The organism is Micromonospora sp. NPDC048871, assembly GCF_043198155.1.
Classification (GTDB): domain Bacteria; phylum Actinomycetota; class Actinomycetes; order Mycobacteriales; family Micromonosporaceae; genus Micromonospora.
Window position 1 is genome coordinate 1 of sequence record NZ_JBICUM010000016.1, and the last position, 91,406, is coordinate 91,406.

Sequence of the window (91,406 nt, forward strand, 5' to 3'; positions counted from 1 at the left end):
ACGCTCACGCAGCTCATCGTTGTACTTCTTCGGTGCGGGCATCGCTGATGTTCCTCCCAGATTTCGATGTCTCCATCAAACCCGGTGCGGGACAGACCGTCTCCTCGACCTCAGCGAAGGTACGCGACCCCATGCCGTCAGGATGTTGGTGCCAGACAAGGACGGCCACAGGGGCGCGCCTATCGCTCACCACTCGCGCCACCGTGGCGGGAGGCCAGACCCGAGAGTTCTTGCGGGGCTTCCGCTCGACCGGACCGACGTCGACCAGCACAACCTCGTCGCCTGGGTGAACAAGTTTGTCGTCGCCCGGGTTCATCCGCCACGGGAAGACACTGCCCTGTCCGTGGCGCTGGTCAAGACGTTCGACCACGGCTATGGCCTGGGGCGGCAGGGCAGCTGTCTCAGCAACGGCCATGCCCAGCCAAAGGCGTGGTGGCTGCTTGGGGCGGCGAGGCGCTGGCACCGAGACCGGAGGGCGGTAGATGCTTCGTGCGCGCTTCAGCCACGCCTGATCGATCTCCTCGCTCCGGGCCTGCCATACGTCCAGCTGCTCAGCGACCTGGTCACACAGCCCTGCGTCGTCGGTGACTATGGTCGCTTCCAACAGGGAGTCGCGAGAGTGCGCCGATGCGTTGGCCGAGCCGACAACGATCCGCGTTGTCCTGCCCTTCAGGTGCATCACCTTCGCGTGCAGATTCGGAAGGGAACGAACTTCTACACCGTTGGCGAGCCAGTCGCCGATCACGGTCGGATCGACCAGGCCAGCCCTGAGCGTCGCGTCCGATCCGTTGATGATGATCATGTCGTCGGGTTGCAGGTTGAGCAGGTCCCTGGCTGCTGGACCGATGTATGCGATGGCGACGCGCTTACGGGTCGCCTGCTGCACATACCGTTCCAAGCCATCCCATGCGTTGTCGGCGATCAACCGCATCATGACCTTGATCCTGGCACTAGAGGCTCGGGACTTACATGTACTCCGCAGCGGTCTGTTCCGCTTCGGCGACGAAGGCGTCAAGTTGCTCCGGCGTCAGGCTGGCTTCCTGCAGGAGTCGGGTAAGGACGAACAGTTCTGCACCGAGCGCCACGTCCGGAGCTATGTTGTCGGCAAGTTCTGGCTCGCCGAGGGCCGCGCGGATCAGCCCTTCGGTCTCAAGTGCGGGAATGCTGTCGCCCTCCTCATAGCTGGCCCGAGCTGTGGCCACGAACTGAGCGATGTCGGCAGGTGTGGCGTCTGCTCCGAAGCGTCGGTTGACGGCGATGGCGAAGGCGGCACCGATCACCTGGAGGCCCCCCGCCCAGTTGGCGCGGTCAAGATCAGCGATGAGGGCGTCGGTTGTCTCCCAGTCGCCCCGCGCCATTGCCTGGATCAACTCACCCAGTTTCGTCACGGCCACGCCTCCTTATCCTCGGAATGTTCTTCTTGACGATTGCTGTGATCCGGTGGACTGCCACGCCAGCCAGTAGGCCGACGACGACGAGGTTTCCGGCAGCATCCGGTGCGTCTATCTTTGGCCGTACTGTCGGGTCGGGTGCACTTGGGGTCGCCGTGCCAGTGGAATGTGAGCCAGCCGCGCCGCTTGGATTTCGCACCACCTTGACTGTCTGCTGCACGGCCCGGGTCGCGCTGGCTGCCTGATCTTGTAACTCGTCCGCGTTGCGGACCGCGCGCTTGAGGAACGTCCCGACGTTCTTGCGCGCCAGTTCTCGCTTCTCACTGTCTGCGAGCAGGTCTTCGCCGGTGGGAGATGCCCCCTCGGCCGCACTCCGGGGAGTCGCCGAGCCCGGCGCAATCGCGTTGACGTAGTCGGCGAGGTGATCGGCGGCGACGCTGCTCAACCGTCCGAGTCGGCCAGCCTTCGCTGCTGACGTCTGGCTGTCCTTGATGGCTGCCTGAACCCTCGGATGGCTGCTGCCCTTACCGCCGGAAACGAAGCGGCTTGTCGCCTGCTCGATGTCTGCCTGTGTACGGATGGCCTGGATGGCGAGAGCGTCTAGATCCTTTATGGCGGAGTTGAGCTGGGCGACGACCTGGGCGATGAGGCCGCTCATCCGAGTCCGGTGACAAACGATGATGCATGGGCTTTCGCCCTCTTGATGGTCCGCAGGGTCAGATCGACCTCGCGCTGCGCGGCCAACAACGCTCCGCGGGCTGCCTGAGCCTTCTCGTGATGGCTGCCATCGAGAGTGGCCACCACAAGGCGGATCACATCCTCGAGAACGGTTCCGATGCCCTCGACCGTTGTAGTGGCCTGGTCGAGGGAATGCTCACCTTCTCCGAACACCGCCTTGACATCGCCGATGCTCACGGTCAGCCCAGGACGCTGATGTACTGCCGGGCGGCCTGGGTACTGCCCTGAAGCGTCGTCGCCGCTTCAATCAACCGCTGCTTGCTCTGCTCGGCGCGGGCGATGGCCTCGCCGATCGCCGGGTGACCGGTGCCGGCGGCGACCGAACGCAGCCGGGCGAGCACCTGCTCGGTGCCGTCGATGGCCGCCCGGATCTGGTTCGTGGTGGCGTTGCTCTGCTCGGCTGCCTGGGCGAGCGCGGCCTTCACCTGCTCGATACTGGCCATGCTGTTCCTTCCGGAGCTGCGGTAGCCGTCGACAAACCACGATGTTCACCGATCCGTGGCCGGACGAACACTATCCGACGTCCAGCAGCGTTCGCAGCCCCGCAAGGGCCAACTCTGGGCCTGAGCAATGGCGAGGGGCGACGCCCAGCGGCTGGGCGACGCCCTCGATTCGTCGATGTCAGTTGCCGAACATGTCCCGCTGCACACCCGTCACGAAGGCGGTCCACGCCGCCGGATTGAAGGCGAGGACGGGACCGTCAGGATCCTTGCTGTCTCGCAGCCCGACAGCACCGGGTAGGTTGTCCGCGACCTCGACACAGTTGCCGCCGTTATTGCTGCGGCTGGACTTGCGCCACACGGCACCGAGCAGGTCAGACACGGGAGTACTCCTTAGCGACTTGCTGAATCAGACTCAAAGATCTTGACTCGTTCAGGGTGCGGCTCGCCATGTCGGCCCAGATCGTGTTGTAGGCAGCCGTCTCGTGAGGCTTGTCGAGGTAGATCGCCCCGGTCGCGGCATCGAGATACGCCACGGGCGGCTCAACCTCCCGGCCATGATTGTCCCGGGGAAACTCCAGGAGCGAGAAGGCTCCGGTCATCGCGCCCGCGTGCAGCCCTGCAGAAAAAGCTAGAACTTGGACGGTCACGTTCGGTAGCTCGGCAGCCTTTGCGATCTGGTGAAGTTGATCAGCCATGATCGCCGCGTTGCCCACCGGGCGGCGTAACACGGCCTCGTTGATTATCACGCTGAGTTGCGGTGGGGAGAAGCGCGTGAGGAGGGTCTGCCGCTCGGCGCGGAGCTGGATAGCGCGCTGCTGCTCTTGCTGGTCGGCGGCGTCAATCGCACCGCCCGGCATCTTGAAGACCTGCTCGGCATAGGCGCGGGTCTGCAGCAGGCCAGGTACCAGTTCGGCTTCGTACTGGCGGATGCTGGAAGCTGCCGCTTCGAGACCCACGTAGAGCTGGAACCAGCGTGGCAGGCCGGCGCCGATGTAGTCGTGCCACCAGTTTTTGTTCTCACGCGTCGCCGCCGTCAGCGCAAGCAGTAGTTCCCGGTCGCCATCGGAGGCGCCGTACAGGTCGAGCATCTGTTGTACGTCAGCCTGGCGGAAGCGGACGTGTTCGGCACCGTTTTCGATCCGATGCAACGTGGCCCGTGCTCGATCCAACCGCTCAGCAGCCTGCTCCATCGTGAGCCCCGCTGCCTTGCGCAGTGATTCGAACTTGCGTCCGATCTGACGCCTTAGCATCGTCGATCCCGCTACTGACTGTGACAACTGTCCGTCCTCTGCTGGTTCGGATGGTGCGACGTCCTGGTGTCCAATTGAAGCTGCCGTGTGTCTCAGAATCAATAGACACGTCACGAACAGTAAATTTCTACAGCAAGATCGCTAATGGCGGGATGCTATTGCAACATTGCAATTGAAGTCTCGCGGTGCTTCACTCTCTCCTGCGGCCACTGTGGAAGTGCTGGTCAGGGGCCGTGTCTGCCCTGGTGCCGTACTGCGATGAGGGCTGCGGTGGCAGGTGCGTGGCGGGTCCGTCGGTGCGCGGCGGGCCGATGGGCCCGCCGTCTTCATCGCCCACGCTGACGAGAGCGAGGTCTGTCATGCGCAACCCTTTCCGGCGACGAGCCGAGCGGTACGACGCCCGGCACACCGCAGCGCACCCCATGCGGACGGCAGAGCGCACCAACAGCACCAGTCGGTCCGACGAGCAGCGGGGCGAGAGTGTCGGCACCTGTTACCGGGCGGCGAGCTTTCGGCCGTGGCAGGTGCGGGATCGGCGGTTCCGGTTGAGTCGGCGTGGCTACGACCCGGCGGAGGTGGTCGAGTTCCTCGACCGGGTGGCGGACGACCTGGAGGCCGCGTACGCGCAGGTGGCCCAGTCGCACCGGGAGGCGGCCCGGGTCCGGGAGGCGTTGCGGCAGTGGCAGGCCGAGTGGGGTAAAGCCCGGCAGGGCGGCGCGAACCACCGGCCGGTGTACCGCCAGACGGGGCAGCAGCCCGCGAACCAGGGAGCGTGGCGGTGACCGGGCGGTACGTGGTGCATCTGCCGGTTCAGGCGGGCGATCTGCTGGCGGCGCAGCGACTGGCGCGGGTGCTGGCCCGATGGGCGCGGGTGCTGCCGCAGGCCGACCCGGGGGAGACCACCGTCTCGGCCGAGGACGACCAGGGCGTACGCCATCGGGTCTTCTGTGACCTGCTGTTGCCCGGCGGCGGTAGGTGCCTGCTGCGGGCCGACCACGACGGTGACTGCGCGCGACGGCTGGGCGGTCGGTCGTGAGCACCGTGGACTGCGACGACTGCGGCGGGCTGGGTTTTCGGGTGCGGCGCTGCCAGTGCACCTGGGGTGGTGACCGGCTGATCGTGGACGGCGGCGAATACCGCGACGAGGCGTACGCCGACTGTCGGCTCTGTGGCGGTGACGGCAGTGTGGCCGAGCCGTGTCATCGGTGCGGGCGTGGTGGGCGGCGGCGGGCGGAGCTGGTGGTGACCGTGGTCAACCTGGACACCGGGGCGGCGGCGTCGCGGCGGCTGGTGCCCGGTCGGCTCGACCCACCGACCGGTCGGGAGCGGGCCCGTCGGGCGGGGGAGCTGGTCGGTGGGCTCTGCGCCACTGTCGGGGTACGCGGGCTGCGCCCACGGTGGGGACGGCGGGATCTGGACGACACGCTGTTCTGGTTGCCGCCGCAGTGGCGTCCCGAACTGCCCGAGCGGCAGCGGTGGGCGTTGGAGGCCGAGGCCCTCGCCCGGCACGATCACGACCCGTGGTGGATCTTCGTCGGCCGGGGCAGCGCCACACCGTCGCCGCCCGATCCGGCGGTCGAGCTGTCCCGGCTCTGCGGGCTGGCCGACCTGCTCCATCTTGACCTGGTGGTGGAGGCTCGCCGCCGCAGCTACGACGGGGTTGGCTGGGAGCTGCGGTACGAGCTGCCGGGCAGTCCGGTGCCGCTCGATTCGCACGGGCGTGCTCGGGACCTGCCCTCGGCGATCGCCGACACGGATTTCCGGGCGGCCATGTGCGGGTTGGACGAGCGAGGGCGGCGCGCGCCGCTGTACTCGGTGCGGGCGGTGCCGCCGGTCGGCGTACCCCCGATCATGGATCTTGACCGGTTCGGCCGGGCCGTGCTCGCGGAGCTGGTCGGCGACGCGCCCGGCGCTCAGGCGATCTGGCGGGACGGCCGCTGGTGGCACACCGCGCTGCTACCGACCGGCAGCGTCGAGAGCCTGCACGAGCGGGAGACCGGGCAGATCGTCCGGCATGTCGTGGAGACCCTGCGGCGGGCCGGCGAACCGCCCGACCCGGCCTGGTGGGGTGAGCCGATAGCGCATCGGCCCTGCCCGGACTGTCGGCCCGGCAGCCGGTTGCGTCGCTGCAACTGCCGACTCGGCACGTCCGCACCCGACCCGGACTGCCCCGACTGCTCGGGTGCCGGTCTGGCCCCCTCGGTGGGCTGCTGCTCGACCTGCCGGGACAGCGGCCGAATTCCGGCGGCCGTATCGGTGACCGTGACCGACCTGCGTCAGGTCAGCCACGAGACCTGGCGGCCCGACGGAAGCGAACCCGCCCCGGTGGTCGCCCACCAGCCCAACGGCAAACCGGTGCACCAGCTCGGCGCGCACCGGCGGCTGGCCCGCTACGCCAGCAGCTTCGGGGTGCGCCCGGCCGACCTGACCCGGCTCGACACGGACTGGCCCGTCGATCATGATCTGCTCGACGGGATCGTGACCGTTCATGAGCCCGGCGTCGACCCGGTGCGGCAGCACGTCGAGCAACTCGCCGCCGGGCTGCCCGGGGCGCGACTGTTCGTGCTGGCCGCCGTGCCGGACGCGCCACCGCTGACCGACCTGCTGCGCCTCGCCCACGCTCTAGACCTCGCCGCCGTGCTGACCTACTGCGACCATCGGCTCGACGCCGGTGACCCGCGCAAGATCCAGGGGGAGCGGTGGGATGTGCGGCTCATCGCCCGCGATGCGCCAGTCGGGGCCGAGTTTCCGTTCTGCGCCAGCGTCGAGGCGGCAGTGGCGCGCTGCGTCGAGTATCTCGACTGCCACCTGGTCGCCAGCGTGCCCCGGGACCCCGACCAGCCGGTGCCCGCACCACAGGCCGCGCCCTCGCCGCCGCTGCCGGACCCGACCGAGTTGCTGCGCCGCGTCGGCTGGCACTACGCCGGGCAGCCGGTGGTGGCGGCGTTCGACCGAACAGGCTGTCGGCTCTGGCTGACCGGGGAGGACACCCTCCAGCCACTCGCCCGGGCCGCCACCCTCGACGACGCCGTTTTCGCTCTGCGGCTGTGAGCCCGGGAGCCTGCCACAGGCGGTCGGGGGTGGGGTGGGTAGCCGGTTGACGACCACCACCGGGGTGCCCGGGGGTACCTCCTTCAGCAGCAGCCGCTGCCCGGAGCGGGTCAGCCGGATGCAGCCGTTCGTGGTTTTCCGACCCAGTTCCCCGTCGTGGTACCAGCCGCTCGACGATGATCTGGTTCCGCAGCTCGACCGTCTCGAAACCGCCGGGTGGCAGCCACGCCAGCTTGCCATCCACCCCCCCACCCCCACACCCACCTGCTGCCCCTCTCCGAGCAGAGCTGCTCAAGAAGTTGCGTCGGGATCGAGCTGGTTCCCGACGCAACTCCTTGATCACGGAAGCGAAGCGAGGAGGGGGAGGAGGGGGGTGAGGTCAGGAGAGGCGGGCGGAGAGGTGGATGGCTAGGGCGTCGTGGGCGGGGACGTTGGCGGTGAACCAGCCGTTGGCGTCGACCGTGATGACCGGGCCGGAGCAGGTGCCGCCCGAGAAGGTGCCGTGGATGATGTCGCAGTAGCGGCCGGCGGGCAGGCCGGTGTAGTAGGAGCGGCCGTTGATGGCGAAGTCCTCGTCGTTGATGGTGATGAAGCCCTTGCCGGTACGGCTGAAGGCGATGTGCTGGTAGCCGTTGTCGTACCAGTTGCTGACCCCGGTGCCCTCGGTGGCGTTGCGGAAGCCGACCATGTTCGCGATGACCGGCCAGCGGTGCTCGCACTCCCAGCCGGAGTAGCAGACCGTGTTGCGGGTCTTGTTGTTGCTGTCCGAGGGCGGGCCCGCGTCGCGGCTGCTGTAGGTGTAGCTGGACATCACCGTCGGCGAGCCGTACGGCCAGGCCAGCATGAAGGCGTTGGCCAGCGCGTAGATGCCCCGGTCGCGGTAGGTGAGCACCCCACCGTCGTCGCGTTGGGTGTCGTGGTTGTCGATGAAGACCGAGGAGACCCCGCTGGGCAGGTGGCCCCAGCCCGCACCGAAGTTGTGCAGGTAGGCCAACCGCTCGGATCGGAAGACCCGGGCCAGGTCCTTGCCGTAGCGGAACTCGTGCACGTCGCCGTTGCCGGTGTACTCCTCGGGCCGGATGGGCTCGCCGGCACCGTAGATGACCTCCTGCACGATGTACGGGCGGCGGTTCAGTCGACTGAGGATGTTGGCGATGTCGGCGGCGGGCATGTGCTTGCTGGCGTCCAGCCGGAAGCCGTCCACTCCGAGGGAGAGCAGGTCGTTGAGGTACGCGGCCAGTCGCGAGCGGACGTAGTCCGAGCCGGTCTTCAGGTCGGCCAGGTTGACCAGCTCGCAGTTCTGCACCTCGTACCGGTCGTTGTAGTTGACGATGTCGTTGTTGCCGTTGCGACCGCAGTAGTGGAAGTCCTGCGCCTGGTAGATGCCGGGGTAGACGTGGTGCTGGTACGACGACCCGGCCCAGCCGGTGCCGCCGCCTGACTGGCCGGACATGTGGTTGACGACGGCGTCGACGATCACCTTGACGCCGGCCGACTGGCAGGTCGCGACCATGGACCGGAACTGGTCGCGGGTGCCCTTGCGGGACTCGATCCGGTAGCTGACCGGCTGGTACGCCACCCACCACTGGTTGCCGCGGACGTGCTCCTGCGGGGGTGAGACCTGGACGTAGCCGTAGCCCTTCGGGCCGAGGGTGCTGGTGCACTCGGCGGCCACCGAGGGCCAGTTCCACTCGAACAGGTTGGCGATGACCTTCTTGCCGCCGCTCGGGGCGGCGACGGCCGGGGGTGCCGTCACGACGGTGGGGGTGAGCAGGGTGGCGATCGCGCCGAGGGCCACGATCGCCGTACGGAGTCGACGTCGGTGCATCGGAAGCTCCTGGGGGAGTGGGCGGTTGCCGGCATCTTGCATCGATGCTGAAAGATTTCAGCAAGATTACAAGTTGATTTCACGGGCTGTCAACGTATGGACCTGCGTCAGTGTCTGAGTGGGGTCTACACGCGCCAGGCGTGGGGGTGGTTCGACAAGTCGTGGAGATTTTTTCGGCGCGGGCTGATCCGTCCGGCATCCGACTGCGTACTGGAGTGGGGAACAGGGTCGGCCGGTGGTACGCCGCCGCGAGACGATCGAGGAGCACATGGCCCGGGCTATGCAGAACGAGACGCCGCCTGCCGTCCGTACCAGCAGCAGCAGTAGAGGGGTCCAGGTGGCCTCCCGCGGCCAGATCCTGGCGCTGTCCGCGTCCGGGCTCGCCGCGCTGTGGGCGCTGGTCATGCTCACCGGCGCGGGCCAGAAGGCGTACGCGATGGGGTTCTTCTTCACGGAGTTCTTCGCCGGGGTGATCGCCCTCGTCGCGCTGAGCCTCACGGTGATGATGGGTCTGCTCTCCACCGACCGGCTGGTGCTGCTCATCCGGCACCGGGTCCTGTTGCAGTCCGCGCACCGGGCCACCGGCATCCTCGGGGTGGCCGGCCTGGGCTTCCACGTCATCACCAAGATCACCACCGGCCGGGCCGGGATGACGGACGCGGCCGTGCCCTTCGTCGGTGGGCGGGGCCTCTACGTCGGGCTCGGTACCATCGCCGCGCTGCTCATGGTGAGCGTGCTGTGGACCGGGATCATCCGGGCCCGGTTCGCCGACATCGGTCCCAAGTGGGTGTGGAGGGCCCTGCACTCCCTGGCGTACCTGTCCTGGCCGTTCGGCATCTTCCACGGCCTCGGGGCCGGCCGCCCGCCGGCCACCTGGGTCAGCCTGAGCTACGGACTCTGCGTGGTGCTGGTCGTGATGGCCCTGCTGGTCCGCCTCTCGGTGACCCTTCAGCGGCGCAGCCGGGAGCGACACCAGGCCGCCGCCCTGAACGAGGCGATGACCGGCAAGGGCAGCGACGAGACCCGGCCGAAGACCCTGCTCGGCAGCCTGACCAAGCGGGCCGGTGAGGGGGAGCGGACCCGCCGCGACACGAGTTGGGCGGAGAGCACCTCCGGTACCTGGGCCAGCCCCACCATCCGGCGCAACAACCCGGAGCGGTTCACCGTGCCGGTGGTCCCGCAGCCGGGCACCCTGCGCGAACCGGTCCGCCCCGGCCGAGAGCGCCGCGAGGAGGAGTTCGAGCCGGCCGCCCGGCGTACCTCCTGGCGCGAGGAGGAGGACCTGGAGCCGGCCCCGCGCCGAGTCCGGCGTGACGACGACCTGGAACCGGCGCCGCGTAGGTCCCGACGGGACGAGGAGTCCAGCCGCCGACGCTCCGCCCGGCGGGAGGAGGACTACGAACCGGTGGCCCGCCGCTCGACCCGCCGCCGCGACGAGGACCTGGAGCCGGAGGTCGACCGGGAGCCGGGCGGTCGGCGCTACCGCGACGAGGAGGGGTACGGCCGGTCGCGGCGCTCGCGCTCCGAGGTGGAGGCCGGTACCCGCTACTCGGCACCCCCCGAGCGGACCGTCGAGGAGCCGGAGGAGCCCTGGGACAGCCCACGCCGCTGGGAGTCCACCGCGCCGATCTCCGGTTCACCGATCTCCGGGTCGCCGATCTCGGCGGCGCCGCGCAGCGGGGGTGGGCGGCACAGCGCCGACGACGAGGGGCCCGAGGCGGAGACCGACTACTGGCGGCCCCCGGCGCGGTACGCCCCGGAGGAGGTCGCCGAGGACGACACCCCGACCCTGGTAGACCTGGCCGCCCGGCGGGCTAAGCGGGCCGCCGGAGACAGCCGGCGTCGCCGCCGGGCCGACCCGGACTCGGTAGACGGGGCCTACTGGGCCGGCCTGCGAGGGGAGGCCAAGTGACGATGCGCACCACCGTGCCACCGGTCGCCTGTATCGGCGAGCCACGGCTCACCGCCGGGTTCGCCGAGTTCGGCCGCCTGGACCTGCGGGCGCACGACATGGTGCACGGCCCGATCAGCCCGATGGAGCCGTCGGCCCTGCTGCGGCTGGCCGAGGGCATCCAGCTCAAGGGCAAGGGCGGGGCAGGGTTCCCGTTCGCCCGGAAGCTGCGGGCGGTGCTGGAGTCCTGCGAGCGCCAGGACCTGCCCCCGGTGGTGGTGGTCAACGCCACCGAGGGCGAGCCGGCCAGCTGGAAGGACAAGGTCATCCTCACCCGGGCACCGCACCTGATCCTCGACGGTGCCGCCCTGGCCGCCTTCGCCCTGGACGCCGAGGAGATCGTGCTCTGCGTGGCCGACGACCTGATCGGCCGGGACTCCCTGATGGAGGCGCTGGAGGAGCGCCGGATGCCGGTGCCGACCAGTGTGGTCACCGTGCCGCACCGCTTCATCAGCGGCGAGGGCGGTGCCCTGGTCAACGGGATCAACGGCCTGCCGCACATCCCGCCCGGTACGAAGAAGCGGTCCAGTGACTCCGGCGTCAACAACCTGCCCACCCTGCTGTCCAACGCCGAGACGTACTCCCAGTTGGCCATCGCCGCCCGGCTGGGCCCGTACGAGTACGCGGCCCTCGGCACGGACGACGAGCCCGGCACGGTGCTGCTGAGCATCACCGGCGCGGCCAAACGCCACGCGGTGGTGGAATGCGCCGCCGGCACCCCCCTGCGGGAGATCCTCGAACTCTGTGAGGTGCCCGAGGGGCCCGGCATCCTGATGGGCGGCTACCACGGCAAGTGGATCACCTGGGAGGCGGCGAACAAGGCCGAGGTCTCCCGCAAGGGACTGGCCGCGGTCGGCGGCACCCTCGGCGCCGGCATCATCGTCCCGCTGGCCAACGACACCTGCCCACTGGGCGAGGCCGCCCAGGTGGTGCGGTATCTGGCCGGGGAGTCCGCCGGGCAGTGCGGCCCCTGCAAGCGCGGGCTGCCGGACCTGGCCCGCGCGGTCGACCTGGCGGTCTCCGGCAGCGCCCCGGTGGAGGTCGTCCGCGCCGCCGCCGGAGACGTCAAGGGACGCGGCGCGTGCAGCCACCCGGACGGCACCTCCCGGTTCGCCCTGTCCGCGATGGAGGTCTTCGCCGAGGACCTGAAGAAGCACACCACCGGAGAAGGCTGCGGGCGACGGGTCAAGGGCGTGATGGGCCTGCCCGGTGCCCCCGACCCGGACCCGCAGAAGCTGGTCCTGGACTGGTCCCGCTGCGACGGTCACGGCCTCTGCGCCCACGTGGTACCGGACTTCATCCGGCTGGACCAGAACGGGTACCCGGCCTTCCCACCCACCCCCGTGCCCACCTGGCTGCGGGAGGGCGCCTCCAAGGCGGTCAAGGTCTGCCCGGAGCTGGCCCTGCGACTGACCAAGGCCTGAAAGCCGCCCGGCAGCCTCTGGCTGGCCGGCGGCGACGCCCGGCCAGCCAGGCCTGGACGGTGGCCGAGATCGCCCCGGGGTTCCGGGACACCGTGCCGATCGTCGGAGTGGCCGGGCTGGGCGAACACCGGGCGATGACCGACTTCGTCAGCGAGTTCGAGTTGGCGCCGGTGCCGCAGCTCGATGACCGGGAGGGTGCGCTCTGGCGGCGCTTCGGGGTAACCGAACAGAGCATCTTCGTGATCATCGATCGGGAGGGTCGGGTGATCCACAAGGGTTGGCTGGACGGGGAGGACCTCACCCGCCGGGTCACCGCCCTGGCCGCCTGATGCCAAGGTCGTCGTACCGGCGTGGGGGACCCGGCTGATGGAGGCCACCCTGCTGCTGGCGTTGACCGCGGGGATGCTCGGGGCGGTCAACCCGTGCGGCTTCGCGATGCTGCCGGCGTACCTGTCGCTGCTGGTGGCCGGGGCTCCCGACAGCGGTGGCGCGGTACGACGGGCGCTCACCGCCGCCGCCGCGCTGACCCTCGGGTACGTCGTCGTGTTCGGTGCCTTCGGCCTGGCCCTGGCCCCCCTCGCCGGCTGGCTGCACCCCCGGCTGCCCTGGTTCACCGTAGGGCTGGGGCTGCTGCTGGTGCTGCTCGGCTGCTGGCTGCTCGCCGGCCGACGACTACCCACCCCGGGGGGCCTGGCCCGGGCACCCCGACTGACCCGTTCGCTGCCGTCGATGGTGCTGTTCGGCATGGCGTACGCGGTCGCCTCGCTGGGCTGCGCCATCGCCCCGTTCCTGGCCATCGTGGTGACCAGCCTGCGGGCCGAGACGCTGCCGCGCGGGCTGGCCCTCTTCGGGGCGTACGCCCTGGGGATGGGTCTGGTGGTGGCGGTGGCCGCCCTCGGCGTGGCCCTGCTGCGTGGGGAGGTGGTGGCCCGGCTGCGTGGCGCCGGCGCCTGGGTGCCCCGACTCAGCGGCCTGGTGCTGCTGCTCGCCGGCGGCTATGTCGCCTGGTACGGCTGGTACGAGGCCCGCCTGTTCGCCGGCCACCGAGACGCCCTCACCGACCCGGTGATCGTCGCGGCAGCGCAGGTCCAACGCTGGCTGGCCACCACCCTGGACACCGCCGGCCCCACGCTGCTGCTCGCCCTCCTCCTAACCACCCTCACCCTCCTGACCCTCCTCACCCACCCCCGCCGCCCCCCTGACCCCCGCGATCTTGCACTTTCTGTCCCGACAAAGGGGGCAGATGCGGACGTTTCAGCGACCAAAAGTGCAAGATCGCCGCAGAGGTCGAGGGCGCGGGGAGGGGAAGAGGGCGAGGGGAAGAGGGCGAGGGAGAGGGGTTAGCGGGGGGTCAGGCGGTCGGTGCCCAGGCGGTCGCGGAGGACCTCGGGGACCAGGACTGAGCCGTCGGGCTGCTGGAACTGCTCCAGGATGGCCGGGTACAGCCGGCTGGTGGCCAGGGCGGAACCGTTGAGGGTGTGGACGAAGCGGGTCTGCTTGCCGCCCGGCTCCCGGTAGCGGATGGCCGCCCGGCGGGCCTGGTAGTCACCGCCCCAGGAGACCGAGGAGACCTCCTTGTACTTGCCGGTGCTCGGCATCCACACCTCGATGTCTAGGGTCTTGCGCATCGAAGCGCTGGAGTCCCCGGCGGCCAGCAGACTGCGCTGGTAGTGCAGCCCCAGCCCTTCGACCAGGCTCTCCGCGTGGGTGACCATCTGCTCCAGCGCGGCCTCGGCCTGCTCGGGCAGGGTGAATTGGAAGATCTCCACCTTGTTGAACTGGTGGCCGCGGACCGTACCCCGCTCGTCCGAATGGGACCCGGCGGCTTCCCGCCGGTAGCAGGGGGTGTACGCGAACACCCGCAGCGGCAGCTTCGCGGTGTCCAGGATCTCGTCCTGGTACGCCCCGAGGATCGCGGTCTCCGCGGTGGGCAGCAGGAACTGTCCACGCGGGGCGGACTGCTTGTCCAGGTGGTAGACGTCGTCGTAGAACTTGGGGAACTGGCCGGCGGCGAAACCGGCCGTGTCCAGCAGCAGGTGCGGGGGGAGCAGGAACTCGTACCCGGCCTCGATGTTGCGCTCGATCAACCAGTTGATCAGCGCCCACTCCAGCCGGGCGCCCAGCCCGGTGTACATCCAGAAGCCCGACCCGCCCAGCTTGACCCCACGCTCGTGGTCGACCAGACCCAGCATCCGGCTCAACTCGACATGGTCCCGCAGCTTCTCGATGACCGGCGGGGAACCGAAGGTCTTGACCACCCGGTTGGCTTCCTTGCCACCGGAGATCACGTCGTCGGCGGGCAGGTTGGGCAGCTCGCTCATCACGGTACGCAGCCGGGACTGCACCTCGTCGAGCTCGGCCTCCAACTCGGCGACCTGCTTGCGCCCGGCCTCGTCGGTCACCTGCGGCTCGACACCGGCCCGCTTGGCCTGCGCGTACGCCCGGGCCTCGGCCTTGCGACGCTGCCGCTCCCCGTCGATCTCGGTGATCAGCCGGCGGCGTTCCCGGTCTAGGTGCTGGATCTCGTCCAGCGCCTGGTCGACCTCGGCGGCATCGAGCCGCTTGGCCAGCGCGGTCGCCACCGCGTCGCGATCCTTACGGATCAACTCCATGTCGAGCATGCTGCTCCGTACCTTCAGGTCAGGCGGACCCGCTGATGCTACCGCCGGACACCGACCGTGCTGCCTCCCGCACCCGACCCTCCTCCATCCGGGCCCGACCGGCCCGGCACACCCGCCCACACCACCGGTCCAGCGCTCACCGGCGGATCAGAGCGCGAGGCGGATCAGGCGTCAGCGTTCACAGGCGGATCGGCATCAGGATGGAGAAGGCGCCCTGGTCGTCCGGGCGGCGGATGGTCAGCGGGGTGAGCGGGCTGTCGAGCTCCAGGGTCAGGTGCCGGCCGCCCGCCGCGTCCAGCGCATCGAGCAGGTAGTCGCCGTTGACGCCGACCCGCAGTTCGGTGCCGTCCGCGCCGACCCGGTCGCCGCCGTCGGTCAGGTCGCCGCCGTCGGTCAGGTCCTCCGGGCCGAGCAGACGGAGGCGGTCCGGGGTACCCAGGCCGAGCACGGTCACCGGCCAGGACCGGCCGGCGTACTCCCGCAGGAGGGTCGGTCCGCCCGCCCGCAACGCGGCGACCAGCCAATCCGCGTCGACCGGAACCCGCCGGGCGGCATCGGAGCGCGGCAGCAGCACGTGGTAGTCCGGAAACTCCTCCGGCAGGGCGGTGGCGCGCAGTTCCTGCTCGGCCACCTGGGCTACCAGCGACGAGGCGGACAGGACCAACTCGACCTCACCCTGCTCCGGGCCATTTGGAGAGGGGGTGTCCAGCAGGCGGCGCAGGGCCTCCACCGCCGCCAGGGGCAGCAGGGTCCGCACCGGCGGGCCCTGCACCACCGCCTCGGCCGTCGCCACCGCCAACCGGTGCCGGTCGGTGGCCACCAGTTCCAGGCCGGTGCCGGTCACCTCGAACAGCACCCCGGTCAACCCCGGCACCGCCGGGTCGGTGCCGACCGCGAACCGCACGGCGTCCATGGCGGCGACCAGCGCGGCACCGGTCAGGGTCAGCCGGGTCAGGGTGGCGGGCCGCTCGGCCGGCAGCAGGGACCGGATCCGGGACACCTCCCGACGAGCGTCGGCCAACCCCTGCTCCAGCCGCCGCAGGTGGGTGTCCAGGAGCCGGTGCACCACGGCCGGTTCGGCGCGTACCGCCTCGGCGATCTCGGCCACCGGCATGCCGGCCCGGCGTAGCCCGGCCACCAGCCGGGCGGGCGCCACCTGGTCGTGGGTGTAGCGGCGGTAGCCGGTCACCGGGTCGACCCGGGCGGGCACCAGCACCCCGGCGGCGTCGTAGAACCGCAGGGCGCTCACCGTCAGTCCGCTGGCCCGAGCCAACTCGCCGATGCTGCGCAGGTCACTGTCCACCCCTCAGATCGTGCCCCCTCGACCTGCTTGAGGGTCAACCCGCCGAAAGGACCTCGAAGGTCAGGCCGGCGGCGGTCAGGCGGTGCAGCAGGGCGTCGCCCATCGCGGTTACCGGGGTGACCTGCCCGGCGGTGGGCGGCAGGTCGTCCAGGGCCAGGCAGAGGGCCGACTCGGCGAGCATCTTCGCGGTCTCGTCGTACCCGGGATCTCCGCCGGCCACCTCGGTGACCACCCGTCGGTCGCCGCCGCGACCGACGAACCGGACCCGGAACCACGACCTGGCCCGCTGCTCCGGGCTGGGTCCCTGCCCGGAGGCGAGTCGGCCGAGCAGCCAACGCCGGGTCGGCGGCAGTTTCACCAGGGCGGTCAGGGCCCCCAGACCGGCACCGGCGGCCAGCACGGTCGGCAGTCGCCGTACCGCCGCGAAGTGTCGGTAACGGAAGTCCGGGCCGTACTCCGGGCGGGCCGCGGCGGATCGGCGGACCACCTGGGGGTCGATGGTGGGCAGGGGTACCGCCCAGACCGGCAGGTCGCGGGAGCGGGCCACCTTGCCGGGCACGGCCCGCACCTGGCGGCCGGTCGGGCGGGGCTCCACCGCGCGGCGTTCGCGGGCCGCCCGGGCGGTCTCGGCGGTACGCGAGAAGGCGGTCAACGCGGAGTGGTAGGTGCCGGCGGAGACCCGGCCACCGGCGCGTACGTAGCCGTCCACGGTGATCGGCACCTCGGCGGGCAGGTGCTTGATGGTGAACCAGACCCCCAGGTCATGGGGGATGGAGTCGAACCCGCAGGCGTGCACCAGGCGGGCGCCGGTGCGTACCGCCTCGGCGTGGTGGCGCACGTACATCAGGTCGACGAACTCCGGTTCCCCGGTGATGTCCAGGTAGTCCGTGCCGGCGGCGGCGCAGGCGGCCACCAGCGGCTCCCCGTGCCGGATGTACGGCCCTACCGTGCTGGCCACCACCCGGGCGGCCTCCGCCACCGCCCGCAGCGACCCCGGGTCGGTGACCTCGGCGGTGAGCAGGGGCAGGGTGGCCAGGGCCGGGTCGATCCCGGCCAGCCGGTCACGGACGGCGGCCAGCTTGTCCGGGTTGCGTCCGGCGATCGCCCACCGCAGCCCGGGTGGGGCGTGTCGGGCGAGGTATTCGGCGGTCAGCCCGCCGGTGAAGCCGGTAGCCCCGAACAACACGATGTCGTACGCCCGCTCCGCCGTCATCCCGCGATGATGCCAGGCCGCCCGGTCAACCGCTCGCTACCGCCGTGTCCGCACTCAGCCCGCGCGGCCGGTCGGCGGCAGTTCCCCGGTCTCGGCCAGCTGCTTGGCCTGCCACAATGCGTGCCGGACCGCCAGCCGGGGGTCGTCTGCGACCAGATGCGCACCCAGCCCGGTGGGGTCGGCCACCGGCCGGGCGGCCAGTTCGGTGCGTCGCCCGTCGGGCGGGCCGCGCAGCTCCACCTGGACGGCCCCGTCCAGCCGACGCAGCGGCTCCGGCCAGATCCCGGCCGGCAGCACCTCCTCGGGCGGCCGGGCGATGGCGATCACCTGCCAGGACCGGGTCCCTCCGGAGGGCGCACCGGTCCGGCCGCGCAGCCGACGGCCCAGGGCGGTGCGCAGGGCCCGCAGGGTGGCCGTACCGAGGACGCCGAGCACCGCGAAGCCCGTTCCCACCCGTCCCACCGGTACCCCTTCCGTCGGCCGATCTCCACCCTCACCGTGGTCGGGGTGAACCCGGCTCCCCCCGAAGGGGTGAACCGCCCGGGGCCGGGTAACCGCCGGCCGCAGGACCCCAGGGGGAGGGGACACACGGCCGTGGGGGTGGGGGACCGGATGGCGCAGGACCGCAGAAACCTCCGGACCGCCGTACCGGGCGCTCCACCCGTGCTGGCCTCCCGGCTGTCCCCGGCCGCCCTGCCCGAACCGGTGGTGCTGCGCCCCCGGCTGGCCCGGCTGCTGGACGAGGCCGTGGCCCGACCGGTCACCCTGCTGCGCGCCCCGGCAGGCTGGGGAAAGACGACGGTGCTGGCCTCGTGGCGGCAGGCGGTCACCCAGGCGGGTGGGGCAGGACCGGCCTGGGTCTCCGTCGAGGCCGGGGACGACGCGGACCGGCTCTGGGCCTACCTGGCCGCGGCCCTGCGCTCGAGCATCGAGGCGGACCCGACGGCGACCCCGATCCCTGATCGGCCGCCCGGACCGGACGAGTTGGAGGTGCTGGCCGCCGCCCTGGCCGCCCGGGAACAGCCGGTGGTGCTGATCCTGGACGACCTGCACCGGGTCACCGATCCGGCGGCGGTGACCGGGCTGGAGTTCCTGCTGCGGCACACGGACCAGCGGCTGCGCCTGGTGATGGCCGGGCGTCACGGCCCACCCCTGGCGGTGCAGCGACTACGGCTGGCCGGTGAGTTGACCGAGATCGGCCGGGAGGAGTTGGCCTTCACCGGCGACGAGATCGCCGACCTGCTGACCGCGCACGGGGCGGCGGTGCCGGTGGCGGCGGTACGGCGGCTGCGGCAGCGGACCGAGGGCTGGCCGGCGGCCCTGCGCATCGCCGCCCTGGCCCTGCGCCAGCAGTCGGATCCGCAACGGTGGATCGACCAGCTCGGGGCCGACCAGCCGGAGATCGCCGGCTACCTGCGCGAGGAGGTGCTCGCCGGGCTGGCCCCGCAGGACCGGGAGCTGCTGCGCCGGGCCGCGGTGGCGGACACCGTCTGCGTCGGGCTGGCCGGCGCGCTGACCGGGAACCCGGCCGTCGAGGAGCGGCTGAGTGCTCTGGCCGAGGACGCCGGGTTGCTGCACCACGACGGGGGCAGCCCGGCGTGGTACCGCTGCCATCCCCTCCTGGCCGACCTGCTGCACCGCGAGTTGGCTCGACTGCCTGCCGAGGAACTGCGTGACCTGCACCTAAGCGCCCAGGGCTGGTACGCCGACAACGGTCGACCGGCCGAGGCCCTGCGGCACGCCCTGGCCGCGCAGGACTGGATCACCGCGGTCGACGTGTTCGTCACCCGATGGCCGGAACTAGTCCCGGCGGGCCGGGGGGACCGGTCCGGACCGCCGCCCCCGGCACCCCCGCCGGAGGCGGTGACCCGGGATCCGGAACTCGCCCTGGCCTGCGCCGTCGAGCGGGCCCTGCACGGCGACCGGGAGGCGGCCGAGACCCGACTGCGGCTGGCCGCCGAGCCCGCCCGCCGACTTCCCGAGCCCCGCCGGACCCGGTACCGCCGGCTGGCCGCCGCCGCAGACCTCGCCCTGGCCCGGCTGACCGACAACCCCGCAGCCGTACGCACAGCCGCCACCCGGTTGCTAGCCACCAGTTCCTTCAAGGGGGGTGTTCCGGGCGCGCAGGACGCGGGTGCCGCCGTCACTGCCTCCCCGAGGGCCCTGGACGCGCCGGAACCCGCCGCCGGTGTGCCGCGTACCGCAGACAGTGCCGACGTGGCGGCGGTGGCCGGCGCGGAGTTGGCTCGACTGGCCCTGGAGGCCGGGGAGTTGACCGAGGCGGCGCAGGGGTTCGAGGGGGCGTTGTCGGCGGCCCGGGTGGCCGGCCGACTCCGCCCGGAGCTGGTCTGTGCCAGCCGTGGGGCACTGCTGGCGGCGCTGCGCGGCAACCTGCGGGCGGCCGAGGAGATGGCCCGTGCCGCCCTCGCCCTGCCCCCCTGTCAGGGCTGGTCGGCGCCGCTGGACTGCGGCTACGCGTACCTGGCCCTGGGGTTGGTGGCGCTGTGCCGGGACCAGCCGGCGGAGGCGGCGGCGAACCTCACCCTGGCCGCGGCGGCCACCGGCGACCCCCCGGTCGGGGCGGTGGCGGCCTGGTGCCAGTCCCTGCTGAGCCGGGACGAGGGGGACCTGGGGCAGGCGCACCGCCTGCTCGTGGCGGCCCGGGAGTGCTGGTCGCCGCGAACCGGCCCGTTGGCGGCCCGGCTGCTCGCCGCCGACCTGGAGCTGCACGCCGCCCGGGGTGACCTGGCCACCGCCCGTGAGCTGGCGGCCGGTGCGATGGCGCAGGTCAGCACCCCCGGGCGGGACGAGTCCACGGCCGTGCTGGCGGTGGCGGCGGCCCGGGTGGAGCTGCGGGCCGGTGACCCGCACGCCGCCGCCCGGCTGCTGCCGGACTGGGCGGCCGGGACGGCAGCCGACTGGCCCCTGCCGGTACGCCTGGACGCCGCGCTGCTGGACGCGGTGCTGGCGGCCACCGAGGGCGACCACCGCCGGGCGGGGCGCATTCTGGAACAGGCCCTCGACCTGGCCGCCCCCGACGGTCACCGTCGGTCCTTCCTGCGGGCCGAGCCGGGCCTGCGGGACCTGCTGGCCGCTCACCTGGACGCCGGTACGGCGCACTGGCCGATGGTCAGCGACCTGGTCCGAGCGGTGGACACCCCGGCGGAATCGACCACCTCGGGTACCTCCGTGGCGGCGGCTCTGGACGAGCCCCTGACCGAGCGGGAGCTGACCATCCTGCGCTACCTGCAGAGCATCCTGTCCAATGTGGAGATAGCTGCCGAACTGTCGGTGTCGGTGAACACCGTCAAGACCCACGTACGCAACATCTACCGCAAACTCGACGCCACCCGCCGCCGCGACGCTGTCCGCCGCGCCCGCGAACTGCACCTCATCTAGAGATCCGGTGCGGGTTCGCGGGCGGGCGGCGGGACGGCCGGTCAGTCGCCGGCGGCGTCGACCGTGGTCAGCAGGGTGGCCAGGTCGAAGTCCCCGTCATGCCGGGTGCCGTTGACGAACAGGGTGGGGGTGGCCTCCACCCCGCTGCGGATGCCGCCGACGAAGTCGCGCCGGATCCGGTCGCCGCCGACCTGCCGTCCGGTCTCCGCCTCCACCTCGGCCACGGGCAGCCCTAGCTGCTCCACACCGAGCATCAGGTGCACCGGGTCCAACTCCTCCTGGTGCTCGTAGAGCCAGTCGTGCAGCTCCCAGAACCGCCCCCGTCGCCCGGCGCCCTCGGCCGCCTCGGCGGCCATCTCGGCGTACGGGTGCATGTTCGCGATGGGGAAGTGCCGGTAGACCAGGCGGACGGTGTCGGACCGTTGCCGGAGCAGCTCGCGCAGGTTGGCGTGCGCCTGGCCGCAGTAGGGGCACTGGTAGTCGCCGTACTCGACGATGGTCACCGGCGCGTCCATCGGCCCTCGGACGTGATCGCGTTCCGTGACGGGGGTGCGGAGCCGCGCAGTGACCTGCAATGGGGTGGTCAGCTGATCGGTCATGACTGCCAGGCTGCTACCCGGCCGGGTGAGGGCGGGTCACCCGGCCGGGGTGGTCAGGGCAGCGCTGCCTGCCGCACCCTGATGCCATTGCTGACCCCCCGTACGCCGTCGAGCCGTTCGACCGACTCCTGCGCGGCCCGCCGCTGGTACTCCCATTCGACCTCGCCGTGCAGGGTGACCCAGCCCTGCGAGACCGTCAGATCCAGCTGCTCGACCGGTACGAAGGCGTGCCACTGCAGGGCGTGCTGGACCGCCCTGGCGATCTCCGGATCGGCGGGCTCCGCCCCGGTGACCAGCCGTACGGCCACGTCGTTGGCGACCGCCCGCACCTGGGCCACCCGGTGGGCCGCCCGTTCCGCCGCCCACTTCTCGGCGTAGCTGTCCACCCGACCGGTCAGGGTCACCACCCCCTCGACCACGCTCACCTCGATCTCCTGCGGCTGCACCCGAGGCTCCCAGCCCAACTCGTCGAGCACCGCAGCTCGAATCTCCTGATCCCTGCGCTGAACCTCCGAAACACTCCCCATCACTCAACTCCTCCCCTCACCGACCCGGCCGCACCCCTCCCGCCTCCTGGGTCGATCAAGGTGGGTGGGATGGGCCGTGTTCGTGGGTCAGCCTGGTGGTGGGGTGGGTGAGGGGGGCTCGCCCGGGTGGGAGGAGATCTGCGTGGGAGCGCTTCCATTGATCTCGATGACGGGTTAGGCTGAGGCATTCCTCGGGTGCGGGAGCCGTCGCGCCGGTGCCGGAGCCAGGGCAGCTCCGACGGGTTTTCCCTGTGCGTCCAGCCTGACCCCGACACGGGGTGTGTGGGGTGTCTGCCCCCGAGAGGAACCCAGATGCGGAGAAGTTTCGTCAGTGCGGTGGTGGCCGCCCTGGTCGCCGTCACGGCGGTGGTGGCGTTGCCGCTTGCCGCCTCCTCGGCTCCGGTCGAAAAGGCCGCCACGGAGGCGTACGACTGGCGCAACGTCCGGATCGACGGCGGCGGCTTCGTACCCGGCATCATCTTCAACCCCACCGAGCGGAACCTGATCTACGCCCGGACGGACATCGGCGGGGCGTACCGGTGGGATCAGTCCTCCCAATCCTGGATCCCGTTGCTGGACTGGGTGGGCGAGGACCGCTGGGGCTGGAACGGGGTGGTCAGCCTGGCCACCGACCCGGTGCAGACCAACCGGGTGTACGCCGCGGTGGGGATGTACACCAACGACTGGGACCCGAACAACGGCGCGATCCTGCGCTCCACGGACAAGGGCGACACCTGGCAGGCGTTCGAGCTGCCGTTCAAGAATGGCGGCAACATGCCCGGCCGGGGCATGGGGGAGCGGCTGGCCGTGGACCCCAACCGCAACAGTGTCGTCTACTACGCCGCCGAGGGCGGCAACGGCCTGTGGCGCAGCACCGACCACGGCGCCACCTTCGCCAAGGTGACCGGCTTCCCCAATGTCGGCAACTATGTCGCCGACCCGAACGACAGCAGCGGCTACCAGTCCCAGAACCAGGGCCTGACCTGGGTCAGCTTCGACAAGTCCACCGGTACGGCCGGCAACCTCACCCAGACCATCTACGTCGGGGTCGCCGACAAGCAGAACCCGGTCTATCGCAGCACGAACGGTGGCAGCACCTGGGAGCGGATCCCGGGGCAGCCCACCGGATACCTGGCCCACAAGGGAGTGGTCGATCATGTCGGCGGCCACCTCTACATCGCCACCAGCGACACCGGCGGGCCGTACGACGGCGGCAAGGGTGACGTCTGGAAGTTCACCCGGTCCACCGGCACCTGGACCCAGATCAGTCCGGTGCCGTCGAGCAGTGCCGACGCCTACTTCGGCTACAGCGGACTGACCATCGACCGGCAGAACCCGAACACCCTGATGGTGGCCACCCAGATCTCCTGGTGGCCGGACGCGATCTTCTGGCGCAGCACCGACGGGGGCGCCACCTGGAGCCGGATCTGGGACTGGGGCAGCTACCCCCAGCGGGTCAAGAAGTACACCATGGACATCAGTTCCGTGCCGTGGCTGACCTTCGGGGCCAACCCCCAGCCGCCGGAGGAGACACCGAAGCTGGGCTGGATGAACGAGTCCGTCGAGATCGACCCGCACGACTCGGACCGGTTCATGTACGGCACCGGCGCGACCATCTACGGCAGCACCGACCTGACCCGGTGGGACACCGGCGGCACCATCACCATCCGGCCGATGGTCAAGGGCCTGGAGGAGACCGCCGTGCTCGACCTGATCAGCCCGCCCTCGGGCGCACCCCTGGTCAGCGCGCTCGGCGACATCGGCGGTTTCCGGCACACCGATCTCGACTCCGTACCGGCGATGATGTTCACCCAGCCGGTCTTCACCAGCACCACCAGCCTCGACTACGCCGAGGCCAACCCCTCGGTGATGGTCCGCGCCGGCGACTTCACCGACGCCGACCGGCCGGGCGACAGTCATGTCGCCTTCTCCACCGACGGCGGAGCGAACTGGTTCCAGGGCAGCGAACCCGCCGGGGTCAACCGGGGTGGCACGGTCGCCGCCGCCGCCGACGGCAGCCGGTTCGTCTGGGCCCCCGGGGACGAGGGGCAGCGGGTCGTCCACTCGGTCGGCTTCGGAAACTCATGGACCGCCTCCACCGGCATCCCGGCCAACGCCATCGTGGAATCCGACCGGGTGAACCCGAGCAGGTTCTACGGATTCAGTGCCGGCCGGTTCTATGTGAGCACCAACGGTGGGGTCAGCTTCACCGCGTCCGCCGCGACCGGGCTGCCCACCACCGGAAACGTACGGTTCAAGGCCCTGCCCGGTAAGGAGGGCGAACTGTGGCTGGCTGGGCAGGGTGGGCTGTGGCGGTCCACCGACTCCGGAGCTACCTTCACCAGATCGGCCAGCGTCGACAGCGCGGGCAACATCGGCTTCGGTCGGGCGGCCCCCGGGCGGCCCTACCCGGCCCTCTACCTGTTCGGCACGGTCGACGGCCAGCACGGGGTGCACCGCTCCGACGACACCGGCGCCACCTGGGTACGCATCAACGACGACCAGCACCAGTACGGCAACGCCGGTGACGCCCTCACCGGCGATCCCCGGATCTACGGGCGGGTCTACCTCGGCACCAACGGGCGGGGAATCCTGGTCGCGGACCGGGTCGGTGGTGATCCCACCCCGACCCCGACGAGCCCTTCCCCGGGCCCGACCAGCCCGACGCCGTCGCCCAGCGGTTCGTCCCCGTCCCCGACGCCCACCAGCCCGTCCCCGTCCCCGACCACCCCGCCGCCGACGGGCGGCTGCTCGGCCACCTACCACCTGGTCGGGCAGTGGCCGGGGGGTTTCCAGGGCGAGTTGGTGGTACGCAACGCCGGCCCGGCCCCGATCAGCGGCTGGACCCTGAGCTGGACCTTCCCGAGTGGGCAGCGGATCAGCCAGGTCTGGGGTGGCACCCACACCCAGACCGGGGCGACCGTGTCCCTGCGCGACGCCGGTTACAACGGCGCGCTGGCCCCCGGCGCCACCGCCACGGCCGGTTTCCTGGCCGGCACCTCCGGGGCCAACGATCCACCGACGACCATCACCTGCACCACTCGCTGACCGTCCACACCCGGTCAGCGCAGCGGGCCCCGTCCGACCTGGCCGGTCGGGCGGGGCCCGTCACCATGACGCGGGCGGGCGGTGCGGCCCTCGGTCAGCGGTCGGTCGTGGCGGGGGAGTCCGGGCGCTCGACATCGACGAACTCGATGTCGTCCACGGACCGGTCCTGGCTGCCGGCGGCCCGCGCGGCCGTTCCGGCGGCCCAGCCGATGGCCGCACCGACCAGGGCCGCGCCGATCAGCAAGGTCCACGGCAGGGCGGGGCTGCGACCGGCCAGGGCGTCGAAGGCCCGGGTGGCCCGGCGGCGGGCCTCCTCGGCGGCCGAACCCACCAGGTCCCCGGCGTCGTCGGCCAGCCCCATGGAGGTGTGCCGGGCGGAGCGGGTGGTGTCGCGGAGCGTGTCACCCGCAGTGTTCATCGCCGACACGAGGTGGTGCCAGGCGTCATCCGCGATCCGCTCCGGCTTGCTGCGGCGGTCCAGCAGGTTGGTTCCGAACATGTGGTTTCCTCCTCGACGGTGCCGAGGCAGGTGCCCGCAGGAGACCTCCTCGGCGGCTTGCCCGGCGTGCGGCGGGGTGCGCCTGCGGAGGCTGTGCCCCGTCCGCTATCGGCGCAAACCACGACGAGACGATCCTCGGGTTCCCCTACCTCCCGCACCCCGCCGAGGGACGCGGAAACGGTCAATCGTGATGCTAGGCACATCCAGCCCCTGGTCGCAGGCCTGCCACCAGGGGTGCAGGCCCTCGGGAGGTGGCCTCGGCGCGCCGGATATCGAAACCGTTGGCGTCGGCCCGCTACCCTGGTTCGGCGGCGTGGGCTGGCGCGCGACATGGACTGGCGGCCAGCGCGTCGAGTGATAGGACATGAAAATTCCGGACGAAGGGGACGTGAGATGCCCCTGTCCGCGAATTGCTCATCCCGAGGGGTGGCGACCGAGGCCGTTGGAGGAATACTCTCGGTCGCGGCCCGCGTACTGATGAGGCGCCCGTCGTACGGGCGAGTGGAGGTGCTCGCGTGAGCCTGTCGATCCTTCAGACGGTTCGGCCTGGTGGTGTCATCGAGATCGCCCCCCGAGGGGAGATCGACGTCGACACCGCGTACGAGGTGAAAGAGGCCATTGCCGAGGTGCTGGCCAAGGGGCGGCCGGCCCGGATCGAGCTCAACATGCGGCTGGTCACCTTCATCGACTCGGTGGGCATCAGCGCGATGGTCGCCGGATTCCAGACCGCCGAGGTCAGTGGTGTGAAGTTGGTCGTCACCGAGCCGAGCCGGTTCGTGCACCGGCAACTCTGGGTGACCGGCCTGCTCGGTCTGTTCGGTGCCCCCGAGCCGTACTACGCGGGGGCCGCCGCGACACCCGAGGTCCTGCCGGGGGCCTGAGGCCCTCAGTCGGGATCCAGACCTGACAGATCAATATCGGTCGCCTCGGTGAGGGCCCGGATGGCCGTCACCGAGGCGTAACCCTCGGCCAGCAGGGCCAGGTCGGTGCCGGGCTGCACCGCCTGACCGGGCTGCTCCAGCGAGGTACGCACGAATCCCTGACCGGATTCGGCGACCGTCATCTGCACCTGACCGAAGGTGGCCAGGGTGCCCCGGCGTATCCCACGCAGCCGCCCGAAGGGCAGATCCGGTGCGTTGACGTTGAGCACGCTCGCCACCGGTCCGGTGAGCAGCCGAGGCAGCAGGTCCAGGGCTACCCGGGCGGCCGTGTCCCAGTGTCGGTCGACATCGCGTACCCGGGCGGCTTCGGCCACCGCCGCACCCCCGCTGGCGGCGGTAGCCTCACCGGCCGAGAGCACGTCCAGGGACACCGCCATCGCCGGGCAACCGTTGGCCACCGCGGTGAAGGCCGCGCCCACCGTGCCGGAGTGCAGCACCGCCCGGCCGGCATTGGCGCCCCGATTGATTCCGGACAGCAGCACCTGCGGGGGTGGCCCGAAGGCACCGTGCACGGCGATCAGGGCGATGAACCCGGGAGAACCCCCCACCGCGAACGCCGGGGTGGTCGCCAACTCCGGCAGGGGATGGTCGTGGACCACCACCCTGCCCTCCTGCTCCACCGCCCGCATCGCGGCGCTGGTGCCGCTGGCCTCCTCGAAGGGGGCGGCCACCACCACCTCCAGGCCCCGGGCGACCGCGGCTCGGGCCAGCGAGTGGAGGCCGGGGGCGGAGATCCCGTCGTCATTGGTGATCAGTACCCGCAGGGTCATCGGCCGCCTGCCCGGTGGGCCCACTCGTCCGGGGTGGTGCGGAACTGCGGCCGGTTGCCGGCCGGCACCAACTCGACCCGGTCGACCAGACCGGTGATCGAATCCAGTCGTCCGGTGCCCAGCCCGTGCCGGGTGACATTCAGCGCGCCGGCCGCCGCCCCGGTGCGGATCGCGGTACGGATGTCGCCGCCCCGGGCCACCACGGCCGCCACCCCGGCGGTCATCGAGTCCCCCGCGCCCCGCGGGTCGGCCGCCTCCAACCGGGGCATCCGTACCTCGAACACCTCGCCGTCGAGCAGGGTCAGGGCCGGTTTGTCGGCCCGGCTGACCAGCACGTTGTCCGCGCCGGCGGTGTGCAGGTCGTACAGGGCGGTGATGAGCTGATCCTGATCCTCACCGGCGGCCCGCCCGTCCGCGATCAACTCCTCGTGGCTGACCTTGAGGAAGAACACCCCGCTGTCCAGGACGGCCGTCAGGTGTTCGCCGCTGAGGTCGACCACCACCGGGCTGCCGTTGGCGCACAGATCGGCCGCGAAGCGGCGGTACAGGTCGGGGGGTACCAGGCTGGGGTGGTTGGGGCCGCTCAACACGCACACCGCCGCTCGCAGTCCCTCGCTGAGGGCCAGGTTGTACAGCTCGTCCAACTCGTGGCGGCTCAACGGCTGACCGGGCACGTCGATGACCTCCCGCCGGCTGCCCTCCCGGCGGTCGTGCACGTACCCCCCGCTGCCGCCGGAGTCGCGGGCCACGACCTTGAGTTCCACCCCTTCGCTGACCAGCAACGGCTCCAGCACCTGCCCGATCTCGCCGCCCAGGGTGGTGCAGAGCACCACCTCGACACCGAGGGACAGCACCATCCGGGCCTGCCAGACCCCCTGCCCGCCGGGGTGCAGGTGCAGCTCCGGGGTGTCGTTGGGCTGGTCGACGGTGACGGTCAGCAGCGGCGTGGGCGCGAAGACCATGACGTGCCCGGTCACCGGAGCCACCTGCGGTTGTCGGGCCGGGTGAACCGGATGGTGGATTGCCTCATGCACTGCCCCCTCGTGGCGAAATGTCCACTTCACCCTCGACGGTAACCAAGGTGGCGGATTCCCGCGCGGCGACGGGCGGGGGACAGGGATCTTCGAGCGGCCGGGGCGGACACGACGACGCCGGGTGGGGATGCCCACCCGGCGTCGGCGAGGATCGGTCAGTACACCGACAGGTGTACGTGGTTGGTGTGGTCGCTGGACGGATCGCCCCGCGCGCCGCTGTAGGTCTTCCAGCCGCTGCTGGGCAGCCAGATCTGCTTGTACCAGATCACGTAGAGCACGGCGAGCCGGTCGGCGTTGTTGACGAAGTAGGCCGCCAGGTTGTTGCCGTAGGTCCGGTCACCGCCGGTGGCGGCCCCACCGAAGCCGTTCTTCTGCGCCGCGAAGTCGCAGGCCCGGCCCTTGGGGTGCTCGCCGGAGCCGCCCGACCGGTAGCAGGAGACGTACCGGGTGAACCCGGCCGACTTGGCCTGCTTGAGGGCGTGCAGCGTGCGCGGGGTGATGCAGCCGTTGGCCGGGGTGGGGTCGTTGACACTGCACGACTCCGCCGGCCACGAGCCGTTCGCGTTGCGGGGCGCGGGGGCGGCCCGGGGGCTGGATCCACCGGCCCGGGTCGGTGCCCGCTCGGCCCGCTGGGCGGCCTCGGCCCGCTCGTTGGCCACCGTCAGGGCCCGCTCGGCCTGATCCTTGCGCTTGGCCATCACCGCGACCTGCTTGCGCTGCTCCTGGACCTCCCGGTCCAGCGCCTGCTTGGTCCGGCTGACCTCGTCGCGGGTGGCCCGCAGCTCACCCAGGGCGCGCTCCTCGTTGGCGGCCACCGCGTCCAGGGCCGCCGCCCGGTCCATGAAGCCGGCCGGGGAGGCGCTGTTGAGCAGGGCCGACGCCGCGCTGAGCCGACCGGAGCGGTAGGCCTGGGCCGCGATCTCGGCCACCTTGCTGCCGCGTTCGGCGAGCTGGCTCTCGGTGGCGGTGAGCTGGCCGGCCAGCTGCTTCTGCCGCTTGACCGAACGGTCCAGGGCGGCCTTGGCGTCGAGGTACCCCTTGCTGGCCGCCTCCAACTGGGCCCGCAGCGCCGGGGTGCCGCCTTCGTCGCCGACATCGCCGGGCGCCGCCGCGGCGGGGCCGGGAAGCAGCGCGGCCCCCACGGCCAGGGCGAGCGCCGCGCAGATCAGGGCCGCCGTGCGGGCGGCCGGTCTAGCGGTTGCCACTGTTGGCATGCACATGTCCTTCCGTCAGCCGCCGACCGGGTTAGCTGACGGGTTCGGGACGGAAGATCCCTACCGCGCGTGCGCGGATGCACCCCAGAAAAACATGGTTCCCCGGCTCGCCCTCGCGGGCGATTGAGCGGCGGCCACCGCCGGCACCGGTGGGTGCCGCCTGGCGGAGGCCGGAGCCGAGCCTACCGGGACTGCCGTTACCTGTGCAGCCGGTGTGACTCGTGGTGTTCGTCTGCTCACCAGAGAATCAGACATAAGTGTCGAATATGCCCGTTTGGTGACACCAGTCACCGGGGTGTCCGTACCCAGCGTGTCCGGGCGGGCTCAGCCGAGGTCGATGGTGGTCAGCCGTTGGGTGGCTCGGGACAGCGCGACATAGAGGGTGCGTACCCCGGAGTCCGGCACCGCCCGGATCTCGCTCGGGGCGACCAGCACCACCCCGTCGTACTCCATGCCCTTGGCCTCCAGGCTCGTCACCACCTGGAGACGATCGCCGCCCAGGCCGCCGAGCCAGCCCGCCACCTCCGCCCGCCGGGGCACCGGAGTGATCACCCCGACGGTGCCCTCGACCTCCTCCAGCAGGGTGCGCGCGGCCGAGACCACCCGGCCGGCCAACTCGGCCGCCGGCACCACCAGTCGGATCGGCTCCACCCCGGTGGAGCGGACCGCCGTGGGCAGCGGAAGGTCCGGGTACACCCGACGGATCTCCTCGGCCGCCACCGCGAAGATCTCCGCCGAGTTGCGGTAGTTCGTGGTCAGGGTGAACAGGTGGCGCGGACGCCGTCCCAGGGCCTTGTCCCGGGCGCGGGTCAACTCCTGGGGATCTCCCGTCCAGGCGGTCTGCGCCGGGTCGCCGACCACCGTCCAGGAGGCCAGCCGACCCCGTCGGCCGATCATCCGCCACTGCATCGGCGAGACGTCCTGCGCCTCGTCGACCACCACATGGGCGTAGTCCCGGTAGTCCTCCGGGCGCTCGCGGGCGGCCTGCCGGGCGGCTCGCTGTCGATCGGCGAAGGTGCTCAACTCCCGGACCCCGCCGGCCAACTGGAAGGGGTCCCGCTTGGCCCGGGCCGGGCGCATCGGCTTACCGAGCAGGGTGTCGAGTTCGTCCAGCAGGGCGGCGTCGGCGACCGTCGGACCCTCCGTGGCCAGCCCCTGGTACGCCTCGGCCAGCAGCCGGATCTCTGCGCCGGACAGGACGCCCCCGGCGTACCGGCGCAGCCGCTCATGGTCGGCCAGCCAGCCGAGGACGTGCCGGGGATGCAGCCGGGGCCACCAGGCCTTGAGGAACTCCCGGAAGTCGGGGCGGTCGATCAGTTCGTCCTCGAAGGCGCGCTGCTCGGGCAGAGCGCCGATGCCCAGTCGACGGGCCTGAGCCCAGAGCGCGGCCAGCACTCCGTCGAAGCCGGCCCGGCGCACCTCGTTGCGGCGGGCGCCGCGCGGCAGCGCCCGGTTCCAGATCGTGTTCAGCTCCGCCCGGTCCAGTTGCAGCAACTGTCCCCGGTACAGCAGTCGCAACTGGGTGGGTACCCCCGGAGCGGGATCCCGGACGGCCCGTTCCAGGACCCGCCGCATCCGCAACGAGCCCTTGATCGTGGCCACCCGGGGCGGGTCGGTCCGGGTGGCGGTCACCCCGGGGAAGAGACTGCCCAGGGAGTGCAGGGTGGCCGCGTCCTCGCCCAGCGACGGCAGCACCGAGGCGATGTAGGAGACGAAGACCGAGGAGGGGCCGAGGACCAGGATGCCGCCCCCGGCGTACCGGCTGCGGTCGGCGTAGAGCAGGTACGCGGCACGGTGCAGGGCCACCGCGGTCTTGCCGGTACCCGGGCCGCCGGAGACCAGGGTGACCCCGGAGGCGGGGGAGCGGATCGCCTCGTCCTGCTCCCGTTGAATGGTCGCGACGATGTCGCGCATCCCCCGACCGGTGGTCCGGGACAGGGTGGCCAGCAGGGCCCCGTCGCCCACCACCGGCATCTCCGCCGGTGCGGCGTCCGGGTCGAGCAGGTCGTCCTCGATCCGGGTGACCCGTTCCCCGCTGGACTGGATGGTCCGGCGCCGCACCACCCCGAGGGGTTCGGCCGGGGTCGCCTGGTAGAAGGCCGCGGCGGCCGGGGCGCGCCAGTCGACCACCAGGGTGCTGGCGTCCTCGTCACGGATGCCGAGCCGCCCGACGTAGAGCACCTGGCCGTCCCGCAGGTCCAGCCGGCCGAAGACCAGCCCCTCGTACTCCGCGTCGAGCAGGTGACGTCGCTGCGCGGCGTGGAAGACCATCGCGTCGCGTTCCACCAGGGCGCCGAAGTTGCCGACCCGGGCCAGCCGGTAGCCGTCCCGCTCCGCGATGACGGCCGCGCGCCGCAGCTCGGCCAGTCGCGCGTACACCCGGTCGAGATGCCGTTGCTCGACGGCGATCTCCTGATCCAGGGTGCTCTGATCCACCGCTCGTGCTCCTCGTCCCGCCGCCCGGCCAACCGCACGAGATTACGCCCCACCCGCCACGGGCAGGGAAGGGCACCTTCTCGGGCAGGGGACCTTTGTCAACAACCCGGGACGGAACTGGCGCCCAGGACCCGACGCAGTACGCCGGACAGGGCCTCGTTGACCTCCTCGGGGCGTTCCATCATCAGCATGTGGCCGGCCCCCGGGCACACCACCAGTTCGGTCGCGGACAGGGCCTCGGCGATCGACTCCGCGCAGGGCGGTGGGGTCAGCCGGTCCTTGTCCCCGACCAGGGCGGCGGCCGGGAGGTGCGCCAACGCGGCCAGGGTCTCCAGCCGGTGCTGGTCACCGATCGAGGCCCGGAACCCGCCGATCGAGCGCAGCGAGGCACGGGCCACCGCCGAGGTGACCAGGCGGATGTCCGAGGGGTCACAGCGCTCGCCGAAGAGCATCCAGCGGATGCTGGGCTGCAAGGCCCGCAGCAGGGGGCGGGGCGGACGCCAGGAGCCGCAGCGGGCCAGCACCCCGGCCCCGGTGGTCTCCGCCAACCGGATGATCCGGGTGATCCGGGGCGACAGGCCGTAGACGGTGTGGGTGTGCCCCTCGGCGGTGGTGGAGACGAAGACCAGACCGGCGATCTGTCCCGCGAAGTGCTCGGGATGCCGGTGGGCGTACTCCATGATCGTCATGCCGCCCATGGAGTGGCCGACGAGCATCACCGGGCCGGTGGGTGACACCGCGTCCAGCACCGCCGCCAGGTCGTCACCGAGTTGGGCCAGGGTGGCCGTGGGCAGGGCCATGCAACTGGACCTGCCGTGCCCGCGGGCGTCGTAGGTGACCACCCGCACCGAGGGGTGGTTCTCCCGCAGGGCCGCCACCTGTCGGTGCCAGCTCCGGCCGTCCAGGGTCCAACCGTGCACCAGCACCACGGTGACCTCGGCCTCCGCCGGCCCGCTGACTTCCACGTGCAGGCGTACGTCGTCAGGAGTTCGTACCTCGACCCGCTCTGGCATCGCCACCTCCCCCAAGCCCGCGTGGCTGCGTGACACCGGGGATACCCGGTGGTAACACCGGCTACCCGCCATGACACCACGCCAACCACGATGCTGAGAAGGTGCCGACCGGGCTGAGGCGGGACGGGCCCGACCCCGGAGACGACGAAACGCCCGCCGGCAGACCGGACGGGCGTTTCGTGGTGGTACGTGAGGGGACTCAGCCCTCGAAGACACCGGCCTCGACCAGGCGCTTCTCGGCGGCGTCCCAGCCGTCGCCCGGGTGGGTGGCGTTGAGGTTGTTGATCTCCGCCCGGATCTTGGCGGCGTGCCCGGCGGCGGCCAGCACCCGGATCTCCTCGACGAAGGCCTCGGAGTCGGTGCGCAGGTGCACGGTCTTGCCGTTGGTCAGGTTCCGCACGTAGGCGTGCTTGCCGCCGTTGAGCGGGATCAGGTACTTGAACTCGCCCAGCACGCTGAGGGCGCCACCCTGGCCAGCCTGGCCGGCCCGGACTGACGCGCGCGCGGTCTTAGAGGTGTTGCTCGCCACGGAGGTACTCCTTGCAAGACGTACGGAGGACGGAACGTCCGGGGGCTGTTGCGGGGCGGCACCCGATGGGTGACCCCACGAGAGGCTTACGCGGCACAGGCCGCCGATGGAACTGTACACGACCCGCGATCCCGGCTGGTCATCACGGCGTCACGAGATGGAACCACGGCCCCCGGTTCGACTATTCCGACCGGCGGATTTGCCGATTCCCTGGCGCACCATCCGTCACACCAGTCATCATGTGTGCAACAAGCACCCGGATGCGGGCGAGGTCGTAGGGGAAGACGCACCTCGCTCTCCGGGAGGTCACCGTGCCAACGCGTGGCGTCGTATACGTCCATTCGACCCCGCTCGCCGTGTGCTCACACGTCGAGTGGGCGATCGCGCGCGTCCTTGCCGCGCCGGTCAACCTGCAATGGACGGCCCAGCCCGTCGACCCCGGCGCCCGCCGAGCCGAATGCGGCTGGTCCGGTCGCCCCGGAACGGGCGCCGAGCTGGCTGCTGCCCTCCGGCAGTGGCCCATGATCCGTTTCGAGGTCACCGAGGAACCCAGTCCGGGTGCCGACGGTGAACGCTTCATGCACGTCCCCGGTCGCGGCCTGTTCCGGGCCACCGTGGGCGCGGCCGGTGACATTCAACTCGGCGAGGACCGACTGCGCAGCATCATGGCCTCCGCCCGGGGACCCGAGGCCCTGGCGCACGCCCTGGACCGGGCGCTCGGCACCGCCTGGGACGCCGAACTGGAGCCGTACCGCTACGCCGGAGACGGTGCCCCGGTGACCCTGCTCACCCGGGTCGGCTGAGCCCGGCCCCGACCGCCGGCGGTGCGGAAGTCCGCCGGCGGCCGGTCCTGGCCAGGCCGAGTTGCCCGGTCCCCGGTCACCTGGTGGGATGGGCCGCGTGTCGACTACCCCTCGGCGTGTCGTCGCCGTGCTCCTCGCGGTGACCATGCTGTTCGCGGCCGGCTGCTCCGACCCCGGGCAGGGCCCCGGCGTGGAGGTCCCGCCCGGCTCGACCGAACCGGCGCCCTCGTCCAGCGGGCCGGCGCCGTCGGCGAGCCTGGACCCGGCGGCCCGGGCCGCCGCCCTGGTAGCCGAACTCACCGACGAGGACCTGGTCGGTCAGGTGCTCATGCCCTACGCGTACGGCGACCGGGCCACCAAGGTGTCGGCCGGATCGGCGGCCGGCAACCGGGCCCTGGCCGGGGTGGACACCCCGGCCGAGATGATCGAGAAGTACCGGCTGGGCGGGCTGATCCTGGTCGGCTTCAGCGCGGACGATCCCACCCAGGGCAACCAGCCGACCACCAACGTCGACAACCCGAAGCAGGTCCGGGAGTTGACCACCGGACTGCGCGAGGCCGCCGGCAAGCTGGCCGCCGCCCCGGCACCCCTGCTGATCGGCACCGACCAGGAGTACGGGGTGGTCACCCGGGTCACCGAAGGGGTGACCATGCTGCCCAGCGCCCTGGCCGCCGGGGCCGCCGGTGATCCCGACCTGACCGAGGCGGCCTGGCGGGTCGCCGGCACCGAACTGGCGGCGATGGGGATCAATGTCGACTTCGCGCCGGTCGCCGACGTGCTGGTCACCCGCAGCGCGGTGATCGGGTCCCGGTCCTTCGGCGCGGACCCGCAACGGGCGGCGGCGCAGGTCGGCGGGGCGGTACGCGGACTACAGGCGGCCGGGGTGGCCGCCACCGTCAAGCACTTCCCCGGGCACGGGCACAGCGCGGAGGACTCCCACCGGGACCTGCCCGTGCTGAGCCAGTCCCGCAAGAAGCTGGCGGCGCAGGCGTGGCCCCCCTTCACCGCCGGCATCGAGGCCGGGGCGTTGGCCGTGATGTCCGCCCACCTGGACGTCCGCTCCGTGGACCCCGGGGTGCCGGCGACCTTCTCGCACAAGCTGCTCACCGAGGTGCTGCGCGGGGAACTCGGCTTCCAGGGAGTGGTGATCACCGACGGCATGAACATGCCTCCGGCGCGCCGCTGGGGGCCGGGGGAGGCTGCGGTACGCGCCCTGAAGGCCGGCAACGACCTGATCCTCATGCCACCGAACGTGAGCCAGGCCTACGACGGGCTGCTGGCGGCCCTGCGGGACGGCTCGCTGCCCCGGGCCCGACTGGTCGAGGCCGTCACCCGGGTGTTGACCATGAAGTTCACCCTGTCCGGGGCTCCCGCACCGGAGCTGTCCGCCCTGGCCACCCCGGAGCACCGGGCGGCGGCACGGGCCCTGGCCGCCGCCGCGGTGACCGTGCTGCGCGGCCGGTGCGAGCAGGCCGTGATCCCCGGACCGGTCACGGTGACCTCCTCCGACGGCCGGGCACACACCCGGGCCGCCCTGACCAAGGCGCTGACCGAGGCCGGGGTGCCGGTGGTGCCCAGCGGCGGCACGATCGTCCACCTGGTCGGGTACGGCGACCGGGCCGGGGACCTGCGGGCCGACGCGGCGGTCACGGTCGCCATGGACACCCCGTACGTGCTCGGTCAGGCGAAGTCACCGACCCTGCTGGCCACCTACTCGTCGAGCCGGGCCGCGATGGAGGCCCTGGCCGAGGTGCTCGCCGGCAAGGCCCGACCCCAGGGGCGATCCCCGGTCAAGGTCTCCGGACTACCCGCCACCACCTGCGCCGGCTGACGCCACGATCCGGCCGGGCGCTGCGGTCAGGGGGCTGCGGTCAGCGTGTCGCGGGCCAGCCGGTACGCGGGCAGCACGTCGAGGGGGTCACCGAAGCTCGTGCTGCTGGCCTCCAACAGCACCGTCGCCGCACCGGTCCGGACCGCCAGCGCCCACTCCCGGATGTCCTCGTCGAGCAACTCCCGATGGCTCAGCCAACTAGCCTCGACCACCTCCAGGCCGCCGACCCGGGTCTGGCGGTACTGCGGATCGGTCACCTTCCCGTCGGCAGCGACGAACGCCTCCAACGCCTGCCGGACCGGGAGGTCCGCGTCATCGGCCGTCCACACCCGCAGGAAGCCCGACACGACAGCGCGGCCGTCCACCTCGCAGCGCACGGTCGAGCCGCCGCGTCGGGTCAACGCCTCGGCCACGGCGGCGGCCACCTCGTCGTCGGGGTCGGCGGTCTTGATCTCTTTCGCCCGCCACCCGTCGGCCAGCTCGAAGGTCACCGGCAGCGGACAGGGCGCACCGGCGCCGACCTTTCCGCTCGCCGTGGCCGAGGCCACCTCGTCGTGCCATGGCGCACCCGTCGCGCTGCCGCCGGGCTGCTCGCCGGAGTCGGTCTGCTCACCGCCGCCGCAGCCGGCGAGCAGCCCGATGGCCAGCGCCGCCAGCACGAACCGGGATCGTCCCACGATGTCCACTCCCCGCTGTTGATCTATCGAAGCGCTTAACAAAAGCGAAAGTGTCCGTCGCCGTCAAGTTCGTCAGCGCTTGCGACCGTCGGGGCGGGCCAACACGAAACCCCTGCCGTCGCCATGACGGCGACGGCAGGGGTGACGGTGAGACGGGTCAGACGCGGGTGAAGATCAGCGCCACGTTGTGACCGCCGAAGCCGAACGAGTTGTTCAGCGCCGCCTCGATCGACATCTCCCGGGCCTTGTTGGTGGCCACGTCGAGGTCCAGACCGTCGTCCGGGTCGTCCAGGTTGATCGTCGGGGGCACCAGGCCGTCCCGGATCGACAGGATCGTGGCGATCGACTCCAGCGCACCGGCGGCACCGAGCAGGTGCCCGGACATGGACTTGGTAGCGGTCAGCACCGGGTGGTCGCCGAGCGCCTGGTGCAGGGCCTTGATCTCGGCCAGGTCACCCACCGGGGTCGAGGTGGCGTGCGCGTTGACGTGCACGATGTCCGACTTGGCGACGTCCGCGTCGATGATGGCCTTCTCGATGGCCCGGATCGCTCCGGCACCCTCGGGGTGCGGCTGCACGATGTCGTACCCGTCCGAGGTGATGCCGGAACCGGCCAGCCGGGCGTACACCCGGGCACCCCGGGCGGCGGCATGTTCGGCGCGTTCCAGCACCACGATGCCGGCGCCCTCACCCAGGACGAACCCGTCCCGACCCTTGTCCCACGGCCGGGAGGCCCGCTGCGGCTCGTCGTTGCGGGTGGACATGGCCCGCATCGAGGCGAAACCGGCGATCGGCAGGGGGTGGATCACCGCCTCGGTGCCACCGGCCACCACCACGTCGGCGCGCCCGGCCCGGATCATGTCCAGACCCAGCGCGATCGCCTCCGCGCCGGTGGCGCAGGCACTGGCCACCGAGTGCACCCCCGCCTGGGCCCCGAGTTCCAGCCCCACCCAGGCGGCCGGACCGTTGGGCATCAGCATGGGCACGGTGTGCGGGGAGACCTTGCGCGGGCCGGAGGCCTCCAGGATGTCGTCCTGGGCCAGCAGGGTGACCGCCCCACCGATGCCGGAGCCGATGCTGACCCCCACCCGTTCCGGGTCGGGCGCGGAGTCGGCCAGGCCGGCGTCGGCCCAGGCCTGATGGGCGGCGATCAGGGCGATCGCCTCGGAACGGTCCAGCCGACGCAGTTTCACCCGGTCCAGCACGGTGGCCGGATCGACCGCGAGCTGGGCGGCGATCCGGACCGGCAACTGCTCGGCCCACTCCTGGGTGAGGGCACTCACCCCGGAGTGGCCGTTGAGCATGGCGTCCCAGGTCGACGCGACGTCCCCGCCCAGCGGGGTGGTCGCGCCTAGCCCGGTGACGACGACGTCGGAACGACTCATGATCAGGACTGCGCCTCGATGTAGCTGACGGCGTCCCCGACCGTCTTGAGGTTCTGCACCTCGTTGTCCGGAATCTTGACGCCGAACTTCTCCTCGGCGGCGACCACGACCTCCACCATGGAGAGCGAGTCGACGTCCAGGTCGTCAGTGAAGGACTTCCCCTCGGCCACGTCGTCCGGGCTCACCCCGGCAACCTCTTCGAGGATCTCGGCGAGGCCGGCGGTGATCTCGTCACGGGTCATTGCGGTGGGTTCCTCTCATCGGGTTCTCCTCGGCGGCGGCGACGCCGCCGCCTAGCTCCTCGGCGACGACGCGCCGAGGTGGTATCAAGGGCAGCGGACGACCTGACCGGCGTAGGTCAGACCGCCGCCGAAGCCGAACAGCAACACCGGCGCGCCGGAGGGCACTTCACGGCGCTCGACCAGCTTGGACAGGGCCAGCGGAATGCTGGCCGCCGAGGTGTTGCCGGACTCGACGAGATCCTTGGCGATGATCGCCTGCGGGATGTTCAACCGCTTGGCGATGCCGTCGATGATCCGGGTGTTGGCCTGGTGGGGCACGAAAGCGGCCAGCTCCGAGGGGTCGACCCCGGCCCGCTCACAGGCCTGCCGGGCCAGCGGCGCCAACGCCGTGGTGGCCCAGCGGAAGACGGTCTGGCCCTCCTGGGCGATGTACGGGCGCCAGCCCTCGATGCGTACCGCCTCACCGCGCTCGGGCACCGAACCCCAGACCACCGGGCCCACCCCCGGCGCCTCGCCCTCCGCGGTGGCGGTGACCACCGCGGCGCCCGCGCCGTCACCGAAGATGATGCAGGTGGAGCGGTCCGTCCAGTCGATGAACTCGGAGAGCTTCTCGGCCCCGATCACGATGGCGTTGCGGCTGGCACCGGCCCGGATTGCATGATCGACCGTGCCGAGGGCGTACGAGAAACCGGAGCAGGCGGTGTTGAGGTCGAAGGCCCCCGGGGCCTGGATGCCCAGCTTGGCGGCGACCCGGCAGGCCACGTTCGGGCTGCGGTCGACCGAGGTGCAGGTGGCGACCACGACCAGATCGATGTCGGCGGCGGTCAGGCCGGAGTTCGCCAGCGCCTTGTCGGCGGCGGCGGCGGCCATGTCGGCGACCGTCTCGTCACCGGCGATGCGCCGACTGGCGATGCCGACCCGGTCGCGGATCCACTCGTCGTTGGTCTCCACCAGTTGGGCGAGGTCGTCGTTGGTCACCACCTGGGACGGCTGGTAGTGACCCATTGAGATGATCCTGCTGCCGCTCATGCCGAACCCTCCGTGTGGTCGGTCTCGTCGCGAGACCCGTTCTGGCTGGCGGTCGTGCCATGCCGGGCGATCAGGTCCCGGGCGGCGGGCAGGTCGTCCGGAGTGTTCAGGGTGACGATCTCCGGGAGGCCGGTGGCCTTGAGTTCCCGTTTGACCATGCCGGCGAGGGTGCCGGCGGGGGGCAGTTCGATCACCGCGGTCACCCCCAGGTCGGCGAGGGTGGCCGTGCACAGGTCCCAGCGCACCGGGGCGGTGACCTGGCGGACCAGCCGTTGCAGGACCTCGCGGCCGTCGCGGACCGGACCGCCGTCGAGGTTGGACAACAGGATCCGGGCCGGGTCGTTCGGGGTGATCTCCTCCGCGACCGAGGTCAGCGCGGCCTCCGCCGGCGCCATGAACGGGGTGTGGAAGGCGCCGGCCACCTTGAGGCGGATGATCCGGGCCCGGGCCGGCGGCTCGGCGGCCAGCTTGTCCAACCCGGCGACCGAGCCGGCGGCCACGATCTGACCGGCGCCGTTGCGGTTGGCCGGGTACAGGCCGTGTCCGTCGATCGCGGCGATCACCTCGTCCGGGTCGCCACCGAGCACGGCGGCCATCCCGGTCGGCTCCAGGGCGCAGGCCGCGGCCATCTCCCGGCCGCGTACCCCGGCCAGGGTGATCGCCGCCTGGGTCGGCAGGGTGCCGGCCAGCGCGGCGGCGGCGAGTTCCCCGACGCTGTGCCCGGCGGTCAGGGCCACCTCCGACAGCGGCAGGTGCTCGGCGGCCAGCAGCGCGGCGGCCACCAGCAGCGGCTGGGTGCGGGCGGTGTCGAGGATCTCGTCGGCGTCGGCCTCGGTGCCCAGCCACACCAGATCCACCCCGGCCAGTGTCGACCACTCCCGCAGCCGGGCCTCGGCGCCGGGCAGGTCGATCCAGGGGGTGAGGAAGCCGGGTTTCTGAGAACCCTGGCCGGGGCAGAGTACGGCTAGCACGTGTATGACTCTCCCGGATCGCCACTCGTAACGCTGTGTCGACTGACACCAAACCGCACTAGGACCTTTGGAGGAATCCTACAAAGGTTGGTGGTTGTCGTCGCTAGCCTGTGATCTTTTACCGGCGGCCGGGGGCATTGTCTGGGTGGGTACCACCGGGTCCAGCCGACCCACCGTCAGCGCCACCCGCAGGGCGAAGGCGTCCCGGGAGATCAGCGGGCTGAACCCGGTGACATCGGAGATCCGCCGCAGCCGGTAGCGCACCGTGTTCGGGTGCACGTACAGCGACCGGGCGGCGCTCTCCAGGGTGCCGCCCGCCGCGAAGAAGGCGTCCAGGGTCTCCAGCAGCTCACCGCCGGCCCGTACCAGGGTCGCGTACACGTCGTGGCGCAGCCGCCGACGGGCCTCCGCATCACCGGCCAGAGCCCGCTCCGGCAGCAGGTCACCGGCGTGCACCGGGCGGGGAGCGGCCGGCCAGGCCGGGGCCGCGCGGTAACCGGCCAGAGCCGCCCGCGCCGACTCGGTGGCCTCGTCCAGGCTAGGTACCGCCGGACCCACCACCACCGGTCCCGGGCCGAAGGCGGTCAGCAGCTTGGCGGTGGCCGCCACCGGTTCGGCCGCGCCGCCGAGCACGATCACCAGCCGGTCGCCGTGCACCCCGCCGATCACCTCCACCCCGATGCGCCGCGCCTGGCGGTAGACGGTGTGCAGCACGGCGGCCACCTCTCCGCCGGGGGAGGTGCCGACCGCCACCGCCACCGGTGGCGCGTCCGTCCAGCCGAGGGCGGCGGCGCGACTGGCCAGCACGTCCGGGGAGTCACCACGCAACAGGGCGTCCACCAGCAGGGCCTGCAACCGGGCGTCCCAGGAGCCACGGGATTCCGCCGCCCGCGCGTACACCCGGGCGGCGGCGAAGGCGATCTCCCGGGAGAAGCGCAGCACCGCCTCCCGTAGCTGCGGCTCCTCACCCGGGGCGGCGAGCTCGCTGACCTGCTCCTCGACCACGTCGATGGTGACCTTGATCAGGGCCACGGTCTGCTGGAGGGTGATCGAGCGGGCCAGCGCCTGCGGGGCGGTGGCGAACACCTCGTCGGAGACCTCCTGGGTGCCCTCCCCGGCACCGGCGCCCGAGCAGAGCCACTGCACCAGGGAGCGGACGCCGGCCTGGGCCACCAACATCACCCAGGAGCGCTGGTCGGCCGGCAACGCCCGGAACCAGGGCAGGGTCTCGTCCATCCGGGCCACGCTGGCGGTGGCCAGGGAGCCGGCCGCCCGCTCGATCCGGCGCAGTGTGGCCGACAGCTCCATCCCGCCCGATTCGCTCACCCGCCTAGCCTGACATGTCCTGAACTGGCCCTCTACGGCAGCCGCCGGCAGGCGTCCCGGCTGGTCAACCCGGTACGCGGTGCGTGGGCGGTCGGTATCGGCCAGTACGGTGTCAGGACACGTCGGGTGGGCACCGGCGTGCGGGCGAGAGGTGAGGAGAAGCCGATGGCGCAGGGGGACGCCGAACACGGCTGCGCTCAGGAGGAGCCGAGTCGACCGGGCACTCACGAACAGCCGATGACCGGCAAGCATCACCATCACCGCCGACCGACCGGTCTCACCCCGGCGGCCGAGCCGCACGCCGGCTGGACCCCGGAGCGCGGTGACGAGGAGCCGGGTGCCGTACGACCCGGCCCGGCCGAGCCGGTGGTGCCCCGGCAACGGGCCGCCGAACCGCCGGTCGAGCCGGTCGAGCCGACCGTTGCCGGGTGCCTCAGCGAGCGGCCGGGCTGGGCCGGCGCCCACCGGCACGCCCCGGTACGCCCGGCCCGCCGCACCACCCGACGGGAACGCCCGCCCCGACGCTGGTGCTGATCACCTGGACGCTGCGGTCAGCGGGTGCGGCGGCGGACCAGCAGGGCGATGCCGGCCAGGCCGAAGGTGATCACGAGGACCACGGCGACGTTGAGCAGCAGGAGGCGGCGCAGATCGCCGAAGGCCTCGTTGAGGTCCTGCGCCGGGTTCAGGGCCTCCTCCGGGATGATCCGTTCGCCCCCGCCGATGCCCCCGCTGACCGACTCGAACGTGCGCTCCAGCGGCACCCCGACGGTGCGCAGGGTCTCGGACATGCTGACCCGTCCGAGGAACCAGGCCGCGGTGGTCTTGCGGGAGTCCGGCTGCTTGGCCGGACGGAAGACCCGGGGCCCGCCGACCGCCTTCGGGTAGAGGTCGTAGGTCTGCTTGGGCACGTCACCGGCCAGCACCACGACGGTGTACTTCGGACCCAGGGTGGCCTTCTTGGGGCTGCCCGACTGGCGTACCAACGCCCGGGGGCTCACCTGGTCGACGATGGCCTTGACCTGGTCGGGCTGTTGCTCGGCGCGCAGTCGCAACGGTTCGGCGAGACCGTCCCCGGTGATGTCCACCCCGGCCGGCGGCGACTTCGGTGCCGCCGGAGCCGGCTGTGCGACCGTGAGGGACAGCAGAAGCGCCGCCAACCCACCCACCGTCAGTACGGCCAGTCGCCTCATCCGTCGGACCATGCCGCCTCCTCGCCCCGTTCGATGGGTGGCTCCGCTGCAGGGGTCACTCGCCGGAAGCCGGCGGTGGTGACCGTGCCCGCAGGACGGGTACCCACCTAAAGACTCCGCCGAACGTCGATCGGTTGCAGCCGGTGGAACACTTATTTGGACTATCTGCGATCTCGACTCGGCATGGTAGCGGCCGTGGAGCAGTGGGCGGATTTACCGGTGCCGTGGCCGGTGATGCAGGCAGGATAACCCGTCCCGGCAACCCGGGGGGTGCCGGTGCCGGCTAGACCAGGCGCAACCGGGCGGCCCGCAACCGGGTCAGGGTGCGCTCGGCGCCCAGCACCTCAAGGGACTCGAACAGCGGCAGACCGACCGTGCGACCGGTGACGGCCACCCGTACCGGCGCCTGGGCTTTGCCCAGCTTGAGGCCGCGTTCCGCACCGACGGCCTCCAAGGTGGCCTTGAGGGTTTCCGCGTCCCAGGAGTCGACCGCCTCGAAGGCCGCGATGCTCGCCTCCAGCAACTCCGCGGAGCCCTCCTTCATGGCCTTCGTCCAGGCCGCCTCGTCGATCATCGGGGTGGCCAGGAACAGGAAATCGACATTCGGCACGATCTCGCTGAGCACCGCGATCCGGGTCTGGGCCAGGGGGGCCACCGCGGCGAAGACGGCCGGGTCGAACTCCTCGGGCTGCCAGGGCGGCGGCGCGATCGTGCCGGTGCCGGTCAGCCACGGCCGGCAGGCCTCGATGAACTCCTCGACCGGCAGCGCCCGAATGTACTCGCCGTTGAAGGCGCGCAGCTTCTTCTCGTCGAAGAAGGCCGGTGAGGGGTTCACCTCCGACAGGCGGAACTCCTCCTCGATCACCGACCAGGGCACGATCTCCCGGTCCCCGGAGGGGGCCCAACCCAGCAGCATCAGGTAGTTGCGCATCGCGGCGGCGAGGTAGCCCTCGTCCCGGTACGCCTCCAGGGCCACCTTGTCGCGGCGCTTGGACAGCTTCTGCCGCTTCTCGTTGACCACCACCGGGACGTGCGCCCAGATCGGCGGCTTGACCCCGAGGGCATCCCAGAGCAGCTGCTGCTTGGGGGTGTTGGGCAGGTGCTCCTCGGCCCGGATCACATGGGTGATCCCCATGGTCATGTCGTCGACGACATTGGCCAGCAGGAAGACCGGCGAGCCGTCACCACGGGCGATGACGAAGTCCTCGATGAGCTTGTTCTCGAAGGTCGGCTCGCCCCGGATCAGGTCGACCACCACGGTCGTGCCCTCGTCCGGGGTGCGGAACCGCAGGGCCCGGCCCTCACCCGGCCCCAGGTCCCGGTCGCGGCAGTAGCCGTCGTAGCCGGTGTACTGGTTGCCGGTGCGGGCCTGCACCGCGTCCCGGGTGCAGTCGCAGTAGTACGCCCGGCCGGACTCGTACAGCCGGGCGGCGGCGGCGCGGTGCTCCTGCGCGTACGCGGACTGGAAGTAGGGGCCCTCGTAGCTGCCCCGGGAGATGCCGATCCAGTCCAGGGCCGACAGGATGCCCTCGGTCCACTCGGGCTTGTTGCGGGCCGCGTCGGTGTCCTCGATGCGCAGCACGAACACCCCGCCCTGCTGCTTGGCGTAGATCCAGTTCTGCAGTGCCGAGCGGGCACCGCCGACGTGGAACATACCGGTCGGGGATGGGGCGAAGCGCACACGTACCGTCACGACGACAGCCTACCGTCAGGGCACCGAGCGGATCTTCAGCACCAGCACGCTGCCGAGGACGGTCACCGCGGCCGTGATCGCGTACAGGGCCGGGTAGCCGCCCAGATAGACCACGATCGGGGCGGAGATGGCCGGTCCGAGCACCTGGGGTGCGGAGTTGGCGATGTTGACCACCCCCAGGTCCTTGGCCCGGTCGGCGGCCTTCGGCAACACCTGGGTGATCAGGGCGGCGTCGACCGACAGGTACACGCCGTAACCGGCACCGAGCAGGGGGGCGGCGGCCAGGGCCATCGGCCAGGTGGGCATGGCGGCCAGCAGCAGCGCCGCCACCGCCATCACCATCCCGGCGGCGATCACGAAGACCTTCCGTTTGCCGGAGCGGTCCGACAGCCGCCCGGCGATCACCGTGGTGGCCATCAGCCCGGCGGTGTAGAGCAGGATCAGGATCAGCAGGCCGCCGTCGGGATCGGCCAGCCGCACCTTGTCGGTGAGGAAGTACAGCAGGTAGAGGGTGCCCAGGGCGTTGCCGAGCTGCACCAGGAACCGGGTGATCCAGGCCCAACCGAAGTCGGGATGCTGGCGCGGCGAGACCCACATGCCGGCCAGCAGCCCTCGCAACGTCGGTCGGTGCGTACGCGGGAGGGGATCGTCCGTGGTGCGCAGGGTGAACGGCACCGCGAGCAGCACCACGGCGGCGGCGATCGCCAGATAGCCGGCGGCGTTGCCGGTGACCACGGCGGTGACCAGCACCACCCCGAGCACCAACCCGAGGGCCTGGGGGATGCCTACCCAGCCGGAGACCCCGCCCCGCTGGGCCACCGGCACCCGATCCGGTACGGCGGCGGTCAGGCTGGCCAGCATCGCGTTGAAGCAGGTCTGCGCGGCGATCCAGCCGACGACCACGCCGAGCATGGTCTGCGCCTGGGCGAGCAGCACCAGGGACAACGCCCCGAGCAGGGCACCGCCGAGGGTCCAGACGTGTCGGCGACCGTACTCCCGGCGGCCGATCCGCAGGCAGGTCCGGTCCGACAGGGCTCCGGCCAGCGGGTTGACCAGCACCGCGGCCAGCGCACCCAGCCCGGTGACCACCGCCAGCATGGTCTCCTTGTCGGTCGGCGTGATCTGCTCGATCTGCTGGGGCAGCAACACCTGGATGGGGGTGAAGAAGGCCATCCAGACGCCGAGGTTCGCGGCGAACAGCAGGGCGGTCCAGCCCCGCCGTACCGGCACGGTCGGCTCCGCCAGGGCGGCCGGCAGCGAGGCCGGGGTGGGGTCGATGGTGGTCACCGGGCGGGGGTCCGCTCGGCGGCCGCGATCACCTCACGCAGCCAGGCGTACGAGGACTTCGGGGTACGCCGCTGGGTGGGGTAGTCGACATGCACCAGACCGAAGCGTTTGGTGAAACCCTCGGCCCACTCCCAGTTGTCCAGCAGGGACCAGACGAAGTAGCCGGTGACCTCTACCCCGTCGTCGATCGCGGCGCGTACCGCCCGCAGGTGGGAGTCCAGGTAGGCGATCCGGTCCGGGTCGTGCACCCGCCCGTCGGCGTCGGGCAGGTCGTCGTAGGCGCAGCCGTTCTCGGTGATCTGGATCGGGGGCAGGTCGGCGCCGTAGCGACCGTGCAGCCAGCCGAGCAGTTCGCGCAGCCCTTCCGGGGCCACCGGCCAGTCGAAGGCGGTACGCGGGTAGCCCTGAAGCGGCACCAGGTCGAAGGGCAGGGGTGATCCCGGCTCGGCTGCCCGTACCGCCGTGGGGTTGTAGTAGTTGACCCCCAGCACGTCCAGGGGGGCGGCGATCACCGTCAGGTCCCCGTCGCGGACCGCGCTCTGGTCGAAGCCCAGTTCGGTCGGGTATCCGCGCCCGAGCAGGGGATCAGTGAACAGCCGGTTGTGCAGGGCCTCGTAGGCGGCCACGGCGGCCAGGTCGGCCGGGGTGTCACCGGCGGGGCGTACCGGGGAGTAGTTGTTGGCGATGGCGACCGGGGCGGTGGTCCGGGCGCGCAGGGCGGCTACTGCCAGACCGTGGCCGAGCAGTTGGTGGTGGGCCACCGGAAAGGCGTCGAAGAGCAGGGCCCGGCCGGGCGCGTGCTCGCCCGTGCCGTAGCCCAGGCTCATGTGGATGAAGGGCTCGTTCAGGGTGATCCAGAGTCTGACCCGGTCGCCCAGACGCTCGGCCACCAGGTCGGCGTACTCGGCGAAGCGGTGGGCGGTGTCCCGGTTCAGCCACCCGCCGGTGTCCTCCAGGGCCTGCGGCAGGTCCCAGTGGAACAGGGTGGCTACCGGGTCGATGCCCCGGTCGAGCAGCCCGTCGACCAGCCGCTCGTAGAGGTCCAGTCCAGCGGGGTTGACCGCGCCGCTGCCGGTGGGCTGCACCCGGGGCCAGGCCACCGAGAACCGGTACGCGCTCACCCCCAGCTCGGCCATCAGGGCGATGTCCTCGGGGTACCGGTGGTAGTGGTCGCAGGCGATCTCGCCGCTGCTGCCGTCGGCGATCCGTCCCGGGGTGTCCGCGAAGGTGTCCCAGATGGAGGGTCCGCGTCCGTCCGTGCCGGCGGCGCCCTCGATCTGGTACGCCGATGTGGAGACCCCCCAGCGGAAGCCGGTGGGGAAGCTGGGCATAGCTGCGGTCGACATGCGCCCTCCCGGAGAAACGCGAAACGTGTTCGGCACTCTAGGGCTCGACGGGGCGCGGGTCTATAGGTCGACGTGCATGGGAAAGCAATACCTTTCGGCGTGTCTTTTGCGAACACGTCCGCATACGTCCGATTTGACGCATAGAGTGCCGATATCGTGGGATGTCCTCACTGGAGGAAGACGGATAATGATCCTCGTGGAACGCAGCGCGCACGTGGCGGCGCCGGTCGAAGCGGTCTGGGATGTGGTGCAGCGGGCCGAGCAGTTGCCCGCCTGGTTGGCCGGGGTCCGGGCGGCCGAGGTCCTCTCCGGAGAGGGCTTCGGGCGGCGGCAGTTGGTCCAGGCCGGCCGGGGTGCCGCGCATGAGGCCGAGGTGATCGCCTACCAGGAACCGACCCTGATCGGCTGGCGAGAACGCGCGAAGGGCGCCGGTGCCCGAGCGGAGGCGCGCACCGAGATATACGTCCAGCTCACCGCAGACGAGGAGGCGGGCGGCACCATCGTGCGGCTGATCGTCGTACGCTGGCCGGCCGGTCCGGTCAAAGCCGCCCTGCTGCGCCTCGGCCTGCGTCGGGTCGGCGCCGACCTGGAGGACTCGCTGGCCCGGCTGACCGACCTGGCCGCCGTCGGCTGACCGGCCACGTCCTGGCGTCACCCGCGACGGTGGCGGCCCCGGTGTCCCTGCCAGGTGCACCCGGGCCGCCACCGCTTTGCGGCCGGTACTCACACGACCACGGTGAAGGCGGCTACCCGTACCTCGTCGAGATGTCGGAACTCGAAGAACAGCCGGTAGGTGCCCGCCGAGGGCACGGTGATCCCGAAGGCCACCACCGAGCTGGGTTGGCTGGCCGCCGCCGGGTGCACATGCAGGTACGCCAGGTCCCCCTGGCGCAGCGCCACCAGATGCCCGTACGCCCCCAGGTGCAGTTGCAGGTCGTTGACCGGCTGCCCGTCACGGCCCAGCCAGACCAGCACCTGGTTGGACTCGCCGGCCCGCAGGCCCCCGTCCAGGGTGATGGTGTAGCCGTCCACCAGCACGGTCTCCTCGGGCAGGGGAAGCTCCTCGGCGGCGTACCGACCGGGAACCGGCAGGTCGATGCCGAGGGTGGTGCCCGCCGCCGCCCCGACCGGCCAGAAGTCGGCGATCGCCCGTAACGGGCCGGGGGCGGCCGGGGTGACCGCTACCCGCCAGGTGCCGTCCGGCGACATCTCCGGATGCACGTGCTGATATCCGCCGAGGTCCCGGCCGACCAGGATCAGGTGCAGCGGCCGGTCGTGGACCACCTGGAAGTCGGTGAGCGCACCACCTGCCGAGTCGGTGATCCGGAAGACCAGCTCACCCGGCTTGCCGGCGCGCAGCTCCGCCTGGTCCACGGTCAGGGTCCAGCCGTCCCGGGAGACCTCCAGCCCGCCGGGCCCATGATCAGCGTGGGCCAGGGCCCCGGCCGCCGCCGGCCGGGCCGGCCCGGTAGTACCGCCGGCCCGGCCCGCGAAGAAGCCGACCGCCAGGGTCAGGCCCAGCACCAGGACGGCGGCGGCGTACCGGCCGACCCGGCCCCCCGGTGCCTCCCCGGGACCGGGGCGCCCCGGCTGGGGCGCCCCGTCCACGATCTCGGCCAGGGTCGCCGACCGCTGATCGGTCGTGGTCACGACAACCGGGGCTGCAACACGAACAGCCCCTGCTCGATGCCGCTGACCACCACGATGCCGCTGGGGAAGTAGGGGTACACGCTCCACGCGCCGTTCATCGACGCGCTGTTGCTCGACGGGTAGATGTCGAAGTAACCCGCCTCGGTGGCCCGGCCGCTGGACACGTTAGCCAGGTCCAGGATGCGCAATCCGGCCCGGTAGTTGGCCTGGTAGCTGTACCTGCCCTTGACGTACTGGTTGTGGTCGGTGGCGGAGACCCCGCTGGGCGCGCTGTAGGTGCCGATGTGCCGGGGGGCGTCCAGGTCGGCCAGGTCCCAGATGTAGGTCTGGGTGGTCACCCCGCGCCGGGACTCGTCCAACTCGTCGTCGAGCAGGAAGTACCGCTGGTCCTCGGTGAACCAGCCCTGATGGGTGTACGCCCGACCGGTGTAGCCGATGCGGGCCAGCTGCCGGGGAGCGGACTTGCTGGTCACGTCGACGACGGTCACCGTGTCCTCGTTGGAGCTGACACAGATCTCCCGACCGGTGTACGCGGTGTCCGGCCCCCGGTAGACGACACACTGGGTGTCGTGGGTGTAGCCGTCGTTGCTGACGCAGCCCGCCGAGACCGGGGACTTCGGGGTCCGGATGTCGACCATGTGCAGGCCGCCGCTGCAGGTGTTGGTGCCCACCGCGTACGCGTATCCGGTCTGCTCGTTGATCGCGATGTTGTGGGAGTTGCCGAAGCGGCTGTAGTGGACGTCCGCCGTCCAGGTCTGCGGGCTCGTCACCCCCCGGAGCCGGGTCAGGTCGAAGACCTGCATGCCGTGCCCGGAGACGTCCGCCACCACGTACGCGTGGTCGCGGTAGACCTTGATGTCCCGCCACACCGCGGTGCGATTCTGGTACGCGGGCAGGTTGCCCAGGTAGACCGGGGCGCTCGGGTTGGACACGTCCACGAAGGAGGTGCCGTTGCGCCGGCCGACCAGCGCGTACTCCTTGCGGGTCTGTGGGTCCGTCCAGCCCCAGATGTCGTTCGCCTGGCTGCCGCCGATGTTGGCCAGCGGCATGAAGGACAGCAGGTCCACGTTGCGGCAGGGGTAGCCCGCCGCCTGACCGTTGGTGCAGGCGGTCGCCGCGGCGGCGACCATCTGCTGGGTGGGTTCACGCTGGGCCATGAACTCCTGAGCCGAGGCCCGCCCCGCGGGGGTAGCGGGATCATGGGCTACCGAGGGTGAGCCCGGCCCCACCATCGACACCACCAGGGCGCCGACGGCCAGAGCCAGGCCGATCCGGACACTTCGCATGTGCACTCCCTCCCGTCGCGCCGAGGCGTCGGTGGCGTCCGGGCCGACGGTGAGACGGCGCGACGGAATGTCCACCGGACCGACCCCTGCCCAAGGAGAGCAACGCCTATCGATGAGTCTGAATCACCCGTGTTACAGACAACACCCACCTTCAATACCACCTACGTCATACCACCCCCTCTGGCTACACCCCCCACCCCGCTGAACCCCGTTGATCATGAGGTTGGCGGCAGTTGTTGATCTTCACGGTGCCGTCAAGCTCATGATCAACGGGGTTCAGCGGGGTGGGTTGGGGAAAAGGGGCGGGCCCGGCGCGGAGCGCCGGGCCCGGGGTGGGTTGGGTGGGTCAGGTGTCGCCGCCGGTTTCGCCTACGGGGGCGGCGTTGACGTCCTCGATGGCGTACTTCTTGGCGGCCTCGGCCGGTACGTGGGGCGGTACCGCTCCGCGTAGGGCGAGCTGGCGCAGGGTCGCGACCGTGACCGACTCGGCGTCGACGTGGAAGTGTCGGCGCAGGGCGTGGCGGGTGTCGGACAGGCCGAAGCCGTCCGTGCCCAGGGAGGTCCAGTCACCCGGTACCCAGCGGGAGATCAGGTCCGGCACCGCGCGCATCCAGTCGCTGACCGCGACCTTCGGGCCCTCGGTGTCGGCCAGCTTCTGCTGGATGTACGGCACCCGCTGCTCCGCGCCCGGGTGTACGAGGTTGTACTCCTCGCACTGGATGGCGTCGCGGCGCAGCTCGGTCCAGGAGGTCACCGACCAGACGTCCGCGGCCACCCCCCAGTCCTGGGCCAGCAGTTGCTGCGCCTTGAGCGCCCACTGCATGCCGGTACCGGAGGCCAGCAGGTTCGCCCGAGGGGCGTCCCCCTCCAGCGACGGGGCGGCCGAGTAGCGGTAGATGCCCTTGAGGATGCCCTCGACGTCCACCCCCTCCGGCTCGGCCGGCTGCTGGATCGGCTCGTTGTAGACGGTGAGGTAGTAGAAGATGTTCTCCTGCTGCTCGCCGTACATGCGGTGCAGGCCGTTCTCCATGATGTGCGCGATCTCGAACGCGAAGGCCGGATCGTACGCCACGACCGCCGGGTTGGTGGCCGCGAGCAGGTGGGAGTGGCCGTCCTCGTGTTGCAGGCCTTCACCGTTGAGGGTGGTGCGGCCGGCGGTGGCCCCGAGCACGAAACCGCGCACCATCTGGTCGGCGGCGGCCCAGAAGCCGTCACCGGTGCGCTGGAACCCGAACATCGAGTAGAAGATGTACATCGGGATCATCGGCTCGTCGTGGGTGGCGTACGAGGAGCCGGCGGCGGTGAAGGAGGCGACCGAACCGGCCTCGTTGATCCCCTCGTGCAGGATCTGCCCGACGGTGGACTCCTTGTACGACAGGAACAGCTCCCGGTCGACCGCGGTGTACCGCTGACCGTGCGGCGAGTAGATCTTCGCGGTCGGGAAGATCGAGTCCAGACCGAAGGTACGCGCCTCGTCCGGGATGATCGGCACCCAGCGCTTGCCGAACTGCTTGTCCTTCATCAGGTCCTTGAGCAGGCGGACGAAGGCCATCGTGGTGGCGACCTTCTGCTTGCCGGAACCGCGCTTGATGTCGGCGAACCGCTCGCTGCCCGGGATCGGCAGGGACTTGGCCTTGGTACGCCGCGAGGGCAGGTAGCCGCCGAGCTGCTGACGCCGCTCGTGCAGGTACTGCATCTCGGCGGACTTCTCCTCCGGACGGTAGTACGGCGGCAGGTAGGGGTTGTCCTCCAGCGCCGAGTCCGGGATGTCCAGGTAGAGCCGGTCGCGGAAGGTCTTCAGGTCCTCCAGCGTCAGCTTCTTCATCTGGTGGGTGGCGTTGCGGCCCTCGAAGTGCGAACCGAGGGTCCAGCCCTTGATCGTCTTGGCCAGGATCACGGTCGGCTGACCGGTGTGCTCCGTGGCCGCCTTGTAGGCCGCGTAGAGCTTGCGGTAGTCGTGCCCGCCCCGCTTGAGGTTCCAGATCTCGTCGTCGCTGAGACCCTCGACCATCTTGCGGGTACGCGGGTCACGGCCGAAGAAGTGCTCCCGCACGTACGCCCCGGACTCCGCCTTGTAGGTCTGGTAGTCACCGTCGGGAGTGGTGTTCATGAGGTTGACCAGCGCACCGTCGGTGTCGGCGGCGAGCAGTGGGTCCCACTCCCGGCCCCAGACCACCTTGATCACGTTCCAGCCGGCACCCCGGAAGAACGCCTCCAGCTCCTGCATCACCTTGCCGTTGCCCCGCACCGGCCCGTCCAGCCGCTGGAGGTTGCAGTTGATCACGAAGGTGAGGTTGTCCAGCTCCTCGCGGGCGGCCACCCCGATCGCGCCGAGGGTCTCCGGCTCGTCCATCTCACCGTCGCCGAGGAACGCCCAGACGTGCTGGTCCGAGGTGTCCTTGATGCCCCGGTGCTGTAGGTACCGGTTGAACCGGGCCTGGTAGATGGCGTTCAGCCCACCCAGACCCATGGACACCGTGGGGAACTCCCAGAAGTCCGGCATCAGCCGCGGGTGCGGGTACGACGGCAGGCCGCCGCCGGGGTGCGACAGCTCCTGCCGGAAGCCGTCTAGCTGGTTCTCGCTGAGCCGGCCCTCCAGGAACGCCCGGGCGTACATGCCGGGGGAGGCGTGACCCTGGTAGAAGATGTGGTCGCCGCCGCCCGGGTGGTTCTTGCCCCGGAAGAAGTGGTTGAAGCCCACCTCGTACAGCGAGGCGGAGCTGGCGAAGGTGGAGATGTGGCCGCCGACACCGATCTCCGGCCGCTGGGCGCGGTGCACCAGCATCGCCGCGTTCCACCGCACGTAGGCACGGATGCGCCGCTCGACGTGCTCGTCGCCGGGGAACCACGGTTCCCGCTCCGGCGGGATGGTGTTGATGTAGTCGGTGGTGGTCAGCGACGGCACCCCGACCTGGCGCTCACGAGCGCGCTCCAGCAGACGCAGCATCACGTAGCGGGCCCGCTTGGCGCCGCGCTCGTCGATGACACCGTCAAGCGACTCGACCCACTCGCTGGTCTCTTCGGGGTCGATGTCCGGAAGCTGGCTAGGCAGGCCGGCCGTGATCACCGGGCGCTTGCGTTCCGTAGCCACAGGCGTTCCCTCGGTTGTGTGTGGGATAGGTCTCTAGCGCCATCCTGCCCCGTCACGGCACGTGCCGTCACGTCCACCCGTGTCAAGGGCGACGCGCGACACAGGTACTCATCAGTAACGTCGTCGTTTCCGGACTTACCGCCTCCGAGCTGTGGCCCGAGCGGCTGACCAGCCGATCCGACCTGTTGGCGAAGATCATCGTCGGCGGGAGCGCCGGTCGGCCGATTGCGGCAGAATGCGAGACATGCGTAGTGAGGTGATCACCGTCCGGACCGGCTCCCGGCCCACCGTGCAGGACATCACCGTCGAGGCGGAACAGTTCGTCGCCGGACAGGGTGACGGGCTGCTGCACGTGTTCGTGCCGCACGCCACCGCCGGGCTGGCCATCATCGAGACCGGCGCCGGCTCGGACGACGACCTGCTCACCGCGCTGGACGCGGTGCTGCCCACGGACAACCGCTGGCGGCACCGGCACGGCTCCCCGGGCCACGGGCGCGATCACGTACTGCCCGCCTTCATCGCCCCGTACGCGACCCTGCCGGTGCTCGACGGTCGGCTGGCCCTGGGCACCTGGCAGTCGATCTGCCTGGTGGACACCAACGGCGACAACACCACCCGCCAGGTCCGGTTCTCCTTCCTACCGGGCTGAGGCATCCGTCGATCGGGTCGACCGGTGAACCCGAGCGGGGTTCGAGTGGGCGAGGTGTGCTCCGGTCGGTAATGCTGTCGGACGTGACCACCCCGCAGGATCTTGACGACCGACTCCGGGAGTCCCTGGCCGCGCTGACCGCGCCGCGGCACCGTACCGACCCGGCCCGACCGGTGGCCGAGGGCGCGACCTTGACCGGCGCCCAACTGCTGGAACTCTTCGACGCGCAGGTCACCAGCCGGCAGCTCGACCTGGCCGGGCGTTGGCTGCGCAGCTTCGGCGAGGGGTACCACACGATCAGCTCGGCGGGCCACGAGGGCAACGCCGCGGTCGCGGCCGCCCTGCGCCCCACCGACCCGGCGCTGCTGCACTACCGCTCGGGCGCCTTCTACTGCGTCCGCGCCGCCCAGGCCGCCGACCCCGCCGCCGGGTCCGTGTTGCTGACGGCCGACGACGACCCGGACGGTACGCCGACACCCCCGACCGCCCCCACCGACCCGGCCGACGGAGGCGACTCGGCCGACGGAGCCGATTCGCCCGATCCCACCGACCCGGGTGACCTGTCCGACTCAGCCGACCCGGGCCACCCGGCCGACTCGGCCGGAGATTCGCCGACAGTGCTGGACACCGACCCGACCGATGACGGGGGCGACGGTCGGGCTCGGTTGGCTGTGGTGCGGCGGCCGGTGGCGGCGGCGTACCTCGAGGCGGCGCGGGACGCCCTGCGGGGGATGGTGGCCTCCGGCCAGGATCCGATCGCCGGTGGCCGGCAGAAGGTCTTCGGCCGTGCCGACCTGGCCGTGGTGCCGACCACCTCCACGGCGGCCTCGCACCTGCCCCGGGCGGTGGGCATGGGGTTGGCGGTGGAGCGGCTGCGTCGACTGGACGCCCGAGGGGCCCCGGCGCAGGCCGACCCGAGTTTCCGGGTCTCCTGGGCGCCGGACGCGATCGTGGTCTGCTCCTTCGGCGACGCCGCGATCAACCATGCCAGCGCCACGGCCGCGTTCAACACCGCCGGCTGGTACGACCACACCGGCCTGCGGATTCCGGTGCTGTTCGTCTGCGAGGACAACGGCCTGGGCGGCAGCCTGCGATCCCCGCAGGGCTGGGTGGCGACCGCCCTGCGGTCCAAGCCGGGGATCCGCTACTTCGCCGCGGACGGTGCCGACCTGGTGGAGGCGTACCAGGCGGCGCGCGAGGCGGCGGCCTGGGTACGGCGACACCGCCGCCCGGCCGTGCTGCACCTGAGCACCGTCCGGCTGCTGGGCCACGTCGGGGCGGAGGCCGAGAGCGCGTACCGGGACGCCGAGGAGATCGCCGCCGACCTGGCCGCCGACCCGGTGGTCGCCACCGCGCGACGGCTGGTCGAGGCGGGCCTGGCCGGTGGCGGCGAACTGCTCGACCGGTACGACGAGATCGGCTGGCAGATCCGTCGGCTGGCCGAACAGGTGCTCGACGAGCCGAAACTGGGCAGCGCGGCCGAGGTGGTAGCCCCGCTGGCCCCACGCCGTCCGGTCCGGGTGACCCAGGCGGTGGCCGACGCGGGCCTGTACGCGGCCGGGCCGGGTGCCGGGGCCCGCCTGGAGGCCTTCGGCGGCAAGCCGCCGGAGCTGTCCGGCCCCCTGACCCTCGCGCAGAGCATCAACGCCGCCCTCACCGACGGGCTGCTGGCGTACCCCCAGATGGCCGTCTTCGGCGAGGACGTCGCCGCCAAGGGCGGACGGTACGGGGTGACCGGCCGGTTGCGTGACCGGTTCGGTCCGGCCCGGGTGTTCGACACCCTGCTGGACGAGACCTCGGTGCTCGGTCTGGGGCTCGGCGCGGGACTGGCCGGGCTGCTGCCGGTGCCGGAGATCCAGTATCTGGCGTACCTGCACAGCGCCGAGGACCAGGTCCGCGGCGAGGCGGCCACGATGGGGTTCTTCTCCCAGGGTGCGCTGCGTAACCCGATGGTGGTGCGGGTGGCCGGCCTGGCGTACCAGGAGGGCCTGGGCGGGCACTTCCACAACGACAACTCGGTGGCCTTCCTGCGGGACGTACCCGGACTGGTGGTCGCCGTGCCGGCCCGGCCGGACGACGCCGCGGCGATGCTGCGTACCTGCCTGGCCAGCGCGGTGGTGGACGGCAGCGTCTGCGTGTTCCTGGAGCCGATCGCCCTCTACCAGGCCCGCGACCTCTACGGCGACGGTGACGGTGAGTGGCTGGCCGGCTATGCCGAGCCGGGGACCTGGGCGGCCGGGCACGTCCCGGTCGGGCGGGCGCGGGTGTACGGCGTCGGCTCGGCCGAGGACCTCACCATCGTGACCTTCGGCAACGGCGTACGGATGGCTCTGCGGGTGGCCTCGGCCCTGGCGGACGAGGGCATCGGCAGCCGGGTGGTGGATCTGCGCTGGCTTGCCCCGCTGCCGGTGGCCGACCTGATCCGGGAGGCCGCCGCCACCGGGCGGGTGCTGGTGGTGGACGAGACCCGGCGCTCCGGCGGGGTCGGCGAAGGGGTGATCGCCGCGCTGGTCGACGCCGGATATGTCGGGGCCGTACGCCGAGTGGCGGCCGTTGACTCTTTCGTGCCTCTGGGTCCGGCTGCCCGGCAGGTCCTGGTCTCCGAGGAAGCAATCACCCAGGGTGCCCGTACGCTGCTGGCACGGTAAATTTCGTTCCACCCGGTGCGCCACTTGCGCGGGACGGCACAACTGTGTGGACTTGCCTGACGGCACCGACCGGGTGCCGTGAGCTTGGACGAGATGAGGAGGCACGCGACAGTGAGCGCGACCGCTGGTCAGGCTGCCGACGGGGTACGCAGCCTGGCGGACCGGTTCGGCATCGAACCGGGCATGGTCGTCATGGAGATGGGCTACGACGACGACGTCGACTCAGATCTCCGGGACGCCCTGACCGACCGTTGTGGAGAGCTGGTCGACGAGGACACCGATGAAGTGGTCGACGCGGTGCTCGTGTGGTACCGCGACGGTGACGGTGACCTGTTCGAGCTTCTCGTCGACGCCCTCGGCCCACTGGCCGACAACGGGGTCGTGTGGCTGCTGACGCCCAAGGCCGGCCGCGACGGCCACGTCGAGCCGAGCGAGATCGCCGAGTCCGCTCCCACCGCCGGCCTTCAGCAGACCTCGACGGTCAACGCCGGCAAGGACTGGAGCGGTGCCCGTCTCGTTCTGCGTCGCGGCGCAAAGGGCAAGAAGTAGTCTGCCGCAGAACGTGACAGGCTGTTGCCTCTAGACTCGATCCAAGGAGTTCACATGCCCATCGAGGTTGGCGCCGAGGCGCCCGACTTCGTCCTCAAGGACCAGAACAACCAGGAAGTCCGGCTCTCGGACTACCGGGGTCAGCGTACGGTCCTGCTGGTCTTCTACCCGCTGGCCTTCACCGGCGTGTGCCAGGGCGAGCTGTGCGAGGTGCGGGACAACCTCAACGAGTACGTCAGCGACGACGTCCAGGTGCTGACCGTGAGCGTCGACTCGGTCTACGCCCACAAGGTCTGGGCGGACCGGGAGGGCTACCAGTTCCCGCTGCTGGCCGACTTCTGGCCGCACGGCGCGGTCGCGCAGGCGTACGGGGTCTTCAACGACACCGCCGGTATCGCCAACCGGGGCACCTTCGTCATCGACAAGGCCGGTGTCGTCCGCTTCGCCGAGATGAACATGCCGGGCGAGCCGCGCGACCAGCAGGGCTGGCGCAAGGCTCTGGCGGAGGCCACCGCCTGACCCGATTCCCAACGGGTGCGACCGTCCGGCAGGGCCGGTGCGCGGCAGGGTAAGCTGCCAACCGCCGGTCCGCCGTACGGCGTTTCCGGGCGCGTAGCTCAGTGGGAGAGCACTCGCCTTACAAGCGAGGGGTCGCAGGTTCGAAACCTGCCGCGCCCACCATCAGCCACCAGCACCAACAACGGCCCGGAGATCAACCGGCCACCCAGCAGTAGACGCCGCCATCCGATTGAACGGCCTCGCGAGCCAGCCCCGCCACGCCGACCAGAATGCCGAGCGCGACATCTGCGTCGAGGTCCTCCCCGTCGCGGAGCCGCTCGGCTTGCCATGCCTCTGCAACGTTCCGTAAGCGGGGCAAGTCTGCCTGGACGAGGCGAGCCACCAACTCGTCCGACAATGCGAACACCGCGCTGCCGTCGTTGACCCATTCCGCCACCATGCGCGGGTCGTCGACCCTCGCCTCAGGCTCGCGCAGGCGGCCGGTCAACAGGTTCTCCCAGGTCACGATCGCGTCGTCGGCATCGAAGAAGGAGCCGGACACGGTCTTCACGCCTCGCTTCGGACCTCGGGCGTGGGCAGCCCTGGCCTCCTCGTCGTTGGGCGCCCTGAAGAACTCGATGTGCTCGCTCATCCGCGTATTGTTGCCTCCCCGCAACGACTGCATACCCGCCCACATGCCCATCACAGGTCAGGACTCGCCGTCCGGAGAATGGCGACGAGGTCGTTGACGGTTCGTCGCGCGTCGAGACAGCAACGGCGGTTACGGCCGCGGTACGGCTGTTTCCTGCCAGCGGTAGAGGTCGCGCAGCAGGGCGATCTCGGCACCGTGATGAATCAGCTCCCTGTTGACGTGCAGGATTCGGTTCGCCATGGGGAACCGTTCGGGACCCACCGTGGGTGGATTGTCCAGGTCGGCGTCCGAGAGGCCGCGGACTCCCGCGTTCCATCTTTCGTACATCTCATCGAGTTGTTTCAGCGCCTCGTCGGCGGTCCCCGCGTAGGCGAATGTCTCGGAGTCGACGTCCTGGCCGCCGAAGTACCATCCGACCCGATAGCCCAGGCACGAGACGATGATGTGCGCCAGCCGCCAGGCAATCGTGGTCACCGGTGCCGGCACCGGGCCAGGGGACACGTGGTCCATCGTCCATTGCCCCGTACCTTCGGACAACGGTGCGGCCGACGTGCTCCGTGGGCGGATACTCCAGCAGCCGGGCACCGGCTCCCAGAAGTACTCCTCGTCGGTGAGACCCTCCAGCCGTGGCCGTAGGTTCTTGTGCCAGTACCAGTCCAACTGCTCCGAGAGCTGCTCGCTTCTTGTCACTTCCGCACCCTACGTACAACGGGAACCTGGCTGGGGCCATCGTCTGCCGCGTGCCCGATCCGTACCCGATGTAGGCGGCCGGGGGCGCCCTCACCGTTACGGCGAAACGGCGGAATCCAGGCGAGCCGGAAACCGCCATTACGGCGTAACGGAGTCGATCTTCACCGATGGTGCAGATCGACTGCTCACACCGCTCGATCCAGCGTGGGCCGGGTGGCTGTCACCGGCCGAGTCGTCGCCCTCTTCGCGTCGGCAGGTGAGTCACTGCCGCGTGTGCCAGGATGCCGACCGCGCTTCCGACCAGCAGGCCGATCAGTGTCGCCCACTGCGCCCCGATGCCGGCTTGGAGCAGTGCGTTGATGCCCAGGTCGGCAGACACCCCGGCCGCTGTGCCGGCCCCGAGGGCCCACCACCGATGCCGTACGCCCGCGACGTGCAGTTCAAGGTAGGGCGGCAGGATCGCGATGAGCACGACCAGCAGCGGGGTCGAGGGAATCAACAGGATGAGGGCCGTGCCGGAGATCGCCCCGATGACGAGAGCCGGCAGGCCGAGACCGATCGCATGGTCCAGGTCAACGGGCAGGTGGCTCATGTCCGGCTGGCGTCGCCAGAGCCGCCGCCATCTGTCGGTGAAGGCCCGCTCGGGTGCCGGTGGGATCGGTGCGGCGGGCGGAGAAGCGCCGCCAGGGCCGGCTGTGCCGTCGGGAGCGGAGGACGCGGCCGGCGAAGCCATGACAGCAATTGTGGCCCGTCCTGGCCATCAGCAGACGGTGGCGGCGGTGAGGAAGAAGGTGACCGCGTAGGTGAACCGGTGCGAGTTGACGGCCTCGTCGAACTGGTCTTCGAAGGTGCGGGCTTCGCTGGGGTCGAGGGCGCCGCGTTGCGCTGCTGTGGCGGCCCAGCTGCGCAGGCCGAGGACGTTGTCGACGGCGGTCGGGTCTCTGACGACAAGCGTTCGGGGTTCGACGGTGATGTCGACCAGGCCGTGTGCGGCGAGCAGGCCGGCGTGTTGGTGTGCCAGGGTGCCGTTGCGGAGGAGGACATCGGCCCGGAACCTCAGCACGCGCCGGGCCAGATCCTGATCGGCGATGTCGAGCACCTGGGTGTCGTAGTCGGGGTCGGCCAGGACGATGCGACCACCCGGTCGTACGACCCTGACGAGGTCGGTGATCGCGGCCCGGGGATCGGCGAGATGTTGCACGGTGCGATCGGCCCATGCCCCGTCGAAAGAGTCGGTGCGAAAGGGCAGGTGATGGGCGTCCGCGACGGCGCACCGGGTGAGGCCCCGGGCCCGCATGGCAGCAGCCATGGTCAACGAACGATCCACGGTTGCCACGCTGACATCGTGTGCCTCTCGCAGGTGGGCTGCGCTTGCTCCGGTCCCGGCGCCGACTTCGAGGTAGCGACGGCCGGGAGTCGGATGGAGCAGCTCGCGGAGCCGCTGCTGGTACGCCCGGTAGAAGGGCTCCTCGGCGAGACGGTCGAGTACCCCGACCCACGAGGCCGGGTCCGGCTGGCAGTCGACGTCGGTGAACCCGTGCACGATCGGCAGCCTATTGCGGTAGCGCCGCCGCCGGCCGCGCCATGCTCGACCGTGGGGCACCGGAGGGGCGGGGTCAGCGGGGGGAGAGCATGCAGAACTCGTTGCCCTCCGGGTCGGCGAGGACCTTCCAGGGGACATCGCCGTCCAGGTCGATGGCGGTGGCACCGAGCGCCTGAAGCCTGGCCGCCTCGGCCGCCAGGTCGTCACCGGGGTACGGGCGGACGTCGAGGTGGACGCGATTCCACCCCGTCTTCACGTCGGGGGTACGGACAAACCGCAGGTAGGGGCCGACGCCCTTGGCGGAGCGCAGCACCGCGTGGTCGTCGGTGACCTCGTGCACGGTCCAGTCCATGGCGTTGCCCCAGAAGTCGACCATGGCTCGGGGGTCTGTGCAGTCGGCCACTATCGCCGCGATCGGTCCGGTGTCCCGGGGCGAGGTGCGCCAGTCCAGCACGCAGAACTCGTTGCCCTCCGGGTCGGCCATGACCGTCCACGGCACGTCGCCCTGGCCGATGTCGGCGGGGGACGCCCCGAGTTCCGTCAGTCGGGCGATCAGTTCCGCATGATGGGCCGCCGAGGTGGTGGCGAGGTCGACATGCACGCGGTTCTTCACCGTCTTGGGGTCGTCCGGGTAGGCGACGAGGTCGATGCAGACGGCAGCGGGGTCGGGGTAGTTCAGGTCCTCCGGTTCGAGGTTGGTCACCCTCGGCCCCTCGCTGGAGATTCCCCACCCGAGCACCTGCGCCCAGAAGTGGCCCAGCGCCTCGTCGTCCAGAGCCTTCATATTGATCTGCACCAACCGAGTCGCCATGCCCCCGATGCTAGTTCCCACCACCGACAAGAGCACCCCCACCGCGCACCGGGTCTGTCGTGGTGGCAACTTCCGGGATGTTGCTGCCTCGGCACCCGGGTCGGGCAGCAACATCCCGGAAGTTGCCGGGCGGGCGAGGCGAGGGCGAGGGCGAGGGCGGCGGTCATCGGGTGTAGTGCAGGAGGACGACGCCGCGACCGGCGGGGGTGGTGTCCACCAGGGTCAGGTGTTGTGGCGTGAAGGGGTGGTCGACCAGGGGGATGCCGCTGCCGGCGACGACGGGGTTGACCTTGACCAGCCATTCGTCCACTTCGGAGACGAGTTGACCGGCGAGCTGGCCCCCGCCGCAGAGCCAGATGTCGGCGCCGGGACGGCCCTTGAGGTCGCGGACGAAGGTCACCGGATCGCCGGAGACGATCTCCACCGCCGGGTCGTCGGAGGGAGGTAGCGAGCGGGCGAAGACGTACTGCTTGAGGTGGGCGTACGGGCTGGTGACGCCGAGGCGCAGGGCGGGCTCGTAGGTGGCCCGGCCCATCAGGACCGTGTCGAACCGGCCCTGCGGGCGGTCGATGCCGAGCTGCTGGTGAGCGAAGGTCGGGAAGGTCTGCGGCCACCGCTTCACCAGGGGGCCTGCCGGGTCGGGCTGCAGGTCGAAGAAGTCGTACGACCCGTCGGGGGCGGCGATGAAACCGTCGATGGTGCTGGCCACGTAGTAGACGAGCTTGCGCAAGGGGTACTCCAATCACTACGGATGTTGTGGTTGTGTCAACGTACAACAGATGTTGTGGTTGCTGTTAGGGTTTTCCGGTGGCACGCAACCTGGAGCGGCGGGCGGCCCTGGCGGACGCCGGGCTGCGGGTGCTGGCCGCGCACGGGGCCCGAGGGCTGACCCACCGGGCCGTGGATGCCGAGGCGGGGGTGCCGACCGGCACCGCCGTCAACTACTTCCGCTCCCGGGACGCCCTGCTCGGGGCCCTCGGGGAGCGGATCTTCGAGCGGTTCGCCCCGGACGACACCGTCGTGGCCGAACTGGCCGCCCGCCCGCCCTCCTCGGCCCTGCTAGCGGACTATGTCCGGTACATCGTCGAGCGGACCACCCGGCATCCGGAACTCACCCGTGCCCTGATCGAACTACGCCTGGAGTCGGTCCGCCGCCCCGACCTGGCCCGCATCCTCGGCGACACCCTGCGCCGGGGCTACCGCGCCGACGTCGCGTACCACCTGGCGGCCGGCCTGCCCGGCGGCGCGTTCGAGGTGGCCCTGCTGCGCTACGCCGTGGACGGGCTCCTGCTCGACCTGCTCACCACCTCGATCGACACCGGATTCGACCCGGATGAGGTCGTCGCCGCCCTGGTGTCCCGCCTGGCCGGGGGAGTCCCGCCCGGAGGCTGAACCAGCCACCCCGGCCGGAGGCGATGACTGTTCGGCGGTGCAGCGGGGAAACCTCGATCCGACGCACCTGGGGAGGAGCGACGGATGACGCGTGGCGGACTGACCATCGGCGTGCTCGGCTCATACGGCGGCCGCAACCTCGGCGACGAGGCCATCCTCACCGGCCTGCTGACCGACCTGCGTCAGCAGGAGCCCAACGCTCGGATCATCGTCTTCTCGCGCGATCCCGCACACACCAAGGTCGCCCACCCCTATGTGGAGGCCGTGCCCTGGGAAGGGGTCAGCCGCACCGACTCCGCCCTCGTACTGTCCCAGCTAGACCTGCTCATTCTCGGCGGTGGCGGGATCCTCTACGACAAGGAGGCCCGCCGGTACCTGCGGGTCGTCCGGGTAGCGCAGGAACGAGGATTGCCGGTGCTGACCTACGCGGTGGGGGTCGGGCCCCTGAGCGACATCGTGGACACCGGCATGGTGCGCGAGACCCTGGCCGGGGCCACCCAGGTGACCGTACGCGACCAGGAATCGCGGATGGTGCTGGAAGAGGCCGGGCTGCTCAACCCGATCACCGTCACCGCCGACCCGGCGTTCCTGCTGCAACCGGAGGAGTTCCCGGCGGAACTGCTGCGCGAGGAAGGGGTACCGGCCGGCAAGCGGCTGGTCGGGATGAGTGTGCGGGAGCCGGGCCGGGCCGCGGAACGACTGGACGTGGACGGCTACCACCGCCTGCTCGCCCAGATCGGTGACTTTCTGGTGCACCGCATCGACGCGCACGTGTTGTTCGTGCCGATGGAACGCGACGACATCCGGCACTCCCACGGGGTGCTGTCGCACATGATCGCCGCCGAGCGGGGCCGGATCCTGCACGGCACCTACAGCCCGCAGCAGGTGGTCGGCCTGATGCGCCATCTGGACCTGGCGGTCGGGATGCGGCTGCACTTCCTGATCTTCGCCGCGACGATGGGTACGCCGTTCCTCCCCCTGCCGTACGCCGGCAAGGTCTTCGACCTGGCCCAGCGACTGGGGGTGCCGGCCCTGCGCGGGGTGGAGCGGGAGGTGGAGGGCCCGCTGCTGGCCGAGGTCGACCAACTGTGGGACGAACGTGAACAGCGCGCCGAGACCACCGCCCAGCGGGTGGCCCGGGTCTGCGACGAGGCCCGGGGTACCTCTCAGGTGACCCGGGCGGTGCTGGACAGCCTGCGCCACCGCTCCCTGGTCAAGGTCGACGCCTGAGCCGCCCTCGCGTGGGCCGCTCCTGACGGGGGCGTGGTCAGACGGCCGGGCCGCGCCAGCGGTAACACCACTGCCCGGCCTCGGCATCGACCATTTCGAGCTCGTAGATGTCCGCCTCGGCCAGGCCGCCCGACCCCAGGTGATGGTGGGTCAACGGGGGCCGGTTGTTCGGATCCAACTCGACGGTGACGTGCTGGCCGTCTGCCGAACCGCCCACCAGTGGGATCTCAACCGTTGCTGCCATGCGCCCATCCTGCCCCGTACGCCGCCTCGCCGCAGCGGATACACCTCGGCGCACGGCTCGCTCGTTGGCCGGCCGAGGCCGGGGATAGCGTGTCGACATGACGGAGATCCCGATCGACCCGACCCTCGGCCCCGTGGTGAACCGGACCGCCGGGGAACGGGAGATCCTCGAATCCTTCCTGGATTTCCACCGGGCGGTCCTGCTGCGCAAGGTCCAGGGGCTTGCCGACGCTGACGCGGCCCGCCGGCTGCTGCCCTCGGCGACCACCCTCGCCGGGCTGGTCAAACACCTGGCCGAGATCGAGTACAACTGGTTCCACATCCTGCTGGAACCCTCCCCGGGGGAGACCTTCCCGACCACCGAGGAGTCCGCGCTGGCCAGCTTCACCCTCGCCGAGGACGACACCGTGGAGCGCCTGGCCGCCGACTACCAACAGGTCTGTGCGCGGTCCCGGGAGATCGTGGCGCGCTACGACCTCGATCATGTCGTGCCACATCCGCAGCTCGGCGAGGTGTCGGTGCGCTGGATTCTGGTGCACCTGATCGAGGAGACCGCCCGACACGTCGGGCACGCCGACATCCTCCGGGAACTCACCGACGGCGCCACCGGCGCACTCTGACGGACGTGCCCTTGGACGTCTTCACCGGCGTGCCCCGCAGACAGCCCATCGGACGTGGCCGCTGGCACGCCGGCAGGCCCGTGTTCGCTGTCGCGCCATCGGGACCGGGTCGCGCCGGTAGGCAGTTCATGATCGCGCTCGATGTAGGTTCAAGTGGCCTTGTAAGCGCGGATAGGCACTCGATCCCGGATCGAGCGCGATCATGCAATCCCGCTCGCGGCAACGGCGTGGCCAGGGGGCACGGGGCACGGGGTGAGGGGCGAGCCCGCAACCACAGTGTGGGGGGCAGGGGCGGGCTGCGGGGGTCAGGGAGGGGGGAGGAGACCGGGCGGGTACTCCATGCCGTCATGGGTGCAGGCTGCGGCGGCGACCCGGGCCGCGTACCCGGCGGCCTCCGCCCAGGTCGCGCCGCGTAGGCGGGCGGCGATGACGCCGGCCGCGAAGGCGTCACCGGCGCCGTTGGTGTCCACCACGGGACCGGGTGGCGTGGCCGCTGGGATCCGGGTGATGTCGCCGTCGAGGTGCAGATCCGCGCCGTCGGCCCCCCAGGTCACCAGCACCGGCCGCCCCGCCACCGCCGTCGCGGAATCGCCCGCCCTGCCGGGCACCGCCACCGCCGGGCCGCCCGCCGTGACAGGTTGCGTCCTAGCCGGGCCGCCCGCCGGGACGGGTACCGCCGGCGCGGAAGGGCTCAAGGCGGCGGGGAGTGCGGTTGTCCGGTCGCCCAGGGCTACCCCGCTGACCAGCACCAACTCGGCGACCTCGGCGAAGGGACGATGGTACGGGTTGTGCCCGTCCCAGTCGTGCAGGTCGGTGGAGCTGCGTCCGTCCTCGCCCAGCAGGACGCCGAGGTCGGGCAGCAGGTCCCGTACCCAATTCATGATCGACAGGTGGACGTGCCGGGACTGCCGGATCAACTCCGCCACCTGGGCCATCGCGAAGGGTGCGGTCTCCTCGGAGGGGCGAGGGTCGTACAGCGACATTCGCCGCCCGCCGGGATCGACCAGGTTGACCGAGCGGCGGGTGCCGCCGGGCGCCTCGGCCAGCACGGTCTGCACCTCGGTACGGGACAGGGCGGCCCGCACCACCTCACCGGCCGGGTCCGCGCCGAGGGTGTCGATCACCGCCACCCGCAACCCCAGGGCGTGCGCGGCCAGCGCCACCCCGGCGCCGGTGTTGCCGATCCGCAGGTCGATCGGTTCGACGGTGAGGGAGTCGACCACCGGCAGGGGCAGGGCGGGCACCCGGACCCGTATGTCCACCCCGAGGCCACCGAGCACCAGTAGGTCGTACATGGCGTCGACGGTAGTCGGCCGGCTCCGCCTATCCTGACCCAGGTGTTAAGCGGGGTCCCCTGCTCTACCGGAGGCGTTAAGAAGGGGCCCTTCCTTTCAGCGAGGGGGAGTGTGGGTGCTGGTCGTCCACGGGATGTGGTTGCCGGGCCGAGGGCTCGCCGTCTGGGGCGAGGACAGCACCTTGGCGCCGCGTGCCCCCCGACGCCCCGGTAGAGCCCCCCGGGAGCGTCCGCACCCCTTCGCCGCCGCTCATCCCACCCTGGTAGCCGTGTCCGGGGAGGTCGCCGAGCCGACCGATCTCGGTACCGCGCTGCTGCGCCTGCCCACCCGATCCGGCTCGCCGGTCGACTCCCCGGAACTGGTCCGGACCACCGTCGTGGAACCGGCCCGCGGCCCGGTCACTCTCGCCGGGTGGCGGGTGCCCATCCTGGCGTACGCCCCGGACGCGGCCCTGCCCTTGCTGCGTGCCCTCGACGAGTTGGCTGCCGTACCCGGTGCGACCCTGCGGCACCTGGCGGAGTTGGCCACCTTCGCCGCCGACCTGGCCACCCGGGGCCGGGTCCTGCCCGGCCTGACCCTCCTCCCTGACCCGAGGGTTCCTGCGGCCACCCGCACGGCGGCCCCTGGCCGGGCGGCTCGCACCCCTTCCGGTCCAGGGTCTCGGGGTGCGGCCTCCGCATGCCCCGCCACCGCTGGTCGGGGCACCGAGGGCGAGGCCCGGGCGCTGTGGCGACCCCTGCTCACCGGCACGGACGCCGCCTGGGCCCGGGCGCTGGTGCTGGCCCTACCACCGGCCGCCCGCGCGGTGATCGAGGTGGACCTGCCCACCATGCCGCTCGCGGCGGAGCCACCCGGACTGCCAGCCCAACCGAGCCCGCCCGTGACGCAGGCAGGCGTGCCTGCGGGGGAGGCCGGGGCCAGCGGGCGGGTGGGGTCCCGGCAGGGGGATCCGGGGCCGGGGCTGCTGGTGGGGGATGCGCTCGATGCGCTCACCGACGCGGCGGTGCGGGCGGCGCTGCCGCAGACCACCCTGACCCGGGGGGCCCGCCGTGAGGGGGCGGTGACGGCCTGGCTCGGCGCGCTCACCGGCCCCCAGCGTGAGTTCACCGCCGAACCGGCGGGATTGCAGGTCCTGTGCGACGAGTTGGAGACCTGGCAGCGGGACGCGGCCGGTGGGGCGGTACGGGCCAGCTTCCGGCTGGTCGAACCGGCCGACGAGGAGATGAACGGACCGGCCGACCCGAACGCAATCGTGGCGACCGAGGAGACCTGGCGGGTGGAGTTCGGGCTCCGCGCGGCCGACGACTCGGGCACCCATGTCGACGCCGCCCAGATCTGGCGGGGTGCGGCCATGCCCATGGTGGACAGCCCGCAGGAGACCCTGCTGGCCGAGTTGGGTCGGGCCAGCCGGCTGTGGCCGCAGGTGGATGCGGCGCTGCGGACGGCCACCCCGCAGGCGTTGGAGTTGGACGCCGAAGGGGCCCACCGGTTCCTGCGCGAGGGTGCCCCGATGCTGCACGCGGCCGGGTTCACCGTGCTGCTGCCCTCGTGGTGGCGGCGGCCCTCGGCACGGCTCGGGGCTCGGCTGCGGGCCAGTTCCCGTACCGCCCCGGGCACGGTGACCGGCGCCGGTGAGCGGGTCGGGTTGACGGCCCTGGTCGACTACCGGTGGGAGATCGCCCTGGGCGATCAGCCGCTGACCGCGGAGGAGTTGGCCCACCTGGCCGAGCTGAAGACCCCGCTGGTACGGCTGCGGGGGCGCTGGGTGGAACTGGACCCCAAGCGGCTCGCCGCCGGTCTGCGGCTGTTGCGTTCCACCGGCGAGTTGACCGTCGCCGACCTGCTCCGGCTGGGGCTGGCCGACGCCGAACAGCCGGATGCCCTGCCGGTGCTGGAGGTCAGCGCCGACGGGGCGTTGGGGGATCTGCTGGCCGGGTCGGTGGAGCAGCGGCTGGCCCCGCTGACCGAGCCGCCCTCGTTCGCCGGCACCCTGCGGCCGTACCAACGTCGGGGTCTTTCGTGGTTGACCTTCCTCCAGTCGCTCGGCCTGGGCGGGGTGCTCGCCGACGACATGGGCCTGGGTAAGACGGTGCAGCTGTTGGCGCTGTTCGCGGCCGACCCGCCGCAGGCCGGGCCGACCCTGCTGGTGTGTCCGATGTCGCTGGTCGGCAACTGGCAGCGGGAGGCGGCCCGGTTCACCCCGCAGCTGCGGGTGCATGTGCACCACGGCGCGCAGCGGGCCCGGGGCGCCGAGTTCGGCGACGCCGTGCGGGCTGCGGATCTGGTGCTCACCACCTATCCGACGGCGGCCCGGGACGCGGCGGACCTGGCCGGGATCGACTGGCACCGGGTGGTGCTCGACGAGGCGCAGGCGGTGAAGAACGCCGCCACCCGGCAGGCCGAGGCGGTCCGTACGCTGCCCGCCCGGCACCGGATCGCGGTGACCGGTACCCCGGTGGAGAACCGGCTGGCCGATCTGTGGTCCATCATGCAGTTCGCCAACCCGGGACTGCTCGGCCCGGCGGCGACCTTCCGGAAGCGCTTCGCCGAGCCGATCGAGCGGCACGGCGACACCGAGACCGCCGAGCGGCTGCGCCGGATCACCGGCCCGTTCGTGCTGCGCCGACTCAAGACCGACTCGTCGATCATCTCGGATCTGCCGGAGAAGCTGGAGATGGAGGTCGTCTGCAACCTGACCGCCGAGCAGGCGGCGCTCTACCAGGTGGTGGTCGACGACATGATGGCCCGGATCGAGGCCAGTGAGGGCATCGAGCGACGTGGCCTGGTGCTGGCCACGATGACCCGGCTCAAGCAGGTCTGCAACCATCCCGCCCAGTTGCTGCGCGACGGTTCGGCGTTGGACGGGCGGTCCGGCAAGCTGGCCCGGCTGGAGGAGATCCTCGACGAGGTCCTCGCGGCGGGGGAGAAGGGCCTGATGTTCACCCAGTACGCGGAGTTCGGCGGGATGCTGCGCGGCCACCTGTCGGCCCGCTTCGGCCGGGAGGTGCTGTTCCTGCACGGCGGCCTCGGCAAGGCCGACCGGGACGAGATGGTGACCCGGTTCCAGTCCGACGACGGCCCGGCCCTGTTCGTGCTCTCCCTCAAGGCCGGTGGCACCGGGCTGACCCTGACCGCCGCCAACCATGTCGTGCATGTCGACCGCTGGTGGAACCCGGCCGTGGAGGACCAGGCCACCGACCGGGCCTTCCGGATCGGTCAACGCCGCCGGGTGCAGGTCCGCAAGTTCGTCTGCGCCGGGACGGTGGAGGAGAAGGTAGCCGCCCTGATCGCGGACAAACGCGGGCTGGCCGCCTCCGTGGTCGGCAGCGGCGAACAGTGGATCACCGAACTCTCCAGCGGCCAACTGCGCGAGTTGTTCCAGCTGGAGGCCGGGGCGGTGGCGCAGTGAGCCCGACCGGCCGGTTCGCCGACTACGGGCGGCCCCGCCGGGTCGAGGGCGGGCTGCGGGCCCGCAGCGCCCGGGGCGCCATCGGGGTGTCCTGGTGGTCGCGGCGGTTCCTGGAGGTGCTGGAGTCCTTCGCCCTCGGCACCCGGCTGACCCGGGGCCGCGCCTACGCCCGCGCCGGCCAGGTGGTACGCCTAGACGTCGCCCCCGGCATGGTGAGCGCGTCGGTGCAGGGCTCCCGACCCCGGCCGTACCAGGTCCACATCGCCCTGCCGCCGTTTCCGGACCCCATGTGGCAGCGGATCGAGGCCCAACTGGCCGCGCAGGCGTTCTTCAGCGCCCGGCTGCTGGCCGGTGATCTGCCAGCCGAGTTGGAGGAGCTGTTCACCGCCGCCGGTGCGCCCCTGTTCCCGGCCGCCGTGACCGAGCTGGAGCAACGCTGCTCCTGCCCGGACGGGGCGGTCCCCTGCAAACACCTGGCGGCCACCTTCTACCTGCTGGCCGAGGCCTTCGACGCCGATCCCTTCGCCCTGCTGCACTGGCGCGGCCGCAGCCGCCAGGACCTGCTCGACCGGCTCCGCGCGCTGCGCAGCCTCAACACCGAGCCGGACCTCACCCGCCCACCAGCCACCGAGCCGGACCCCACCCGCCCACCAGCCGCCGAGTCCGGTGTGGGTCGTCCGGCGGCCGGGGCGGTGCCAGCCCTTGCCGACCTGCCGGTAGCGCCCCTGACGGAGACCCTTGACCGGTTCTGGCTGCCGCCGGTGCCCCTGCCGGATCGCCCGCCCAGTTTGGCGAGCCGTCCGGATCTGTTGTTGCGGCAGCTCGGTGCACCCGCACCGGCGATCGGTGGACCGGGCCTGCTGGAGCGGCTGCGTCAGGCGTACCGCCAGCTTGGTGAGTGAGCGATCCGGTCGAGCGGTGTTCAGAGCCAGCGTCGACGGAATCGCCACATGAGTGCCGCATTGGTCAGCAGCACCGCAGCGAAGATGGCCCCGGTCAGTCGGCCGAAGGCCACGGTGGTAGCCGGCAGCGCCGCCCACAGCAGGATGGTCAACAGCAGCAGCCACCGCCCACGTCGTCCCCGGGCCCGATTGTCCAGCCGGGCGAAGAACGCCGGGTCACTCTCCCGCAGATTGCGGGTGATCTGATCGAACCTGCGCTGATCCTCTTTGCTGAGCATGTGCCTTCCCCTCACGCGTTCAGCAACGGCGAGGCGGAATACCCACTGGGGTCACGGCTCACGCGCTTCTCCTGCTGCTACTTTCCCCGGCAGCTCAGGGCCGCCCGCAGTCGGCCTGGTCGTCCGGTTTGCCCCCGTTGCAGCCGGAAAGGGCAGGAGGTCCCGGGGCCGGTCACAGCCAGCGCATCGGCCGGTGGGTGGTAGCGGGGCGGGTGCCGAGGGGTCTGGGTGAGCCGGGTCGGGCCCCCGGCGGGCGGGTGGCGGCCCACCGTCGGCCGGGTCGGTGCCGCCGTGGCGGCTCGGCACCGTTCGGGTGGTGTGTGGTGTCGTCCGTGGACATCGCCGATCCCCGCTCCCGGCACTGACGCGCCGTCGTGGTGTTCAACGACCGGCGTACGGGTGGCGTCGCTGTCCGGGAAGGCGACCGGTCATCGGCCCCGGCGGGGCAGCGGCAGATGGCCGGGCACCAGCGCCGGCACCAGGGTGACCCCGGTGGCCCGCAGGGCACCGATCAGGGTGTTCTGCACCAGGTAGGAGTCGGGCAGTTGCCAGCGGGCCTGTTCCGGGGCCACCACCCAGCGGACCGGCCCCTCGGGCAGTCGGGTGGGGGGTGCGGCGATCCAGGAGCCGGGACCGTGTCGTACCACCTGTAGACAGTGTTCCAACTCGGGGCGCAGGGGGTCCCCCGGGCGGACCAGGAACATCCACCGTCCGGTCGGGGTGATCAGCACCGGTCCGCGTACGCCCGGACCGGCGGGATGGGCGCGGACCGCTTCCAGGACGCGGCGGCCCAGGTCGGCGGAGACCTCCAGCACGTCGAAGGAGTGCCCGGTGGGCAGCAGTACGCTGTGCGGCCGGGCCCGCCACCAGTTCGCCACCCGGGCCGGATCGGCGCTCGCGGCGTGCTCCCAGTTCTCCAGGGCCGGATGGCAGCCGACCGTCGGGCAGCCGGCCCGTCCGCAGACGAAGCGGCTGCGCGCCAGGCAGGCACCCGGGGTCACCTCCCAGCCGTGCATCGCGTACCGCACCGCAACCCGGCGCAGTCGTACCCGTTCCAACGGCGACAGATGTGCCACCCGAGGTCCGACGTTCCCCCACATTGGTGCCATCTCCCCTCGCCGGACCGGCCGGCAACTGTCATGTAGAGCACCGTCACTGTCATCGTTGACGATCGTTGGCCTGACGAGTGGCTGGTGCAACTTGCACGAAAGCTATGAGGACTGGCCGTACGGATGACGTACAACCAGTGCGACCAGCGGAAACCTGAAGACGGACGGCTCACCACGCCCGCGAAACGGCCTACGGCGATCGGCCGAGGCTCCATCTAGGAAGGACTGGGGAGATGGACGAACTACCCATCGGGCGGCGGGTGGCCTACTGGAGAGGGCGACGACGAATGTCGCAGCAGGTCTTCGCCGACCGGTTGGGCAAGTCGAAGAGCTGGGTCGACAAGATCGAACGCGGGGTGCGTCGGCTCGACAAGTTCTCCGTCCTCCACGAGATCGCCGACATCCTTCAGATGGACGTGCAACTGCTGCTCGGCAAGGACCCGGAACGGCGCAACGAGACCCTGCACTGCATCGAGCCGTTCGAGGTGGAGGAGATCCGGGCGGCCCTGGAGCGGTACGACGCGGTCAGCGCGTACTTCGACGCCGTACCCTGTCCGCCCACCCTGGCGGACCTGGGCAAGGCGGTCACCCACGCCTGGCTGACCTACCAGTACGGCCGCTACGGCCTGCTGATCCGGGCCCTGCCCAAGCTGGTGCGCGACGCCCAGGCGGCCGACGCCGCCTACGGCGGTGATCAGGCGCAACGGGCCGCCGATCTGCTCGCGCAGGTCTACCAGATCGCCTCCTCGGTGCTACGCAAGCTGGGGGAGTGCGACCTGGCCTGGCTGGCCGCGGACCGGTCCATCGCGGTCGCCCAGCGGGCCGACGACCTGCTGCTCGCGGGGGTCGCCACCACCCGGGTGTGCAACGCCCTGGCCTCCCTGGGGCGCCCTCGTCCCGCGCTGGAACTGAACGTCCGGATCGCCAACCAACTGGCTCCCGGCGGGCAGAACGACGCCAGCCCGCAACGGCTCTCGGTCTACGGGATGCTGCTGCTCCAGGGGGCCATGGCCGCCGCCCGCATCGGTGACTCCGCCACCGTCGAGGACCTGCTCCGGGGCGCCGAGGAGGCGGCCCGGGAACTCGGCGGTGACCAGAACCACTACTGGACCTCCTTCGGTCCCACCAATGTCATCCTGCACCGGGCGGCCGCCGCCGTGGAGCTGGGCGACGGGGGTCAGGCGGTCGAGCTGCATCTGGCGAAGCTCCAGACCCCGGCCTTCGACGCCCTGCTGCCGGAACGCCGGGCCCATCACCTGCTGGACCTGGCCCGGGGCTACGCCCAGATCGGTGACCTGGCCAACGCCGGGGAGATGCTGCTGCGCGGTGACCGGCTGGCGCCCTCCGAGATCCGGTGCCGGCCGATCGCCCATGAGGTCATGTCGAACGTGCTGCGTCGCACACGGGGTGCGCCGCCTTCCTTGATCGCAGAGTTGGCTGAGCACATGGGAGTAGGAGTATGACTTCGGGGCCGGTCTGATGACCGGTTCGCACCGCCATGACGGGCACCGTGAGGTGCTGTACATCATCGCCTGCGGTTCGCCGTTGGCCCGAGACGTGGGTCGGCTCGTCGAGCTGGCCCAGCAGGACGGCTGGGACGTCTGCGTGGTCACCACGCCGGACGGCGCCAAGTTCGTCGACCGCGCCGCGTTGGCCCGACAGACCGGCCATCCGGTGCGTACGCACTACAAGAACCCGGGTGATCCGGACGTGTTGCCCTCGGCCGACGCCATCGTCGTCTGCCCGGCCACGGTCAACACGGTGAACAAGTGGGCGGCCGGCATCGCCGACACCCTGGCCCTCGGCCTGCTGGTCGAGGCCCAGGGTCTGGGCGTACCCCTGGTCGCCGTGCCGTACACCAACGCCGCGATGGCCGCCCACCCCGCCTTCCGGGCGGCCCTCGACCGCCTGACCGAATGGGGGGTACGGGTGATCTTCGGCGAGGAGGTCATCCCGCTGCACCCACCCGGCACCGGGGAACGGCACCAACACGCCTTTCCCTGGCCGCTCGCCCTCACCGCCCTCCACGACCACCTGATCCACTCCGCGTGAAAGGAAGGGCCCCTTGTTAACGCCTCCGGTAGTACAAGGGGCCCCTATTAACACCTCGCCACCGGCCGGTCCGGCCTCGGCCGGGTGAGGTCCCGTCCCGCCACCGACGCCGGTAAGCTGGCCCGTCGTGAGCCCAACCGCAGCCGTGCCGACCGTCGCCGAGGTGGTGGCCGAGCTGGAGCGGCGCTACCCGCCGAGCTGGGCCGAGGAGTGGGACCGGGTCGGCCTGGTCCTCGGCGAGCCGAGCGCCCCCGTACGCCGGATCCTCTGCGTTGTCGACGTGGTCCCCGAAACGGTCGCCGAAGCCCTGGCCGCCGAGGTCGACATGATCGTCGCTCACCATCCGCTGCTGCTGCGCGGCGTCTCCTCGGTGGCCCCGACGACGTACAAGGGCCGGATCATCCACCAACTGATCAAGGCCGATGTCGCCCTGTACGTGGCGCACACCAACGCCGACGTGGCCGTCCCCGGCGTCTCCGACGCCCTGGCCCACCGGCTGGGGCTCACCGACCTGCGTCCCCTGCAACCGGCCCGCCCCGGCACCCCGGCCGCCGGTGCGGGCCGAGGGGCGGGCCGCATCGGCCGGCTACCCCAACCGATGAGCCTGGCCGAGCTGGCCCGGCACGCCGCCGCCGTGCTACCCCCCACCGCCGTCGGGGTACGCGCCGCCGGAGCCCCGGACCGTGTCGTGCGTACCCTCGCGGTGTGCGGTGGATCCGGGGACAGCTTCCTGGCCGACGCGACCGCAGCCGGCGTGGACGCCTACCTCACCGCCGACCTGCGCCACCACCCGGCCGGCGAGCACCTAGCCGCCGAGGGGCCGGCGTTGCTCGACGCCACCCACTGGGCGACCGAGCGACCCTGGCTGGACGACCTGGCCGCGCTGCTGCGGAGCACCCCGGGGGTGCAGACCCTGGTGTCCGACCTGGACACCAGCCCGTGGACCGTACACGCAGCCCCACCCTCAGCGGGCGGACCCGCAGTGGCCGAACCCGTAGACAAGGAGCCCGATCGTGAAGGCTGACCCCCAGGTCCAGCGCCGCCTGCTCGACCTCCAGGCCATCGACACCGCCCTGGCCCAGCTCGCCCACCGGCGGCGGTCGCTGCCGGAGCGGGCCGAGCTGGAGGCCCTGGCCCGCGAGCTGTCCGCCCTGGAGGACGAGCGGGTCCGCGCCCAGGTGGCGGTCGACGACCTGGACCGGGACATCGCCCGGATGGAGAAGGACGTCGACCAGGTACGGGCGCGTAAGGCCAAGAACGAGGACCGGCTGGCCGCCGGCAGCGGCCCGGCCCGTGAGCTGGAGGCCCTGCAACACGAACTGGCCTCGCTGAACCGTCGGCAGGGCGACCTGGAGGACGCCGAACTGGAGCTGATGGAGCAGCGCGAGACCGCCCAGGCCGTGCTGGACGGGGTGGAGCAGCGACTGGCCGAGGTCCGCGAGCGGCGGGCCGCCACCGAGCAGCGACGCGACGAGAGCCTAGCCGAGATCAGCCGGGAGGAGGAGTTCAAGCGCTCCGCCCGCCAGCCGCTGGCCAACGACCTCCCCGCCGACCTGGTGCAGCTCTACGACCGGATCCGCACCGACACCGGGCAAGGCGCCGCCCTGCTCTACGCGGGCCGCTGCGGTGGCTGTCGGCTGGACATCTCCGGTGCCGACCTGGCCCGCATCCGCAAGACCGACCCGGACGAGGTGGTCCGCTGCGAGGACTGCCGACGGATCATGGTCCGCACCAACGAGTCCGGGCTGTAGCCGGTGGCACCGCGTACCGTCCTGGTCGAGGCCGACGGCGGCGCCCGGGGCAACCCGGGCCCGGCCGGGTACGGCGCGGTGCTGCGCGACCCGGCCACCGGCGAGGTGCTGGCCGAGCGCAGTGCCGCCATCGGCACCGCCACCAACAACGTCGCCGAATACCAGGGCCTGCTCGCCGGTCTGACCGCCGCGGTCGAGCTGGGGGCCACCGAGGTCGAGGTCCGGATGGACTCCAAGCTGGTGGTCGAGCAGATGTCCGGCCGCTGGCAGATCAAGCATCCCGGGCTGCGTCCCCTCGCCGCCCAGGCCGCCCAACTGGTCGGCCGCATCGGCACGGTCCGCTTCACCTGGATCCCCCGGGACCGCAACGCCCACGCCGACGCCCTGGCCAACGCCGCCATGGACGCCGCCGCGACCTCCGGGGTAGCCGTACCCTCCGTCGCGCCGCCCCGCCTGGTCGAGCCGCCCCGGAAACTCGGCGGTGCCCAGCCCGCCGGTGGCGACGCCGCCGAGGCCCCCGGTGCCGACCTGACCACCGCGCCGGTCTCCTGGGAGCCACGGCCCAGCTTCACCGCCACCCGGCTGATCCTGGTCCGGCACGGCGAGACCGAGTACACCGAACAGGGCCGCTACTCCGGGCGCGGCGATGTCGCCCTGTCGGCCAAGGGCCAGGCCCAGGTGCGGGCCACCGCCGCCCGGGTCGCCGCCCTGGCCCCGGACACCGCCGCCGTGGTCAGCTCACCCCTGTCCAGGTGTACGACGACCGCCACCGCGATCGCCGCCGCCCTCGGCGACCTGCCGGTACGCCCCGACGAGGACCTGATCGAGTGCGACTTCGGTGCCTGGGAGGGGCGCACCTTCGCCGAGGCACGCGAACAATGGGCGGGCGAGTTGGACGCCTGGCTGTCCTCCACCCGCATCGCCCCGCCGGACGGCGAATCCTTCGCCGAGGTGGCCGAACGCTGTGCCCGGGTGACCGAGCGCCTGACCTCGGCGTACCCCGGTCAGACCGTGGTGGTGGTCTCGCACGTCTCGCCGATCAAGCTGATGCTGCGCGACGCCCTGGCCGCCAGCGACACCTTCCTGCACCGGCTCTACCTGGACGCCGCCGGCATCTCCGTGCTGGACCGCTGGCCGGACGGCGGAATCGCCGTCCGCACCGTCAACGACACCGCCCACCTGGCCTCGTTGGAGTAAGGAAGGGCACCTTGTTAACGCCTGGCGTTGTACAGGGGACCCTTCCTAACACTCAGCCCTTCGGGGGCGCGAGCGCCGGTCAGCGGAACGACCGCCACAGCAGGTACAGCCCGATCGTGGTGCCGAAGACCACGATGATCGCCTTCAGTAGCCCCGACGGCAGCCGACGGACCAGCCGGGCACCCGCGTACCCGCCGACCAGGGTGGCCGGCGCCAGCAGCGCCACCCCCACCCAGTTCACCGGCCCGGCGAGCGTGAACACCGCCACCCCGGTCAGGCCGATGATCGCCGAGAGCAGGTTCTTGATCGCGCTCACCCGGGCCATGGAAGCGTCCAGCACCAGGGCCAGCGCGGCGACCAGCATCACCCCGACGGCCGCGCCGAAATAGCCGCCGTACACCGAGGCCAGCGCCACCACGACCTGGATCATCAGACCCCGCCGCCGCGGCGACAGATGACTTGGATGCCCCACCAGCCGCCGAAGCGGATCCTGAAACGCCAGCACCGCGGTAGCCCCGAGCACCAGAAACGGTACGACCACCTCGAAGGCCCGCGCCGGGGTGACCAGCAACAGCCCCGCACCCGCCAGCGCGCCGAGAATCGTGGTCGGCACCAGGCTGGCCAGCAGCCGCCCCCGGGGCAGATCCATCCAACTGCCCGCCACCGCGGCCCCGTACCCCGGGAACACCGACACCGAGTTGGTGACATTCGCCGGCACCGGCGGCAACCCCACCGCCAGCAGCGCCGGGAAGGTGATCAGCGAACCACCCCCGGCCACCGCGTTGACCGTACCGGCGGCCAGCCCGGCCCCGAGCAACAACGCGGCGTCGGCAAACTCCATGATCCCGAGGCTAGTACCACCCCTACCCCGCCCCGCAGCCCGCCCGCGCCGGGCGGTCAGGGGCCGCGCAACTTCGGGGAAGTTGTCGGGTCCAGCGGGTCTGGAGGCCACAACATCCCCGAAGTTGCGCGCCCAGCGGTGGTGCAGGGCGGAAATCGGGTGGGCTGACACGTCGTTAGGATGAGTACGCGACGGACGAGTCGACCGGGCGGTCGCGTCGGCGGGCAGCAGCTCGCCGCCGAGGAACGTCCGGACTCCACAGGGCAGGGTGGTTGCTAACGGCAACCCGGGGCGACCCGCGGGACAGTGCCACAGAAAACAGACCGCCGACCCCATCGGGGACGGTAAGGGTGAAACGGTGGGGTAAGAGCCCACCAGCACCCCGGGTGACCGGGGTGGCTCGGTAAACCCCACCCGGAGCAAGGCCAAGAAAGGGCCGTCACCGCAAGATGACGACCCGCGCAGACGCTTGAGGGCTGCCCGCCCGATGTCTGCGGGTAGGCCGCACGAGCCTGTCGGCAACGGCAGGCCGAGATGGATGGCCGCCGCCGGCGCAAACCCCTCAGGGGTACGCGTCGCGCACAGAATCCGGCGTACAGGTCGACTCGTCCGTCGCCCACCAGCTCAGAGCCGCGATCAAGGCTCTGAGCTGGTTCTATTTCCGGGTGTCGATGGTCGTTCATGGTCAACATTGGGTGGCGTTCGACGGCCCACCGACGGCCCAGACGGCCCAGAGACGGCCCAGGGGGTGCATCAGTTGATCTCGTCTGCGGCGGCCGGTCTGGTGGGCTCGGTGGCGGCCTGGTCCTCGTTGACGGCGAGCAACCGTGGGGAGCGGGTCGGGCACGTCCTGGCGGTGGAGCTGGTGCCGCGCCCGGTGGCAAGCCAGTCCCGGGGTTGGACTGGCGCGGCAGCCGGAAGCCCTAACCACGCGACCAGGCCGACCCCGTTGGCTTCCGTCACGGCCTCGCTGGGGCTCGTTCCTGGTGTGTGGTGGGGCGGTGTCCCGGCGGCTGTCGGTGGCTCACCGCCCCGGCGCCGTAGGCGGCCGGGGCGGCTTGCCGCCGGCCGGGCTTGCCGCCCCGCACCGCGCGGAGCGCGGTGCCTTGATCCAGAACAGAGCAAATCGGCAATCATTCCGATCACTGAGGGAGCAACTTCGTCGATCCCTGCATGAGCCGACTGATGGTTGTAAGCATCCGTAGGGCATGCGACTCAAGCCGAAGTGGGGGTAGACAGCAGGGGCCCCATCTAGCCAGACTGCTCTAGGTGTCGTCTACGTCACATAACGCTGCCCCATCGGCGCTGGGCTACTTGTATCAGTCTCAGTGGCCCCTGCTCGACCTAATACGGGGTTATCGCAACCGTCCCGACTGCTCGGTCAGCCTGGAGCTATACGACGATGTGGCCTGGGACGACAGTGGTACGCCCCTTGAGCGTCTGCAGCTCAAACACCACATAGGTACGACGAGGTCGCTGGGGGATATGAGTGCTGACTGGTGGCGGACCATCCAGGCTTGGATGGACACCGATATAATCGACGACCCAAATGGGCCGAAGCTGATTCTTGTTACAACTCAGAGAGCGGCCGTCGGCAGTGCTGCAAACGCGCTTCGTCCTGGGCGCGACCGCAACCCGACCGACGCTTTGTCGTTACTAGCTGCTGCTGCCAAGAACTCCACCTCGAAGGAGACCGAGAATACTCGCCGGCAATTCTTGGGCCTGGCCGAGTCTCGGATGAGAGTGTTCGTCGGCCGTATGTTCGTGTTGGACAGTTCGCCCGCGATTAGCGACCTAGACGGGGCTGTAAGGTCGGAACTGTCCATCCTGCTGCCGACGGGGCGCGAAGATCTATTTATGCAGCAACTGTGGGGTTGGTGGTATGAGAGGGTAGTTGATCTACTGACGGGCGAGGTGCGAGGCATCAATGGCCTTCAAGTCAAACAAAAAATAGACGACATCAAGGCGCAGTACGCCGACGATGACTTGCCGAGGTCGCTACTCGGAGACGTTGAGCCTAGTGTCCTCTCGGACTACCTGGACCATGTCTTTGTTCATCAGATGAGGTGGGTTGAGTGGTCTCCCAAGCTGATCGAGTTGGCGATCATCGACTACTACCGCGCTTACGTTCAAGCGGCGCAGTGGATCGAAAACAGACTGATTGGCTACGACGAAATTAGCAGGTACGAGCGGAAGCTCTGCGAGGAATGGGAGCGGGAGCGGGAATATATGCTCCTTGAGTTGCCACCCGATGCTGACGACGCCACTCGGCGGCAGGCAGGTGCGAAGCTGCTGAAGACGCTCATGTCTCAGACGCAGGTCCGTATCAGGAGTCGCTACGATGAGGCATTCTTCCCGAGAGGAAAGCATCACGAGTTGGCTGACCTCGGACGTATAGGATGGCATCCTGATTTCCAGACGCACCTGGAAGCGGTCCTCCTTAGAGAGCCTGTATGACAACATGGCGTGAACGGTCTCAAATTGAGGCTGCCTATCTAAATCCCGCCGTAGTGGCGGCGATACTGGCGAGTGCGTCCGATGGCTACCAGGATGAAACAAAGGAACCGCTTCCTTGGCCTCTTTCGTTCCTAGTGGCACCCTTAATCCTGCACGGTCCTAGCAGGCGGTCCTTGCCCAGAGACACAAGAACTCATATCTCAACGTGGTTGAGTCGAAACCCTATCCTCCACGCTGGTTTTCACGAAAGGGCAAGGTCTTTAGTGCCAGTAGTTCGTGAAGGCATGCGGTTTGGTTTGCGGAACGGAATTCTATCGATATCTGATGGGGTCATATCTGCTCCGCAGCCTGTCGTGCTAACTAGGGAGACCTCTCCCATGCTGAGGCCTGCGAGACTCACCGGTCGATGGTTCGCGAAAACCAAGCATCCGCCTACTCTCTTTGCCTTGTTCGGAGTGGAGCCGTAAGCCATGAACTTGCTGGAGATTATTCTTTATAATCGGGACGGCGACACCCGTAGGGTCAAGTTCGTGCCTGGCGAGCTAAATGTTGTGACGGGCGGTTCTGCAACCGGCAAGAGCGCCCTCCTGGATATTGTAGATTTCTGCCTCGGGCGTGAGACTGCCACAATGCCGGTGGGTCCTGTCGTGGACACGGTTGCGTGGTATGCGCTATTGGTCCAGATCGGCAATAACCGGGTCTTCGTTGGCCGGCCAGCACCACGAATAGGGCGATCCTCGTCGCGGCAGGCAATGCTGGAGATTGGAAATTCGTCTCTAGGTGTTCCGTCTTTTGACGAACTAACTGTCAATGCCGATGCCGATGGGGTGAGACAGCAGCTTAGCCGCCTGATCGGGATCGAGGAGATTGTCAACGAAGGCGTAGCCGCTGGGACGTCCTTCGCGACCAACCTGGGTCACGCAATTCTTCTCTGTTTGCAGGGCCAAGGAGAGATTGACGACAAGAATGTCTTGTTCCACCGGCAGAGTGACTCAAATATTAAGCAGGCAATCCAGAATACACTGCCTTATTTTCTGGGAGCGATACCAGCAGACCAGGCTCTCAAGAGGCAGAATCTTCTGAGCTTGAAGCGTGAGCTGAGACGAGTTGAAGCGGAAATTCGGACAGTTGAGAAGCTGAATGTAGATGTCGAGGTTGATCTCCGATCGTTGATGAACGAGGCGTACGCTCGGGGTCTGATTACAAGCAACGATGCAAGCGACCGGAATGAAATGCTGGCCTTATTGCGGATGGCTCTACAGGTTAGGCGAAGCTCGTTAGTGCTGGATGACGATGGGCAGGCTAGTCGTAGGGCCGAGCTCGAAGGCGAGCGCGATCGGTTGAGGCGAGAACTTCGGGACATCGGAGAGCAGCGGACACTACTGCAACATCAGGAAGCAAGCGAGGCTGGGTACCAGGAGGCGGTTACCGCAGGAGTTTCCCGACTACGCAGCATCGATCTGATCCCGCATGACTCTAACGATGACTCCAGTGAGGTATGCCCGATCTGTAACTCTCACCTAGAGCACCGTGACCCGACCGTGGCGGATCTGCGACAGACACTTGACCAGATGAGCGCCCAACTCCGGCGCGTGAATGGCGCCAAGCCTAGGAGGGTTGCCGCGCTTGAGAGTCTAGAGAGCGAGGCTGCCCGAGTGCGGCAAAGCTTGCGTGGGGTCGAGCAGACTCTAGAGCAATTTCTATCTGAGGACCGAGCGGCTTCTGAGATGCGCCGAAATATGCAGGCTCAGGCGTTTACGCAAGGTCGGATCGATCTATTTCTCGGGAAGCTCAATCAATCGGATAACGAGTCCTTCGTTCAACTACAGGAGAGGGCCGGGGCAATCAGGGAGGCCATAAACCAGCTCGAATCGGAACTCGACCCAGAAGAGGAACGGGAGCAGTTGACGTCAAGACTAAACGTTGTAGGACTTGACATGACGGCTTACGCTAATCGGCTGGAATTGGAGCATCGCGGCGCGAATGTTCGGTTGGACTTGAAGCGCTTGACTGTTGTGGCTGATATCGCTACCGGCCCGGCCCCTCTATACAGGATCGGCAGTGGCGAGAACTGGGTCGGCTATCATCTCGCCGTGCATCTCGCCCTACACAGGTATTTCGTGCGGCAGCGGCGCCCGGTTCCACACTTCTTGATGCTGGACCAGCCCACTCAAGCCTATTACCCATCGGAGGTTGCCCGTCTCTCCGGCGAGGCAGAAAGCGATACAGACAGGGCAGCTGTGCGGCGACTCTATCGTTTGATGTTGGACGTTGTTACGGACCCGCTTCTGCAGGGGCAGCTGCAAATCATCGTCTGTGATCACGCGAACCTTTCTGAGGCATGGTTTCAGAAGTCGGTTCGCCACAACTGGAGAGAAGGGCAGAAGCTGATTCCGAATGAGTGGATTGCTAGGGCGGCGGAGCTTCAAGACGATGCGCAGTGATCGTGGTGGCGTCTTTTGAGCCAGTCGACGTATGCCGAGGGCTTTCTCATGGAACGCTTTGATTGGGGTGGAGGCGATACGTTCGGGTGACGGTGTGAGCTTTGCCTCCTTTCCGGGTGACGCTTTCCGTCTCGATTAATCTCGCTCCTGCATCGACACTAAATAGTGCCGCAAGCTCCGCATCGGCAGCAACCTGACGTTCTTTTACGTGACGTTCGCTACGCCATCGGGAGTGGCGGTCGTCGGGATAAGCGTTGGCGTAGGTGCCCCTACCGTGTTCGGTGGTTACCACCCCCTCCTCTCGCAATACAGCGATAGCCTGCCGGACGGTACCGCGGCTCGCCCGAAACTCGGCCGTGAGCACGCTCTCGGCTGGTAAGAGTGATCCGGGTGCGATGACGCCGCGATCAATGAGTGCACGCAGTTCATCGGCGATCATGCGATAACGGGGCTGTCCGTAGTGCGGGGTGGGCACCTGGTCACCGTACCTGGCACTTGTCTTACCAACTGCCAACCGTGAGGGTCGTTTTGATGTGTAGACAACTCGTCCACTTGTAGGTACGTTTCCGGGTGTGCGGCTGGGATGACAGCGTGTACCAGGGGTGGTGCTGCGTCGGCCTGGTCGTGGGTGAGGCGCGGCGTCCTTGATGGGCCGGTTGCGGTGGCCGCGCGTACACGATGGCTCGGCGATACCCGACCCGTCCGGTGTCGGACGGTGCGCCGTGCCCTCTGTCGGGCCGGTGGCCGGCTGATTCCCCCTGGTCGGCCGCCGGCTCTCCTACACCTGGAGGTGCGATGCCTGGCTCTCATCGTCGACGTCCCTGGTTCTCGTTCTGGCGGTCCCGCCGACAGCCGGACCAGGCCGGACCCGCAGCAGGAAACCGACCCCGCGATTCCGTGCCTGCTCGCAACGCCGCTCCGCTGCGCTGGGCCATGGAGCGGACCCGTGAGCTACCGGCGCTGCGACATGCGCCGCTGCTGACCCGTGGGCAGATCTTCCGGGGCAACGGCGGACGGTGGCCGCGATGACTCAGACAGGTCGGCGGCCTGCCGTGGAGCATCCTTCGTGGTGTGCGCCGGATCGGTGCGGGCATCTGGTGCCGCCGGTGCTGGCGCACATGGCGCGACGCCATCGGGGCGTACTGCTACGGGTCGGTGAGGTCCGGTCCTCTGGACTGGTCGTGTCGTACCTGATCGGCTCCGACGACGAACCGCCGTCGGTCGCGGTGCACTCCTCCTGCCGGGCCGGCGCTGGCTGGGCCGAACTCACCCTCCCGCAAGCGGTACAGCTGGTCGATCAGCTTGGCTCGCTCCTGACGCAAGCCGCCGGCCCAGGGGAGGGCCAGCATGGGCGGCTGTGACGAGCCGACCTACACCCCGGCGGTCAACACTGCCGACGAGGCGTCGTGTCCTGACTGGTGCCGGGGGTGTGGGCCGAACGATCCGATGCACCGGGGGCTGTTGGCCACGATCGGCAGCGAGGGCGGCGGCTGGGTGAGTCTGCAACTGCTCCTGGACCGCTTCCGCCGCCGTGACCCGGTCGTGAAGGTCGACGCGACCCGCTCCGGTGCAACGCGATCGGTGGTGCTGTCGCGGCGGCAGCTTGATCGGCTGATCTACGAACTGGCCTACGCCCGGTGGCGGGTGATGGCCAAGGGACAACCGTTGGAGGGACACGATGACCGCCACTGACCGCAGCTCCCGCCGCACGCCGGTATCCGCGCATCGTTTGCGTCGGCCGGTGGTCGAGGTGCCTCCGGTGCCGGAGCGGCCGGCGGGTGGGACCACCTGGCAGTCGTTGGAACGTCTAGGGGGTACGGTGACCGGTGTGCATGGCCGGGACTGGCGCCCTCGTTACCTGCAACTCGCCGAAGAGTTGCGGGTCAAAATCACGAGCGGGGAACTCGCCCCCGGCACGCTGATGCCGTCCGAGACGGAGTTGGCCGACACGTCGGGCCTGTCGCGCACCAGTGTCCGCAACGCCATCCGCCAGCTCCGGGAGTGGGGCCTGGTCCGCGCGGAGCAGGGGCGCGGCACCTACGTACGGGCACCTCGCCAGCGGGTACGGCGTCGTAACGCGGAGCGGTACCAGTGGGAGAAGGACCGGGTCCTGCTGGACGAGGCCGAGCGGCTCAAGACCGGCGCGACCGAGCATGACACCGGCCTGACCGTCCATGACCTCAAGTTCCACGCCGAGTACACCCGCGTCGAGGCGGACGCGGAGATGGCGGCGGCGCTGCACGTTGAGCCGGGTACGCCGCTGCTGCGCCGGGTCTACTGGACGTCGTCAAAGCATGAGAACGCGCCGCTGACCATGTCGTACTCGTACCTGCCCTATGAGCTGGTGGCCGCGAACCCGGACCTGCTCGACGCCAGCAACGAGCCCTGGCCCGGCGGTTCACAGCATCAGCTCTACACGGTCGGCGTCGAGCTGGATCGCATCGAGGACGAGGTTCGGGCGCGTCCGCCGTCGCCGGATGAGGCCGAACTGCTCGACATCGACCCCGGCGTCTCTGTGCTGACCGTGCGCAAGACCTCTATCGACACCACCGGCCGTGTCGTCGAGGTGGCCGACGTGGTGATGCCGGGGGACAGGACCGAGCTTGTGTACTCCCACGAACTGCAACGGTGGAAAACGTGACGCACCTCGTCTCGGTCATCACCCCGGTCCACGCCCCGAGCATCGAGTACTTGGCCGGCGCGTACGACTCGTTGGTCAAGCAGGACATGCCCGACGGGTGGGACTGGCAATGGCTCGTCCAAGAGGACGGGCAGACTGGCGCGTTGAACGGGGTGCTGCCGGACGACCCTCGCATCAGCATCGGCGGCGGTCGTCCCGGCGGCCCCGGTGTTGCCCGTACTCTCGCTCTCTCCCGCGTCGCTGGCGACCTGGTCAAGGTGCTCGACGCGGACGACCAACTCACGGCCGGCGCCCTCGCCCGCGACATCGCCGCCTTCGCCGCCAACCCACACATCGGCTGGACGACCTCGCGCGTCCTGGACCTGATGCCCGACGGGTCAACCGTCGGATGGGACAAGGACCCGGACGGCGGCCCCATCAGCCGCGGTGCCGTCCTCGCCTTCTGGCAAGCCAACGGCTATCGCGCCCAGGTCCACCCCGCCACGCTGTGCATCCGCCGGGATCTGCTCCTGGCCCTCGGCGGCTGGATGGCGCTCCCGGCCTCTGAGGACACTGGCCTTCTCCTGGCCGCCAGCGCGGTCAGCCAGGGTTACTTCACGCGCGAACACGGGCTGCTCTACCGCAAGTGGCCCGGCCAGGTCACCAGCCAAGCCGCCCACCGCGAACCCATCGAGTACGAAGGCCGCATGAAAATCATTGAGGCCAGAGCCGTAGCCCTGGCCTCGATGCTCCCGAACGGATTGCCGGTCACTCCTGCGGCGTAGCCTCATAGATGTGCCGCCGACCGCCGGCCAGAGTCTTCCGGGCGTACCGCTCGACCTCCTGGAACGCCGCGTAGTAGCCATCGTCGAACTCCTCCATGATCTGGAACGTCCACCGGCCCGGTAGGACGTTGCGGCCCAGCAACTCGCGCTCCACCCGGCGGAACTAAGCGGGCTGCAGCCCGGTGAACGAAAAGATCCACGCCGGGCGGGCCGCGAGATCACCCGCACCCCGACATCATCGGCCACCGTCCCAACCAGACAGTCACCGGGTTACGAGACGTCCCTAAGCCACCCCGCTTCAGCTGGTCTATCACCGCAAAGGTGCCGGGTGGATGCGGCAGCCGCCGCATACCTGCGGCCTACCTAACTCGCCGTCCAGTGACTTTGGGCAACCAATCTACGGCCGGCTAGGCGCGGGCCGGAAAGTCGAACGCTTAGCGCACCCAAGGCCCCAGCTCAGGGCAGACGTCTTACGACTGCACAAGCAGGGTTGCGTCGAAAGCACCCTGTTGTCCGCCCTTCAGATGAGAAGGTAGCGCAGAGTGTCGTAGGTCGACATAGAGCTTCATCTGTGCCAAGATACCCTCGCACGGCAGGAACGGCTTAAGCCAACGGGGTCGGAGCGGTGACAATCGCTCAGCGTGCAAGCAATCATGGCGATGGCGATCTTCATTTCGCTACTGAGCCCACGTTAACCTCATTTGGGTTTAGCTATAACTCATCGTGCCGTGCTGTGATTGAGACTTCAAGTGGAAGGAAGAGGGGCGCGAATGCGAACATTGCCAAGGATGCTACTGGTGCTAGCGATTGCAACGGGGGGAGGTGCAGTTGTCAGCAATGCCACTGCTTACGCCTACTCTGGGTGCAACGCACCTCAAACCCAAGGGCCAAACTTCAACGGAAACCAAATCAATGGGTACTTCTCTGTCGACTGTGGTACCCGAAAAGTTGCATTGGCGACCCTTCATGGAAGAATCAAGGAAGATCGAAACAACCTTCCGGATGTAGTTCATGATCATGAAAGCGTCACGTTCGAAGGCACACGCGGCGCTGATATAAATACTACTACTTGCCAAGATGACGACAAGATCTATATCGAGGCCCAAATCAATAACGAAAATCCAACACAGGGCGCCGGAAAAATTATGCAGTGCTAAATGCGACTCCCGCAACTTGGGTGCGATGACTGAATGTTCTAGTGAAAGAGAATGGTATGATAAGAACCGCACGGGTTGTTCTTGCGTTTTTCGTTGCCACTGCGGGCTCAATTGCGGCCGTCCAGGTGCCGGCATATGCGTACCCTGCCTGCGAAAGGTATGCCATCGCCCCCACCTTCAGTGGTAGTGAAATAACCGGTCGTGTTTATGTCGAGTGCACCCGCCTGGTGCCTCAGGCGACCCTTCATGGAAGAATCAAGGAAGATCGAAACAACCTTCCGGATGTAGTTCATGATCATGAGTCGAGAAATTTTAATCTCGGTGTACTTTGGGACGTAAGAACGACCACCTGCCAAGACAACGACCAGATATACACCGAGGCGCAAATTAACAACGAAAGCCCTGCCCAGAGTTCGCGTCGTGAGATGAACTGCTAGAATCCGCCCATGTCAGATTCACCCACTCTTAGCATCGACGCTAACGCGCTTGCCGTGGCCATCGGTCGTCGTACTATTGTCCATCACGTGGATCTTCACCTTGAAGCTTGTGGTGTCCTAGGGCTGCTGGGACCGAATGGAGCTGGAAAGACGACGCTGATGCGTTCGCTTTCGACGGCGATTGCGCCGAGTGGGGGTTCGCTTCGGTTACTTGGGCGCGAGGTAAGTGCGCGTGGCACGGTGCTGCGGAGCGTGAGAAAAGAGCTTGGTTATGCTCCGCAGCACCCATTGGTTTTGCGTCACCTTTCAGCGGTGGACCAGGTGGCGTATGCCGCATGGTTGAAAGGTATAGACGGTCGGGAGGGTGAACATAAAGCGCGTGCCGCGTTGGCCATGGTTGACCTCTCAAAGAAAGCGACAGTCAAGACCGGGCAGCTCTCGGGCGGAATGCTTCGTCGACTGGGTATCGCAATGGCGCTAGTTCACAGTCCGAAGATTCTACTACTCGATGAGCCTACTGCGGGTCTTGACCCAGAGCAACGCCTGCGTTTCCACGATTTGATTCGCACGATCGGTAGAGAGGCTGCCGTCGTTCTGAGCACTCACCTTGTGGAAGATGTAGCGACTTTGTGTACGTCTGTAGCTGTCATTGCAGGAGGGCGCTCAATTTTTTCGGGAAGTCCCGCCGACCTAGCTGCCCGAGCCCCTGGCGTTGGCCGAGATGCTGCCGGGATCGCAGCAGGGTTCGCTGCCGTGACGGGGATGAAGGTATGAGGGCTCTGCGCTTCTACACCGATAGAATTCTTGCTCCGGCTGCGCTCATCATTGTGGCGCTTTATTTGAGCTATAGCGTAAGTGCCTTTATTCAGAGGCTCTCCGAACCACCCCGCGACATGGTAGCCTTGGCCGGTCTTCAGTTAGAGTCGGGAATCGTAGGAATTGCAATCGCGGCAGCATTGTCTGCCCTGATCGCCAGTCGTCACAACCGCTATGGCGGGAAAGACATACTTGCAAGCTCTTCGCGACCAGAAATCGATCGGGTACTGATTCAGTTCATCGCCGCTTACGCGCCAGTTCTTGGCGGTTGGCTCGCATACGTAATTGGGACGACGGTTGCTTTCGGAATTACCTCGAAGCTACTTGTGGGATCGGCTGCTGTTGGTGTTGGTGCCCTAGCGCTTGCGGCCTGTTGTGCAATTGGACAGGTCATCGGTGTTTGGTTTAGACCGGCTCTAGCCGTGCCGGTCGCCTTTATTTCAGCCTACTTCTTCGCGGCTTTCTTCGCTATTTTTGGCGATGACTACTGGTGGCAATGGCTCGGGCCAGCCTTCGGCGATTCCTTTAGCCCTCAACCGTATGCTCTTTGGCTCGTCGGTGAATATTTTTGGTTTTCCGGCCTTACGGTTTTGCTCTTAGGTGTAAACCTGTGGATAACTGCTGCGCCGCGTAGACCTGGCCTTGTTCTTTATCTCGGTATCGCAATATCGGCCATTGGGGCAACTCTGCTCGCGATAAATGGGTCAGATGCTAGTCCCGACCTTCCACTAAGTCTACCGTGAAGACCTTAGGCGTACTTCTGGTTGTATATAGTGTGCGCTATGTGTTGCTGGCCGCAGCGTGCGGCACGCTGATTGCTGGGATCGCGGCATATCGAACGCCACCTGAGCTGCTGTATGCATCAGTGTCATCCGTGGCGCCGGTTGCGCTGGTTATTGGTGCGACGGTTCTGATTTCGGCGGCTTTGTTGCAACTTCCTCGGACGGAAGCGGGCGAAATTACAGCTGGCCGTCGACAATGGCATCTTCGCTTCACTGTCAGCGTTTTGCTGATACTTGTTGCGTCTGCCGGGGTAATAACGTCTTGTCTGGTCCTAGACTACTGGTGGTTTTTTCCTCCGCTATTGCGGGGGGCGCTGGTAATTACGTCGTTGACGAGTGCTGCTGTGACGATGCTACCGAAAGTGTACGTTACGCTGCCGCCAGGAGCGTACCTGCTGGTTTGCTTTTATCTCTCACGTGGAGAGAACTGGTGGGATCTCGTCTTAGCTCATCCTAGTAGGTGGAGCTATCTGGCTGCCCTAACAGTCACGGTGGGAGGCTTAGCGCTTTTCGTGTGGAGAGGCTCGTATCCCACCTACTCAGCAGAGGATTTGTAGGAGTTTCGGTCTGAGGGTATGGGTCATGCCACTATAGATCTCATCGTGTCCCCTTTCCTGGCCTGGCTCACGATAATGGGGCGTGCGCGGGCTCGTGGCGGTGGCCTGGCGTTTCGGGTTTATGGTGGGCGGATCTGCGCACAAATTCCGGCCGTAGGGTGGGTTGGTGTCTTCCTACCTACGGCCAGTGAAGGCTGCATCGGGTGTCCGGGCGGTGCGAATAGGGCCTGCCAGCCCGCGTCGAGGCGTCCCCACCGGCCCCGACGGCGGGTGCGTTCGACGCGGATGAGGTCGGCCAGATGGTCCGGGGTGCGGTTGGACAGCGCGACCGCGGACGGGTAAGACAGCCAGCGAGGCTCCCGGTTGGGGCATCGGATCTTGGTCGACTGCTGTTTTCAACGGGGGTCTCCTCCTATGTCGACAGACCCTTCCCCGCACCCACCGTGACAGGGTCATTGCGTAGTCGAGTAGCTGCTGGTCACGGTGGTGATGAGGTCGTGGGGGCGGCGGTTGGCGCGTCGGGTGGCTCTGGCGATGTTGGTTTCGCCGTTGCCGCGGTGGAAGCCGATGGCGGTGTTGCGCAGGACGGCTGTGACGGCGGGTCCGGTGCCGGTGCGGGCTCGGTGGGTGTCCTCGCCGAAGGTCACATCGCGGACCCAGTGCAGCCGGTTCTCGATGTGCCATTCCAGGCGGGCCCATTGCTGCAGGTCAGCGGGCTGGGCGTGGGCGGCGGGCAGTGACGCCACCAGATAGACCGTTTCCCGGGTTCGCTTGCCGGCGATCGTGCGGGTGCGGGTGATCCGGACGGCCTGCTGAGCATGGGGAAAGCCGATGCCGCCGGGAGTCTGCAGGGTCAGCGCCTTGACGGTGCGGGTCTCGCGGCGGCCGTGTCCGGTGTCGCGGTGTTGGTGCCCGATTGGCACCTGCGCCCAGGGCAGCCGTTTGAGTTGGGCGTACAAGGTCGGCTGGTTGGCCTTGACCGACACGTACAGGTCCCCGCCGGCAGCGGCGACAGTGCGGGCGTGGGCGACCTGCGTGTGCAGGGCGTCAGCGACGATCACTACCCCGGCCAGGCTGCCCAGCCGTGCCTTGACCTGCTCCAGCAGCGGGGCGAACGCCGGAATTTCGTTCGACTTCGCCGCGACCTGGACCTGTGCCAGGACCACACCGGTGCAGGTGTCGTAGGCCGACAGCAGATGGACCCGTCCCTCGGGCAGGACCGCGCCCCGCAGCACCTTGCCGTCCACCGCGATGACCCTCCGCACCGGCGGCGGCGCCGACACCCGCGAGCACAGCCAGTCGGCCAGGACCGCCGTCAACGTCTCGGCGTCAACGCGGACCAGCAGCCGCCACACCGTACTCAGCACCGGCACCCGGCCGGTGAACCCGAGCCGGCCCCACGCCGACGCACCGAGATCATCCACCCAGTCCACGATCGCGGCGAACGTGCAAGCCCCGGCCATCACCGCACACACCGCCACCGCGAGCACGCTCGCCAGCGGATACCGCACACCACGCGGGTCACGCGGATCGGGAACCCTCGCCAAAGCCTCCAACAGGCCAAACGCCTCACCGCCAGCAGTCGAAGAGTCGGGTGGGGCGGGGGCATGCAGACGGATCACGTCGATCAGCGATGATGACATGCGCGGGTGTGGTCCTTCTCGGTGTCATGTTGTCTCAGCAACTCCATGATCACCGACGGACCACACCCGTCCTACATCACCCTCCAACCAGGCCGATGACCCCGCGAAGGCTCAGGTCAGAAGCGCCCTCAGTCGACTACGCAAAGCCCCTGCCCACCGTGACCAGGCCCATCACGATGAATAGACCTCATTGAGCCGACGAGCAAGCTGGACAGCTTGCGGGTGCTTGTCAACGGCCAATCAGATTTCCCCGTAGGCGGCCAGTAGTTTTCCCCGCTGGCGGCCATGGTTTTTCCCCGGTGGCGGCCAGGTAGTTCCCCG

General features: G+C 69.9%; 83 protein-coding genes, 1 tRNA gene, 1 other RNA gene, 3 pseudogenes and 1 riboswitch. Of the genes and pseudogenes, 39 read left to right on the plus strand and 49 right to left on the minus strand.

The features are described from left to right. Positions 1 to 13: 13 nt before the first annotated feature. The 7 genes from ACGFIK_RS25080 to ACGFIK_RS25110 form a co-directional block, all read right to left on the minus strand. Positions 14 to 934, minus strand: coding sequence for a hypothetical protein (locus ACGFIK_RS25080; RefSeq protein WP_327024605.1), 921 nt, complete (start codon positions 932 to 934; stop codon positions 14 to 16). 31 nt (positions 935 to 965) lie between these two features. Further along, positions 966 to 1,388, minus strand: a complete 423-nt coding sequence (locus ACGFIK_RS25085) for a hypothetical protein (RefSeq protein ID WP_327024606.1) — start codon at positions 1,386 to 1,388, stop codon at positions 966 to 968. Further along, a complete protein-coding gene (locus ACGFIK_RS25090) occupies positions 1,372 to 2,049 on the minus strand; it encodes a hypothetical protein (RefSeq protein WP_327024607.1) in 678 nt (225 codons plus the stop codon). The genes ACGFIK_RS25085 and ACGFIK_RS25090 overlap by 17 nt, the downstream gene beginning before the upstream one ends. Further along, positions 2,046 to 2,306 (minus strand): hypothetical protein, encoded by a 261-nt coding sequence (locus ACGFIK_RS25095; protein ID WP_327024608.1) that lies wholly within the window; start codon positions 2,304 to 2,306, stop codon positions 2,046 to 2,048. The genes ACGFIK_RS25090 and ACGFIK_RS25095 overlap by 4 nt, the downstream gene beginning before the upstream one ends. Positions 2,307 to 2,308: 2 nt before the next feature. Beyond that, positions 2,309 to 2,572 (minus strand): hypothetical protein, encoded by a 264-nt coding sequence (locus ACGFIK_RS25100; RefSeq protein ID WP_327024609.1) that lies wholly within the window; start codon positions 2,570 to 2,572, stop codon positions 2,309 to 2,311. Positions 2,573 to 2,750: 178 nt separating this feature from the next. Continuing rightward, entirely contained in the window at positions 2,751 to 2,951 is a 201-nt protein-coding gene (locus tag ACGFIK_RS25105) for a DUF397 domain-containing protein (RefSeq protein ID WP_327024610.1), read from the minus strand. After that, entirely contained in the window at positions 2,944 to 3,822 is an 879-nt protein-coding gene (locus ACGFIK_RS25110) for a helix-turn-helix transcriptional regulator (protein ID WP_327024611.1), read from the minus strand. Before ACGFIK_RS25110 ends, ACGFIK_RS25105 begins: the two co-directional genes overlap by 8 nt. A 422-nt stretch (positions 3,823 to 4,244) precedes the next feature. Here ACGFIK_RS25110 and ACGFIK_RS25115 point away from each other — a divergent pair, with 422 nt between their 5' ends. Genes ACGFIK_RS25115 through ACGFIK_RS25125 form a run of 3 tightly spaced genes read left to right on the plus strand, consistent with a single transcriptional unit; the run spans position 4,245 to position 6,873 of the window. Continuing rightward, entirely contained in the window at positions 4,245 to 4,604 is a 360-nt protein-coding gene (locus ACGFIK_RS25115; protein WP_327027015.1) for a DivIVA domain-containing protein, read from the plus strand. Next, positions 4,601 to 4,858, plus strand: a complete 258-nt coding sequence (locus tag ACGFIK_RS25120) for a hypothetical protein (protein WP_327024612.1) — start codon at positions 4,601 to 4,603, stop codon at positions 4,856 to 4,858. Before ACGFIK_RS25115 ends, ACGFIK_RS25120 begins: the two co-directional genes overlap by 4 nt. Further along, a complete protein-coding gene (locus ACGFIK_RS25125) occupies positions 4,855 to 6,873 on the plus strand; it encodes a hypothetical protein (protein ID WP_393341603.1) in 2,019 nt (672 codons plus the stop codon). Before ACGFIK_RS25120 ends, ACGFIK_RS25125 begins: the two co-directional genes overlap by 4 nt. Before the next feature lie 379 nt (positions 6,874 to 7,252). On the opposite strand, the gene ACGFIK_RS25130 is transcribed toward ACGFIK_RS25125, so the two are convergent. Next, positions 7,253 to 8,701: an alpha-amylase family protein gene (locus ACGFIK_RS25130; RefSeq protein ID WP_327024614.1), complete on the minus strand. Its 1,449-nt coding sequence runs from the start codon at positions 8,699 to 8,701 to the stop codon at positions 7,253 to 7,255. Positions 8,702 to 8,936: 235 nt separating this feature from the next. On the opposite strand from ACGFIK_RS25130, the gene ACGFIK_RS25135 reads away from it, so the two are divergent. Genes ACGFIK_RS25135 through ACGFIK_RS25150 form a run of 4 tightly spaced genes read left to right on the plus strand, consistent with a single transcriptional unit; the run spans position 8,937 to position 13,420 of the window. Beyond that, a complete protein-coding gene (locus ACGFIK_RS25135) occupies positions 8,937 to 10,613 on the plus strand; it encodes a hypothetical protein (protein WP_393341606.1) in 1,677 nt (558 codons plus the stop codon). Positions 10,614 to 10,615: 2 nt separating this feature from the next. Continuing rightward, positions 10,616 to 12,076 carry an NADH-ubiquinone oxidoreductase-F iron-sulfur binding region domain-containing protein gene (locus ACGFIK_RS25140; protein ID WP_327027016.1) on the plus strand — a complete coding sequence of 487 codons (1,461 nt, stop codon included), beginning with the start codon at positions 10,616 to 10,618 and terminating at the stop codon, positions 12,074 to 12,076. A gap of 59 nt (positions 12,077 to 12,135) precedes the next feature. Beyond that, entirely contained in the window at positions 12,136 to 12,405 is a 270-nt protein-coding gene (locus tag ACGFIK_RS25145) for a hypothetical protein (RefSeq protein WP_327024616.1), read from the plus strand. A gap of 37 nt (positions 12,406 to 12,442) precedes the next feature. After that, positions 12,443 to 13,420, plus strand: a complete 978-nt coding sequence (locus ACGFIK_RS25150) for a cytochrome c biogenesis CcdA family protein (RefSeq protein WP_393341609.1) — start codon at positions 12,443 to 12,445, stop codon at positions 13,418 to 13,420. On the opposite strand, the gene serS is transcribed toward ACGFIK_RS25150, so the two are convergent. The 4 genes from serS to ACGFIK_RS25170 form a co-directional block, all read right to left on the minus strand. Next, positions 13,417 to 14,697 (minus strand): serine--tRNA ligase, encoded by a 1,281-nt coding sequence (gene serS, locus ACGFIK_RS25155; RefSeq protein WP_327024618.1) that lies wholly within the window; start codon positions 14,695 to 14,697, stop codon positions 13,417 to 13,419. The two genes, ACGFIK_RS25150 and serS, sit on opposite strands and share 4 nt — an antisense overlap. A 178-nt stretch (positions 14,698 to 14,875) precedes the next feature. Further along, the gene (locus ACGFIK_RS25160; protein ID WP_327024619.1) at positions 14,876 to 16,000 is read right to left on the minus strand and encodes a MerR family transcriptional regulator; all 1,125 of its coding nucleotides are present in this window, start codon (positions 15,998 to 16,000) and stop codon (positions 14,876 to 14,878) included. A 34-nt stretch (positions 16,001 to 16,034) separates the two neighbouring features. After that, on the minus strand, positions 16,035 to 17,213 hold the full coding sequence (locus ACGFIK_RS25165; protein WP_327024620.1) for a saccharopine dehydrogenase NADP-binding domain-containing protein: 1,179 nt from the start codon (positions 17,211 to 17,213) through the stop codon (positions 16,035 to 16,037). 54 nt (positions 17,214 to 17,267) lie between these two features. Then, complete coding sequence (locus ACGFIK_RS25170) at positions 17,268 to 17,666, minus strand: hypothetical protein (RefSeq protein WP_393341668.1); 399 nt, start codon at positions 17,664 to 17,666, stop codon at positions 17,268 to 17,270. A gap of 159 nt (positions 17,667 to 17,825) precedes the next feature. Here ACGFIK_RS25170 and ACGFIK_RS25175 point away from each other — a divergent pair, with 159 nt between their 5' ends. Beyond that, positions 17,826 to 20,612 (plus strand): LuxR C-terminal-related transcriptional regulator, encoded by a 2,787-nt coding sequence (locus tag ACGFIK_RS25175; protein WP_327024622.1) that lies wholly within the window; start codon positions 17,826 to 17,828, stop codon positions 20,610 to 20,612. Between the two features lie 41 nt (positions 20,613 to 20,653). On the opposite strand, the gene ACGFIK_RS25180 is transcribed toward ACGFIK_RS25175, so the two are convergent. Next, a complete protein-coding gene (locus ACGFIK_RS25180) occupies positions 20,654 to 21,199 on the minus strand; it encodes a DsbA family protein (RefSeq protein WP_327027017.1) in 546 nt (181 codons plus the stop codon). A 77-nt stretch (positions 21,200 to 21,276) separates the two neighbouring features. Further along, positions 21,277 to 21,738 (minus strand): annotated as a pseudogene (locus ACGFIK_RS25185) (BON domain-containing protein); the annotation flags it as partial. A gap of 312 nt (positions 21,739 to 22,050) precedes the next feature. Here ACGFIK_RS25185 and ACGFIK_RS25190 point away from each other — a divergent pair. Continuing rightward, positions 22,051 to 24,786, plus strand: coding sequence for a cellulose binding domain-containing protein (locus tag ACGFIK_RS25190; RefSeq protein ID WP_393341613.1), 2,736 nt, complete (start codon positions 22,051 to 22,053; stop codon positions 24,784 to 24,786). Positions 24,787 to 24,880: 94 nt separating this feature from the next. Here the strand turns inward: ACGFIK_RS25190 and ACGFIK_RS25195 are convergent, their stop codons facing one another. Continuing rightward, a complete protein-coding gene (locus ACGFIK_RS25195; protein WP_393341616.1) occupies positions 24,881 to 25,285 on the minus strand; it encodes a hypothetical protein in 405 nt (134 codons plus the stop codon). Positions 25,286 to 25,800: 515 nt separating this feature from the next. Here ACGFIK_RS25195 and ACGFIK_RS25200 point away from each other — a divergent pair. Continuing rightward, positions 25,801 to 26,166 (plus strand): STAS domain-containing protein, encoded by a 366-nt coding sequence (locus ACGFIK_RS25200; RefSeq protein ID WP_111218982.1) that lies wholly within the window; start codon positions 25,801 to 25,803, stop codon positions 26,164 to 26,166. A 5-nt stretch (positions 26,167 to 26,171) separates the two neighbouring features. Here ACGFIK_RS25200 and surE read toward each other — a convergent pair whose 3' ends face one another. The 6 genes from surE to ACGFIK_RS25230 all read right to left on the minus strand — a co-directional run bounded on the left by surE (position 26,172) and on the right by ACGFIK_RS25230 (position 33,222). After that, complete coding sequence (surE, locus tag ACGFIK_RS25205; RefSeq protein WP_393341619.1) at positions 26,172 to 26,996, minus strand: 5'/3'-nucleotidase SurE; 825 nt, start codon at positions 26,994 to 26,996, stop codon at positions 26,172 to 26,174. Next, on the minus strand, positions 26,993 to 27,973 hold the full coding sequence (locus ACGFIK_RS25210; RefSeq protein ID WP_327024626.1) for a PfkB family carbohydrate kinase: 981 nt from the start codon (positions 27,971 to 27,973) through the stop codon (positions 26,993 to 26,995). The genes surE and ACGFIK_RS25210 overlap by 4 nt, the downstream gene beginning before the upstream one ends. 212 nt (positions 27,974 to 28,185) lie before the next feature. Continuing rightward, a complete protein-coding gene (locus ACGFIK_RS25215; RefSeq protein WP_327024627.1) occupies positions 28,186 to 29,244 on the minus strand; it encodes a hypothetical protein in 1,059 nt (352 codons plus the stop codon). A gap of 4 nt (positions 29,245 to 29,248) precedes the next feature. Continuing rightward, positions 29,249 to 29,384: riboswitch (cyclic di-AMP (ydaO/yuaA leader) on the minus strand. Positions 29,385 to 29,568: 184 nt separating this feature from the next. Next, positions 29,569 to 31,680, minus strand: a complete 2,112-nt coding sequence (locus ACGFIK_RS25220) for a HelD family protein (RefSeq protein ID WP_393341623.1) — start codon at positions 31,678 to 31,680, stop codon at positions 29,569 to 29,571. Positions 31,681 to 31,778: 98 nt separating this feature from the next. Then, positions 31,779 to 32,693, minus strand: a complete 915-nt coding sequence (locus ACGFIK_RS25225) for an alpha/beta hydrolase (protein WP_327024629.1) — start codon at positions 32,691 to 32,693, stop codon at positions 31,779 to 31,781. Between the two features lie 199 nt (positions 32,694 to 32,892). Further along, entirely contained in the window at positions 32,893 to 33,222 is a 330-nt protein-coding gene (locus ACGFIK_RS25230; protein ID WP_327024630.1) for a hypothetical protein, read from the minus strand. A 311-nt stretch (positions 33,223 to 33,533) separates the two neighbouring features. On the opposite strand from ACGFIK_RS25230, the gene ACGFIK_RS25235 reads away from it, so the two are divergent. Together ACGFIK_RS25235 and ACGFIK_RS25240 are read left to right on the plus strand one after the other, a co-directional pair. After that, positions 33,534 to 34,025: a DUF3145 domain-containing protein gene (locus ACGFIK_RS25235; protein WP_327024631.1), complete on the plus strand. Its 492-nt coding sequence runs from the start codon at positions 33,534 to 33,536 to the stop codon at positions 34,023 to 34,025. A gap of 88 nt (positions 34,026 to 34,113) precedes the next feature. Next, complete coding sequence (locus ACGFIK_RS25240; protein WP_327024632.1) at positions 34,114 to 35,856, plus strand: glycoside hydrolase family 3 N-terminal domain-containing protein; 1,743 nt, start codon at positions 34,114 to 34,116, stop codon at positions 35,854 to 35,856. Positions 35,857 to 35,882: 26 nt separating this feature from the next. On the opposite strand, the gene ACGFIK_RS25245 is transcribed toward ACGFIK_RS25240, so the two are convergent. From ACGFIK_RS25245 to ACGFIK_RS25270, 6 genes and pseudogenes are all read right to left on the minus strand, one after another. After that, complete coding sequence (locus ACGFIK_RS25245) at positions 35,883 to 36,533, minus strand: lipoprotein (RefSeq protein ID WP_327024633.1); 651 nt, start codon at positions 36,531 to 36,533, stop codon at positions 35,883 to 35,885. A gap of 157 nt (positions 36,534 to 36,690) precedes the next feature. Then, positions 36,691 to 37,917 carry a beta-ketoacyl-ACP synthase II gene (gene fabF, locus ACGFIK_RS25250; protein WP_327024634.1) on the minus strand — a complete coding sequence of 409 codons (1,227 nt, stop codon included), beginning with the start codon at positions 37,915 to 37,917 and terminating at the stop codon, positions 36,691 to 36,693. 2 nt (positions 37,918 to 37,919) lie between these two features. After that, positions 37,920 to 38,159 carry an acyl carrier protein gene (locus tag ACGFIK_RS25255; RefSeq protein WP_013735281.1) on the minus strand — a complete coding sequence of 80 codons (240 nt, stop codon included), beginning with the start codon at positions 38,157 to 38,159 and terminating at the stop codon, positions 37,920 to 37,922. Between the two features lie 84 nt (positions 38,160 to 38,243). Next, a complete protein-coding gene (locus ACGFIK_RS25260) occupies positions 38,244 to 39,188 on the minus strand; it encodes a beta-ketoacyl-ACP synthase III (RefSeq protein ID WP_327024635.1) in 945 nt (314 codons plus the stop codon). Positions 39,189 to 39,235: 47 nt separating this feature from the next. Further along, a pseudogene (locus tag ACGFIK_RS25265) lies at positions 39,236 to 40,159 on the minus strand (ACP S-malonyltransferase); the annotation flags it as partial. A gap of 78 nt (positions 40,160 to 40,237) precedes the next feature. Further along, on the minus strand, positions 40,238 to 41,467 hold the full coding sequence (locus tag ACGFIK_RS25270; RefSeq protein ID WP_327027018.1) for a helix-turn-helix domain-containing protein: 1,230 nt from the start codon (positions 41,465 to 41,467) through the stop codon (positions 40,238 to 40,240). A 183-nt stretch (positions 41,468 to 41,650) separates the two neighbouring features. On the opposite strand from ACGFIK_RS25270, the gene ACGFIK_RS25275 reads away from it, so the two are divergent. Then, positions 41,651 to 42,019, plus strand: a complete 369-nt coding sequence (locus ACGFIK_RS25275; RefSeq protein WP_327024637.1) for a hypothetical protein — start codon at positions 41,651 to 41,653, stop codon at positions 42,017 to 42,019. Between the two features lie 17 nt (positions 42,020 to 42,036). On the opposite strand, the gene ACGFIK_RS25280 is transcribed toward ACGFIK_RS25275, so the two are convergent. The 4 genes from ACGFIK_RS25280 to ACGFIK_RS25295 form a co-directional block, all read right to left on the minus strand. After that, positions 42,037 to 42,687: a hypothetical protein gene (locus ACGFIK_RS25280; RefSeq protein WP_327024638.1), complete on the minus strand. Its 651-nt coding sequence runs from the start codon at positions 42,685 to 42,687 to the stop codon at positions 42,037 to 42,039. Between the two features lie 271 nt (positions 42,688 to 42,958). Beyond that, positions 42,959 to 44,368, minus strand: a complete 1,410-nt coding sequence (gene gltX / locus ACGFIK_RS25285; protein WP_393341627.1) for a glutamate--tRNA ligase — start codon at positions 44,366 to 44,368, stop codon at positions 42,959 to 42,961. A gap of 15 nt (positions 44,369 to 44,383) precedes the next feature. Then, positions 44,384 to 45,655, minus strand: coding sequence for an MFS transporter (locus tag ACGFIK_RS25290; protein ID WP_327024641.1), 1,272 nt, complete (start codon positions 45,653 to 45,655; stop codon positions 44,384 to 44,386). After that, positions 45,652 to 47,001, minus strand: coding sequence for a GH1 family beta-glucosidase (locus ACGFIK_RS25295; protein ID WP_327024642.1), 1,350 nt, complete (start codon positions 46,999 to 47,001; stop codon positions 45,652 to 45,654). The genes ACGFIK_RS25290 and ACGFIK_RS25295 overlap by 4 nt, the downstream gene beginning before the upstream one ends. A gap of 187 nt (positions 47,002 to 47,188) precedes the next feature. On the opposite strand from ACGFIK_RS25295, the gene ACGFIK_RS25300 reads away from it, so the two are divergent. Further along, the gene (locus ACGFIK_RS25300) at positions 47,189 to 47,635 is read left to right on the plus strand and encodes an SRPBCC family protein (RefSeq protein ID WP_327024643.1); all 447 of its coding nucleotides are present in this window, start codon (positions 47,189 to 47,191) and stop codon (positions 47,633 to 47,635) included. An 89-nt stretch (positions 47,636 to 47,724) separates the two neighbouring features. On the opposite strand, the gene ACGFIK_RS25305 is transcribed toward ACGFIK_RS25300, so the two are convergent. The 3 genes from ACGFIK_RS25305 to aceE form a co-directional block, all read right to left on the minus strand. Continuing rightward, a complete protein-coding gene (locus ACGFIK_RS25305) occupies positions 47,725 to 48,651 on the minus strand; it encodes a hypothetical protein (RefSeq protein WP_327024644.1) in 927 nt (308 codons plus the stop codon). Further along, positions 48,648 to 49,937 carry a choice-of-anchor B family protein gene (locus ACGFIK_RS25310; RefSeq protein WP_327024645.1) on the minus strand — a complete coding sequence of 430 codons (1,290 nt, stop codon included), beginning with the start codon at positions 49,935 to 49,937 and terminating at the stop codon, positions 48,648 to 48,650. Before ACGFIK_RS25310 ends, ACGFIK_RS25305 begins: the two co-directional genes overlap by 4 nt. Before the next feature lie 346 nt (positions 49,938 to 50,283). Continuing rightward, entirely contained in the window at positions 50,284 to 53,028 is a 2,745-nt protein-coding gene (gene aceE, locus ACGFIK_RS25315; RefSeq protein ID WP_327024646.1) for a pyruvate dehydrogenase (acetyl-transferring), homodimeric type, read from the minus strand. A gap of 244 nt (positions 53,029 to 53,272) precedes the next feature. On the opposite strand from aceE, the gene ACGFIK_RS25320 reads away from it, so the two are divergent. From ACGFIK_RS25320 to ACGFIK_RS25340, 5 genes are all read left to right on the plus strand, one after another. Further along, positions 53,273 to 53,677 (plus strand): secondary thiamine-phosphate synthase enzyme YjbQ, encoded by a 405-nt coding sequence (locus ACGFIK_RS25320; protein WP_327024647.1) that lies wholly within the window; start codon positions 53,273 to 53,275, stop codon positions 53,675 to 53,677. A gap of 71 nt (positions 53,678 to 53,748) precedes the next feature. Continuing rightward, positions 53,749 to 56,325 carry a transketolase C-terminal domain-containing protein gene (locus ACGFIK_RS25325; RefSeq protein ID WP_327024648.1) on the plus strand — a complete coding sequence of 859 codons (2,577 nt, stop codon included), beginning with the start codon at positions 53,749 to 53,751 and terminating at the stop codon, positions 56,323 to 56,325. 111 nt (positions 56,326 to 56,436) lie between these two features. Continuing rightward, on the plus strand, positions 56,437 to 56,874 hold the full coding sequence (locus ACGFIK_RS25330) for a DUF3052 domain-containing protein (protein WP_327024649.1): 438 nt from the start codon (positions 56,437 to 56,439) through the stop codon (positions 56,872 to 56,874). 54 nt (positions 56,875 to 56,928) lie between these two features. Further along, positions 56,929 to 57,393, plus strand: coding sequence for a peroxiredoxin (locus ACGFIK_RS25335; RefSeq protein WP_393341633.1), 465 nt, complete (start codon positions 56,929 to 56,931; stop codon positions 57,391 to 57,393). 87 nt (positions 57,394 to 57,480) lie between these two features. Continuing rightward, positions 57,481 to 57,555, plus strand: a tRNA-Val gene (locus ACGFIK_RS25340). A 31-nt stretch (positions 57,556 to 57,586) separates the two neighbouring features. Here the strand turns inward: ACGFIK_RS25340 and ACGFIK_RS25345 are convergent. The 6 genes from ACGFIK_RS25345 to ACGFIK_RS25370 all read right to left on the minus strand — a co-directional run bounded on the left by ACGFIK_RS25345 (position 57,587) and on the right by ACGFIK_RS25370 (position 61,798). Next, positions 57,587 to 58,024: a hypothetical protein gene (locus ACGFIK_RS25345; protein WP_393341636.1), complete on the minus strand. Its 438-nt coding sequence runs from the start codon at positions 58,022 to 58,024 to the stop codon at positions 57,587 to 57,589. Between the two features lie 129 nt (positions 58,025 to 58,153). Further along, a complete protein-coding gene (locus tag ACGFIK_RS25350) occupies positions 58,154 to 58,714 on the minus strand; it encodes a DinB family protein (RefSeq protein WP_393341638.1) in 561 nt (186 codons plus the stop codon). A 220-nt stretch (positions 58,715 to 58,934) separates the two neighbouring features. Then, entirely contained in the window at positions 58,935 to 59,447 is a 513-nt protein-coding gene (locus ACGFIK_RS25355; RefSeq protein ID WP_393341641.1) for a hypothetical protein, read from the minus strand. A gap of 27 nt (positions 59,448 to 59,474) precedes the next feature. Further along, entirely contained in the window at positions 59,475 to 60,257 is a 783-nt protein-coding gene (locus tag ACGFIK_RS25360) for a methyltransferase domain-containing protein (protein ID WP_393341643.1), read from the minus strand. Positions 60,258 to 60,330: 73 nt separating this feature from the next. Next, positions 60,331 to 61,068, minus strand: coding sequence for a VOC family protein (locus tag ACGFIK_RS25365; protein ID WP_393341646.1), 738 nt, complete (start codon positions 61,066 to 61,068; stop codon positions 60,331 to 60,333). A 163-nt stretch (positions 61,069 to 61,231) separates the two neighbouring features. Continuing rightward, a complete protein-coding gene (locus ACGFIK_RS25370) occupies positions 61,232 to 61,798 on the minus strand; it encodes a dihydrofolate reductase family protein (RefSeq protein ID WP_393341649.1) in 567 nt (188 codons plus the stop codon). Positions 61,799 to 61,875: 77 nt separating this feature from the next. Here ACGFIK_RS25370 and ACGFIK_RS25375 point away from each other — a divergent pair, with 77 nt between their 5' ends. Together ACGFIK_RS25375 and ACGFIK_RS25380 are read left to right on the plus strand one after the other, a co-directional pair. Next, positions 61,876 to 62,460: a TetR family transcriptional regulator gene (locus ACGFIK_RS25375; protein WP_327024654.1), complete on the plus strand. Its 585-nt coding sequence runs from the start codon at positions 61,876 to 61,878 to the stop codon at positions 62,458 to 62,460. Between the two features lie 84 nt (positions 62,461 to 62,544). Beyond that, entirely contained in the window at positions 62,545 to 63,690 is a 1,146-nt protein-coding gene (locus tag ACGFIK_RS25380; protein ID WP_327024655.1) for a polysaccharide pyruvyl transferase family protein, read from the plus strand. A gap of 37 nt (positions 63,691 to 63,727) precedes the next feature. Here ACGFIK_RS25380 and ACGFIK_RS25385 read toward each other — a convergent pair whose 3' ends face one another. Beyond that, entirely contained in the window at positions 63,728 to 63,934 is a 207-nt protein-coding gene (locus ACGFIK_RS25385; RefSeq protein ID WP_327024656.1) for a hypothetical protein, read from the minus strand. Positions 63,935 to 64,031: 97 nt separating this feature from the next. Here ACGFIK_RS25385 and ACGFIK_RS25390 point away from each other — a divergent pair, with 97 nt between their 5' ends. Further along, positions 64,032 to 64,553 (plus strand): DinB family protein, encoded by a 522-nt coding sequence (locus ACGFIK_RS25390; protein WP_357531392.1) that lies wholly within the window; start codon positions 64,032 to 64,034, stop codon positions 64,551 to 64,553. Positions 64,554 to 64,858: 305 nt separating this feature from the next. Here the strand turns inward: ACGFIK_RS25390 and ACGFIK_RS25395 are convergent, their stop codons facing one another. After that, entirely contained in the window at positions 64,859 to 65,848 is a 990-nt protein-coding gene (locus tag ACGFIK_RS25395; RefSeq protein WP_393341654.1) for a carbohydrate kinase family protein, read from the minus strand. Between the two features lie 715 nt (positions 65,849 to 66,563). Between ACGFIK_RS25395 and ACGFIK_RS25400 the strand changes: the two are divergent. Together ACGFIK_RS25400 and ACGFIK_RS25405 are read left to right on the plus strand one after the other, a co-directional pair. Further along, positions 66,564 to 69,257: pseudogene (locus ACGFIK_RS25400) on the plus strand (SNF2-related protein); the annotation flags it as partial. Next, on the plus strand, positions 69,254 to 70,159 hold the full coding sequence (locus ACGFIK_RS25405; protein ID WP_327024660.1) for an SWIM zinc finger family protein: 906 nt from the start codon (positions 69,254 to 69,256) through the stop codon (positions 70,157 to 70,159). The pseudogene ACGFIK_RS25400 and the gene ACGFIK_RS25405, both read left to right, overlap by 4 nt. Positions 70,160 to 70,179: 20 nt before the next feature. Here the strand turns inward: ACGFIK_RS25405 and ACGFIK_RS25410 are convergent, their stop codons facing one another. From ACGFIK_RS25410 to ACGFIK_RS25420, 3 genes are all read right to left on the minus strand, one after another. Then, positions 70,180 to 70,437: a DUF3040 domain-containing protein gene (locus ACGFIK_RS25410; RefSeq protein WP_327024661.1), complete on the minus strand. Its 258-nt coding sequence runs from the start codon at positions 70,435 to 70,437 to the stop codon at positions 70,180 to 70,182. Positions 70,438 to 70,609: 172 nt separating this feature from the next. Continuing rightward, positions 70,610 to 70,777 carry a hypothetical protein gene (locus ACGFIK_RS25415; RefSeq protein WP_327024662.1) on the minus strand — a complete coding sequence of 56 codons (168 nt, stop codon included), beginning with the start codon at positions 70,775 to 70,777 and terminating at the stop codon, positions 70,610 to 70,612. An 88-nt stretch (positions 70,778 to 70,865) separates the two neighbouring features. After that, entirely contained in the window at positions 70,866 to 71,537 is a 672-nt protein-coding gene (locus ACGFIK_RS25420; RefSeq protein WP_393341670.1) for a bifunctional DNA primase/polymerase, read from the minus strand. 242 nt (positions 71,538 to 71,779) lie between these two features. On the opposite strand from ACGFIK_RS25420, the gene ACGFIK_RS25425 reads away from it, so the two are divergent. From ACGFIK_RS25425 to ACGFIK_RS25445, 5 genes are all read left to right on the plus strand, one after another. Continuing rightward, positions 71,780 to 73,009, plus strand: a complete 1,230-nt coding sequence (locus tag ACGFIK_RS25425) for a helix-turn-helix domain-containing protein (RefSeq protein ID WP_327024663.1) — start codon at positions 71,780 to 71,782, stop codon at positions 73,007 to 73,009. A 16-nt stretch (positions 73,010 to 73,025) separates the two neighbouring features. Further along, positions 73,026 to 73,598, plus strand: a complete 573-nt coding sequence (locus ACGFIK_RS25430) for a flavoprotein (RefSeq protein ID WP_327024664.1) — start codon at positions 73,026 to 73,028, stop codon at positions 73,596 to 73,598. 163 nt (positions 73,599 to 73,761) lie between these two features. Beyond that, positions 73,762 to 74,622 (plus strand): Nif3-like dinuclear metal center hexameric protein, encoded by an 861-nt coding sequence (locus ACGFIK_RS25435; RefSeq protein WP_393341673.1) that lies wholly within the window; start codon positions 73,762 to 73,764, stop codon positions 74,620 to 74,622. After that, positions 74,612 to 75,349 carry a zinc ribbon domain-containing protein gene (locus ACGFIK_RS25440; protein ID WP_393341657.1) on the plus strand — a complete coding sequence of 246 codons (738 nt, stop codon included), beginning with the start codon at positions 74,612 to 74,614 and terminating at the stop codon, positions 75,347 to 75,349. The genes ACGFIK_RS25435 and ACGFIK_RS25440 overlap by 11 nt, the downstream gene beginning before the upstream one ends. A 3-nt stretch (positions 75,350 to 75,352) precedes the next feature. Next, complete coding sequence (locus ACGFIK_RS25445; RefSeq protein WP_393341659.1) at positions 75,353 to 76,546, plus strand: bifunctional RNase H/acid phosphatase; 1,194 nt, start codon at positions 75,353 to 75,355, stop codon at positions 76,544 to 76,546. A 79-nt stretch (positions 76,547 to 76,625) separates the two neighbouring features. Here the strand turns inward: ACGFIK_RS25445 and ACGFIK_RS25450 are convergent, their stop codons facing one another. Beyond that, the gene (locus ACGFIK_RS25450; protein ID WP_327024667.1) at positions 76,626 to 77,387 is read right to left on the minus strand and encodes a sulfite exporter TauE/SafE family protein; all 762 of its coding nucleotides are present in this window, start codon (positions 77,385 to 77,387) and stop codon (positions 76,626 to 76,628) included. Positions 77,388 to 77,583: 196 nt separating this feature from the next. Between ACGFIK_RS25450 and rnpB the strand changes: the two genes are divergently transcribed. The 4 genes from rnpB to ACGFIK_RS25470 all read left to right on the plus strand — a co-directional run bounded on the left by rnpB (position 77,584) and on the right by ACGFIK_RS25470 (position 82,288). Next, positions 77,584 to 77,999: RNase P RNA component class A (rnpB, locus tag ACGFIK_RS25455), an RNA gene on the plus strand. 657 nt (positions 78,000 to 78,656) lie between these two features. Continuing rightward, complete coding sequence (locus ACGFIK_RS25460) at positions 78,657 to 79,844, plus strand: ABC-three component system protein (RefSeq protein ID WP_327024669.1); 1,188 nt, start codon at positions 78,657 to 78,659, stop codon at positions 79,842 to 79,844. After that, positions 79,841 to 80,311 (plus strand): three component ABC system middle component, encoded by a 471-nt coding sequence (locus ACGFIK_RS25465; RefSeq protein ID WP_327024670.1) that lies wholly within the window; start codon positions 79,841 to 79,843, stop codon positions 80,309 to 80,311. The genes ACGFIK_RS25460 and ACGFIK_RS25465 overlap by 4 nt, the downstream gene beginning before the upstream one ends. A gap of 3 nt (positions 80,312 to 80,314) precedes the next feature. After that, a complete protein-coding gene (locus ACGFIK_RS25470; protein WP_327024671.1) occupies positions 80,315 to 82,288 on the plus strand; it encodes a DUF3732 domain-containing protein in 1,974 nt (657 codons plus the stop codon). 46 nt (positions 82,289 to 82,334) lie between these two features. On the opposite strand, the gene ACGFIK_RS25475 is transcribed toward ACGFIK_RS25470, so the two are convergent. Then, positions 82,335 to 82,763: a GntR family transcriptional regulator gene (locus ACGFIK_RS25475; RefSeq protein WP_327024672.1), complete on the minus strand. Its 429-nt coding sequence runs from the start codon at positions 82,761 to 82,763 to the stop codon at positions 82,335 to 82,337. A gap of 422 nt (positions 82,764 to 83,185) precedes the next feature. Between ACGFIK_RS25475 and ACGFIK_RS25480 the strand changes: the two genes are divergently transcribed. From ACGFIK_RS25480 to ACGFIK_RS25495, 4 genes are all read left to right on the plus strand, one after another. Beyond that, on the plus strand, positions 83,186 to 83,317 hold the full coding sequence (locus tag ACGFIK_RS25480) for a hypothetical protein (RefSeq protein ID WP_327024673.1): 132 nt from the start codon (positions 83,186 to 83,188) through the stop codon (positions 83,315 to 83,317). Positions 83,318 to 83,635: 318 nt separating this feature from the next. After that, positions 83,636 to 83,980, plus strand: a complete 345-nt coding sequence (locus tag ACGFIK_RS25485; protein ID WP_327024674.1) for a hypothetical protein — start codon at positions 83,636 to 83,638, stop codon at positions 83,978 to 83,980. A gap of 67 nt (positions 83,981 to 84,047) precedes the next feature. Continuing rightward, positions 84,048 to 84,929: a GntR family transcriptional regulator gene (locus tag ACGFIK_RS25490; RefSeq protein ID WP_327024675.1), complete on the plus strand. Its 882-nt coding sequence runs from the start codon at positions 84,048 to 84,050 to the stop codon at positions 84,927 to 84,929. Further along, positions 84,926 to 85,693 (plus strand): glycosyltransferase, encoded by a 768-nt coding sequence (locus ACGFIK_RS25495; protein ID WP_327024676.1) that lies wholly within the window; start codon positions 84,926 to 84,928, stop codon positions 85,691 to 85,693. The genes ACGFIK_RS25490 and ACGFIK_RS25495 overlap by 4 nt, the downstream gene beginning before the upstream one ends. Here the strand turns inward: ACGFIK_RS25495 and ACGFIK_RS25500 are convergent. Then, a complete protein-coding gene (locus ACGFIK_RS25500) occupies positions 85,677 to 85,847 on the minus strand; it encodes a hypothetical protein (RefSeq protein ID WP_327024677.1) in 171 nt (56 codons plus the stop codon). The genes ACGFIK_RS25495 and ACGFIK_RS25500 overlap by 17 nt on opposite strands. A 1,449-nt stretch (positions 85,848 to 87,296) precedes the next feature. Here ACGFIK_RS25500 and ACGFIK_RS25505 point away from each other — a divergent pair. Beyond that, entirely contained in the window at positions 87,297 to 88,061 is a 765-nt protein-coding gene (locus tag ACGFIK_RS25505) for an ABC transporter ATP-binding protein (RefSeq protein WP_393341665.1), read from the plus strand. Then, a complete protein-coding gene (locus tag ACGFIK_RS25510; RefSeq protein WP_327024678.1) occupies positions 88,058 to 88,846 on the plus strand; it encodes a hypothetical protein in 789 nt (262 codons plus the stop codon). The genes ACGFIK_RS25505 and ACGFIK_RS25510 overlap by 4 nt, the downstream gene beginning before the upstream one ends. A gap of 1,048 nt (positions 88,847 to 89,894) precedes the next feature. Here the strand turns inward: ACGFIK_RS25510 and ACGFIK_RS25515 are convergent. Further along, positions 89,895 to 91,085 carry an ISAs1 family transposase gene (locus ACGFIK_RS25515; protein WP_327024679.1) on the minus strand — a complete coding sequence of 397 codons (1,191 nt, stop codon included), beginning with the start codon at positions 91,083 to 91,085 and terminating at the stop codon, positions 89,895 to 89,897. Positions 91,086 to 91,406 lie beyond the last annotated feature (321 nt).

Coding starts and splice junctions, on each gene's coding strand:
- ACGFIK_RS25080 (WP_327024605.1), bottom strand. CDS start 934: ATGATGCGGTTGATCGCCGACAACGCATGGGATGGCTTGGAACGGTAT.
- ACGFIK_RS25090 (WP_327024607.1), bottom strand. CDS start 2,049: ATGAGCGGCCTCATCGCCCAGGTCGTCGCCCAGCTCAACTCCGCCATA.
- ACGFIK_RS25100 (WP_327024609.1), bottom strand. CDS start 2,572: ATGGCCAGTATCGAGCAGGTGAAGGCCGCGCTCGCCCAGGCAGCCGAG.
- ACGFIK_RS25110 (WP_327024611.1), bottom strand. CDS start 3,822: ATGCTAAGGCGTCAGATCGGACGCAAGTTCGAATCACTGCGCAAGGCA.
- ACGFIK_RS25115 (WP_327027015.1), top strand. CDS start 4,245: ATGCGGACGGCAGAGCGCACCAACAGCACCAGTCGGTCCGACGAGCAG.
- ACGFIK_RS25130 (WP_327024614.1), bottom strand. CDS start 8,701: ATGCACCGACGTCGACTCCGTACGGCGATCGTGGCCCTCGGCGCGATC.
- ACGFIK_RS25140 (WP_327027016.1), top strand. CDS start 10,616: ATGCGCACCACCGTGCCACCGGTCGCCTGTATCGGCGAGCCACGGCTC.
- ACGFIK_RS25150 (WP_393341609.1), top strand. CDS start 12,443: ATGGAGGCCACCCTGCTGCTGGCGTTGACCGCGGGGATGCTCGGGGCG.
- serS (WP_327024618.1), bottom strand. CDS start 14,697: ATGCTCGACATGGAGTTGATCCGTAAGGATCGCGACGCGGTGGCGACC.
- ACGFIK_RS25165 (WP_327024620.1), bottom strand. CDS start 17,213: ATGACGGCGGAGCGGGCGTACGACATCGTGTTGTTCGGGGCTACCGGC.
- ACGFIK_RS25175 (WP_327024622.1), top strand. CDS start 17,826: ATGGCGCAGGACCGCAGAAACCTCCGGACCGCCGTACCGGGCGCTCCA.
- ACGFIK_RS25190 (WP_393341613.1), top strand. CDS start 22,051: ATGCGGAGAAGTTTCGTCAGTGCGGTGGTGGCCGCCCTGGTCGCCGTC.
- ACGFIK_RS25195 (WP_393341616.1), bottom strand. CDS start 25,285: ATGTTCGGAACCAACCTGCTGGACCGCCGCAGCAAGCCGGAGCGGATC.
- surE (WP_393341619.1), bottom strand. CDS start 26,996: ATGACCCTGCGGGTACTGATCACCAATGACGACGGGATCTCCGCCCCC.
- ACGFIK_RS25215 (WP_327024627.1), bottom strand. CDS start 29,244: ATGCCAACAGTGGCAACCGCTAGACCGGCCGCCCGCACGGCGGCCCTG.
- ACGFIK_RS25225 (WP_327024629.1), bottom strand. CDS start 32,693: ATGCCAGAGCGGGTCGAGGTACGAACTCCTGACGACGTACGCCTGCAC.
- ACGFIK_RS25240 (WP_327024632.1), top strand. CDS start 34,114: ATGGGCCGCGTGTCGACTACCCCTCGGCGTGTCGTCGCCGTGCTCCTC.
- fabF (WP_327024634.1), bottom strand. CDS start 37,917: ATGAGTCGTTCCGACGTCGTCGTCACCGGGCTAGGCGCGACCACCCCG.
- ACGFIK_RS25255 (WP_013735281.1), bottom strand. CDS start 38,159: ATGACCCGTGACGAGATCACCGCCGGCCTCGCCGAGATCCTCGAAGAG.
- ACGFIK_RS25260 (WP_327024635.1), bottom strand. CDS start 39,188: ATGAGCGGCAGCAGGATCATCTCAATGGGTCACTACCAGCCGTCCCAG.
- ACGFIK_RS25270 (WP_327027018.1), bottom strand. CDS start 41,467: ATGGAGCTGTCGGCCACACTGCGCCGGATCGAGCGGGCGGCCGGCTCC.
- ACGFIK_RS25275 (WP_327024637.1), top strand. CDS start 41,651: ATGGCGCAGGGGGACGCCGAACACGGCTGCGCTCAGGAGGAGCCGAGT.
- ACGFIK_RS25280 (WP_327024638.1), bottom strand. CDS start 42,687: ATGGTCCGACGGATGAGGCGACTGGCCGTACTGACGGTGGGTGGGTTG.
- ACGFIK_RS25295 (WP_327024642.1), bottom strand. CDS start 47,001: ATGTCGACCGCAGCTATGCCCAGCTTCCCCACCGGCTTCCGCTGGGGG.
- ACGFIK_RS25300 (WP_327024643.1), top strand. CDS start 47,189: ATGATCCTCGTGGAACGCAGCGCGCACGTGGCGGCGCCGGTCGAAGCG.
- ACGFIK_RS25310 (WP_327024645.1), bottom strand. CDS start 49,937: ATGCGAAGTGTCCGGATCGGCCTGGCTCTGGCCGTCGGCGCCCTGGTG.
- ACGFIK_RS25320 (WP_327024647.1), top strand. CDS start 53,273: ATGCGTAGTGAGGTGATCACCGTCCGGACCGGCTCCCGGCCCACCGTG.
- ACGFIK_RS25325 (WP_327024648.1), top strand. CDS start 53,749: ATGCTGTCGGACGTGACCACCCCGCAGGATCTTGACGACCGACTCCGG.
- ACGFIK_RS25335 (WP_393341633.1), top strand. CDS start 56,929: ATGCCCATCGAGGTTGGCGCCGAGGCGCCCGACTTCGTCCTCAAGGAC.
- ACGFIK_RS25345 (WP_393341636.1), bottom strand. CDS start 58,024: ATGAGCGAGCACATCGAGTTCTTCAGGGCGCCCAACGACGAGGAGGCC.
- ACGFIK_RS25355 (WP_393341641.1), bottom strand. CDS start 59,447: ATGGCTTCGCCGGCCGCGTCCTCCGCTCCCGACGGCACAGCCGGCCCT.
- ACGFIK_RS25365 (WP_393341646.1), bottom strand. CDS start 61,068: ATGGCGACTCGGTTGGTGCAGATCAATATGAAGGCTCTGGACGACGAG.
- ACGFIK_RS25380 (WP_327024655.1), top strand. CDS start 62,545: ATGACGCGTGGCGGACTGACCATCGGCGTGCTCGGCTCATACGGCGGC.
- ACGFIK_RS25385 (WP_327024656.1), bottom strand. CDS start 63,934: ATGGCAGCAACGGTTGAGATCCCACTGGTGGGCGGTTCGGCAGACGGC.
- ACGFIK_RS25390 (WP_357531392.1), top strand. CDS start 64,032: ATGACGGAGATCCCGATCGACCCGACCCTCGGCCCCGTGGTGAACCGG.
- ACGFIK_RS25395 (WP_393341654.1), bottom strand. CDS start 65,848: ATGTACGACCTACTGGTGCTCGGTGGCCTCGGGGTGGACATACGGGTC.
- ACGFIK_RS25410 (WP_327024661.1), bottom strand. CDS start 70,437: ATGCTCAGCAAAGAGGATCAGCGCAGGTTCGATCAGATCACCCGCAAT.
- ACGFIK_RS25415 (WP_327024662.1), bottom strand. CDS start 70,777: ATGTCCACGGACGACACCACACACCACCCGAACGGTGCCGAGCCGCCA.
- ACGFIK_RS25420 (WP_393341670.1), bottom strand. CDS start 71,537: ATGTGGGGGAACGTCGGACCTCGGGTGGCACATCTGTCGCCGTTGGAA.
- ACGFIK_RS25425 (WP_327024663.1), top strand. CDS start 71,780: ATGGACGAACTACCCATCGGGCGGCGGGTGGCCTACTGGAGAGGGCGA.
- ACGFIK_RS25430 (WP_327024664.1), top strand. CDS start 73,026: ATGACCGGTTCGCACCGCCATGACGGGCACCGTGAGGTGCTGTACATC.
- ACGFIK_RS25450 (WP_327024667.1), bottom strand. CDS start 77,387: ATGGAGTTTGCCGACGCCGCGTTGTTGCTCGGGGCCGGGCTGGCCGCC.
- ACGFIK_RS25465 (WP_327024670.1), top strand. CDS start 79,841: ATGACAACATGGCGTGAACGGTCTCAAATTGAGGCTGCCTATCTAAAT.
- ACGFIK_RS25470 (WP_327024671.1), top strand. CDS start 80,315: ATGAACTTGCTGGAGATTATTCTTTATAATCGGGACGGCGACACCCGT.
- ACGFIK_RS25485 (WP_327024674.1), top strand. CDS start 83,636: ATGGGCGGCTGTGACGAGCCGACCTACACCCCGGCGGTCAACACTGCC.
- ACGFIK_RS25505 (WP_393341665.1), top strand. CDS start 87,297: ATGTCAGATTCACCCACTCTTAGCATCGACGCTAACGCGCTTGCCGTG.
- ACGFIK_RS25510 (WP_327024678.1), top strand. CDS start 88,058: ATGAGGGCTCTGCGCTTCTACACCGATAGAATTCTTGCTCCGGCTGCG.
- ACGFIK_RS25515 (WP_327024679.1), bottom strand. CDS start 91,085: ATGTCATCATCGCTGATCGACGTGATCCGTCTGCATGCCCCCGCCCCA.